106 protein-coding genes, 3 pseudogenes and 1 riboswitch (2 of these 110 cut by a window edge) are annotated in these 111699 nt (G+C 66.9%); of the genes and pseudogenes, 51 read left to right on the top strand and 58 right to left on the bottom strand.

Annotated elements, in window-relative coordinates:
* A protein-coding gene (locus ACQCSZ_RS07790; protein ID WP_427007455.1) for a replication-associated recombination protein A crosses the window boundary here: on the bottom strand, positions 1–310 show its 5' end (the start). 1157 nt of this gene lie to the left of the window's left edge; only the first 310 of its 1467 coding nucleotides appear in the window; it begins with the start codon at positions 308–310; its stop codon lies off the left edge, out of view.
* Between the two features lie 85 nt (positions 311–395).
* Here ACQCSZ_RS07790 and ACQCSZ_RS07785 point away from each other — a divergent pair, with 85 nt between their 5' ends.
* The 9 genes from ACQCSZ_RS07785 (at position 396) to ACQCSZ_RS07745 (ending at position 12150) form a co-directional block, all read left to right on the top strand.
* Positions 396–1043: an acVLRF1 family peptidyl-tRNA hydrolase gene (locus ACQCSZ_RS07785; RefSeq protein WP_427007454.1), complete on the top strand. Its 648-nt coding sequence runs from the start codon at positions 396–398 to the stop codon at positions 1041–1043.
* Positions 1044–2436: 1393 nt separating this feature from the next.
* Positions 2437–3252: a PIG-L deacetylase family protein gene (locus ACQCSZ_RS07780; RefSeq protein ID WP_427007453.1), complete on the top strand. Its 816-nt coding sequence runs from the start codon at positions 2437–2439 to the stop codon at positions 3250–3252.
* Positions 3253–3530: 278 nt separating this feature from the next.
* On the top strand, positions 3531–4316 hold the full coding sequence (locus ACQCSZ_RS07775) for a glycosyltransferase family 2 protein (RefSeq protein ID WP_427007452.1): 786 nt from the start codon (positions 3531–3533) through the stop codon (positions 4314–4316).
* Between the two features lies 1 nt (position 4317).
* Entirely contained in the window at positions 4318–5328 is a 1011-nt protein-coding gene (locus tag ACQCSZ_RS07770; protein ID WP_427007451.1) for a glycosyltransferase family 2 protein, read from the top strand.
* A 56-nt stretch (positions 5329–5384) separates the two neighbouring features.
* A complete protein-coding gene (locus ACQCSZ_RS07765; protein ID WP_427007450.1) occupies positions 5385–6629 on the top strand; it encodes a glycosyltransferase in 1245 nt (414 codons plus the stop codon).
* Between the two features lie 35 nt (positions 6630–6664).
* On the top strand, positions 6665–7549 hold the full coding sequence (locus ACQCSZ_RS07760; protein WP_427007449.1) for a beta-1,6-N-acetylglucosaminyltransferase: 885 nt from the start codon (positions 6665–6667) through the stop codon (positions 7547–7549).
* Entirely contained in the window at positions 7546–9069 is a 1524-nt protein-coding gene (locus tag ACQCSZ_RS07755; RefSeq protein WP_427007448.1) for a lipopolysaccharide biosynthesis protein, read from the top strand. Before ACQCSZ_RS07760 ends, ACQCSZ_RS07755 begins: the two co-directional genes overlap by 4 nt.
* Positions 9066–11270: a hypothetical protein gene (locus ACQCSZ_RS07750; RefSeq protein ID WP_427007447.1), complete on the top strand. Its 2205-nt coding sequence runs from the start codon at positions 9066–9068 to the stop codon at positions 11268–11270. The genes ACQCSZ_RS07755 and ACQCSZ_RS07750 overlap by 4 nt, the downstream gene beginning before the upstream one ends.
* Positions 11271–11340: 70 nt before the next feature.
* Positions 11341–12150: a glycoside hydrolase family 16 protein gene (locus ACQCSZ_RS07745; RefSeq protein ID WP_427007446.1), complete on the top strand. Its 810-nt coding sequence runs from the start codon at positions 11341–11343 to the stop codon at positions 12148–12150.
* 785 nt (positions 12151–12935) lie between these two features.
* On the opposite strand, the gene ACQCSZ_RS07740 is transcribed toward ACQCSZ_RS07745, so the two are convergent.
* From ACQCSZ_RS07740 to hisS, 3 genes are all read right to left on the bottom strand, one after another.
* The gene (locus ACQCSZ_RS07740; RefSeq protein WP_427007445.1) at positions 12936–13727 is read right to left on the bottom strand and encodes a GNAT family N-acetyltransferase; all 792 of its coding nucleotides are present in this window, start codon (positions 13725–13727) and stop codon (positions 12936–12938) included.
* Between the two features lie 93 nt (positions 13728–13820).
* The gene (gene aspS, locus ACQCSZ_RS07735; protein WP_427007444.1) at positions 13821–15605 is read right to left on the bottom strand and encodes an aspartate--tRNA ligase; all 1785 of its coding nucleotides are present in this window, start codon (positions 15603–15605) and stop codon (positions 13821–13823) included.
* A 183-nt stretch (positions 15606–15788) separates the two neighbouring features.
* Positions 15789–17147, bottom strand: coding sequence for a histidine--tRNA ligase (gene hisS, locus ACQCSZ_RS07730; protein ID WP_427007443.1), 1359 nt, complete (start codon positions 17145–17147; stop codon positions 15789–15791).
* A gap of 291 nt (positions 17148–17438) precedes the next feature.
* Between hisS and ACQCSZ_RS07725 the strand changes: the two genes are divergently transcribed.
* The 3 genes from ACQCSZ_RS07725 to ACQCSZ_RS07715 all read left to right on the top strand — a co-directional run bounded on the left by ACQCSZ_RS07725 (position 17439) and on the right by ACQCSZ_RS07715 (position 20831).
* On the top strand, positions 17439–18251 hold the full coding sequence (locus ACQCSZ_RS07725; protein WP_427007442.1) for a peptidylprolyl isomerase: 813 nt from the start codon (positions 17439–17441) through the stop codon (positions 18249–18251).
* Between the two features lie 182 nt (positions 18252–18433).
* Entirely contained in the window at positions 18434–20011 is a 1578-nt protein-coding gene (locus tag ACQCSZ_RS07720; RefSeq protein WP_427008279.1) for a DUF349 domain-containing protein, read from the top strand.
* Positions 20012–20126: 115 nt separating this feature from the next.
* Positions 20127–20831: a type IV toxin-antitoxin system AbiEi family antitoxin gene (locus ACQCSZ_RS07715; protein WP_427007441.1), complete on the top strand. Its 705-nt coding sequence runs from the start codon at positions 20127–20129 to the stop codon at positions 20829–20831.
* On the opposite strand, the gene ACQCSZ_RS07710 is transcribed toward ACQCSZ_RS07715, so the two are convergent.
* From ACQCSZ_RS07710 to pdxT, 9 genes are all read right to left on the bottom strand, one after another.
* A complete protein-coding gene (locus ACQCSZ_RS07710; protein ID WP_427007440.1) occupies positions 20832–23225 on the bottom strand; it encodes a RelA/SpoT family protein in 2394 nt (797 codons plus the stop codon). It abuts the gene before it with no gap.
* A gap of 149 nt (positions 23226–23374) precedes the next feature.
* Positions 23375–24394 (bottom strand): protein translocase subunit SecF, encoded by a 1020-nt coding sequence (secF, locus tag ACQCSZ_RS07705; RefSeq protein ID WP_427007439.1) that lies wholly within the window; start codon positions 24392–24394, stop codon positions 23375–23377.
* Positions 24395–26170 (bottom strand): protein translocase subunit SecD, encoded by a 1776-nt coding sequence (gene secD / locus ACQCSZ_RS07700; RefSeq protein WP_427007438.1) that lies wholly within the window; start codon positions 26168–26170, stop codon positions 24395–24397.
* Between the two features lie 105 nt (positions 26171–26275).
* Complete coding sequence (gene yajC / locus ACQCSZ_RS07695) at positions 26276–26701, bottom strand: preprotein translocase subunit YajC (RefSeq protein ID WP_427008278.1); 426 nt, start codon at positions 26699–26701, stop codon at positions 26276–26278.
* Positions 26702–26888: 187 nt separating this feature from the next.
* On the bottom strand, positions 26889–28013 hold the full coding sequence (gene ruvB / locus ACQCSZ_RS07690; RefSeq protein ID WP_427007437.1) for a Holliday junction branch migration DNA helicase RuvB: 1125 nt from the start codon (positions 28011–28013) through the stop codon (positions 26889–26891).
* A complete protein-coding gene (gene ruvA / locus ACQCSZ_RS07685; RefSeq protein WP_427007436.1) occupies positions 28006–28662 on the bottom strand; it encodes a Holliday junction branch migration protein RuvA in 657 nt (218 codons plus the stop codon). The genes ruvB and ruvA overlap by 8 nt, the downstream gene beginning before the upstream one ends.
* Positions 28663–28753: 91 nt before the next feature.
* Complete coding sequence (gene ruvC, locus ACQCSZ_RS07680; protein ID WP_427007435.1) at positions 28754–29341, bottom strand: crossover junction endodeoxyribonuclease RuvC; 588 nt, start codon at positions 29339–29341, stop codon at positions 28754–28756.
* On the bottom strand, positions 29338–30093 hold the full coding sequence (locus ACQCSZ_RS07675) for a YebC/PmpR family DNA-binding transcriptional regulator (RefSeq protein ID WP_427007434.1): 756 nt from the start codon (positions 30091–30093) through the stop codon (positions 29338–29340). The genes ruvC and ACQCSZ_RS07675 overlap by 4 nt, the downstream gene beginning before the upstream one ends.
* Before the next feature lie 3 nt (positions 30094–30096).
* Entirely contained in the window at positions 30097–30798 is a 702-nt protein-coding gene (gene pdxT / locus ACQCSZ_RS07670; RefSeq protein WP_427007433.1) for a pyridoxal 5'-phosphate synthase glutaminase subunit PdxT, read from the bottom strand.
* Between the two features lie 92 nt (positions 30799–30890).
* Between pdxT and ACQCSZ_RS07665 the strand changes: the two genes are divergently transcribed.
* On the top strand, positions 30891–32195 hold the full coding sequence (locus ACQCSZ_RS07665; protein ID WP_427007432.1) for a MurT ligase domain-containing protein: 1305 nt from the start codon (positions 30891–30893) through the stop codon (positions 32193–32195).
* Positions 32192–32959: a type 1 glutamine amidotransferase gene (locus ACQCSZ_RS07660; protein ID WP_427007431.1), complete on the top strand. Its 768-nt coding sequence runs from the start codon at positions 32192–32194 to the stop codon at positions 32957–32959. Before ACQCSZ_RS07665 ends, ACQCSZ_RS07660 begins: the two co-directional genes overlap by 4 nt.
* 18 nt (positions 32960–32977) lie before the next feature.
* On the opposite strand, the gene ACQCSZ_RS07655 is transcribed toward ACQCSZ_RS07660, so the two are convergent.
* The gene (locus ACQCSZ_RS07655) at positions 32978–34330 is read right to left on the bottom strand and encodes a CapA family protein (RefSeq protein ID WP_427007430.1); all 1353 of its coding nucleotides are present in this window, start codon (positions 34328–34330) and stop codon (positions 32978–32980) included.
* 81 nt (positions 34331–34411) lie between these two features.
* Between ACQCSZ_RS07655 and ACQCSZ_RS07650 the strand changes: the two genes are divergently transcribed.
* The gene (locus ACQCSZ_RS07650; RefSeq protein ID WP_427007429.1) at positions 34412–36424 is read left to right on the top strand and encodes a M3 family metallopeptidase; all 2013 of its coding nucleotides are present in this window, start codon (positions 34412–34414) and stop codon (positions 36422–36424) included.
* A gap of 148 nt (positions 36425–36572) precedes the next feature.
* Here ACQCSZ_RS07650 and pdxS read toward each other — a convergent pair whose 3' ends face one another.
* From pdxS to ACQCSZ_RS07620, 6 genes are all read right to left on the bottom strand, one after another.
* On the bottom strand, positions 36573–37499 hold the full coding sequence (gene pdxS / locus ACQCSZ_RS07645; RefSeq protein ID WP_427007428.1) for a pyridoxal 5'-phosphate synthase lyase subunit PdxS: 927 nt from the start codon (positions 37497–37499) through the stop codon (positions 36573–36575).
* A gap of 173 nt (positions 37500–37672) precedes the next feature.
* Entirely contained in the window at positions 37673–38311 is a 639-nt protein-coding gene (gene pgsA / locus ACQCSZ_RS07640; RefSeq protein WP_211880271.1) for a phosphatidylinositol phosphate synthase, read from the bottom strand.
* Entirely contained in the window at positions 38301–38924 is a 624-nt protein-coding gene (locus ACQCSZ_RS07635; RefSeq protein WP_427007427.1) for an HIT family protein, read from the bottom strand. Before ACQCSZ_RS07635 ends, pgsA begins: the two co-directional genes overlap by 11 nt.
* Positions 38925–38958: 34 nt before the next feature.
* The gene (thrS, locus tag ACQCSZ_RS07630; RefSeq protein WP_427007426.1) at positions 38959–40968 is read right to left on the bottom strand and encodes a threonine--tRNA ligase; all 2010 of its coding nucleotides are present in this window, start codon (positions 40966–40968) and stop codon (positions 38959–38961) included.
* 72 nt (positions 40969–41040) lie between these two features.
* On the bottom strand, positions 41041–44478 hold the full coding sequence (locus tag ACQCSZ_RS07625) for a DNA polymerase III subunit alpha (RefSeq protein ID WP_427007425.1): 3438 nt from the start codon (positions 44476–44478) through the stop codon (positions 41041–41043).
* Positions 44475–44822 (bottom strand): DUF6504 family protein, encoded by a 348-nt coding sequence (locus tag ACQCSZ_RS07620; protein ID WP_427008277.1) that lies wholly within the window; start codon positions 44820–44822, stop codon positions 44475–44477. Before ACQCSZ_RS07620 ends, ACQCSZ_RS07625 begins: the two co-directional genes overlap by 4 nt.
* Positions 44823–45019: 197 nt before the next feature.
* Between ACQCSZ_RS07620 and ACQCSZ_RS07615 the strand changes: the two genes are divergently transcribed.
* A complete protein-coding gene (locus tag ACQCSZ_RS07615) occupies positions 45020–45406 on the top strand; it encodes a hypothetical protein (protein ID WP_427007424.1) in 387 nt (128 codons plus the stop codon).
* A gap of 30 nt (positions 45407–45436) precedes the next feature.
* On the opposite strand, the gene ACQCSZ_RS07610 is transcribed toward ACQCSZ_RS07615, so the two are convergent.
* On the bottom strand, positions 45437–45757 hold the full coding sequence (locus ACQCSZ_RS07610; RefSeq protein ID WP_427007423.1) for a chorismate mutase: 321 nt from the start codon (positions 45755–45757) through the stop codon (positions 45437–45439).
* Between the two features lie 20 nt (positions 45758–45777).
* On the opposite strand from ACQCSZ_RS07610, the gene ACQCSZ_RS07605 reads away from it, so the two are divergent.
* Positions 45778–46200: a VOC family protein gene (locus ACQCSZ_RS07605; RefSeq protein ID WP_427008276.1), complete on the top strand. Its 423-nt coding sequence runs from the start codon at positions 45778–45780 to the stop codon at positions 46198–46200.
* Here ACQCSZ_RS07605 and ACQCSZ_RS07600 read toward each other — a convergent pair.
* Complete coding sequence (locus ACQCSZ_RS07600; RefSeq protein ID WP_427007422.1) at positions 46197–46946, bottom strand: SOS response-associated peptidase; 750 nt, start codon at positions 46944–46946, stop codon at positions 46197–46199. The genes ACQCSZ_RS07605 and ACQCSZ_RS07600 overlap by 4 nt on opposite strands.
* Before the next feature lie 119 nt (positions 46947–47065).
* Here ACQCSZ_RS07600 and ACQCSZ_RS07595 point away from each other — a divergent pair, with 119 nt between their 5' ends.
* The 3 genes and pseudogenes from ACQCSZ_RS07595 to ACQCSZ_RS07585 all read left to right on the top strand — a co-directional run bounded on the left by ACQCSZ_RS07595 (position 47066) and on the right by ACQCSZ_RS07585 (position 49177).
* Positions 47066–47323, top strand: a complete 258-nt coding sequence (locus ACQCSZ_RS07595) for a mycoredoxin (protein ID WP_211880287.1) — start codon at positions 47066–47068, stop codon at positions 47321–47323.
* A gap of 99 nt (positions 47324–47422) precedes the next feature.
* Positions 47423–48508: an S-(hydroxymethyl)mycothiol dehydrogenase gene (locus ACQCSZ_RS07590; RefSeq protein WP_427007421.1), complete on the top strand. Its 1086-nt coding sequence runs from the start codon at positions 47423–47425 to the stop codon at positions 48506–48508.
* Positions 48509–48534: 26 nt separating this feature from the next.
* Positions 48535–49177, top strand: a pseudogene (locus ACQCSZ_RS07585) (MBL fold metallo-hydrolase).
* A 22-nt stretch (positions 49178–49199) separates the two neighbouring features.
* Here the strand turns inward: ACQCSZ_RS07585 and ACQCSZ_RS07580 are convergent.
* Entirely contained in the window at positions 49200–49949 is a 750-nt protein-coding gene (locus ACQCSZ_RS07580; protein WP_427008275.1) for a lipoate--protein ligase family protein, read from the bottom strand.
* Between the two features lie 16 nt (positions 49950–49965).
* Here ACQCSZ_RS07580 and ACQCSZ_RS07575 point away from each other — a divergent pair, with 16 nt between their 5' ends.
* Positions 49966–50349, top strand: a complete 384-nt coding sequence (locus tag ACQCSZ_RS07575; protein WP_427007420.1) for a DUF2177 family protein — start codon at positions 49966–49968, stop codon at positions 50347–50349.
* A 77-nt stretch (positions 50350–50426) separates the two neighbouring features.
* Here ACQCSZ_RS07575 and ACQCSZ_RS07570 read toward each other — a convergent pair whose 3' ends face one another.
* Entirely contained in the window at positions 50427–51227 is an 801-nt protein-coding gene (locus ACQCSZ_RS07570) for a thioesterase family protein (RefSeq protein ID WP_427007419.1), read from the bottom strand.
* Between the two features lie 234 nt (positions 51228–51461).
* Here ACQCSZ_RS07570 and ACQCSZ_RS07565 point away from each other — a divergent pair, with 234 nt between their 5' ends.
* Both ACQCSZ_RS07565 and ACQCSZ_RS07560 read left to right on the top strand, forming a co-directional pair.
* Positions 51462–52172, top strand: a complete 711-nt coding sequence (locus ACQCSZ_RS07565; protein ID WP_427008274.1) for an endonuclease/exonuclease/phosphatase family protein — start codon at positions 51462–51464, stop codon at positions 52170–52172.
* 233 nt (positions 52173–52405) lie between these two features.
* Positions 52406–53701, top strand: coding sequence for an alpha/beta hydrolase (locus ACQCSZ_RS07560; RefSeq protein ID WP_427007418.1), 1296 nt, complete (start codon positions 52406–52408; stop codon positions 53699–53701).
* Between the two features lie 65 nt (positions 53702–53766).
* On the opposite strand, the gene ACQCSZ_RS07555 is transcribed toward ACQCSZ_RS07560, so the two are convergent.
* From ACQCSZ_RS07555 to ACQCSZ_RS07545, 3 genes are all read right to left on the bottom strand, one after another.
* Positions 53767–54306 carry a hypothetical protein gene (locus ACQCSZ_RS07555; RefSeq protein ID WP_427007417.1) on the bottom strand — a complete coding sequence of 180 codons (540 nt, stop codon included), beginning with the start codon at positions 54304–54306 and terminating at the stop codon, positions 53767–53769.
* A gap of 61 nt (positions 54307–54367) precedes the next feature.
* Positions 54368–54505, bottom strand: coding sequence for a hypothetical protein (locus ACQCSZ_RS07550; RefSeq protein WP_211882302.1), 138 nt, complete (start codon positions 54503–54505; stop codon positions 54368–54370).
* Positions 54506–54698: 193 nt separating this feature from the next.
* Positions 54699–55166, bottom strand: a complete 468-nt coding sequence (locus ACQCSZ_RS07545; protein ID WP_427007416.1) for an SRPBCC family protein — start codon at positions 55164–55166, stop codon at positions 54699–54701.
* 629 nt (positions 55167–55795) lie between these two features.
* On the opposite strand from ACQCSZ_RS07545, the gene ACQCSZ_RS07540 reads away from it, so the two are divergent.
* On the top strand, positions 55796–57490 hold the full coding sequence (locus tag ACQCSZ_RS07540; RefSeq protein ID WP_427007415.1) for a SulP family inorganic anion transporter: 1695 nt from the start codon (positions 55796–55798) through the stop codon (positions 57488–57490).
* Positions 57491–57501: 11 nt separating this feature from the next.
* Here the strand turns inward: ACQCSZ_RS07540 and ACQCSZ_RS07535 are convergent, their stop codons facing one another.
* The 3 genes from ACQCSZ_RS07535 to ACQCSZ_RS07525 form a co-directional block, all read right to left on the bottom strand.
* Positions 57502–57714: a YegP family protein gene (locus ACQCSZ_RS07535; protein WP_427007414.1), complete on the bottom strand. Its 213-nt coding sequence runs from the start codon at positions 57712–57714 to the stop codon at positions 57502–57504.
* 128 nt (positions 57715–57842) lie between these two features.
* A complete protein-coding gene (locus tag ACQCSZ_RS07530) occupies positions 57843–59591 on the bottom strand; it encodes a DUF5671 domain-containing protein (RefSeq protein ID WP_427007413.1) in 1749 nt (582 codons plus the stop codon).
* Complete coding sequence (locus ACQCSZ_RS07525; RefSeq protein WP_427007412.1) at positions 59588–60106, bottom strand: hypothetical protein; 519 nt, start codon at positions 60104–60106, stop codon at positions 59588–59590. The genes ACQCSZ_RS07530 and ACQCSZ_RS07525 overlap by 4 nt, the downstream gene beginning before the upstream one ends.
* Before the next feature lie 135 nt (positions 60107–60241).
* Here ACQCSZ_RS07525 and ACQCSZ_RS07520 point away from each other — a divergent pair, with 135 nt between their 5' ends.
* Entirely contained in the window at positions 60242–61693 is a 1452-nt protein-coding gene (locus ACQCSZ_RS07520; protein ID WP_427007411.1) for a DUF5129 domain-containing protein, read from the top strand.
* A 1-nt stretch (position 61694) separates the two neighbouring features.
* Here ACQCSZ_RS07520 and ACQCSZ_RS07515 read toward each other — a convergent pair whose 3' ends face one another.
* Positions 61695–61895, bottom strand: a complete 201-nt coding sequence (locus ACQCSZ_RS07515; RefSeq protein WP_427007410.1) for a DUF1918 domain-containing protein — start codon at positions 61893–61895, stop codon at positions 61695–61697.
* Between the two features lie 78 nt (positions 61896–61973).
* Positions 61974–63215, bottom strand: coding sequence for a serine hydrolase (locus ACQCSZ_RS07510; RefSeq protein ID WP_427007409.1), 1242 nt, complete (start codon positions 63213–63215; stop codon positions 61974–61976).
* Between the two features lie 292 nt (positions 63216–63507).
* On the opposite strand from ACQCSZ_RS07510, the gene ACQCSZ_RS07505 reads away from it, so the two are divergent.
* From ACQCSZ_RS07505 to ACQCSZ_RS07485, 5 genes are all read left to right on the top strand, one after another.
* A complete protein-coding gene (locus ACQCSZ_RS07505; protein WP_427007408.1) occupies positions 63508–64086 on the top strand; it encodes a dihydrofolate reductase family protein in 579 nt (192 codons plus the stop codon).
* 74 nt (positions 64087–64160) lie between these two features.
* On the top strand, positions 64161–64940 hold the full coding sequence (locus ACQCSZ_RS07500) for a phosphatase PAP2 family protein (RefSeq protein WP_427007407.1): 780 nt from the start codon (positions 64161–64163) through the stop codon (positions 64938–64940).
* Positions 64941–64950: 10 nt separating this feature from the next.
* Positions 64951–65712, top strand: coding sequence for a DedA family protein (locus ACQCSZ_RS07495; RefSeq protein ID WP_427007406.1), 762 nt, complete (start codon positions 64951–64953; stop codon positions 65710–65712).
* Between the two features lies 1 nt (position 65713).
* Positions 65714–66403, top strand: coding sequence for a response regulator transcription factor (locus ACQCSZ_RS07490; protein WP_427007405.1), 690 nt, complete (start codon positions 65714–65716; stop codon positions 66401–66403).
* Positions 66396–67439, top strand: a complete 1044-nt coding sequence (locus ACQCSZ_RS07485; protein ID WP_427007404.1) for a sensor histidine kinase — start codon at positions 66396–66398, stop codon at positions 67437–67439. Before ACQCSZ_RS07490 ends, ACQCSZ_RS07485 begins: the two co-directional genes overlap by 8 nt.
* A gap of 142 nt (positions 67440–67581) precedes the next feature.
* Here ACQCSZ_RS07485 and ACQCSZ_RS07480 read toward each other — a convergent pair whose 3' ends face one another.
* Positions 67582–68310 (bottom strand): hypothetical protein, encoded by a 729-nt coding sequence (locus ACQCSZ_RS07480; RefSeq protein WP_427007403.1) that lies wholly within the window; start codon positions 68308–68310, stop codon positions 67582–67584.
* A 4-nt stretch (positions 68311–68314) separates the two neighbouring features.
* A riboswitch (cyclic di-AMP (ydaO/yuaA leader) is annotated at positions 68315–68481 on the bottom strand.
* Positions 68482–68682: 201 nt separating this feature from the next.
* On the opposite strand from ACQCSZ_RS07480, the gene ACQCSZ_RS07475 reads away from it, so the two are divergent.
* From ACQCSZ_RS07475 to ACQCSZ_RS07465, 3 genes are read left to right on the top strand one after another with little or no spacing between them, the layout of a single operon-like run.
* Positions 68683–68937, top strand: coding sequence for a hypothetical protein (locus tag ACQCSZ_RS07475; protein WP_427007402.1), 255 nt, complete (start codon positions 68683–68685; stop codon positions 68935–68937).
* Between the two features lie 48 nt (positions 68938–68985).
* Positions 68986–69423, top strand: coding sequence for a hypothetical protein (locus tag ACQCSZ_RS07470; RefSeq protein ID WP_427007401.1), 438 nt, complete (start codon positions 68986–68988; stop codon positions 69421–69423).
* Positions 69420–70577: a cation:proton antiporter gene (locus ACQCSZ_RS07465; RefSeq protein ID WP_427007400.1), complete on the top strand. Its 1158-nt coding sequence runs from the start codon at positions 69420–69422 to the stop codon at positions 70575–70577. The genes ACQCSZ_RS07470 and ACQCSZ_RS07465 overlap by 4 nt, the downstream gene beginning before the upstream one ends.
* A gap of 23 nt (positions 70578–70600) precedes the next feature.
* Here ACQCSZ_RS07465 and ACQCSZ_RS07460 read toward each other — a convergent pair whose 3' ends face one another.
* Positions 70601–71272, bottom strand: coding sequence for a DNA alkylation repair protein (locus tag ACQCSZ_RS07460; RefSeq protein WP_427007399.1), 672 nt, complete (start codon positions 71270–71272; stop codon positions 70601–70603).
* A 329-nt stretch (positions 71273–71601) separates the two neighbouring features.
* On the opposite strand from ACQCSZ_RS07460, the gene ACQCSZ_RS07455 reads away from it, so the two are divergent.
* Together ACQCSZ_RS07455 and ACQCSZ_RS07450 are read left to right on the top strand one after the other, a co-directional pair.
* Positions 71602–72705 (top strand): family 16 glycosylhydrolase, encoded by a 1104-nt coding sequence (locus tag ACQCSZ_RS07455; protein WP_427007398.1) that lies wholly within the window; start codon positions 71602–71604, stop codon positions 72703–72705.
* Between the two features lie 256 nt (positions 72706–72961).
* Positions 72962–74416, top strand: coding sequence for a DUF222 domain-containing protein (locus ACQCSZ_RS07450; protein ID WP_427007397.1), 1455 nt, complete (start codon positions 72962–72964; stop codon positions 74414–74416).
* A gap of 299 nt (positions 74417–74715) precedes the next feature.
* Here the strand turns inward: ACQCSZ_RS07450 and ACQCSZ_RS07445 are convergent, their stop codons facing one another.
* Positions 74716–75135 carry a nuclear transport factor 2 family protein gene (locus tag ACQCSZ_RS07445; protein WP_427007396.1) on the bottom strand — a complete coding sequence of 140 codons (420 nt, stop codon included), beginning with the start codon at positions 75133–75135 and terminating at the stop codon, positions 74716–74718.
* A gap of 455 nt (positions 75136–75590) precedes the next feature.
* Here ACQCSZ_RS07445 and ACQCSZ_RS07440 point away from each other — a divergent pair, with 455 nt between their 5' ends.
* Together ACQCSZ_RS07440 and ACQCSZ_RS07435 are read left to right on the top strand one after the other, a co-directional pair.
* Entirely contained in the window at positions 75591–75767 is a 177-nt protein-coding gene (locus ACQCSZ_RS07440; RefSeq protein WP_427007395.1) for a CsbD family protein, read from the top strand.
* 104 nt (positions 75768–75871) lie between these two features.
* Positions 75872–76342, top strand: coding sequence for a sensor histidine kinase (locus ACQCSZ_RS07435; protein WP_427007394.1), 471 nt, complete (start codon positions 75872–75874; stop codon positions 76340–76342).
* Here the strand turns inward: ACQCSZ_RS07435 and ACQCSZ_RS07430 are convergent.
* Positions 76323–76862, bottom strand: a complete 540-nt coding sequence (locus ACQCSZ_RS07430; RefSeq protein WP_427007393.1) for a methyltransferase family protein — start codon at positions 76860–76862, stop codon at positions 76323–76325. The genes ACQCSZ_RS07435 and ACQCSZ_RS07430 overlap by 20 nt on opposite strands.
* A gap of 63 nt (positions 76863–76925) precedes the next feature.
* On the opposite strand from ACQCSZ_RS07430, the gene ACQCSZ_RS07425 reads away from it, so the two are divergent.
* The gene (locus tag ACQCSZ_RS07425; RefSeq protein ID WP_427007392.1) at positions 76926–79484 is read left to right on the top strand and encodes a PEP/pyruvate-binding domain-containing protein; all 2559 of its coding nucleotides are present in this window, start codon (positions 76926–76928) and stop codon (positions 79482–79484) included.
* Between the two features lie 250 nt (positions 79485–79734).
* Entirely contained in the window at positions 79735–80280 is a 546-nt protein-coding gene (locus tag ACQCSZ_RS07420; protein ID WP_427007391.1) for a sugar phosphate isomerase/epimerase family protein, read from the top strand.
* Here ACQCSZ_RS07420 and ACQCSZ_RS07415 read toward each other — a convergent pair.
* The 3 genes and pseudogenes from ACQCSZ_RS07415 to ACQCSZ_RS07405 all read right to left on the bottom strand — a co-directional run.
* Positions 80280–80646: pseudogene (locus ACQCSZ_RS07415) on the bottom strand (GNAT family N-acetyltransferase); the annotation flags it as partial. The gene ACQCSZ_RS07420 and the pseudogene ACQCSZ_RS07415 overlap by 1 nt on opposite strands.
* Before the next feature lie 31 nt (positions 80647–80677).
* Entirely contained in the window at positions 80678–81472 is a 795-nt protein-coding gene (locus ACQCSZ_RS07410) for a CPBP family glutamic-type intramembrane protease (RefSeq protein ID WP_427007390.1), read from the bottom strand.
* 64 nt (positions 81473–81536) lie between these two features.
* Positions 81537–81857, bottom strand: a complete 321-nt coding sequence (locus tag ACQCSZ_RS07405) for a GYD domain-containing protein (protein WP_427007389.1) — start codon at positions 81855–81857, stop codon at positions 81537–81539.
* 223 nt (positions 81858–82080) lie between these two features.
* Here ACQCSZ_RS07405 and ACQCSZ_RS07400 point away from each other — a divergent pair, with 223 nt between their 5' ends.
* From ACQCSZ_RS07400 to ACQCSZ_RS07390, 3 genes are all read left to right on the top strand, one after another.
* The gene (locus tag ACQCSZ_RS07400) at positions 82081–83046 is read left to right on the top strand and encodes a ribonuclease Z (RefSeq protein ID WP_427007388.1); all 966 of its coding nucleotides are present in this window, start codon (positions 82081–82083) and stop codon (positions 83044–83046) included.
* 101 nt (positions 83047–83147) lie between these two features.
* Complete coding sequence (locus ACQCSZ_RS07395; RefSeq protein WP_427007387.1) at positions 83148–83387, top strand: hypothetical protein; 240 nt, start codon at positions 83148–83150, stop codon at positions 83385–83387.
* Between the two features lie 80 nt (positions 83388–83467).
* Positions 83468–84397 carry a hypothetical protein gene (locus ACQCSZ_RS07390; RefSeq protein ID WP_427007386.1) on the top strand — a complete coding sequence of 310 codons (930 nt, stop codon included), beginning with the start codon at positions 83468–83470 and terminating at the stop codon, positions 84395–84397.
* A gap of 7 nt (positions 84398–84404) precedes the next feature.
* Here the strand turns inward: ACQCSZ_RS07390 and ACQCSZ_RS07385 are convergent, their stop codons facing one another.
* From ACQCSZ_RS07385 to ACQCSZ_RS07360, 6 genes are all read right to left on the bottom strand, one after another.
* Positions 84405–85388: a dienelactone hydrolase family protein gene (locus ACQCSZ_RS07385; RefSeq protein WP_427007385.1), complete on the bottom strand. Its 984-nt coding sequence runs from the start codon at positions 85386–85388 to the stop codon at positions 84405–84407.
* Between the two features lie 92 nt (positions 85389–85480).
* On the bottom strand, positions 85481–85789 hold the full coding sequence (locus tag ACQCSZ_RS07380) for a hypothetical protein (RefSeq protein ID WP_427007384.1): 309 nt from the start codon (positions 85787–85789) through the stop codon (positions 85481–85483).
* Between the two features lie 89 nt (positions 85790–85878).
* A complete protein-coding gene (locus ACQCSZ_RS07375; RefSeq protein WP_427008273.1) occupies positions 85879–86724 on the bottom strand; it encodes an aldo/keto reductase in 846 nt (281 codons plus the stop codon).
* A 96-nt stretch (positions 86725–86820) separates the two neighbouring features.
* Positions 86821–87603, bottom strand: coding sequence for an amino acid ABC transporter ATP-binding protein (locus ACQCSZ_RS07370; protein WP_427007383.1), 783 nt, complete (start codon positions 87601–87603; stop codon positions 86821–86823).
* On the bottom strand, positions 87590–88255 hold the full coding sequence (locus ACQCSZ_RS07365; RefSeq protein ID WP_427007382.1) for an amino acid ABC transporter permease: 666 nt from the start codon (positions 88253–88255) through the stop codon (positions 87590–87592). The genes ACQCSZ_RS07370 and ACQCSZ_RS07365 overlap by 14 nt, the downstream gene beginning before the upstream one ends.
* 36 nt (positions 88256–88291) lie before the next feature.
* Entirely contained in the window at positions 88292–89098 is an 807-nt protein-coding gene (locus ACQCSZ_RS07360; protein ID WP_427007381.1) for an amino acid ABC transporter substrate-binding protein, read from the bottom strand.
* Between the two features lie 938 nt (positions 89099–90036).
* Between ACQCSZ_RS07360 and ACQCSZ_RS07355 the strand changes: the two genes are divergently transcribed.
* Positions 90037–91521, top strand: coding sequence for an AAA family ATPase (locus ACQCSZ_RS07355; protein WP_427007380.1), 1485 nt, complete (start codon positions 90037–90039; stop codon positions 91519–91521).
* A 59-nt stretch (positions 91522–91580) separates the two neighbouring features.
* Here ACQCSZ_RS07355 and ACQCSZ_RS07350 read toward each other — a convergent pair whose 3' ends face one another.
* The 4 genes from ACQCSZ_RS07350 to ACQCSZ_RS07335 all read right to left on the bottom strand — a co-directional run bounded on the left by ACQCSZ_RS07350 (position 91581) and on the right by ACQCSZ_RS07335 (position 93561).
* On the bottom strand, positions 91581–91880 hold the full coding sequence (locus ACQCSZ_RS07350; RefSeq protein WP_427007379.1) for a hypothetical protein: 300 nt from the start codon (positions 91878–91880) through the stop codon (positions 91581–91583).
* 585 nt (positions 91881–92465) lie between these two features.
* A complete protein-coding gene (locus ACQCSZ_RS07345; protein WP_427007378.1) occupies positions 92466–92702 on the bottom strand; it encodes a hypothetical protein in 237 nt (78 codons plus the stop codon).
* An 89-nt stretch (positions 92703–92791) separates the two neighbouring features.
* Complete coding sequence (locus ACQCSZ_RS07340; RefSeq protein WP_427007377.1) at positions 92792–93436, bottom strand: hypothetical protein; 645 nt, start codon at positions 93434–93436, stop codon at positions 92792–92794.
* Positions 93436–93561, bottom strand: a complete 126-nt coding sequence (locus ACQCSZ_RS07335) for a hypothetical protein (protein ID WP_427007376.1) — start codon at positions 93559–93561, stop codon at positions 93436–93438. The genes ACQCSZ_RS07340 and ACQCSZ_RS07335 overlap by 1 nt, the downstream gene beginning before the upstream one ends.
* A 673-nt stretch (positions 93562–94234) precedes the next feature.
* Between ACQCSZ_RS07335 and ACQCSZ_RS07330 the strand changes: the two genes are divergently transcribed.
* From ACQCSZ_RS07330 to ACQCSZ_RS07305, 6 genes are all read left to right on the top strand, one after another.
* Positions 94235–94642, top strand: a complete 408-nt coding sequence (locus tag ACQCSZ_RS07330) for a hypothetical protein (RefSeq protein WP_427007375.1) — start codon at positions 94235–94237, stop codon at positions 94640–94642.
* A 126-nt stretch (positions 94643–94768) separates the two neighbouring features.
* Positions 94769–95518, top strand: a complete 750-nt coding sequence (locus ACQCSZ_RS07325; RefSeq protein WP_427007374.1) for a hypothetical protein — start codon at positions 94769–94771, stop codon at positions 95516–95518.
* 16 nt (positions 95519–95534) lie between these two features.
* A complete protein-coding gene (locus ACQCSZ_RS07320; protein ID WP_427007373.1) occupies positions 95535–96248 on the top strand; it encodes a class F sortase in 714 nt (237 codons plus the stop codon).
* Positions 96249–96300: 52 nt separating this feature from the next.
* Positions 96301–96771 carry a cupredoxin domain-containing protein gene (locus ACQCSZ_RS07315; RefSeq protein ID WP_427007372.1) on the top strand — a complete coding sequence of 157 codons (471 nt, stop codon included), beginning with the start codon at positions 96301–96303 and terminating at the stop codon, positions 96769–96771.
* A gap of 188 nt (positions 96772–96959) precedes the next feature.
* Entirely contained in the window at positions 96960–97442 is a 483-nt protein-coding gene (locus tag ACQCSZ_RS07310) for a DUF805 domain-containing protein (protein ID WP_427007371.1), read from the top strand.
* 351 nt (positions 97443–97793) lie between these two features.
* Positions 97794–98912: an EAL domain-containing protein gene (locus ACQCSZ_RS07305; protein ID WP_427007370.1), complete on the top strand. Its 1119-nt coding sequence runs from the start codon at positions 97794–97796 to the stop codon at positions 98910–98912.
* Between the two features lie 108 nt (positions 98913–99020).
* On the opposite strand, the gene ACQCSZ_RS07300 is transcribed toward ACQCSZ_RS07305, so the two are convergent.
* Together ACQCSZ_RS07300 and ACQCSZ_RS07295 are read right to left on the bottom strand one after the other, a co-directional pair.
* Entirely contained in the window at positions 99021–99692 is a 672-nt protein-coding gene (locus ACQCSZ_RS07300; protein WP_427007369.1) for a response regulator, read from the bottom strand.
* Entirely contained in the window at positions 99689–101323 is a 1635-nt protein-coding gene (locus tag ACQCSZ_RS07295) for an ATP-binding protein (protein ID WP_427007368.1), read from the bottom strand. The genes ACQCSZ_RS07300 and ACQCSZ_RS07295 overlap by 4 nt, the downstream gene beginning before the upstream one ends.
* A gap of 328 nt (positions 101324–101651) precedes the next feature.
* Between ACQCSZ_RS07295 and ACQCSZ_RS07290 the strand changes: the two genes are divergently transcribed.
* Positions 101652–102038: a hypothetical protein gene (locus tag ACQCSZ_RS07290; protein ID WP_427007367.1), complete on the top strand. Its 387-nt coding sequence runs from the start codon at positions 101652–101654 to the stop codon at positions 102036–102038.
* A gap of 271 nt (positions 102039–102309) precedes the next feature.
* Here ACQCSZ_RS07290 and ACQCSZ_RS07285 read toward each other — a convergent pair whose 3' ends face one another.
* From ACQCSZ_RS07285 to ACQCSZ_RS07255, 7 genes are all read right to left on the bottom strand, one after another.
* Positions 102310–103005 carry a response regulator gene (locus ACQCSZ_RS07285; RefSeq protein ID WP_427007366.1) on the bottom strand — a complete coding sequence of 232 codons (696 nt, stop codon included), beginning with the start codon at positions 103003–103005 and terminating at the stop codon, positions 102310–102312.
* The gene (locus ACQCSZ_RS07280; RefSeq protein ID WP_427007365.1) at positions 102999–104198 is read right to left on the bottom strand and encodes a sensor histidine kinase; all 1200 of its coding nucleotides are present in this window, start codon (positions 104196–104198) and stop codon (positions 102999–103001) included. Before ACQCSZ_RS07280 ends, ACQCSZ_RS07285 begins: the two co-directional genes overlap by 7 nt.
* 172 nt (positions 104199–104370) lie before the next feature.
* Positions 104371–104757: a hypothetical protein gene (locus ACQCSZ_RS07275; RefSeq protein ID WP_427007364.1), complete on the bottom strand. Its 387-nt coding sequence runs from the start codon at positions 104755–104757 to the stop codon at positions 104371–104373.
* A 75-nt stretch (positions 104758–104832) separates the two neighbouring features.
* The gene (locus ACQCSZ_RS07270) at positions 104833–106197 is read right to left on the bottom strand and encodes a DJ-1/PfpI family protein (protein WP_427007363.1); all 1365 of its coding nucleotides are present in this window, start codon (positions 106195–106197) and stop codon (positions 104833–104835) included.
* Between the two features lie 229 nt (positions 106198–106426).
* Positions 106427–106936, bottom strand: a complete 510-nt coding sequence (locus ACQCSZ_RS07265) for a mycothiol transferase (RefSeq protein WP_427007362.1) — start codon at positions 106934–106936, stop codon at positions 106427–106429.
* A 12-nt stretch (positions 106937–106948) separates the two neighbouring features.
* Complete coding sequence (locus tag ACQCSZ_RS07260) at positions 106949–107116, bottom strand: hypothetical protein (protein ID WP_427007361.1); 168 nt, start codon at positions 107114–107116, stop codon at positions 106949–106951.
* A 319-nt stretch (positions 107117–107435) separates the two neighbouring features.
* Positions 107436–111179: a putative Ig domain-containing protein gene (locus tag ACQCSZ_RS07255; RefSeq protein ID WP_427007360.1), complete on the bottom strand. Its 3744-nt coding sequence runs from the start codon at positions 111177–111179 to the stop codon at positions 107436–107438.
* Between the two features lie 481 nt (positions 111180–111660).
* On the opposite strand from ACQCSZ_RS07255, the pseudogene ACQCSZ_RS07250 reads away from it, so the two are divergent.
* A pseudogene (locus ACQCSZ_RS07250) lies at positions 111661–111699 on the top strand (PDDEXK nuclease domain-containing protein); it runs 512 nt beyond the window's last position.

The following is a 111699-nucleotide window of genomic DNA, read 5'->3' as shown; positions in this document are numbered from 1 at the left end:
GCCCCTTGGCGATCACATGCGCCAGCGTCGTTTTACCGGTGCCGGGAGGTCCCCAGAGGATCAGCGAACTCGGACCTGCGGGGCCGGTCGCGTCCGTGCCCGCGGCCAGCTGGCGCAGCGGGGAGCCTGCGCCCAGCAGATGCTGCTGCCCCACCACGTCATCCAGGGTGCGCGGCCGCATCCGGACCGCCAGCGGGCTGCGCGGCGAGGCGGGCCGGCCTGCGCGGCCGGCTTCGGAGGCCCTGCCGTCGCCGTCGTCGGCCTCGTCGGCATCGTCGGTGTCCGTCCCCGAGCCAAATAGATCATCCACATAGATAGGCTACTTGTAGTTGTCCGGTGCCGATCACCGGCGCCGGCCCCGGCAACCGGCCAGCCCAACATTGGAGACACGCGCGATGGCATCCCCTGACTTACGGCTGGCCTTCGTCTCCGGCGCGCGGCTCCCGGGGTGGGTGGAGCGGTTCGCCGCGAGCCACGGCGAGCTGGTCCAGGAGGAGCTCGACGGCGGCCTCCGGCTGCGTGCCGCGGACGGGGCCGCCGCGCTGCTCCAGCCGCCGTGGCCGGTGGACGGCCGTCCCGGCCGGGGCGGCGATGCCGTGTCCCGGCTGGCCGCGCTCGCCTCGCAGCCGCGATGCCTCGGCGCGGTGCTGGTCCGCCGCGGCGGCTATTCCGTGGCCGTGGTCAGCGGCGGAGCTGTGCTCGCGTCCAAGACCGGCACCCGCCATGTCCAGTCCCGCACGGCCGCCGGCGGCTGGTCCCAGCAGCGCTTCGCCCGGCGCCGCGCGAACCAGGCCGATGCCCTGGTGGAGGCCGTCGCGGAGCATGCCGCGAGGATTTTGGCGGACCACCGGATCGAGTATGTGGCGCCGGGCGGTGACAGGACCCTGGCCGAGCTGGTGCTGGCCGAGCCGGTGCTGAAGCAGTACGCCGCCCTGGCGCGGCTGGCGTTCCTGGACGTCCCGGATCCGCGCGCCGCGGCCCTGAAGAAGGCCGCCGGGGACCTGTGCTCGGTGCGGATCCTGGTGAGCGACCCGCCCACCTAGCTCACGGGGCGCGGTTTATTCCTCCGGCGCGAGCGTGACCGTGACGCCGTTGAGTTCCTCGCTGAAATCGAGCTGGCAGGAGAGCCTCTAGTAGGTCGTGGCCGCCCTGCCGACGAACGGAACGCACACCTGCGTGTCCACGATGCCGACCGGCCAGAGACCGGACCTGAGCTGTTCATCCGCATCAGGCCAGTCCAGGGCGGAGTCTTAGCCGCCCGGAAACGTCAAGGAGTAGGGCCTACGCTGCGACGGTATTTCGACTTTCTCCACTTCCACAGTATTGCTGCCCCCAGAGGCAATTACGCAAGAATCTCGTTGCACAATTGAGCCCGGCCAAGCAGCCCACGTTGAACTGGATCGGTCGAGAGGCGAACCGTGGAGTTTCATCAGCCTCGACTGGAGACGATTACGCAGTGATAAAACCGTAATTTGATTTGAGGGCCTTGACACGGCAGAGAAGCCGCCTGTACGTTGGACGCACTCTTGACGGAAGAACCGGAATTCCTACTAACTTCTGGAACTTCCTTCAACGCGCAATTTGTCCGGGCTCCTGAATTAACAGTGGATCACCCGTCTGCTATCTTGCCGATGCCTCGGCGAATGTGGAATTGATTGTGCTGGGCTTGCTGGAAGCCCTCTCCTCCTTGCGCCACGGTCTCAACATTACCCCTAATCGCGCCCAACAGCGCTTGATATAGGAGGTCTCCGTGCCGAGCCTAATTACCTGCCGTCAAGGCATTCGTTGCCAATATGACTAACAAGAACGCCGGGTTGTGCCTTCCGAAGCTCCGACGTCCAGGCGCCCGTCGTGGGAAACATGGGGCGACACCCCGAAGCACAAAGGTGCAATCCCGCTCCTCATTTAGACAGGTGGGGCTTAGCCCGAGGCGCACAGAATACGCGTGATTCGATTTGCGATGGTCGGCGGTCCGCGCACCATCCGAAATCTAGTCCCCCTGCCACGTCCGCCGCAAGTTACCTTTTGCCGCTTTGATGGCAACAAACGAAACGATTATTTCTACTTCTCAGGCAGGATTCCGCATGGCGGCGCAGGTGCCGCGCGTGATGAGTGACGCCAACTGAAGAATTGAAAGGCCTTGCTGTGATATCACTTTACGCTTTGCTGATCGTCTTATTAACCGGCCTATTGGTGACCACGTTGGTAGGGAAAGCCTTGGTTCACCGCAGGTTTCGGCACCCCACTGCGCTCCGCGGGCTCGCAGTCGCAGTGACCAGTGTGCTGCTTCTGGCGAACCTTACCGCGTTTGTCTTGGATCCTATGGGACTCTGGCTGGCGGCCGACCTAACGGCAACGACGGCAGGATTGACGATAGCAGCCGTTCCGATGGCTTCACTGCGAATCCGGAGGTCTCCCGCCCGTCACCCTCGGCGAGTGCTGGCCATTGCCGCCCACCCGGACGACCTCGAACTTGCCTGCGGCGGAACGCTGGCGAAGTTCGTGGATTCAGGCCATGAGGTACAAGAGTTGGTGATGAGCGACGGCGAGCGGGGCGGAAACGTGGAGGCACGTTGCGGTGAGGCACGTCGGGGCGCGTCCTTCCTTGGGCTGGCCGGGTTACAGCACTTCAGTTTCACGGACGCCGACTTGGCCGGCCACGCCCAAGAAATGATTCAGGAGATTGAAGCCGCGATCGCGCGCTTCAAGCCAGACATCATCCTCACCCACTCGCATCACGACTATCATCAGGACCACCAGGCAGTCCACGCCGCCACTTTGCGTGCCGCGCGTCGGCACTCGTCGATCCTCTGTTATGAGAGCCCTTCTGCCACGCGTGAATTCGATCCCTGCGTCTTCGTTGATATCGACGATTACGTGGAAGCGAAAGTGCAAGCGGTACTGATGCACGGCGACCAGCGCGACAAACCCTACATGGCCGCCGAGAGGCTCCGCGGAATCGCGATCTTCCGCGGCGCCCAGGCGAGGCGGAAAGTTGCGGAAGCCTTTGAGCCCGTCCGCATGCTGGCGACTGAGATGGGAAGCTTTGAAGCCGAAAGTATTGGCAGACGGGTGATCGCGGTCCATCCCGAGAGCAGCAGAGAATCTCGTCGATCAGCCCTGAACCAGACTTGTTGGGAGGCAGCACTGCCGAAGCAGCCAATGCCATACGGAGAGCAGTTGGCTCGGATGGACTGGGACCAGGACCGGGCAGGCGCGCGACCGGAAGATACCGACCATGCGAACCGGTAACCCATGAGTCTTTGGTCTCCGATGTCCTGCTAGCTGGCCGCTTCCACTGCCGTCACTTCGTATTACTACATGCTGCAGCGATCGTACCTACTGCACGATTGGGCACCAGGCAAGTCCACCTGAAATGTCTGCAGTGCTGCCGCGCCGACGTCCTCTAATTAGGGCGCGACGGCACCTCCAATGTCCCTAAATATCTTGAAATGGTGAGGCCCGTGACTATTCCCAATCAAGTTCCAATTGTGCGCTCTGAGTCGAGCATCTCGTCACGGACGGCGTCGGTGAGCGCGGTCATCCCCACCCTGAATGAGGCTATGAATCTGCCGTGGGTTCTTCGCCGCATGCCTTCGTATGTTGACGAGGTGGTGATCGTCGATGGGCGTTCGCACGATCACACAGTAGACGTTGCGCGGGCCCTTCGCGCTGACGTGGTTGTCGTGGCCGAGCCGCGGGCGGGGAAGGGCTTCGCAGTTCGGAGCGGGTTCGCCGCTGCCTCGGGGGACATCATCGTCATGCTGGACGCCGACGGAAGTATGGATCCCCAGGAGATAGGCTGGTTCGTCTCCCCCCTTCAGCATGACTACGACTTCGTCAAGGGATCACGCTATGTCACCGGGGGCGGTTCCGAGGATCTGACGTGGTTGCGGAACGCAGGCAACAGGGTGCTGACAGAGTTGGCCAACGCCATGCTGCACAGCAACTACTCCGACCTTTGCTACGGATACATAGCTTTGCGTCGGGAATGCCTGGAGGTTCTGCAGTTGGAGTCCGACGGTTTTGAGATCGAGACCGAACTGATCGTCCGGGCAGCCAAGGCCGGCCTCCGGATTGCGGAAGTACCAAGCACCGAGCTTGACCGCATATCGGGAACCTCGCATCTACAGACGTTTCGTGACGGGTGGAGGGTCCTGCGCACGCTGGCGCGCGAGTGCAGCATTTGGGAGGCTCCAACAGCCGGCGCCCGTCCCGAAGCGCTCCGGAGGGTGAAGTATACGTACCCCAACGTCCGGTATCCCCGCATACCGACTGATCCACGGGCCGTTCTGGCCTTGGCAGAAGGAGTTTAATGTGTCTACTTCTAGTGAATCCCCCAATGCATCCGTGGTCATTTGTTCCTACACGGAGGAGCGCTGGGACCTGTTGATGGATGTCATCGGCTCCGTCCATGCCCAGACGCTTGTCCCGCAACAGGTGATCGTCGTGGTTGATTACAACGTGAACCTCTACAAGCGCCTCATCGCCACGGTAGAGGGCGCCACAGTCGTGGAGAATACGGGACCCCAAGGACTCTCCGGGGCACGCAACACCGGGGTCGGCCTCGTGACCTCTGACGTCGTTGCTTTTCTGGACGACGACGCTGTTGCATCCCCGGATTGGCTCGAGAGACTGACGGCTTTTTATGACGACGTGGATGTACTGGCCGTCGGTGGGCGCGTCGAGCCAGTGTGGGAAACAGTCCGTCCCGCCCACTTTGGCGAGGAACTTGACTGGATTGTCGGGTGCAGCCACCGCGGAATGCCCAAGGTCGCCTCTGAGGTGCGAAATGTCATCGGCTCAAACATGTCCTTTCGGCTTGACGTAGTTCGACGAGTCGGCGGCTTCAATGTTGAGCTTGGGCGTCAAGGCACGAAACCATTCGGCTGTGAGGAGACCGAGATCTGCATCCGGTCCGTCATAGGCACACCGGGGTCACGGGTGGTCTATGAACCGGCGGCCTTGGTGCACCACCATGTTCCGGCACACAGGGGGACACTGCGATACATGTTGTCGCGCTCCTGGTCGGAGGGGATCTCCAAGGCCCAAATGAGTCGAGTCGTAGGCCAGAAACGGGCTCTGGGACCGGAGCGGCGATATGTCCATAGTGTCGTACCCCGCGCCGTATTCGCTGGGGTGCTCGACTGGGCCCGAGGTTCCGACCCTTGGGGTCTAGCCCGGGCCGGGACTCTGGTCGCGGTGTTGGCGTTCACAGCTGCCGGATACATGAGAGGGCGGCAGCTTGCCTCCGGATCCCAACCCTTGAGGGCAGTCAAGGCCGCCCCGCGTGGACTAACTGAAGCGACGACGGAGGAAAGCAAATGAGCGTGCCTGTGAGGATGCAAAATGTTGATGATACGGACCTTGAGGTAGTACCCGCTATGGAGAGCCTCACCCCGCCCGATTGGCAGGGTGCGCGTTGGATTGGCTCCGTCGACCTCTGCAGCGTGGTGCAGCACTCGCGACTGAAACTGCTCGATTCTGGCGGGTATGAGCGCGCTAGATTGCTCGTCCGCGAGGGCTCATCCGTGCGAGGCTTTGTCGACGTCGAAGCTCCCGGCGGGCTGGTCGACTGCGGCCTCCTTACGGCTGCGGTGGAAGCGCTTCCAGAAGCGAGAGCCACCTCAGCTTCTGATTCCACGCCCGCCATCACGGTAATTGTCTGCACGAGGGATCGAGCCTCTCATCTCCGGGGCTCTCTTGCTGCCATACTGCGGCTCGACTATCCAAACTTCGAGGTTCTCGTGGTCGACAATGCCGCACGGACAACAGAGACCAGAGACATCGTGCGTGACGAGTTCCGTGATCCCCGCGTGAGTCTCATCGCCGAGCGCGTTCCAGGACTTGCCCATGCCCGCAACACGGGCCTTCGCCACGCGCGCGGGGACATTGTCGCTTTCACTGACGACGACACGGTGGTTGACCAGGGATGGCTCAGGGAAATTGCCGTCGGCTTCCGGCGCGCGCCTAACGTTGCCTGCGTCAGCGGGCTGGTGCCCGCCGGAGAACTACGCACGCGCACGCAAGCGTACTTCGAGGACCGAGTCAGCTGGTCAAAAAACATAGAACCAAAGGTTTTTTCGCTCGCCGAGCCTCCTGCCGATTTGCCGATGTTTCCCTTTACAAGCGGCGCATTCAGCACAGGTGCGAATTTCGCACTCGATCGACGCACCGCATTGAGTATTGGTGCTTTCGACACCGCCTTCGGTGCCGGCACCCGCACAGGCGGCGCAGAAGACATAGACATGTTCACCCGGCTGATTCTCAACGGCCACACACTCGTCGTCGAGCCGGCCGCCATCGTCTGGCATCGCCACCGTGACGACGTTGACGCGCTTCGCCTTCAGGCGCGCGCCTACGGCAACGCTCTGGGTGCCTGGATTACTAAGTTGCTCATGGACCCCCGCACCGCTCGATTGGCTCTCGCCAGGAGCCCCCATGCAGTACGTCGTCTATTGTCGCTGGCGCAGGGGACGGCAGAGAAGCCTGCAGGGGCAGCAACGGAATCTCTCGACGAATGGGATCGGGAGATCGCGAGGATAGGACGTCTCGAGCTTATCTCGGTGGCGCGCGGCCCCCTCAACTACCTGCTCCAGCGCAGGTCCGGTGAGAGGGTAGCCAGGTGAACGGCGAATCCCCCCTGGCCCCGAGACTTGCGTGCGTGATCCTCGCGCATGCTGATCCCGTGCACTTGCACCGTCTGATCGAGGCCCTCGAACCGTTCCCGATCTTTCTTCACATCGATGCCCGGACGCCCGACGCCACGTTTTCCGCGATGACAGCAAACCTTCCTTCTCGCTGCGCCCTTCTCAAGCGAACCGCCACCAGTTGGGGGCAATGGGGTTTAGTCGCCGCCGAGCTGGAAGGATACCGGGCAGCGCTTGAAGTCACAGAGGCAACACACGTCGCGCTATTTAGCGGCTCTGATTATCCGCTCGCACCCGCAAATGCTATAGCTGCCCTTTTGAAAGGGCACATCGGCGATTCGTTTGCTGAAGTGAACGAATTGCCCTACGCCAAGTGGGGCAGGAGCGGCGGCCTTTCGCGTCTACGCTATAGACACTGGGGTTTCGCAAAGCGGATGCTTCGCCTTCCCATTCCCAGGCGCCTACCTGAAAACATGATGTTTACCGGTGGGTCCCAATCGAAGGTTCTTGCACGTGACCACGCAAGAGCGGTCGTCGAGATAGCCGATGAGCACCGAGACCTTGTGCGGTTTTGGCGCCGGACTTGGGTGCCCGATGAGACGTTTGTTTACTCGATACTTAACTCGCCGCGTTTTGTACCGCACTGGAAGACGCAACTTGTGCCAACCAACCTGTGGTGGATTGGGTGGGATGAAACTCCTCGCAAGAGCCCGGCGTGGCTCGGAATGGAGCACGGAGACGTGCTCCTGAGCCGACAGAAGCCGGCAGCCCAGCAGGTCCCGATTCTCTTCGCGAGGAAATTTTCGACCGAGTTCAGCACCCCCGTCCTTGATGCCATCGATGCCCGTTTCTCTCTGCGCTCAAGTTCAACTTGTGCGGAGGAAGTGGTCCAAACATGAGCCCGAATAATCGTGAGACCAATCCAGACGGGACGGGGCCGCCCGACTCGAACCTGTTCGGGCGAGGCTTGCTCTACGTGGTCATATGGTCCCTCCAATTGGTCGCAGGGATCATCGTGTCGCCGATCCTCGCATATACACTGCCGCCCGCCGAGTTCGGAGCGCTCGCATCGGCAATAGCTCTCCACCAGGTCATTAGTGTTCTCGCCTTGCTGGGAATCGACAAGGCACTCGTGCTCCAACGATCTGAGGACGGGAACGACCGCGCATCTCGCGGTCTCATCACGGTCGCCATGGTGATAGCCCTGCTTGGTACATTGATCGTCGGCGTGACCGCGCCATTTTGGCGGTCCGCCATCGGCTTCGGAGCCTATCCTGATCTCATACTGGCCGTGATTCTTTGGACTGGCCCGGGCGCAGCTGTTCAGGTGATGCTGTCCCTATTGTTGACGGAGGATCGATTTCGCTCATTCGCGCTCCTGAGTGCTATCTCGGCAATGGGAGGACAGACCGTCGGCCTCATCCTACTGTTCACGCTTCACAACGATGCAACGACGTACGCGTGGGGCGGAGTTGCAAGCCAATTCTTGGCAATGGTTGTGGGCGTCGTACTTACACGGCCATCGATCCGTGGACTCGTCAACTGGTCCGTAGCTGCTCGGGCCATCAGGCTCGGGTTCCCCCTCGCGATGGCGGGGCTTGCCATCTTCCTACTCAGCGCTGGCGATCGAATCATAATTCAGGTTCTACAGGGTACGGAAGAAACCGGCCGCTACCAGGTAGCTTACGTCGTGGGCTCAGTCGTCATCCTCCTGCTTACGTTCACCGGCACAGCGTGGACGCCGCGCTTCGCAGCACTTCGCGACGATGCCGCCCGTTGGGCGCTCGCAGCACACTCGCGTGACGAGCTTTACCGGGTCCTCATGCCGATGATCCTGGGAGTCACTGTCGCTGCGCCGGTCGCGCTCAGGGTCGTCGCACCTCCCAGTTTTCGACCCGAATCACTCGCAATCGTCGTCTTCCTTGTCGCGGTGTCCGCTTTCCCGGTGGCTGCAAGTGGTGCGACCGGTCAACTGCTGATCACTCAGCGACGGGGCACAGTCATAGGACTAGTCACGGCTGTTGCCGCAGTCACCAACATCGTCCTCAACTTCATGCTCGTGCCGGCTCTTGGAATCCTAGGTGCAGCAGTCGCCACCGTTCTCGCGTATTCCCTGCTGGCGAAACTGCAGCGGAGGGCGCTTCCGGCGGAATCGATCCGCAACTCTCCGGCGCGCCTGGTTATCAAAGTGGTGGTCGTCATGCTGGTCGCTGCAGCTTCCATCCTCCTTCCCCAATCCCCCGAGTGGAACCTGGTCCGCGTCGTAGTTGCGCTCGGTTGCCTGCCGTGGTTCATAGGCGCGCTAAAGCGGGCGCGTGGGGGATCCGGCAGAATTCGTCGAAACGGCGCTTCCCGGGTCCGGCACCGAGCCGACCCCGGCACGCGCCACCCCACGCGCAGGAAGGTTCCAGCACTATGAGTACCTTGCCCGATGAGAAGTTGATGGCACGGGAGCCGGTGACACGTAAATACGGCCAGCTTCACGTAGGGGAACGTGGTCTAACCCTCTGCGGATTGGCGGCTGCTGCCTTTATTTTGGTTGACGTCGGCGGCCCACTCGTCGCTTCGTTCAAACTGGCAACGTGGTTGATTGTCCCGGGCTGGGTATTCCTACGTAGGCTTCCCGTGGCCAACCCGGCTACACGTTTGGCCGGGACTGTGGTGACTAGCGGTGTACTGGCGGCCGTATTCAGCCTTTTAATGGCCTGGACAGGTCTGTGGCATCCCCGGCTGGTCGCGATTGCAACGCTCGCAGCCGCATCCGCACTCATTTTCCTCACCGCCCGTAGTGCAGGATTAGCCTCTGATCCTGCTCGCCTGTGGATAAATCGGTTGCGTCAGTGCAGCCTCGTCGATCTAGTTCCGTGGTTGATCCTGGGTGGCGCTCTTCTGATGTGGAGTGTCGCGCTGGCAGCGACCGACACCGGGCAACTAGGCGACATGGGCTTGCTGGTCGCATATCCCGCTACTTGGTTCATTGCCGTGGGTCTGGCAACTGCGTTGTGCGTCTGGGGGGTAGTGGCCAGGCGGGTGGGTTCAACGTGGATAATGAGCGCCTCGATCACAGGTCTTGTAGTAATGCTTTACGCGTCCGCGAGCTTGCTGACCAGCGTTCCCCGATTGCCGTGGACGTACAAACATATTGCCGTAACGGACTTTGTCAGCGCCGCCGGTCGTGTTGATCCCTCGATCGACATATACAACCGGTGGCCCGGCTTCTTCTCTGTGAGCGCGTTTCTCGGTGAGGTAATTGGATACCGTGATGCACTGGCGTACGCGTCATGGGCGGAGATCGGATTCGCCCTCGCCGACGTCCTCATCGTCGTGGCCATCGCCCGCGCGATCTCTACAAATCCTCGTGTGTACTGGACGGCCGCCCTCGTATTCACGCTGACCAATTGGGTCGGCCAGAACTACTACGCCCCACAAGCCTTCGCTTTCACGCTCTACCTAGCCATGTGTCTCACGGCCCTCACCTTTCTTCGCAGCACTCCTTTCAAACGGGTGCGTTGGTCGACTGGAGTGCGCCCGCGAAGCGTCGCCGCGAGTGACGATTTTCCTGGCCGCGCTGTCCGCATAGCGGCTGTCGTCGCGATTCTTGTCCTCCAAGGGGTCATCGCAGCAACCCACCAACTGACCCCCTATATGGCTGTCCTTGGGCTCTGCCCGTTGTTTTTATTTGGATTCTTCAAGCCTAGATGGGCGGGCCCGGTACTGTTGGCAATCGCAATCGGCTACCTGCTTCCTAATTGGGACTACGTCGACAAGAGTTATGGGTTGTTGAGCGGCGTCGATTTCCTTGGAAACGCAAGTTACAGACTGACAACCGCTGGGACGATTACGGAGGCGGCACAGTGGCAGGCGCTGGCAGTGAACGTTCTCTCTGCCTTGACCGCCGTGCTCGCCTTGGCCGGGTACGTGCGCCATTTCCTGCGTGGCGAAGCGCAGATAACGCTGCTCGTAGGTTGGCTGGCCGCAGCGCCGTTGTTCGTTCTTCTCGGGCAATCATACGGCGGTGAGGGCCGGCTGCGCGTCTACCTGTTCGCATTGCCATGGTTGTCCATCGGGGTGGCCTGGCTTTTCTGGTCGGGACCGCTCAGAACCCGTAGAGCCGTTTACGGGGCGGCCCTTTCACTCGCCGCAATGGCTTTGCTGTTCACCGCCGTCTATTTTCAGCCCGAAGCGAAATACCGAGTTGCCGAAGCCGACGTAATTGCTTCCAAATGGCTTGACGCACGCGTCCACAACGGAGACTTAGTTTTCCAGACGTACGCTGAATATTTTCCGCTGCTGATTGGCCGAAACTATCCCTTCTATCTTCATGCGGGTGAACCATACTCCCTGCAATATCTTCTGAACTATGGGCAGGATCGAGTCAGCCCTGGCGATGTCGAAAATTATATCGATAACGCGCGGAGCGCGGATCGAAAATTCATCGTTTTTTCCGATAGCCAACAGCGGTATGCTGTACAGGAAGGCTTACTTCACGTCAGCGTTTTCCCAAAGATCGAGAACGAACTAGCTACCAGCGGCAAAGCGGAGAAGATATTCGACAACGGATCAGCCCGGATTTACCAGTTGATTACGACTGGTAGAGCAGCGAACATAACAATTCCCTGACAGGCGTCTTTGATGTGACCTGCCGAAGAACAATCTTCTTAAGGTTCGACCTCCATGTGGGAGTAAAACCGTGAAGCGTTTCAGAGTTAAAATAATGCCAGCATTGGCCATTCTCGTGACTGGAATCATCATACTAATATCCTCAGCCGTGAACTCTATGAATATGCCAATCGGTGACCTGCCTGGTTGGAAGCAGATATTTGCACAGGACTTCGGTACTCCGGCTGCGCTAGGCCACATAAGCGAGGTTTATGGGGAAGACATGCGCGGCTATTCTCGGATCCGCGATACATCCCGTAATGGCATATACACACCCGACCGCGTGCTTTCCGTGTCCGGCGGCACACTCGATTATTACCTTCACACAGCTGGGGGCAATCCGAGAGTGGCAAGCGTGGTCCCCTTCGGTTATGAGGGGCAAATATACGGCCGCTACTCTATTAGATTTAGATCCGACTTCCTCCCCGGCTATAAAATTGCATTCTTGCTCTGGCCTGTGAGTGAAAACTGGAACGAGGGAGAGATCGATTGGCCGGAAGGCGACCTGAACGGAAAGATGTCCCCGGCCTCCGCAATTAAAGGATCCTTTGACAACGGTGCGATGGCGTTCGACCCGCCTACTCATTCGTACTCGCCGACTGATTCCTCGGATTGGCATGTGGCCACCACGGAATGGACCCCAGGAAAAGTCAAGTGGTTCTGGGACGGCGTACTCGTTAGCGAAACCACTCTGCCGTCCGGGGTCCCCACCACAAAATTCCGCTGGACGTGGCAAGCAGAGACCGAGCTCGGGTCCGACGCGCCTTTTCCGGACCCCAGGACCGCTGGACACGTGCAGGTAGATTGGGCTCTTCAGTACGCATACGCGCCGTCTCAATAGCCGTTCGTCGTGACGAAGGGTGTTCGCCCCATAACGCGGCCCCGGACAAGGTGTCCGGGACCCGTACCACTCAGCGGGGTGGGTTAGTTCCGTATCTTGCCTGGTTAAGGATGATCAGAGATCCAGCGTTGCGAATCCAGTAGCGGAGCTGGAATCAATGAAGGCCCAAGGAACAACATCAAACAACAGAACCACTTTCATGGACATGGAGGAGCTTCTGTTGTTACCAACGTGGCGTCACATGAGCTCCTATCACTCGCATCGACCGGACAATCGAGGATCTCCCGAAGAACCGCGACGTCGGCTCTCTTACTGCTAAAGCGAGGGCTTGTGCCAACTGGGACGCGCGGACATTGACAGCCTAGCTACCCGAATTACTCCATAGCCGCGTGGAACCGGTTAAAGTGTTCTCCTTCAATCAGGATGTCGAAAATGCTGCGGGCATGTCCGAAGGCACCGGCCTAAACGCCGACTACACCAGCTTGTAGCCTCCAACTTCCTGCCCAGGAGAACATCGTGTTCGGCGGAGCGGGGCACAAGGCGAATAGTTGGCGGACCCGGTTCATACTGTCCGTCACCTTTAACAATTTTGAGGCTCCGCTCCGACTGCCTGTCGTGCTGCTGCCGTCGACGTACTCATGATCAACCCCGTCCTGGCGCAGGAGATGTCGTTAGTGGTGCGCACCTGCTCTGGTACATTTACCACTAAAAAATCGTCGATTCCTCCAGGACGGCGAACACCCGGAGACGATCTAGAAAAGCTGTTGACCAGCGTCTACGCCCAGCTAGCAGCCGGTCAGGTGCCGCCTGGGCCGTTCCTGCCGGTACAGGTAGCGGCCGGTTTCGCGGAAGCCTGCCCCGACGTAGAGCTCGCGGGCGCCGGCGTTGGACGCCATCACGAGCAGCCAGAATCCGCCCAGCCCGCGCTGCGCGCCTTCACGCAGCAGCGCCTGCATGATCCGGGCGGCATGGCCGCGCCGGCGCGCGTCCGGACGGGTCGCCATGGCGTACAGACCGCCCCGGCCGGTTGCCCCGCCGGGAGGAACAGCGAGGCGTCCGACGGCGGCGGGGACGCCGTCGTCGTCCCGGACCAGGGCATAGAGCGAGGGGCAGCCGGCCAGGATCCCGCGGGCGACGGCGAGTTCCACGGCGCCGCCGCGGCCGTCAACGCTCCACCACAACCGCAGCCATTCCTCCGAAGGCCCGGCCGAAACCTCCACGCCAGCGTCAGGCTCCGCCGGCGGGGCGCCGGTCTCGGCGTCGCGGACCAGGATCAGTGTTTCGGACTGCCGGGTGAACCCTTCCTCATCCAGGAGGGCATTCAGCGCGTCGTAGCGCGGGTCATCGAAGACCTGGAAGATCAGCGGAAGACGCCGGGTCCGGTACCAGAGCCGGGCCGCGCGCAGGGCAGCGGGCCACCCTTGCGGGGTAGTTCCGGGCTCGCTGCGGGGCCACACCGAATTGGCCCGCTGCGTCACACCGGAGGCCGCGCGGAGCACCCAGCCGCCGCCGTCCTGCCGCTCGGCGGCAGGCCAGGCGGCGTCCATCAGCGCCTCGAGGTCGGGCACGGCTGCCATTTCTCCCCTGTCCTGCGGGCTGGTGTGGAACCTGGCGGAGACAGCAAGGGCTCCCCGGATTCCCGGGGAGCCCTTGCTGTCGACCAGATCGGACTATTTGGCCGTGTCGTCGGCCTTCTTGGCTTCCGGCTTGAAGTCGACGCCGGCTTCCTTGCGCTGCTGGGCCGTGATCGGCGCCGGTGCCTGGGTCAGCGGGTCGAAGCCGCCGCCGGACTTCGGGAAGGCGATGACGTCGCGGATGGACTCCACGCCGGCCAGCAGGGCAACCACGCGGTCCCAGCCGAAGGCGATGCCGCCGTGCGGAGGGGCGCCGAACTTGAAGCCCTCGAGGAGGAAGCCGAACTTGGTCTGGGCATCTGCCTTGTCCAGGCCCATCAGCTCGAAGACGCGCTCCTGGACCTCGCGCTCGTGGATACGGATGGAGCCGCCGCCGATTTCGTTGCCGTTGCAGACGATGTCGTAGGCGTAGGACAGCGCGGACTCGGGATCCTTGTCGAAGCTGTCCATGAACTCGGGCTTGGGCGAGGTGAACGCGTGGTGCACGGCGGTCCACTGGCCGGCGCCGACGGCGACGTCGCCGGACGCCACGGCTGCCGCTGCGGGTTCGAACATCGGGGCGTCAACGACCCAGACGAAGGCCCAGTCGTTCGGGTTGATGAGTCCGGTGCGGTGGCCGATCTCCACGCGGGCCGCACCCAGCAGGGCGCGGGAGGGGGACTTCTCGCCGGCGGCGAAGAAGATGCAGTCGCCGGGCTTGGCGCCGACGGCGTCGGCGAGGCCGGCGCGCTCGGTGTCGGTCAGGTTCTTGGCCACGGGACCGGTGAGCTCGCCGTCTTCCTTGTACAGGACGTAGGCCAGGCCCTTGGCGCCGCGCTGCTTGGCCCATTCCTGCCAGGCGTCGAGGGCGCGGCGTGCCTGCGAGGCGCCGCCCGGCATGACGACGGCGCCGACGTAGGGTGCCTTGAAGACGCCGAAGTTGGTGTCCTTGAAGAATTCGGTGAGCTCGGTCAGCTCCTGGCCGAAGCGCAGGTCCGGCTTGTCCGAGCCGTAGCGGGCCATGGCGTCGGCGTAGGTGATGCGCTGGATCGGTGTCGGGATCTCGACGTCGATCAGCTTCCACAGCGCCGTGACGATGCTTTCGCCGAGGCGGATGATGTCGTCCTGCTCCACGAAGCTGGCTTCGATGTCGAGCTGGGTGAATTCCGGCTGGCGGTCGGCGCGGAAGTCCTCATCGCGGTAGCAGCGGGCGATCTGGTAGTACTTCTCGAAGCCGCCCACCTGCAGGAGCTGCTTGAATAGCTGCGGGGACTGCGGCAGCGCGTACCAGGAGCCGGGTGCGAGGCGTGCGGGAACGACGAAGTCGCGGGCGCCTTCCGGCGTCGAACGCGTCAGCGTGGGGGTTTCGATCTCGACGAAACCGTCCTGGTGGAGCAGTTCGCGGGCCACCCGGTTGGCCTCGGAGCGCAGCCGCAGGTTGCGGGCGGGGCCGGGGCGGCGCAGGTCCAGGTAGCGGTGCTTGAGGCGGGCTTCCTCGCCGACCTCGACGTGCTCGTCGATCTGGAACGGCAGCGGGTCCGAGGTGTTGAGGATGGTGACCTTCTCGGCCATGACCTCGATCTCGCCGGTGGCCAGCGCGGGGTTCCCGTTGCCCTCGGGGCGCCGGGAGACCGTGCCGATGACCTGCAGCACAAACTCGTTGCGCAGGCCGTGGAAGACCTCTTCTTCACGGACGACAACCTGGGCGACGCCCGAAGCGTCGCGCAGGTCAACGAATGCGACACCACCGTGGTCACGACGCCGGCCGACCCAGCCGGCCAGGGTTACGGTTTGTCCAATGTGCTCGGAGCGAAGGGATCCGAGGTCATGTGTGCGCAGCACAGCACGCCTTTCTGAAGAAGACAGAGAAAAATCAGAACTCATGTTCAATAGGACCGTTACGGGAACGATCCCGTTCGAGTTTACCCGCTGAAAAGGCCCCTCCCGCCATGGCGGGCCCGCATCACGGCAAGGAGGCTCGGCCCCACATTGGAGGCCGGTGTGTTCGTGGTCTTCTCCCCCGCCTCAGGCCTTCAGGACGCGGACGTGCAGGTCTTCCTCCGCAGGAGTCCAGCTGGCCGGATCGGCGTCGGTCTGCTCGCCCGAGCGGATGTCCTTGACCTGGTGCTTGCCGTCGTCGTCCGTGAACCAGACGAAGGGGATGCCCCGGCGGTCGGCGAACTTGATCTGCTTGCCGAACTTCTCCGCCTTGGCCGCGACCTCGGTGGCGATGCCCCGGCCGCGCAGCGCCGCGGCGACGTCCTGCGCGGCGCCCCAGCTTTCATCGTTGGTGAGCGCCACGAGCACGGCGGTGGGAACGGAGCGTGAGGCCGTGGCGAGGTCCTGGCTGAGGATCCGGGAGACCAGGCGGGTCACGCCGATCGAGAGTCCGACGCCGGGGAACTTGCGGCTGCCCTTGCTGGCCAGGGCGTCGTAGCGCCCGCCGGAGCAGATCGAGCCGAGCTGTTCGTGGCCCACCAGCACGGTCTCCACAACTGTTCCGGTGTAGTAGTCCAGGCCGCGGGCGATGCTCAGGTCCGCGACCACCTTGCCGGGGGCCCGTTGGACGGCCGCGGCGATGACCTGCTCCAGTTCGTTCAGGCCTTCCTCCAGCTGCTCGTTGCTGACGCCCAGGGCGCGGACCTGCGCCACGAAGGAGGTGTCCCCGGTGCGGATCGAGGCGAGCTTCAGTGCGGCCTGCGCCTGCTCGTCCGTGGCGCCCAGCTCGGACTTGAGCAGCTCGGCGACCCTGGCCGGGCCGATCTTCTCGAGCTTGTCGATGCTGCGCAGCACCCCGGCGGTGTCCGTGAGCCCGATGCCGTTGTAGAAGCCCTCGGCCAGTTTGCGGTTGTTGATCCGGAGCAGGAAGTCGGGGATCGGCAGGGCGTTCAGGGCTTCGGCGATCACGAGCGCAATCTCGACGTCGTAGCGGAACGGCAGTTCGCCGTCGCCGACGACGTCGATGTCCGCCTGGGTGAACTCGCGGGCGCGGCCCTCCTGCGGGCGCTCGCCGCGCCAGACTTTCTGGATCTGGTAGCGGCGGAACGGGAAGGCGAGGTAGCCGGCGTTTTCCACGACGTAGCGGGCGAACGGCACGGTGAGGTCGAAGTGCAGGGCCAGGGCGTGCGGATCGGCTTTGCCCCCCGTGCGTACATCGCCGGCCGCTTCCCCTTCATCATCCTGGAGCCGGCTCAGGCCATAGACCTCTTTGTCGATTTCGCCCTTGCGCAGCAGCTGGCCCACCGTTTCCACGGCCCGGGTTTCGATCGACGAGAAGCCATGGAGTTCAAAGATCCGGCGCAGCGTGTCCAGCACATGCAGCTCCACCAGCCGTTCCTCGGGGAGCCACTCGGGGAATCCGGACAGGGAGGCTGTGCGTGCCATGGGGGATTTTCTCCTAAGGTAACAACGGCGGTTCCGGCTGCGTCCCGCACCGCATTCCTTCCGGCACGAAGTGTCGATAAAGAAGTGTCCGAAACGAAGCGTCCGAAACGGAGGCAGAACGGCGGCAGACCGGCCAGTCGTGCATAAACTGTGTGCGGCAGTCAGTTTATGCGTTCGGCGCCGGCATCTCTAATGCGGGCCCGCGCTGCACTGCTGCCGGCAGCTATGCTGCTGGACCGCGACGGCACCCCCGGGCCCGCCACGGGTTCAGCCTTACAACCAGGAGGACTTTTGGCGGCCAGTTCAAGGAGCGCCCGCGACGCCAAGCGGCGCGTCCAGCAGATGGAGGCAAAACGTGAGCTGCGCAAGGAGCAGGACAAGCGCCGGAAGCGCGACAACGTCCTCGCCGCCGGCGCCGGCACGGCGGCCATAGCCCTCGCCGTCGTGCTCCAGCTGACGGTCTTCTCCGCCAACCCCACCGAAGAGCAATTCGCGGCCGCCCAGGCGGACCTGGCGGCCCCTTCCGCGTCGGCGACGCCGTCGGCCACCCCCGCGGCGACCAACGGGGAGAACATCCCCAAGCCGGAAACCGCTGCGGGCAAGACGTTCACCGGCGAGCTCAAGCTGAACAGCGGGACGCTCGGCGTCGAACTGGACGGCACCCGGGCCCCGCAGGCAGCCGCCGTCTTCAAGTCCCTGGCGGACCAGAACTTCTACAACGGCGTCAGCTGCCACCGCCTGACCACGGCCGAGAACTTCGGCGTGCTGCAGTGCGGCTCCAAGGCCGGCGACGGCAGTTCCGATCCCTCCTACACCTGGGGTCCGCTGGAAAACACGCCGCCGGACAATAACTACCCGGCCGGAACCATCGCCGTCGCCAGGACCGGCGGAAACGCCCACGGCAACGGCACCCAGTTCTTCATCGTGTACAAGGACACCGTCATTCCGGCTGACGCGGCCGGCGGCTACACGGTGGTGGGCAAGGTCACGGCCGGGCTCGACGTCGTCACCGGGATCGCCGCGGCCGGCCTGAAGCCGGGCGGTGGCGCCACAGACGGCGCACCTGTGGAACCAGTCACGATAGACTCGTTCTCTCTGAAGTAACCAAACGGGGGCCCTCGTGGCCACGGTCCCGGTATTTCCCTCCAAGCGAAAGACTTCTAGCGGTGACAGACAGTCAGAAATCCGACGAAACATTGGCAGCAGCAGTTGCCAACGAGACCGAAGCCGACGTGGCGGCAGTCGAAGGCGAGGCCGCAGGCGGTGGCGCAGGCAGTGCCGCAGGCATGACGCCGGACGGGGCCGTGGACACGGCCGCAGGCAATGCAGCGCCTGAGGGCGCACCTGAGGCTGAGGCCCAGGCTGCAGCGGAGGCTGAGACAGCAGCGGCGGGCTCTCCTGAGCCTGCTGAACCGGCCGCAGAAGCCGCCACCGCAGCGGCGCCCGCCCCCACGCCGGCTCCCGCCCCCGTACCGGCGCCCGCTCCTGTACCTGCTCCCGTACCTGCTCCCGCGAGCCGCCCCGCGCCGTCACCGGCAGCCTTCGCGGCCCGGCCCAAGGCCGGCCCGTCAGCGGCCGCCCCGGCCCCGGCAACGGTGTCCTCCGCGGCCTCGCTGGCCGAAGCTGCCCGCTGGGGCCGCGTCGAAGGCGACGGCCACGTGTTCCTGACCGTTGACGGCACGGAGCACTCCGTCGGCCAGTACCCGGGCGTCAGCAATGACGAGGCCCTGGGCTACTTCGCCCGCAAGTACGACGACGTCGTCGCACAGATCGTCCTGCTCGAACAGCGCGTCAACTCCAAGGCGCCCACGACGGACATGCAGAAGACCGTCACGCACCTGCGCGAGCAGCTGGCCGAGCGGAACATGGTGGGCGATCTCCGCTCCGCCGAGGGCCGCCTCGATACGCTGGCCACGCAGGTCCGCGATCTTGAAAAAGCAGAAAAGGCCGAACACGACGCCGTCCGCGCCGCCGAACTCGCGGCCCGCGAGGCCATCGTGGCCGAGGCCGAGGAGATCGCCGGCCACGACCCGGCCCAGATCCAGTGGAAGACCTCCAGCGCCCGCATGAACGAGCTGTTCGAGAGCTGGAAGACCGCGCAGAAGAGCGGGGTCCGGCTGGGCCGCAGCAACGAGGACACCCTCTGGAAGCGCTTCCGCGCGGCCCGCACGGTCTTCGACCGGCACCGCCGCGCGTATTTCTCGCAGCTGGACAGCAACAACTCGGCAGCCAAGGCTGCCAAGGAGAAGCTGATCGCGGAGGCGGAGGCCCTGTCCACCTCGACCGACTGGGGCTTCGCCGCCGGCGAGTACCGCCGGCTGATGGATGACTGGAAGGCCTCCCCCCGCGCCAGCCGCAAGGACGACGACGCCCTGTGGGCGCGTTTCCGGGCGGCCCAGGATGTCTTCTTCACCCACCGCCAGGCCGCCAACGACGAGATCGACCAGGAGTACGGTGCCAACCTGACGGTGAAGGAGGCCCTGCTGGTGGAAGCGAACGAACTGCTGCCCATCAAGGACCTCGCCGCGGCCAAGAAGGCCCTCCAGTCCATCCGCGACCGCTGGGAAGAAGCCGGGAAGGTTCCGCGCGCCGACATGGGCCGGATCGAGGCCGGGCTGCGGAAGGTGGAGGACGCCGTCCGCCACGCCGAGGATGAAAACTGGAAGCGCTCGAACCCGGAGACGAAGGCCCGCACCAACAGCGCCCTGACGCAGCTGGAATCGGCCATCGCCGGGCTCCAGGAGGACCTGGCCAAGGCCGAGAAGGCCGGCGACCAGCGCAAGATCAAGGCAGCCCAGGAAGCCCTCGAGGCACGCCAGGCCTGGCTGGAGCAGCTGGAGAAGTCGGCAAGCGAGCTCTCATAGCCGGACACAATCCAACAGGATAGTCCGCAGGATCCAACAGCAGGCCCCGCCCCGGTTATCCACATGACCGAGGCGGGGCCTGTTCCCTGCTCCGGGGACGCGGCACGATGGCGGAATGGCCCTCCTGTCCGGCACACCTGCTCCCCGCACCCCTCCTCCGCGTGCATCTGACCCGCCTGCGTCTGCCCGGCTCACGCCGGTTACGCTCACGCCGGTTCCGTCGCCGCCTGACCCGTCCCCGCACGAGCTCTACTCCCCCGGTGCGCTCTTCTCCTGGCCGGAGCTGCAGGCCATGGCGTCCGACGGCGTGCTGACGCAGCTGTACCAGCGCGGGTACCTGCCGCCCGGGACGCGCTCGACGCCGCAGCTCCGGGCCCGCGCCGCGGCCTGCGCCATTCCCGTGACCATCCGGCAGCGCATCGTGGCCGGAAGGATGACGGCTGCCTGGATCTATGGCTGCGCCCATGAGCCGGACCGTCTGGCCCTGCTGGTGGATGCCAACCGGAGGATTTCCAGCCTGAGGTCAACCCGCGGGTGCACCTTCCACGAGGTGCGGCTGGGGCCCTTCGACGTCGTGAGCCTGGGCGGACTGATGGTATCCAGCCCGCTGCGGACGGCGCTGGACATCGCCCTGCACGTGGAGGCTGAGCAGGCGCTGCCGGCCCTCGCGGCCCTCCTCGCGAAGCCTGAGCTGGACGTGCGGCTGCGGCTCCTCAGGCTCGCCGTGGAAGCCAGCCCGAGGGTCCCGCACAGGAAAGCAGCGCTCGAGAAGCTGGCTGCGGTGCTCCCGGCGCCCCCTGAAGGGCAGGCGTCGGGCTAGCTAATTCCGCCGCCGGTTCCCGGTGGTGCGGTAGACATCGAAGACTCCGTCAATGCGGCGGACGGCGCTGAGCACGTGGCTCAGGTACCTCGGATCACCCATCTCGAAGGCGAACCTGGAAATCGCCACCCGGTCTGTGGAGGTATGCACGCTGGCGGCAAGGATATTCACGTGGTTCTCCGACAGCACCCTCGTGACATCGGACAGCAGGGACTTGCGGTCCAGCGCTTCGACCTGGATCTCCACCAGGAACACGCTCGACTGGGTGGGGGCCCAGTCAACTTCCACGATCCGGTCGGGCTGCTCCCGCAGGCCCGCAACATTCGTGCAGTCGGTCCGGTGCACGGAGACCCCGGAACCGCGGGTGACGAAGCCGAGGATGGGATCGGGCGGCACCGGGGTGCAGCACCGGGCCAGCTTCACCCAGACATCGTCAACCCCCCGGACCACCACACCCGAATCCGAGTACCGGGCCTTGCTGACCTGGGTGGGAATGGAGACCTCGGAGAGGTCATCCTCGGGCGCCTCATTCCCGCGGAGGCTCTCCACGAGGCGTTCCATGACGGACTGGGCGGAGGTGTGGCCGTCGCCCACCCCCGCGTAGAGCCCGGAGATGTCCACATACTTGAAGTCCTCTGCGATCGCGGCGAGGGCGTCGTGGGTCATGAGCCGCTGCAGGGGAAGGTTCTGCTTGCGCATTGCCTTGGTCAGCAGTTCCTTGCCCCGGTCAATCGACTCCTCGCGGCGCTCCTTGCTGAACCATTGCCTGATCTTGTTCCGGGCCCGGGCGCTCTTAACGAAGTGCTGCCAGTCCTGGCTGGGGCCGGCGCCTTCGGCCTTGGAGGTGAAGATCTCCACCCAGTCGCCATGATTCAGTTCACTGTTGAGCGGGACTAGCTTGCCGTTGACCCTCGCCCCGATGGTCCGGTGACCCACCTCGGTGTGGACGGCGTAGGCGAAGTCCACGGGTGTGGAACCGGCCGGGAGGGCCATGACCTCACCCTTGGGAGTGAAGACGAACACCTCCCGGGCGTTGATCTCGAAGCGCAGGGAGTCGAGGAATTCGCCCGGATCGGAGGTCTCCTGCTGCCAGTCGACGAGGGAGCGCAACCAGCCCATGTCTCCGTCGCGCGGGCTCCCCGGACCGGCCGCCGTGCGGTTCGGCTGATCCTTGTACTTCCAGTGCGCGGCAACGCCGTATTCGGCGCGCCGGTGCATCTCATGGGTGCGGATCTGGATCTCCACCGGCTTGCCGCCCGGACCGATCACCGTGGTGTGCAGCGACTGGTACATGTTGAACTTCGGCATCGCGATGTAGTCCTTGAACCGGCCGGGAAGCGGGTTCCAGCGCGAATGCATGGCACCCAGCGCCGCGTAACAGTCCCGGACCGAATCGACGAGCACGCGCACGCCCATCAGGTCGTTGATGTCGTCGAAGTCTTTGTCGCGGACGATCATCTTCTGGTAGATCGAGTAGTAATGTTTCGGCCGCCCGGTGATGGTGGCCTTGATCTTGGCGTCCCGCAGGTCCCCGGTGATCTGGTTGCGGATGACGGCGAGATTCTTCTCCCGCTCCGGGGTCCGGTCGCCCACCATGCGCACGATTTCCTCGTACACCTTGGGGTACAGCGCCGCGAAGGAGAGGTCTTCCAGTTCCCACTTGATGGTGTTCATGCCGAGCCGGTGGGCCAGCGGCGCGAAAATCTCCAGGGTTTCCCGTGCCTTGCGTGCCGAGGACTCGGCCGAGACGAAGCGCCACGTGCGGGCGTTGTGCAGCCGGTCCGCGAGCTTGATCATCAGCACGCGGATGTCCTTGGCCATCGCCACGACCATCTTGCGCACGGTTTCGGACTGCGCGGCCTCGCCGAAGCTGACCTTGTCCAGCTTCGTGACACCGTCGACCAGCATCGCCACTTCCGGACCGAACTCCGCCTTGAGATCGTCCAGGGTGTAGGAGGTGTCCTCGACGGTGTCGTGCAGGAGCGCCGCGGCCAGCGTGGTGCCGCTCAGGCCCAGTTCGGCGAGGATCGTTGCCACCGCCACCGGGTGCGTGATGTAGGGGTCGCCGCTCTTGCGCTTCTGCCCGCGGTGGCAACGCTCCGCCACCACAAAAGCACGCTGGATGAGGTCGAAGTCCTCCTTGGGATTGTTGGCACGGACGGTGCGCAGCAATGGCTCGAGGATCGGCGAGTACGCCGGGGCTCCCCGGCCCGTCAGCCGGGCCAGCCTGGACCGCGTGCGTTCGCGGCGGCCGGGGAAAGTGGCGCGGGCCCCGGCGTTGTCGACCGGCACGGGGACATCGGGACGTCCGGAAGCCACCACGCCGGTCTGCGAAGCCTGGCCGTGACTCTTATCCACCGGCGCCGCTGGCACCGGCGTCGAACGTTCATCCAAAAGGAGCACCCCTCACAACCCGATAATCATTCCAGTGTATTCCCGCAGGAGGATACTCCGATAACCCGCCGGGATACGGCGGCGGGCCGGAGACCGTCACGGATGACGTTCTCCGGCCCGTCGGATCAAGACACGCCGGGCCAGGCCTGCTAGGCGGTGGCGGGAGTTGCCTCCGAGGCGGCCATGGCGGCAGCCTCCGCACGGCGCTGTTCCACCCGCTTGGCCTGCTTGACCAGGTCCGGTTCGCTTTGGCGGAGCCAGGCGTACAGCGGGGCCGCGATGAAGATCGTTGCGGCCGTTCCGATCAGGATGCCCACGAACAGGGCCAGGGACAGGTCGCGCAGCGTTCCGGCGCCCAGCAGCCCGGCCCCGATGAAGAGGATGGCACCGACCGGGAGGATGGCCACCATCATGGTGTTGATGGAGCGGACCAGGGTCTGGTTGACGGCGAGGTTGACTTCCTCGGCAAAGGTCCTGCGGGTGGACGCCTGCAGCTCGGCCGTGTTTTCGCGGATCTTGTCGAAAACCACGACCGTGTCATACAGCGAATAGCTGAGCACCGTCAGGAAGCCGATGATCGCCGACGGCGTGACCTCGAAGTCGCTCAGCGAGTAGACCCCGGCGGTGATGAACATGGTCACGAGCATGCCCGCGAGGGCCGAGAGCGACATCTTCCAGGTCCGGAAATACAGCGCCATCAGGACGGCGGCCAGTGCCACAAAGACGAGCAGGCCCAGCAGCGCCTGCTTGGTCACGTCCGCACCCCAGGTGGGTCCGACGAACGTCGAGGTGACCTCGTTGTCCGTGACGCCGTACGCGGTGGTCAGGCCGTCCTTGATCTTGAGCGTATCCTCGTCGGTGAGCTTGTCCGTCTGGATGCGCATCGTGGTGCCGGCAACGTTGGCGACGCGCGGCACGCTGCCCGCGACGACATCCGTCACGGCCTTCTCGCCGATCGTCGCATCCGTGGTCTTGACGTTGGAGACGGTGAACTCGGACCCGCCGCGGAATTCGATCCCGAGGTTGAAACCGCCCTTGGCGATCGGCAGGAGGATCGAGAGGGCAACGGCGACGGCTGCAACCAGGAACCAGATCTTCTTGGACGCGACGAAGTCGTACGAGCGCTTGCCCGTGTAAAGCTCGTTACCGAATGTGGCGAAGCTGGCCATTTACTTGCCCTCCTTGGCTGCGCTCTTGGCGGAACCGGCAAGTTGTCCTTGATTGCCCTGTTCCTGTTTTTCCGCGAGGCGGCGTTCTGCAATGGTCATCCGGCGCGCGGCTTCAGCCGTGGCGCCGCTGTTCTTGGCGCGGACGGCGACGGCGGGCCTGTCTTCCGGCGTACGGATCCGCCCTGCGCCCCGGTACAGGGGCACGGCGCCGAGGCGCTTCGGGTCAAGCCCGGAGAACCGGTGGCCTTCACCGAAGAACTTGGTCCGGGACAGGACCTGGAGGGTGGGGTGGGTGAACATGAAGACGACGATGAGGTCGGCGATGGCTGTCAGGCCCAGGGTGAAGGCGAAGCCGCGGACGTTGCCCACCGCCACGAAGTACAGCACGAGGGCGGCGAGGAGGTTCACGGCCTTGGACGCCAGGACGGTGCGCTTGGCCCGCTTCCAGCCGTTCTGCACCGCCGAGACCAGGCCGCGGCCTTCACGGAGCTCATCACGGATGCGTTCGAAGTAGACGATGAACGAGTCCGCCGTCTGGCCGATGGCCACGATGAGGCCCGCAACACCGGCCAGGGAGAGACGGTAGTTCTCCGTCCAGCCCAGGATCGCGATGGCAAGGTAGGTCAGCGAACCGGCCACCACGAGGGAGGCGACGGTGACGAAGCCGAGTGCCCGGTACTGGAAGAGCGAGTAGACGACCACCAGCAGCAGCCCGATCAGGCCCGCCAGCATGCCCATCCGGAGCTGCTCGCCGCCGAGGGTGGCCGAGATCTGCTGTTCGCTCTGGATTTCGAAGCTGATCGGCAGCGCGCCGAAGCGCAGCTGGTCCGAGAGGGCCTTCGCGGACTGTTCGGTGAACCCGCCGGTGATCTGCGGGCGGCCGTCGGTGATGACGGCGAGGGAACGCGGCGCGGAGATGACCTGGTCGTCGAGGACGATGGCGAACTGGGCCTTCGGGTCGGAGCCGCTCTGGCCGCCGGCGGCCACGAAGAACTGGTAGAGGCGCTCGGTGACTTCCTTGAACTTGGCGGTGCCCTGCTCGTCGAACTGGATGTTCACGGCCCACTCGTTGGTGACGGCACCCTGGGCACCGGCCTGCAGCTGGAACGAGGAGGTCTTGATGTTCGTGCCCTTGACCTCAACCGGCCCCAGAATGTACTTGATGGCCGGCGACGTCGCGGAAGCCGGCTCGCAGGTGACCAGCGGCTTGGCCGGGTCGGAGCGTTCCTGCTTGTCCTGGGACGGGTTGTCGCAGTCGAGCGTCTCGAACTTCTTATAGACATCGGCCGTGATCCAGTTCACGTCGCTGCTGTTCGCGGGCGCAGCTGTGGGCTTGGGCAGCTGTTCCTCCGGAGTCAGGGACGCCGTGGGGACCGCCGCGCCGGGGCCGGCCTGGAGGACCGGCCGGAAGTTCATGTCCGCGGAGGCCTGGATCAGGGCCCGGGTCTCCTTGGACGGGGTGCCCGGAAGGCTCACGACAACGTTGCGGCCGGACTGCGTGCTGATTTCAGCCTCCGCGACGCCCGAGCCGTCCACGCGCTGGCGGATGATTGACACGGCCTGGTTGAGCTGGTCTTCGCTGATGTCCGAACCGCCCTCGACCTTCGGCGCCAGGATCATCTGCGTGCCGCCTTCAAGGTCCAGGGCAAGCTTGGGAGCCCAGCTCGCCTGCCCGGCCATGGTGCCGCCCGCCAGGACGGCAGTCAAGACGGCGAGAATAACGCCAAGCCAGACCAGCACCCGGAGGGCTGTGTTTTTGGGGCCAGTACGTGCCATTGTCGATCTTTCTATTAATGATGGAGGAGCCGCCGGCGCTGACCGCGGGGGCCGCACCGGCGCGGCCCCCAGCAGTTGCTTCGCGGGCCAGCTCCGATAGGCAGACTAGCTGTCTTTCTTGCCTTCGTCGTTGAGGCGGCGCAAAGTTTCATCCGGCGTTTCAGTGCGCGGCGATTCGGCGGCGGGGGCGGCACTCCCGGCCTTGTCGATGGTCAGCGGGGAGGCGTCGGTCAGCGAGGAGGCGTCGTCGGGAACGACCGTAGGCTCCTCTACTGCAGCAGCCGGCTCGACGATTTTGGTGACGGCCTGGCGGTGCACGGTAGCAAGGTTTCCCGGCGAGAGTTCAAGAAGGACCTTGTTCTCGTCCTCGTCGATCTCGATGATGCGGCCGAACAGTCCGAAGCTGGTCATGACCTCCACGCCGGGAGCGAACTGCGACTGCAGCTTGACCGCCTGTTCCTTGGTCTTCTTGTTGCGGCGGAACATCATGAAGACGAAGAGTCCGAGCATGACGAACAGCAGGATGTTCATTGGATCCACGGGGAAATTCCATTCTGTACTTGCGTAGCTGGTCATTGGCAACGTCCGCTTCGCTCCGGGCCGGCGGAAAACCTGGGACCAGGCCCAGCCAACGGCGGCCGGAGCCGGCGCGGACAGAAACAAAGACCCGAACGTGCCGAGCGTCATTCCAGTCTAAAGGGAAAAGGGCAGGCCGGGGCTATTGGGCGTTGCGGATCCGTTCCGGACCGGCTTCTTCACCGAGTTCATCGCCGAGTTCATCGCCGTTTTCAGCACCGGGGTCGGCTGCCTGGAACAGCTCCAGGGGATCCTGCGCGAAGACCCCGGCAGGTACCGCGAAGCCAAGGTGGGTCCACGCCGGTGCAAGGGCGATCCGGCCCCGGGGCGTACGGCCCAGCAGGCCTTCACGGACCAGATAGGGCTCGGCCACCGTTTCAACGGTTTCCGTCTCTTCGCCGACGGCGATGGCAAGGGTGGACAAGCCCACCGGGCCGCCGCCGAACTTGGTGATCAGCGCCTCGAGGACGGCGCGGTCCAGGCGGTCCAGGCCGCGCTTGTCGACTTCATACATGTCCAGCGCTGCCGAGGCTGCCCGGGCGTCAATCTGCTCGATGCCGTGGACCAGCGCCCAGTCGCGGACGCGGCGCAGGAGCCGGTTGGCGATGCGGGGCGTGCCCCGGGACCGTCCGGCGATCTCACTGAAGCCGGCGGAGTTGACCTTGAGGTCCAGCAGCCCGGCGGAGCGCCGGAGCACGAGTTCCAGCTCCTCGACCGAATAGAACTCCAGGTGGCCGGTGAAGCCGAACCTGTCCCGCAGCGGGCCCGGAAGGAGCCCGGCGCGGGTGGTGGCGCCGACCAGCGTGAAGGGCGGCAGTTCGAGCGGGATGGCGGTGGCACCGGCACCCTTGCCGACCACGATATCGACCCGGAAGTCTTCCATGGCCATGTACAGCATTTCCTCGGCCGGGCGGGACATGCGGTGGATCTCGTCGAGGAAGAGGACTTCGCCCTCGGAGAGCGAGGACAGGATGGCGGCCAGGTCCCCGGCGTGCTGGATCGCCGGGCCGCTGCTGATCCGCAGCGGGGCGTTCATTTCCGCGGCGATGATCATCGACAGGGTGGTCTTGCCCAGTCCCGGCGGACCGGACAGCAGGACGTGGTCCGCACTGCGGCCGCGCATCCGCGAGGCTTCCAGCACGAGGGACAACTGTTTGCGTACCCGGTGCTGGCCGACGAAGTCATGCAGGTTCTTGGGCCTGAGGGCTGCCTCGATGGCCCGTTCCTCCGGCTCCTCTCCCCCGGCCACGAACGACGGCTCAGCCACGGGCGCCTACCCGGTTCCCGGCGCGCGCGCCGTCCTGGCCCAGCCAGCGGAGGGTGGTGCGCAGGATCTCCGCCACGTTGCCCTTCTCTGCCACCTCGGGTGAATCGGCGAGGGACTTGTCGATGCTGGCGGTGGCGTCCTTTTCGGACCAGCCCAGGCTGGTCATGGCGGCGATGACCTGGGGCTTCCAGGCGGCTTCCGCGGAGGCCGCCGGGGCGGTGCCGGTGGCGGTGCCGGCACCGGTCCCGTGCGGGACCAGTTTCCCGGCCAGTTCCAGCACGATCCGGCCCGCCACCTTGGGCCCGATCCCGGGCACCTTGGTGAAGGCCTTGCCGTCGCCGGAGTGCGCGGCGACGCGGATGGCTTCGGGTTCGTGGACGGCCAGGACGGCCAGCGCCAGCCGGGGCCCGACGCCGCTGACGCTGAGCAGGACATCGAACACCTCGCGTTCGTCATCGCTGCCGAAGCCGTAGAGGGTCAGGGAGTCCTCCCGCACGATCAGCGAGGTGAAGAGCTTCCCCTCTTCACCCGCCCGGAGGCTGCTGAGGGTCTGCGGCGTGGCGTTCACGCTCATGCCGGCACCGTTGAGGTCGATCACGGCGGAGGCCAGTCCGACGTGCGCTACGGTTCCGCGAAGAAAACTGATCAAAGCCGGGCTCCTGAAGTACAGCCGGACTACCCGGCTATCCGAACATATCTACGAATAGCGTACCAAGCTCTGCGGCGGCACAGTCGGCGATTCACCGCGCACGGCGCGCTTTCGCCTCCGCGTCCGCCCAGGCACGCTGCGCCGGGGTCAGCGACTGGCTGCCCGGTCCGGTGGTGGCTGCGCCCGTGTTGGAAGCCCCGCTGCCGGCCCGCCAGGCGTGCGTGATGGCCAGGGCCAGGGCGTCGGCGGCGTCGGCGGGGCGGGGCGGGGCGTCAAGCCGGAGGATCTTGGTGACCAGTTTGGTGACGGCGTCCTTGTTCGAGGTTCCGCTGCCCGTGACCGCGGCCTTGACCTCCGACGGCGTGTGCAGGGCCACCGGGATGCCGCGGCGCGCCGCGGCGGCAATGACCACTCCCGAGGCCTGCGCCACCCCCATCACAGTGCTGACGTTGAGCTGCGAAAAGACGCGCTCGACGGCCATGACGTGCGGTTCGTACCGGTCCAGCCACTCATCAATGGCGTCGGCAATCACCAGCAGCCGCTGGTCAAGGCCCTGTTCCGGTGAGGTGCCGACGACGCCGAACGCCACCATCGTGGCCCGGCGGTTCTTTTCCACGTCCACGACGCCGATCCCGCAACGGGTGAGGCCCGGGTCGACGCCGAGGACGCGGAGGGTCACTCGGCTTCCAGTGCGGCCTGCACTTCGTCGCTGAGGTCGGCGTTGCTGTAGACGTTCTGGACGTCATCCAGGTCCTCAAGGGCATCGACGAGCTTCATGAACTTCTTGGCGGCTTCAAGGTCCAGCGGCACCTGCATCGAGGGCACGAATTCGGCCTCGTCGGTGTCGTATTCGATTCCGGCTTCCTTGAGCGCGTCGCGGATTCCCTGCAGGTCGGTCGGCTCGGAGTGGATCTCGAAGCTGTCGCCGTTGTCCTTGACTTCCTCGGCACCGGCGTCGAGGACCGCCATCAGGACGTCATCCTCGGTCAGTCCGTTCTTCTGCAGGGAAACAACGCCCTTGCGGCTGAACAGGTAGCTCACCGAACCGGGGTCGGCGATGGTGCCGCCGTTGCGGGAGATGGCGAGGCGGACTTCCGAAGCGGCACGGTTCTTGTTGTCCGTGAGGCACTCGATCAGCAAAGCCGAACCCTGCGGTCCGCGGGCCTCGTACATGATTTCGGAGTAGTCCACGACCTCGCCGGTGAGGCCGGCTCCGCGCTTGATGGCGCGGTCGATGTTGTCAGCGGGGACCGAGGTCTTCTTGGCCTTGGTGACAGCCAGTTCCAGGCCGGGGTTGCCTGCAAGATCCGGTCCGCCCATCCGCGCGGCGACTTCGATGTTCTTGATCAGCTTGGCGAACGACTTGGCCCGGCGGCTGTCGAGGATGGCCTTCTTGTGCTTGGTCGTCGCCCATTTGGAGTGGCCTGACATGCGTTAAACTTCCCCTCTGATCATCCGGATAAACAGTTCATGCACCCGCTTCTCCCCCGTCACTTCCGGGTGGAAGGAGGTGGCCAGCAGCTTGCCGGAACGTACTGCAACAATTCTAGCCGTCCCCTGCAGGGATTCGGGGTGGCCCGCCTCGGACGGTTCCACCTGGGCCAGGACCTCCACGCCCTCGCCCACCCGCTCCACCCACGGTCCACGGATGAAGACGGCGTGCACCGGGGCCACGCCGTTCTCGTCGGCGCTGAACTCGAGGCCCTTGAAGTCAAGATCGGTCTCGAAGGATTCGCGCTGCCGGCCAAAGGCGTTGCGGCGCACCGTGATGTCCAGGCCGCCGAAGGTCTGCTGCGGAGCCCCGGACAGGTCCGTCGCCGGGTCCGTGATCTCCTCCGCCAGCAGGATCATGCCGGCGCAGGAGCCGTAGACGGGCAGCCCGGCCCGGATGCGGTCCCGCAGGGGCTCCCGGAGGCCGAAGATCCTCGAGAGCTTGTCGATGGTGGTCGATTCGCCGCCCGGAATGATGAGCCCGTCCAGCCCGTCCAGTTCGGACGGGCGGCGGACGGCGGTGCCGGTGGCGCCGGCGGCCTCGACGGCGTGCAGGTGTTCACGGAAATCGCCCTGGAGTGCCAGGACGCCGATCCGCAGGCCTGCACCCGCGCGGGATTCCAGCGCAGAAGTGGGGGTGGTCATCGGACCAGCTTAGTGCTAAGCGCTTTCCGGAGCCGCACGCGCCGCCGCCCCGCGGCGGACCTCCCTGCCGCCGCTGGGATATATTACAAAGCATGTTTTACTTCAGTGTTCCGCTCGGCAAGCTCGTCCGCCGGGTTTCCCGGCTCAGGGGCGGCGGCTCTGCCCTTCCCGGCCTGGTGGTCGAGAAAATCGACCCCGGCTTCATGGCGCGGACGCTGTCCACCCTGCCGCTCGGCGTCGCGGTCGTCAGCGGCACGAACGGCAAGACGACCACCACGAAGATGGTCGTGGCGCTGCTGGAAAGCCAGGGCCTGAGGGTCTTCACCAACCGCACCGGCAGCAACTTCACCCGCGGCGTCGCCGCCGCCCTGCTGGGTGAGGTCGACTGGCGGGGACGGCTCACGGCCGACGTCGCGGTGCTGGAACTGGACGAAGCGCACGCCGTGCACTTCGTCAACCGGGTCCCGCCGCGCTACAGCCTGCTGCTCAACGTCCTCCGCGACCAGCTGGACCGGTTCGGCGAGATCGACAAGACCGCCGAGCTGCTGCAGCACGTTGCCTCCAAAACGACCGGAACCGTCGTCCTGAACCGGGAGGACCCGCGGGTCGCCCGGATCGCGGAAACCCTGGACGGGCCCGCGGTGCTCTACTTCGGCCTCGACGACTCGCTCCTGAGCACGTTCCCCAACGACGACGAGATGCGGGCGGCCCCCGGCCGCCCGGCGCCGGCTGCCCCCCAAAGGCCGCACGCCGACGTCGTGCTGCGCCGGGTGGGTGTGGACGATGCGGACTTCGAGTACGACGGCGTCACGGTCACCACGTCCATGAAGCTGCGCGGCGTCTACAACATCTTCAATGCGGCCGCCGCGCTGACCCTGGCCCGGGCCATCGCGGCGCGCGACGCCGGCCGGGGCAAGACTGCCGTGGCGGACAACGCCGGCCTGCTGGCTGCCCTGGCCCGGGTGGCCCCGGCATTCGGGCGCGGCGAAAGCCTCGTGGTGGACGGGCTGCCGCTGGAACTGGTCCTGGTCAAGAACCCCAGCGGCTTCCGGCTGGGCCTGAAGTCCTTCCCCGCCGCGGGCTACGCGACCATGATCGCGATCAACGACAACTACGCCGACGGCCGGGACATGTCCTGGCTGTGGGACGTCGAATTCGACACGCTCCGCGATGCCGGGGTGGACCAGCTGACCGGCTCCCGCGCCTATGACATGGCCCTCCGGCTGCAGTACGACGACGTCGCCATCGGCGCGGTGGACACCGAGATCGCGCCCGCGCTGGCCGCCTTCATCCGCGGCGGCGCGGGCCAGCCGAAGCGGATCTTCTGCACCTACACCGCCATGCTGGCCATCCGCCGCGAGCTGTCCAAAATCACCACAGTGGAGGTGGTCTCATGACCCCGCGTTCCGGACACGAACTGCCCGGGGAGTCCCCCGCGCCGGGCAAGGGAACCATCCGGGTCCTGCAGCTGTACCCGCGCGACATGAACATCTACGGCGACTGGGGCAATGCCCTGGTCCTGGCGCAGCGGCTGCGCTGGCACGGCTACACGCCGGAACTGCTCGAGTACAACCCCGGGGACGACTTCCCCGCGAACGTTGACCTGATCGTCGGCGGCGGCGGGCAGGACAGCGGCCAGCTGGTCATCAAGGACGATCTCCTCTCGCGGGAGTCGACGCTGAAGCAGCTCGCCGAGGACGGCACCCCGATGCTGGTGATCTGCGGGCTGTACCAGCTCTTCGGGAAGTTCTTCAAGACCCGGCTCGGCTCCGTCATTCCGGGCATCGGCATCCTGGACGTCGAGACGCACGGCACCGACCAGCGGCTGATCGGCAACGTCTCGGTGGCCTCGCCGGAGTTCGGCACCATCCTCGGCTACGAGAACCACAGCGGCCAGACCACCCTGGGCCCGGGCGTCGAACCGCTCGGCACGACGGCCAAGGGCACCGGCAACAACAGCACCGACGGCCAGGAAGGCGCCCGCTACCGGAACATCGTGGCGAGCTACCTGCACGGCTCGCTGTTGCCCAAGAACCCGGCCGTGGCCGACTTCCTGGTCCGGACCGCCGTCGAACGCAAATACGGCACCTTCACCCCCGGCACCCCGGACGACTCCTACGCCGTCCTCGCCCGGGAACACGCCGCCCGCCGGCCGCGCTGAGTTTGCGGCTCAGCCGCCCTACGGCTCCCGGGTGATGAGCAGTTCGTGGGCTCCCGCCGTCGCGGCGCCCATCGACTCGACCACGGCCCGGGTGCGCTGGCGGGTGGCGGCGTCGGCCGCGGCACCGGCGCAGGGACCCTGCGGGGCGTCGGACGCGACGGAGCACCAGCGGTAGGGTCCGTGGACAATGACCGACGGCGCCCAGGCCAGGTCCGAGGCGGCCCACTTCCCGTCGGAATCCTGGCTGAACTGGGCCCGGACCAGCAGTCCCTCGTTGTTCACCACATAGCTCGGCGACAGTTCGGTGATGCCGTTGCCCAGGCCGTACACGATCCAGGTCCCCTTGTACTGCTCGATCGGCAGCACCGAGTGCGTGTGGTGCCCGTAGATCATGGTGAACTGCCCGCTGTCCACAAGGGCGTGGGCGACATCCTGCTGTTCGGCGTTGGGGGCGCTGGAATATTCATCACCGGCGTGCATGACGCCCAGCACGATGTCCGCACCGAGCGCCCGCGCCTTCTTCGCCTTGGCGATCATGGCGTCGGGATCGAGCATGTCCACCTGCCACGCCTGCTCCGGGACCTGGCCGTTGAGCCCGTAGGCGGCCTCGATCACGGCGATTTTCGCGGCCGCGGTCTGCAGGATCAGGACGCCCTGTGAGTCGGCCTCGGTCCGGTAGGAGCCGGTGTGCTGCAGCCCGGCAGCGTCCAGGGCGTCCAGGGTGCGGACCAGCCCTTCCGTGCCTCGGTCAATGGTGTGGTTGCTGGCCGTGGTGCAGGCCTGGTAGCCCACTTGGCGGGCCGCGAAGATGATCTGCGGCGGAACGTTGAAGGAGGGGTAGGCCGAGAAGGGTCCGGTCGGTTCCGCCACCGGCGTTTCCTGGTGGCAGACCGCGAGGTCGCTCTTCTCGAGGTACTTCCGCTGGCCTTCCAGCAGCGGAAGGAAGTCCAGGCCCTTGGCACCCGCCGCGAGGGCGTCGGCGCGGGCCTGCTCCCAGAGCTGGGCGTGGACCAGCATGTCGCCGGTGACCAGCACCGACGCGCAGCGGACGGCGGGGCACGCGGGCCCCTTCCCCGGGGTCGGCGTCGGGACCGGGGTAGGCGTCGGGGCAGGCGTGCCCGACGGCGGCCCGCTCTGCGCCGCTGCGCGCCCGCCGGCAGTGGTCCCGCCGGCAGCCGGCGTCGGTGTCGGGTTATTGTCCTGCTGGCTGACGATGCCGCAGGAGGCCAGCGAAGCCACGAGCGATACTGCTGCGGCGGCGGCAAACAATCTGCCGCGCAGACCGCCGCGCAAACTGCCGTGCAGGGCCCCGTGCAAACTACTGCGCAGGCGGCGCGGCCGTGCGCGCGGCGTGCTGTTAATCTTCCCCATGCCGCCCATCCTACGGCGCGGGTCCTCCCAACACGCTCAGCAAGCCGTTGAGAACCCGCGCATCACATGAAAGAGTCATTCATGACCAATCCCTTCCTGAGCCCCAGCCCCCTGCCGTTCGGCCTGCCGCCGTTCGCGGACATCGAGGACGCGCACTACACGGAAGCCGTCGACGCCGGCCTGGCCGGGCATCTGGCCGAAATCCAGGAGATCGTGGACAACCCCGATCCTGCGTCGTTCGAGAACACAGCCGTCGCCATGGAACGGTCCGGACAGCTGCTGCAGCGCGCGGCCGCGGCGTTCTTCACCCTCGTTTCGGCCGACGCCACGGACACGATCCGGGAGCTGGAGACCGTGCTGTCCCCGCGCTTCTCGGCCCACCAGGACGCTGTCTACCTCAACCGGGGACTCTTCGAGCGCTTCGCCGCGATCACCACCGGGCAGCTGGACGCCGAATCCGCCCGGCTCGTGGAGGAGTACCTCAAGGAGTTCCGCCAGTCCGGCATCGCGCTCGACGACGCCGGCCAGGAGCGGCTCAAGGCCGTCAATGCCGAACTGTCCCGGCTGGGCACCGAATTCGGCCAGCGCGTCAAGGACGGGATGAAGTCCGCGGCCCTGCTGCTGGATGACGCCGCAGACCTCGCGGGCCTCCCGGCGGACGACATCGCCAGCGCCGCGGAAGCGGCCCGCACGGCGGGCCATGAGGGCAAGTTCCTGCTCACCCTCATCCAGCCGAGCAACCAGCCTGCCCTGGCCGCCCTGGCGGACCGCGGGGTCCGCCGGCGCCTGTACGAGGCCTCCATCGGCCGCGGCAGCGGCGGCGGCGGCCTCGACGTGCTGGACCTGGTGAAGGACATGGTCGGGCTGCGCGCCGAGAAGGCCGTCCTGCTCGGCTTCGCCAATTACGCCGAACTCACCGTGGACCGGCAGACGGCGCCGGACTTTGAGGCGGTGCGGACCATGCTGAACCGCCTGGCGCCGGCCGCCGTCCGGAATGCCGACGCCGAGGCGGATGCGCTGGCGGAAATCGCCGGCCACCCGCTCGAGGCCTGGGACTGGGCCTACTACTCCGCGAAGGTCAAGCGCGAACGGTACGCCGTGGACGAGCAGGCCCTCCGCCCCTACTTCGAGCTGGACCGGGTGCTCGACGACGGCGTGTTCTTTGCCGCCAACGCCTTGTACGGCATCACCTTCCATGAACGCAGCGACCTCGCCGGCTACCACCCCGACGTGCGCGTCTGGGAGGTCCGGAACCCCGACGGCACGGAACTGGGCCTGTTCCTGGGCGACTACTACACCCGTGAATCCAAGCGCGGCGGGGCCTGGATGAACTCGCTCGTGGACCAGTCCGGGCTGCTGGACACCCGGACCGTGGTGATCAACAACCTCAACATCTCCAGGCCGCCGGCCGGCGAGCCCACCCTGCTGACCCTGGACGAGCTCCGCACCACGTTCCACGAGTTCGGCCACGCCCTGCACGGACTCTTCTCCTCCGTCAGCTACCCGCGGTTCTCCGGCACGTCGGTGCCGCGGGACTTCGTGGAGTACCCCTCGCAGGTGAATGAAATGTGGATCCTGTGGCCGGAGGTCCTGGCGAACTACGCACGGCACCACGCCACCGGCGAGGCGCTGCCCCAGGAGATCGCGGACAAGCTCGACGCCGCCAGGCTCTGGGGGGAAGGCTTCGGCACCACCGAATACCTGGGTGCGGCGCTGCTGGATCTCGCGTGGCACGTGCTGGACGGCACGGACGTGCCCGCGGACGCCCTGGAGTTCGAGGCCAAGGCACTGGCCGCGGCCGGGGTGGCGCACGCCCTGATCCCGCCGCGCTACCGCACCGGCTACTTCCAGCACATCTTCGCGGGGGACGGCTACGCGGCAGGCTACTACTCCTACATCTGGAGCGAGGTGCTGGACGCCGACACGGTGGAATGGTTCAAGGAGAACGGCGGGCTCACCCGGGCCAACGGGGACTTTTTCCGCGCCGAGGTGCTGTCCCGCGGCAACAGCCGCGATCCCCTGGAATCGTTCCGCGCCTTCCGCGGCCGCGACGCCGTCCTGGAACCGCTTCTCAGGCGCCGCGGCCTCGACTAGCCTCTCGGGTCCAACCCAACTGGCTCGCACTTGTTGTCGTTTTGAGCCCTGAAAACGGCAACAACTGCGAGTTACTTGGGTGGAATGAACGACGGCGGCCGGCCACCAAAGAGGTGACCGGCCGCCGTCGGGCAGTGCTTTAGTTTTCTTACCAGCCGCGCTCGGCGAGGCGGTGCGGCTGCGGGATCTCGTCCACGTTGATGCCGACCATCGCTTCGCCCAGGCCGCGGGAGGCCTTGGCGATCTCGTCCGGGTCGTCGAAGAAGGTGGTGGCCTTCACGACGGCGGCGGCACGCTGGGCCGGGTTGCCGGACTTGAAGATGCCGGAGCCGACGAACACGCCGTCGGCGCCGAGCTGCATCATCATGGCGGCGTCGGCCGGGGTGGCGATGCCGCCGGCGGTGAACAGGACCACGGGGAGCCTGCCGGACGCGGCAACCTCCTTGACCAGGTCGTACGGGGCCTGCAGTTCCTTGGCGGCGACGTACAGCTCGTCCTCGGCCATGCCGGCCAGCTTGGCGATCTCGGCGCGGATCTGGCGCATGTGCGTGGTGGCGTTGGAGACGTCCCCGGTGCCGGCCTCGCCCTTGGAACGGATCATGGCCGCGCCCTCGTTGATGCGGCGCAGGGCCTCGCCGAGGTTGGTGGCGCCGCAGACGAAGGGAACGGTGAATTTCCACTTGTCGATGTGGTTGGTGTAGTCGGCCGGGGTCAGGACCTCGGACTCGTCGATGTAGTCCACGCCGAGCGACTGCAGGACCTGCGCCTCGACGAAGTGGCCGATCCGGGCCTTCGCCATGACCGGCACGGACACGGCATCGATGATCTTGTCGATCATGTCCGGATCGGACATGCGGGACACGCCGCCCTGCGCGCGGATATCGGCGGGAACGCGCTCGAGCGCCATGACGGCCACGGCGCCGGCATCCTCGGCAATGCGGGCCTGCTCGACGTTGACGACGTCCATGATGACGCCGCCCTTGAGCATCTCGGCCATGCCGCGCTTGACGCGGCTGCTGCCCGTCACGTTCTTGGCGGACGCGCCGGCTTCGCTGCTTACATCAGGTGTAGACACAAAAACCCCTATGGGTAGATAGATGACCTCGCCGGGGCACGGGCGGCACGCGAATGCCTCAACTGCGCGCTCCGGATTACCGGATCCATTGGCCGGTAAGGACAATACTAGTCCCCCGCCGCGACCCGGCGGAATCCGGCGGAATCTTAGGTTACGGCGGCCGGCTGCTGCGCTCAGGCGGCCTTCTCCGAGGCGGTTCCTTCGTTTTCCCCGAGCCACTGGCGGTGCACCGCGATGATCCGCTGCACCACCGTCACGAGGCTGGCCGCGGCCAGGAGGCACAGCGTGCCGAACAGCACCACGGTGGGCAGGCCCAGGCCGGTGAACCCGGTGACCACCAGCACGGACACCAGCCGCTCGGCCCGCTCCGCGATCCCGACGTTGGCCCGGAAGCCCAGGGCCTCGGCCTTCGCCCGCGCATAGGAGACCACCATGCCCAGCACCAGGCAGACGACGGCGGCAATCGCGATCGGCGTGTCGGCGCCTCCGGTGAAGAACCAGACAGCGACGCCGGCGAACAGGGCACCGTCCGCCACCCGGTCCAGGGTGGAGTCGAGGAAGTTGCCCCAGCGGCCGCCGCTTTCCTGCATCCGCGCCATGATGCCGTCGACGACGTCGGAGAAGATGAAGACGGTGATGAACAGCGTCCCCCACCACAGATGGCCCAGCGGGTACAGCACGAGCGCGCCGGCCACCACGCCCAGGGTGCCCACAATGGTGACGGCGTCCGGGGAGACGCCGATCCTCAGCAGCCACCGGGCAAGAGGGGTGAACAGCGCGGTGAAAAAGCCGCGGGCGTGCCTATTCAGCATCCGTCGCCCCGGCGGAAGTCCGCCCCGCACCGGATGCCTGGGGCCAGGCCTCCGCGACCTGCTGCCGGACTTCGCCGAGCGTCTGGGTGATGGCCTTGGTCTGGGCGATGACGGGGAAGAAGTTGCCGTCCCCGCCCCAGCGCGGCACCACGTGCTGGTGCAGGTGGGCGGCCACCCCTGCGCCGCCCGCCACGCCCTGGTTCATGCCGAGGTTGAAGCCGGCGGGGTTTGCCACCTTGCGCAGCACGCGCATGGCCGTCTGGGTCAGCTCGGCGAATTCCGCGGTCTCCTCCACGGTCAGGTCCGTGTAGTCGGGAATGTGCCGGTACGGGCAGACCAGCAGGTGGCCGGGGTTGTACGGGAACAGGTTCAGCACGACGTAGCTGGTCCGGCCCCGGTACACGATCAGCGAATCCTCGTCCTGGCGCTCGGGTGCGACGCAGAACGGGCAGTCGTCCTGGTTCTTGAACTGGTGCTGGCCGCCCTTGATGTACGCCATCCGGTGCGGGGTCCACAGCCGCTGGAACGCGTCCGGGACCCCGGCCAGGCCGAAGTCGTCCGTCACGGCGTCGTCGCCCGGATACTCCGGTCCGGCACCGGACCTCTCCTGCACTGTCCTCTCCTGCACGCCTTGCCCTTCCGAATCGCTAGCTGGTCCGGTTGCGGACGGCGTCGACGATCCGCTGGACAGCCTCGGCCACCGGCACGCCGTTGTCCTGGCTTCCGTCGCGGAAGCGGAAGGACACCGCGCCGGCGTCGGCGTCGTCCCCGCCGGCGATCAGCACGAACGGGACTTTGTCCTTGCTGGCCGTGCGGATCTTCTTCGGGAAGCGGTCCGAGGAGATGTCCACCTCGGCACGGATGCCCGCCGCCTTGAGCTGGCCGACGACGTCGAACAGGTAGTCGTTGAACGCCTCCGCCACCGGAATCGCCACCACCTGCACAGGAGCGAGCCAGGCCGGGAAGGCGCCGGCGTAGTGCTCCGTCAGGACGCCCATGAATCGCTCCACCGAGCCAAACAGGGCGCGGTGGATCATCACCGGGCGCTGGCGCGTGCCGTCGGCCGCCTGGAACTCGAGTTCGAAGCGCTCCGGCAGGTTGAAGTCCAGCTGGATGGTCGACATCTGCCAGGTCCGGCCCAGGGCATCTTTCGTCTGGACGGAGATCTTGGGGCCGTAGAACGCGGCCCCGCCCGGATCCGGGACCAGGTCGAGGCCCGAGGCTTCGGCCACTTCCGCCAGGGTGCGCGTGGCTTCGTCCCAGGCAGCGTCCTCGCCCACGAACTTGTCCTCGTTCCTGGTGGAAAGCTCCAGGTAGAAATCGTCCAGGCCGTAGTCCTTGAGCAGGCCGAGGACAAAGTTCAGCGTGGTGGTGAGCTCGTCCTTCATCTGCTCGCGGGTGCAGTAGATGTGGGCATCGTCCTGGGTCATGCCGCGCACGCGGGTGAGGCCGTGCACCACGCCGGACTTTTCGTACCGGTACACGGAGCCGAATTCGAACAGCCGCAGGGGCAGCTCACGGTAGGAGCGGCCGCGCGAGCGGAAGATCAGGTTGTGCATGGGGCAGTTCATCGGCTTCAGGTAGTAGTCCTGGCCGGGCTTGCGGACCGTTCCGTCCTCGTTGAGTTCCGCGTCGATGTGCATCGGCGGGAACATGCCCTCCTTGTACCAGTCCAGGTGGCCGGACACCTCGTAGAGGTGCCCCTTGGTGATGTGGGGCGTGTAGACGAAGTCGTAGCCGGCGTCCACGTGGCGCTGGCGGGAGTAGTCCTCCATGGCCTTGCGGATGATGCCGCCCTTGGGGTGGAACACCGGCAGGCCGGAGCCCAGCTCGTCCGGGAAGGAGAACAGGTCCAGCTCGGCGCCCAGCTTGCGGTGGTCGCGGCGCTCGGCCTCGGCGATCCGCTCCTGGTAGGCCTTGAGGGCGTCCTTGGTGGGCCAGGCGGTGCCGTAGATGCGCTGCAGCTGCTGGTTGTTCTGGTTTCCCAGCCAGTAGGCGGCAGACGACCGGGTCAGGGCGAAGGCGTTGGAGATCAGCTTGGTGTTCGGCAGGTGCGGGCCGCGGCACAGATCGCACCAGACGCTGTCCCCGCTCTTGCGGTCCACGTTGTCGTAGATGGTGATGTCCCCGGCGCCCACCTCGACGTTGACGCCTTCCCCGGCGTCGGCGGCGTCGTTTTTCCGGCCCAGGAGCTCGAGCTTGTAGGGCTCGTCCTTCATGGCCTCCCGGGCCTCGTCCTCGCTGACGACGCGGCGGACGAACTTCTGGTTCTGGTTGATGATCTTCTGCATCATCTTTTCCAGCTGACGCAGGTCTTCCGGGGTGAACGGCTCCTCGACGTCGAAGTCGAAGTAGAAGCCGTCGGTGATGTAGGGGCCGATCCCGAGCCTGGCGTCGGGGCGCAGCTGCTGGACTGCCTGGGCCATGACGTGGGCCGTGGAGTGGCGCAGCACGTTGAGCCCGTCGGGGGAACCGATGGTGACGCCCTCGACCGTGGCGTCCTCGGGCAGCGGCTGGTCCAGGTCCTTCAACTCGCCGTTGACCCGGGCCACCACGACGTCGCGGCGCTCAAAAAAGAGTTCCGCGCCGGTGGTCCCGGTAGCCACCTTGGTCTCTTCGCCGTCGACGAGAAGGGTGATCTGCTGGGCATCTGACACGGGTGTCTCCTATTCAAAGTTTTAGGCTTCATAGCTTGCGGCGTACGGGGACCACAGCCAGCCTCGTCCATGCTATCGGTTTCCGGATAGGCCAACCAACGCGGCGCCTGGGAATGGCAGGGTCCCGGTACGGCTGAGGTCCCAGGCCATGCTGGCGCTGATGCTGATCCCCCGGGGCCCGGTCCGGCGGGTGGTGCCCCGGATCAGCAGCAGCCGGGTGCCGAACAGCAGGGGCCCGGCCTGTTCCTGGGCCTCATGAAAGAAGACCGAGTCCACGCAGCCGGTCCCGTCGTCGACGCTGATGAACACCACCCGGCGGCCGCCGCGCATGGGCGGCGTCTGGGTGGCGACCCGGACCCCGGCCACCAGCACCTCGGTGCCGTTGCGCAGCCCCAGCAGCTTGTCCGCCGTGGTGACGCCCAGCCTGTCCAGCAGGGGACGGTGGCTGGCCATCAGGTGTTCGCTGACGTCCACGGCCATCAGGTCCAGTTCGGTCCGGACGGTCTCCACCATGCTGGGTGCGGGCAGCTCCGCTTTCAGGTTTTTCAGCTCGACGTCGCCCAGCGGCAGGGCCAGCTGGCCCTCGATGACCTCCACACCCTTCCGCTGCGGGCGGTGCTGGAGGTCCTGCAGGTGCCGGACCAGGTCCGCACGGTTCGCGGCTCCCCCGGACGCCCGGTGCAGGGAGTCGAAGGCCCCCAGCTGGGCGAGCCGCTGGATGCCCGGCCGGCTCAGCCGGGACCGGGCCCGCAGATCCGCCAGCGAGTCGTAGGGCTGGGCCGCGACGATCCTCTTCAGTTCGGCGCCGGACAGCCCGTAGATGCCGCTGAGGCTCAGCCGGATGCCCAGCCTGCCCCGGTCCGGGCCGGCGGCGACCCGCTCCACCCGGTACTCGGCCTGGCTCCTGTTGATGTCCAGCGGCAGGATGGGGATCCCCAGCCGCCGCGCCTCGGCCACCAGGAGCCGTTTGGGATACATGCCGGGATCGTGTTCCCAGAGCCCGGCGAGGAATGCTTCCGGGTGGTGCGTCTTGAGCCAGGCCGACTGGTAGGTGGGGACGGCAAAGGCAGCCCCGTGGGCCTTGCAGAAGCCAAAGCTGCCGAAGGCCTTCAGGGTGCCCCAGACCTTGTCCACCACCTCGGGGGCGTACCTCCTGGCCCGGGCCTCCTTCCGGAAGAACTCCTCCACCTGTCCCTCGAGCACCTCGTTGCCCAGCGCGCGGCGGAATTCGTCGGCCCGCGCCAGCCCGCACCCGGTCATCACGTCGAAGGTCTTCAGGATCTGCTCGTGAAAGACGGTCACCCCGTGGGTCTCCTGAAGCACCGGTTTGAGGTCCGGGTGCGGGTACACCTCGGGGGCGAAGCCGTGCCGGTGTTCCAGGAAGGGCCGGACCATGTCCGACTTCATCGGCCCCGGACGGAACAGCGAGATGTCGATGATGAGGTCGTTGAAGTCCCGCGGCGCCAGTTTGCCGATCAGTTCGCGCTGGCCCGGGGATTCAATCTGGAAGCAGCCCAGCGTGTGGGTGCTGCGGATCAGCTCGTAGGTGGGTTCGTCATCGAGCGGGACGGCGTTCAGGTCGATGTGCCCGTCCTCGGCGATGTAGTCCGGCCCGTTCCCGTCCGGGCCGGCCGGATGCGCCCCGGCCGCGACCACCTCGGCCTTGGAGGGATGGAGCCGGATCACTTCCCGGACGGCGAAGGCCATGGCGCTCTGCATCCGGACCCCCAGCACGTCGAGCTTGAGCATCCCCATGGGGTCCATGTCGTGCTTGTCGAACTGGCTCATGGGCAGGCCCAGGCCGCTGGGCTGGACGGGGGTGCGGTCCAGCAGGGTGGCATCCCCCAGGATGACCCCGCACGGGTGCATGGAGATGTGGCGCGGCAGCCGGTCCAGCCGTTCCGTGAGGTCCACCAGCAGGTCCAGCTGCTGGTTTTCGGTGAAATCGCGCTGCTCCACCCTGCCGGCGAATTCCCGCAGCTCCGGCTTCTCCGCGAGGGCCTCGCGGAAGTTCCGGGCCGAAAACCGCCACAGCTGCTTGGCGATTTCACCGACCTCGCCGTCGTCCATGCCCAGCGCCTGGCCGGCGTCGCGCACGGCACCGCGGGCGCGGTAGCCGTTCTGCATGCTCATCAGCGTGACGCGTTCGGCCCCGAAGCGGGCAAAGATCTTGCGGTAGACGTTGTGCCGTTCGGCGCTTTCGACGTCGATGTCGATGTCCGGCAGGGTGGCGCGGTCCCGGGAGAGGAAGCGTTCGAAGATGAGGTCGTGCTGGAGCGGGTTGACCTGGCTGACGTCGATCAGGTAGTTGACCAGGCTCGAGGCGCCCGAGCCGCGGGCGGCGGCCCGGACCCCCAGGTCCAGGATCATCCGGGAGACCTCGGCGACGGTCAGGAAGTAGGCGGCGAAGCCCAGGCTGCCGATGATCCCCAGTTCGTGCTCCAGCCGGGCGCGCAGCGCTTCGGCGGGTTTCCCGGCGATCCCCGGGAACCGGCGGCCGATTCCGGCCTCGCAGCGCTGGGCCAGCTCCACGAGGGGATCCCCGGCAATCCCGATCACGGAGGCTTCCGGGACCACCGGCTGTTTCCAGCCCATGTCGGTGGCCGGGTCCATCCGGCAGCGGTCCGCGAGCGCCTCGGTCTGGGCCATGAGCCGTTTGAGGTCCGTCCTCCCGTACCCGGCGGCATGCATGATCTCCTTGCCCAGCGCCAGCATCTGCGCCGGTGATTTGAGCCAGGCCTGCCCGTTGGGCTGGAGCTGCGGGGCGGCGGAGAGTTCGGGGAGGGATTTCAGGGTCCGGGCGGAGTCCAGCACGTCCGCGGTGGCCGCGCCGTCCTCGGCGGCGTACCGCACGGCGTTGCTCAGCACGGCGGGCACCCCGTGTTCGGCGGCGAGCTTGAGCATCCGCACCGCATGGGCGGTGCTCAGGGGCTCACCGGGCGGGCTCAGCTGCGAGACCACCTCGGCGGCGAGGGTTCCCGGCGGCATGGCGTCCAGCCAGCGTTTGAACAGGGTGCGGGGACGCAGGTAGCGCCGTCCGCGCATGGCGCGTCCGACGTCGGAGTCCGGCCCGAGCAGGACCGTCAGCACCGGGTCCAGGGTTTCCGGGTGCAGGGTGCGGGAGGCCAGTTCCGCCCGGGTCACGGCCACCGGCACCGCGCCCCCGGCCTTGCCCGTGGTGCGGGCATGGGCGTCGGAGATCAGCCGGCACAGCGCCCGGTACCCGGCGCCGTTGTTGTGCCCGTGGGCGAGGACGACGACGCGTCCCCCCACCTGGGTGCGGAGGTCGCCGTCGTCGTCCAGGACCGCCAGGTCCACCCCGACGACCGCGTCCAGTCCCGCCGCCATGCAGGCCAGCAGGTGCTTGACCGTTCCGTACAGGCCGTCGCGGTCGGTGCAGGCGAGCGCGGTGGCTCCGTCCGCGGCCGCCGCAGCGGCCAGTTCCTCCGGCCAGGAGACCCCGTAGTGGGCGCTGTAGGCGGTGGAGACATGGAGATGCGTGAAGCTCATGCCCTCCTCCGCTTCGGGAGGGTCCGGAGGGCGTCGTGGATCCGCAGCAGCCTCCAGCGGCCGCTGCCGACATGCCGGGACAGGTCAAGGGTGAGGATCTCCCCCCGGGCCCCGCCATCCGGGGACGGATCAGACAGGCGCACCTGGACCCGCCAGATCTCGTGGTCCACCAGGCCGGGCCCGCTGCCGAGCGGGGCCCGGCTTTCCTCTGCCCACCACTGGCGCCGCTCATACCAGCGGACCGGCTCCGCGCAGACGGTGTAGTGCCGCCCGGCCCACCCCAGCTTCAGGGGCCGGCCCGAGGGTGTGCAGACGACGTCGACCGACTCGCTGAACATGCCCATGTTTGCCTCCCGGAACAGCCCGGCCGCAGGGTTCCCGGCGTAGCTCAAGCCGGGGACTGCGGTCAGGCCCAAGTTTTCGAAGTAGTCTCAAAGTAATTATTCGAACATATCTTCGAATGATTTCAGTGTAGGCCGGGTGCGGGGCAAAACCTAGGTCAGGGGTGGACGGACGGGGGCGCTGGGGGCAGGATTGAGCCATGAGTTCCCATAACGCACTCCTCAAGCACGTAAGCATCGCCGCCAAGGAAACCGCCCTGGTGGCGAAGTTCGATATAGACGGAAATATTCCGGGATCGGGGGCCTACGTGGTGGGGCTCGTGGCGGCAACCCCGGACCATTCCCATCAACGCAGGATGGGCATCGAGTTCATGAACGGCGAGGCCGTGTCCTTCTTCTGCTTCTGCCACGACGGGACCGAGGAGAACTTTGACCTCAAGGGCGTCGAACACTCCGGCAACACCATCACGGGCCACTTTCCCCTGAGCACGGTGCTGGGCCTGCCCAAGGGCCATCTGATGAGCGCTTTCAGCGACGCGGAGGGCCGGGAGTACCAGGCCAATGTCCCGGTGGAGGAGGCCCTGTAGCGAGGAGGCCCTGTAGCGGGCCGGACAGCCTCAGCTGCTGGCTTTGTACACTTCCAGTTCGAGCGTGGTGAACGCCTCGGTCATGGCCCGGTACGTCTTTTCGACGATGTCGGCGTCGATGTCCTTCTTCTCCGCCACCCCGCGGACATGCTCGATCACGCGCTCCACCCGTCCGGGTGCACGCACCTGGGCGCTGTCCTCCTTCAGGGTACCGGCGATCCGGATCAGCCGCTCGCGGCGTCCGATCAGCAGGACGATCTGTTCATCCACCTCGTCAACGGCCACCCGTACCGCCGCGAGCTGTTCCTTGTCGGCCTGGGCATCTTTGTCGTCTCCGTGATTTGTGGGCATGGGGATGACAGTATCGAATGATGCAGCCACGAGTCGACTTAATTTCCCTGGGCGTCCGCAGTGTCGATGCCTCCCGCAGCTTCTACGTTGACGGCCTGGGCTGGCGTGTCCTCCGGGAATCCCCCGGCGAGGTCGTCTTCCTCCAGGCCAATCATGGACTCGTCCTCTCCCTCTGGGACGCCTCGCAGATGCACGCGGAGGCCGGGACGTCCAGCCCTGACGGGATTCCCTGCATCACCCTGAGCCACAATCTGGGCAGCGCGGCTCAAGTGGACGCGGTGATGGCGGAGGCCAAGGCTGCCGGGGCCAGCATCGTGGCCGCGCCGAAAACCCAGCCCTGGGGCGGCTACACGGGATACTTCGCCGATCCGGACGGTTTCCGCTGGGAGGTGGCCTTCAACCCCACCTGGGCGGTCGACGCCGCCGGCACGGTCATGCTCTAAAAAAGGCTCCCCAGCGGCTGGATGAGCCCGGCGGAGTCGTTCCTGACGTTTCCGACGGCGGTGCCGACGGCGTCGATCCTCCAGCCCTGCGCGGCCCCGTGCGCCCCGGCCCGGACCAGCCCCACGAGGGCGGCGGGGTCGGCGGCGTGCGGGTCCAGCCAGGCCTGGATGGCCGCGCTGTCCATCGCCACCGGCAGCCGGTCATGCAGGGCGGTGAGTTCGGCAAGCCCTCCGCCGGCGTAGCCTTCCGGCGGCGAATCCGTGGTCAGGATCGAGGCCGAGAGCAGCCAGCGCTCCGGATCCCCCGCCGCCCTGGACGGGTCCCGCCACCATTCGTACAGGCCGGCGAACATCATGGGGGAACCGTCCCTGGGGCGCACGTAGTACGGCTGCTTGCTGCGCCCTTCCCCTGCTTTCCATTCGTAGTAGCCGTCCGCGGGTACCGCGCAGCGCCGGGACCGGACGGCCTTCCGGAACGCCGGCTTCTCCAGCACGCTCTCGCTGCGGGCGTTGATCATCCTGGGGCCGACCCCCGGGTCCGTGGCCCAGGGCGGCACCAGCCCCCAGCGCGCCAGATGGAGCTGGCGGACCGCCCCGCCGTCCACCAGCCGTTCCAGCAGGATCGGCACGTCCGCCGTCGGGGCGACATTCCAGGACGGCGGAATCGCGATCTCTGCCTCGAGCCCGGCGTCGAACTCTGCCAGCAGGTCTCCGACGGCCCGGGCCATCACATAGCGTCCACACATGGCACCAGCATGCCACCTGGGGATCCGCCACCCGGGAATAGCCGGCTGCGGGTTACGGTTGAAGCGAACGACACCCTGGCGACGAAACACGCCTATGACGAGCACCGAGGAGAAACTTCGTGGACTTCACCCCCGAATCCGGCACCATCACCATGTTTTCGACCACCTGGTGCGGCTACTGCAACCGGCTGAAGAAGCAGCTGGACGCCCAGGGCATCGGTTACACCGAGATCAACATCGAAGAAGTCGAAGGCACCGCCGACCTCGTGGAGAAGCTCAACGGCGGCAACCGCACCGTCCCCACCGTGCTGTTCCCGGACGGCACCGCGGCCACCAACCCGTCCGCGGCAGAGGTCAGGACCCGGCTCGCCGCCTGAGGCCACACCCATACAATCCAGACTTCAACGACGACGGCGCGGCCCCCACGGGACCGCGCCTTACCGCGTGTTGCGACGCGCAGCGAGGGAGATTTTTTCATGGTCCACAAAGTCAAAGGCGCAGTAGCCCGCTCCAAGGGAGCACCCGTCACGGTCGAGACCATCCTGGTCCCCGATCCCGGACCCGGCGAGGCGCTGGTGGATATCCTCACCAGCGGGGTGTGCCACACCGATCTGCACTACAAGCTCGGCGCGATCAACGACGACTTCCCCTTCCTGCTGGGCCATGAGGCCACCGGCGTCGTCAGCGCCGTGGGCCCGGACGTCACCGAGGTGGCCCCCGGGGACCGCGTGGTGCTGAACTGGCGTGCCGTCTGCGGCGAGTGCCGGGCCTGCCGCCGCGGCCAGGCGCAGTACTGCTTCAACACCCACAACGCCACCCAGAAGATGACGCTCGAGGACGGCACCGAGCTCACCGCGGCCCTGGGCATCGGCGCCTTCGCCGAGAAGACCCTCGTCGCTGCCGGCCAGTGCACCAAGGTCGATCCCGACGCCGACGCCGCCGCCGTCGGCCTGCTGGGCTGCGGCGTGATGGCGGGCCTCGGCGCCGCCATCAACACCGGCGGCGTCAAGCGCGGGGACTCGGTCGCCGTGATCGGCTGCGGCGGAGTGGGCGTCGCCGCCGTCGCCGGGGCCGCGCTCGCCGGCGCCACCACCATCATCGCCGTCGACATCGACGCCAAGAAGCTCGAACGCGCCACGGAACTCGGCGCCACCCACACGGTGGATTCCTCCGCCGTCGATCCGGTCGAGGCGATCCGCGAACTCACCGGCGGCTTCGGCGCCGACGTGGTGATCGACGCCGTCGGGCGTCCCGAAACGTACAAGCAGGCGTTCTACGCCCGCGACCTCGCCGGCACCGTGGTCTTGGTGGGTGTCCCGAGCCCGGAGATGACGCTGGACCTGCCGCTGCTGGACGTCTTCGGCCGCGGCGGCTCGCTCAAGTCCTCCTGGTACGGGGACTGCCTGCCCTCCCGGGACTTCCCGATGCTGATCAGCCTGTACCGGCAGGGCAAGCTGGACCTGGACGCCTTCGTCACCGAACGCATCTCGATCAACGACATCGAAGCGGCCTTCGACAAGATGCACGCCGGATCGGTCCTGCGGTCTGTCGTGGAACTGTGAACGGTTCAACGGCCAGCGGCGGGGCCGTGAGCAAGCTCCGGATCGACCGGCTGGTCACCTCGGGCACGTTTTCGCTGGACGGCGGCACCTGGGACGTGGACAACAACGTCTGGATCGTCGGCAACGACGAGGAATGCCTCGTCATCGACCCGGCGCATGATCCCGCCGCGGTCGAGGCCGCCGTCGCGGGCCGGAAGGTCACGGCGATCCTGCTCACGCACGGGCACGATGACCACATCGGCGCCGTCGGGCAGGTCCGCGGGCGCCTCGGCGCCCCGGTCTACCTGAACCGGGACGACTGGATGCTGTGGGAGCGCGTTTTCCCGGGCACCGAACCGGACCCACGCCATCAGCGACGGGGACACGTTCGACGTCGCCGGCGCCCGGCTCACGGCCCTGCACACCCCGGGCCATTCGCCGGGTTCGATGTGCTTCTATGTCGAAAGTGAAGGCACCGTCTTCAGCGGCGACACGCTGTTCCAGGGCGGCCCGGGCGCGACCGGCCGGTCCTTCAGCGACTTCCCGACCATCATCGAGTCCATCCGGACGCGTCTGCTGGCGCTCCCGGCGGACACGGTGGTCCGGACCGGGCACGGGGATCCGACGACGGTCGGCGCCGAAGCGCCGCAGCTTCAGGAATGGATCACCCTATTGGGAGACACGCCCTAGCTCCGTTCGGCACCCTGCGCGGTCAGCCGCGCAGGGTGCCGAACTCCGCGTAGTCCAGCTGCGCGTATCGGCCGTACGTTTCAATCACAGCCGCCTCAATGGCGTCCACATCCAGGTGCGGGACGAGGTCGTTGACGGCTCCCGCCGTGGCCGGGTCCCAGTCCAGGCCAAGCGCCGAATAGCTGGCTTCCAGCACGGAGCGGATCGGGGCCGAGTTCTCCACAACGATCACCGAGCTGAACAGCCAGCCGCCGGCAACAACACGCTGGGCGGTGCCGATCAGCTTGACCTGGTGCTGGGGGAATTCCGGATCCTGGCCGTGCACGCTGAACTCCCCGGGGCAGTATTCACCCGGAATTTCGCCCACGGCGGCGTCCACTCCGGCGGTGCGCAGCGCCTGCGCCAGCAGTTCGCCGAAGAAGGCGAACCGTCCTTTGGCGCCGGCGATCGCGTCCCGGTGCGGTTCAAGGTGGTCTATCACGAGGGTTCCCCCGTGGTAGGCCGCCGCACGTCCTCCGGCCTTGCGGACCAGCGGCTCAAAGCCCAGTCCGCGGCACGCCCGGGCGGCGGCGTCGAAGCCAGGCAGGTGCGTGTCGCGTTGCCCGAACGCCACCGTGGGCACGGGCCGGTAGAGCCGCAGCGTGGGCCCGGCTGCACCGGCCTTGACCTTCTGCAGCAATTCGATGGCGAAGTCCAGGTCCCCCGCCGCACCGAGCGAGTCCTCCTGCCGGACGATCGTCAGCGTCCGTGGTCCGACCGCGGCCTCCGGCATGTTGCTATGCTCCCTTATGGTCATCTTGCAGTTCCTCGTTGTAGCCGCCGCGTTTGCCGTGATCGATTCCGTCTGGCTCAAGACGATGAGCAAGTTCTACCGGCGGAATCTGGGCCACCTCATGGCGGACAAGCCCCATCTAGGGTACGCCGTCGTCTTCTACGTCCTGTACATCATCGGGATCGTCTTTTTCGCACTCCGGCCGGCGCTCGACGGCGGCAGCTGGCTTACCGCGCTGGGCTACGGCGCCGCCCTGGGAGCCTTCGCCTACGCCACCTATGACCTCACCAACGCCGCGACCCTGAAGAACTGGCCGCTTGCCATCGTCGTGGTGGACATCGTGTGGGGCGCATTCCTGACCGGCCTGGCCACGGTGGCGGGCTGGCTCGTCTTCCACTAATCCCCGCACCCAACTGGCTGGCAGTAGTTGTCGTTCTGAGGGCTCAAAACGACAACAACTGCGACCCAGTTGGGATGTCAGGACTTCCGGAGCGTCAGGATCTGCTCGGCGCGGCCGAACGGGCCGGCGAGGTCGTGCAGCACCGTCGAGGTCAGCCCGATCCCGTCCGTGCCGAAGGACACCTCGTTGTCCAGCCCCAGCCAGTCCCCCTCGGGCTGCCGGTACATGTGGATCTGCAGGTCCAGATTGGGAAAGATGTAGCTGCCCGGGCCCGGCGGGACCCGCGCGGCAATGCCGTTGGCCGTATCCACGAGGCCGATCAGCCTGGCCAGGTCGCTGCTGTCTGCCCTGTCCGTGAGCGGGTGCTCCGTGTGCAGCCAGACCGTTCCCGAACCGGCGCGGTGCCCGTCGGCGATCCTCATCTGCAGCGACGCGATGTAGCCGCCCGGCCAGACGCCGGCGTCGTACGGCTCGCATGCCTCCGGGGCCGGAATCCGGGGGTCTTCGAACGCGGCGATGGCGGACGTGTCGGAGGTGATGATCCGCCAGGCCGTGGCGCGGATGGCGACCCGCCCCTCCGCCACCAGCTCGGCCTGCAGCAGTTCGATGGTCCGGCCCGGGCGCAGCGTCGTGGTGGTGACTTCGAACTCGCCGCCGGGGATCAGGCCGAGGATCTCGTAGCTCAGGCGCGCCATCCGCATGCCACCGCGCGGCTCGTGCCGGGCCAGGCAGTCCGCCATGATGCCGGACGCGGGCGCCATATGCTGCTCGTGCTCGTTCCAGGCGCCCTGGGCGTGGATGGTGGAGCGGAACCGCCCGCCGCCCAGCGCCTCGTAGTAGAAATCGCCCTCGGCAAGAACCGGTAGTCCAGCAGTCAATGTCGGCCCTTTCGCAGCTTCCGTCGGTGGATCCGGAACCACCCTACCGTCTGGTCCGCGTCCGCCTCACGCCTCCACGTCGCGCGGACGGCTTTCATTCCGTGCCCTCCTTCCGTCCCGGTCCCCGCAGGATTTTTCCTCGTTGCATGTGTCCCAAGGTCCCCCCTCGCTCTGCCGGACTGAGTAGACTCGGAGGCAGATCCGTCAACTATCCACCGAAGAGGTGCCCTCCTGATCCGAGTCATTAGCTACAACCTCCGCAAGCACAAGGCCAGTGGCGAGCTGGTCGATCTGGCGCGCGAGTTCGAGATTGATGCTTTGTGCCTCCAGGAATGCGATACCGCGGACCTGCCGGAAACCATCGGCGGCCTGCACCTTGCCGACGCCACGAAGGGGAACCGGCTGGGCCTGGCCATCTACTACCGCAAGGACCGCTTCACCGCCTACGACACCAGGACGTTCGCCCTGAAGAAATCCCTGCACGACCGTGTCCTGGCTCCCGCGCACGAGCGGCTCATCGGCACCCACGTGGTGGACAAGGAGACGGAGCACGACGTCGTCATCGCCTCCTTCCACGCCGCGCCGCTGACGGCGTCGAACTCGCTGCGGAGGAACCAGATCCACGCCGCCCACGCCGAACTGCTGAGCATGGGCAGCGGCCTGAGGACGCTGATGGTGGGCGACTTCAACTATCCGTTCTTCACCAAGTACCTCACCGAGCAGATGAAGGACGCCGGCTACGACCTCTCCCTCAGCGACCGGCGGACCTACACCCGGTACAAGGTCTTCAAGGGGCATTTCGACTTCGCGACGTCCCAGGGCCTGGAGATCGACAACGTCGAGACGCTCCCGCGCGGCGCCTCCGACCACCTCCCCATCCTCGTGTCCGCCGAGTACGGCGAGGACGCGGCCGGTGGCGACCCGCCGTCACCGGCCGCGGACTGAGCAGCCGCAGTCCCGGCTGAGCGAGCCAGCCAATATCCTCAAGGCACACAGGTACAGCGACGAACTCGCCATGTTCACCCAGTATGATCAGTTCGGTGACCGGATCAACAGTCCGGGCCTTGACTCAGCGGCCGCACGAGCCCCGCGGAAGGTCGGGTTGGGATCGAAGCCGTCTGGCGCCGTCGCCGTCCGGGCCGCGGAGACAATTTCCGCACGACGCTTCATTAGGTGCCATGAACTCATCCTTACTGGCCCTCAACATCGTTGAGGGGCCCTTGATCGTCACATGTTATGTGCTGAGTGCCGTCTGCGGCATTGTCCTCCTGCTGGGACGGTCGCGGCGGTTGGCGGTGCTTTCGGGTTTCGCGGGCGTTGCCGGCGCCCTCGCGGGGGCCTTGACCTTGCTGGTCTCCGAGGTTTTCATGCACGCTTTTGGCGGCCCCCTCGGGTGGCATGTCCGGTTCTGGGTGATCGCCTGCTTCGCCGGCCTGGGGGTGTGCGCGGCCAGCCTCCGCAGATCACGTCCCTGGCGGAAAGCACTGGCATGCGCGGCGGCCCTCAGTTTTGCAGCCACCGCGACACTTGGGATCAACGCCTATTACGGGCTGCACCCGACCGTGGCGTCGTTCCTGGGGATTTCCCTCGCGCCGAGGATGGACCTGGATCCCATCAAAGCCCATGCTCCGGCCCAACATCAGGTTCCGTTGTGGGAAAGCTGGAAGCCGGCGGCGCAACTGCCCGCCGAGGGCACAACCGCGCAGGTTGTCATACCGCCGCAGAGCTCCGGTTTTGCCTCCCGGCCGGCGGGGCTGTACCTCCCCCCTGCGGCGCAGATTGCGGACCCGCCCGCGCTTCCGCTGGTGGTTTTGATGATGGGACAACCGGGAAATCCGGATCCGCAGTATGTCGCAGCGGTCCTGAATGACTACGCCTCACACCACGACGGGCTGGCACCGATCGTGATCGTCGCAGACCAGCTCGGCGACCCCAACGTTGACAACCTTTGCCTGGATTCACCCCTCTATGGACGGCCCGAGACCTTCATCAACCGCGACGTGGTGGACTGGGCCCGGAGCCACCTGAACATCATCGACGACAGGAAATACTGGACCATCGCAGGATATTCCCACGGCGGCCAGTGCGCGCTTTCCTTCGCCGCAAAGTACCCCTCGATCTGGGGCAATGTCCTGGACATCTCGGGGGAAGAATACCCGGGAGCAGAGGAGCCCGAGACCAACCTTCAGGAAATATTCGGTGGCAGCCAGGCAGCCTATGACGCCCAAAAACCGGTCAACATCATGAAACAACGGACGTATCCGGACACTGATGCCATTTTTACCGCATCCACGGACGATCCTATGTATCTGGAGGCGGCCCGTCATGTCTCGGCCGCAGCGACGGCCGCGGGAATGACCGTCACTTACTACGAGGTCCCCAACGGCGGCCACGTCATCGGGGCGCTGAACGGCGGCCTCAACAAAGGCTTCGAAGTCCTCTATCCGCGGCTCGGACTCTCCGAGCCCGGGTAGCCGCCCACGCCGGAGGGCAGCAGCCGACCTACCGTAACTCGGCGGCTGGCCTGCCCGCTGCCGCTTCAGGCTTCGCCGGAGTGGACCGGACGCCGGAGCAACTCGGTTGCGGCATATCCTGCGGCAAGGACAACGATGCTGCCCAGCCATCCGGCCGCCAGGAAGATCATAACCAGCCGGTCCCGGTCCTCGTAGGGGGTCAGCGACTGTCCGGCGACGACGACGGCGTTGCCCGCCGCCGGCCGCGCAACCACCGCCATCCGCAGACCCGGTTCCGGCTGCCACGTCACGGCGTCGGAGCCGGAGTCCCGGGCAGTCTGGAGCACACCGGGGGGAAGCGTGGGAAGTGATCCGTGAAGGGTGGCCGTTCCCGACACCGGTTTGTCGTCGGCACCGTACATAATGACGAAGACGCCGCTGTCCGGGGTCAGTTCCAGACGCGGGGCCGTCATCTGTGAGCCGATGAGCTGAATCTGCGCGGCAGCGGCGGCTGCGGGCGCCGCGTTGGCTGAGCGGCGGCCGAGCTGTTGGAGCGCAGCATAGGCGCTTCCAAAGATGAGCGTGATGACTATGACTGCCGTCAGCCATCCGATGACCCTTTGCATGCTTCTATCATCGGGCATCCGCCCTCGGACGGCTTGAACCGGATGCCGTCCGTCGTCCAACTCAGCTCCCGGCGCCGGTCTGATAGTTAATGTGCGGTTCGCTGTCACCGTCGCCCTGTACCCACGCCGTGAATTCCGCGAGCGACATGATGCAGTAATAGTCGGTGTACCTGAGGCTCTGCCTCTCTGCCTTGCTCATGTCAGGGATTCGACGCCGGGGTCCTTACGGATGGTTGGCGGTCCGAGGGCGATCTCCACCGTTTGTTGGTGCCCGGCACGCTGGACGATGAGCCGGACCGTGGTCCCGGCTGCCATTGCCCCCGCCGCTGCATGTGGACACTCGGAACATCAACGGAACGTTCTGCCTCGACCGGGGGGAGGTGATGTCCTGCTCAGGCCTTCCGCTGCGCGACGGTGCCGGCGAGCGCGGCCAGGCCCTTTTCGAAGTCGGTACCGACCATCTTGTCCATGTTCATGAACAGGGCGAAGATCTTGCCGATCCCCTTGTTTTCTCCGGTCATGGTCCAGGTCACCTGGGTGCCGCCGCCGGCAGGAGCGAATGTGAAGGTCGTCGGGTTGACCGCCTTGAACGGCTTGGTGAATTCCAGGCGGATCTTGATGGTGTGCGGCTCGGCGGTGTCCACGATCTCCATGGTGCCGGAGCCTGCCTTGCGGTTGCCGTTCCAGGCGTACTTGGCGCCGACGCCGGAATCGCTCCCGGAATAGCTGCGCTCCATCGCAGGGTCCACGGACTCCCACGGCGACCACTTGGTCCACTCATGGAAGCTGTTGACCAGCGGGAAGATCTCTTCGGCCGGGGCCGGGATGAGTGCGGTTCGGGTGACTTCGTAGGTTGACATGGGCCCATCCTAGGGTGTGCCCGGTCCGGCTGGGGGCCGGACCGGCCGCCGCCGCACCGCTAGTTTTCTTCGATGACCGTTTTCAGCTCCTGGAGCTGGGCAACCTCGGCCTGCATCGTCCTGGTGATGAGCCCGTCCAGTACCCTCATGAGTCCTGAGGGCTTCAGGTCCAGGACGAAGCGGACCGTGGTGCGGCCTTCGGCTTACGACAGGACGTACCGGCCTTCCGGGCGCGCCGGACCGGCGATGACCTGGAAAGCCAGGGTACGGCCCGGATCCGCTTCCGTGATCCGGTAGTCACCCTGGATGGACCGTCCCCGAGGACCGGTCAGGGTCTGGCCGTATACGGCACCGGTCTCGCCCGGGACGCCGCTCCTGAGCGCGATGCTCTGGACCCCATGCCGCCAGGCGGGGTTGTTCAGCCCGTCTGCAGGAAGGCGTAGACCTCCGACATGGGGCGGTCGATCGTGATCTCGTTTTCGCGCGGGGGCTCCGTGCGGCGGGGCGGCATAGAATCGAGCATGACGCACGCCGCCCCGCCGCACGCAGACCCCCCACATGAAGAAAACCCACATGAAGAAAACCCGGATGCCCGGTCGGTGCCGCCGGTCGAGAACTGACGCGGGGCCGTGCGCCGCGCGTGGGCTCCAAGCCTCCCGCCGGGCCTCAAGACTGTCCTCGACTATCAGCGCTCCTGGCTGAAATCTGACCTTGCCGCCGGCGCAGCACTCAGCGCCGTCCTCATCCCCGCCGGGATGGCCTATGCCGGAGCCGCCGGGCTGCCAGCCGTCACTGGCCTGTACGCCTCCGTGATCCCCTTGCTCGCCTATGCCGTCTTCGGGCCCTCCCGGGTCCTGGTCGTGGGCCCGGATTCAACCCTGGCGCCGATGATCGCCGCCGCCGTGCTGCCGCTGGCGGCCAGGAATTCCGACCACGCCGTGGCGCTCGCCGGGGTCCTCGCCCTGATGATCGGCGCCATCCTCCTCGCGGGACGCGTCTTCAGGCTCGGGTTTGTCACCGGGCTGCTCTCCAAACCCATCCGCGTCGGCTACCTCAACGGCATCGCGCTCGCGGTAATCCTCAGCCAGCTGCCCAAGTTCCTCGGAATTCCGTCCCCGGGCGGCTCCCTCGTGGAAAATGCGGCCGGCACGGCACGGGCGGTGCTCGGGGGCGCCGTCAATCCCCTCGCGCTGCTTGTGGGGGCCGGAACGGTGGCGATCATCGTCGCCTGCCGGTTCCTGCCGTGGAAGGTGCCCGGAGTGCTGCTCGCGGTCGTTGCGGCCACTGCCCTTTCCGCCGCCCTGGGCCTGGCGGCGGCGGTTCCCATGGTGGGTGCGCTGCCCGGCGGGTTTCCCTCCCCGGGCTTCGGCGGAGTCACCAGCGCCGAGGTTGTCGCGCTCATCGGACCGGCAGCCGGCATTGCCCTGATGGCCTTCGCGGATACCTCCGTGCTGTCCAAGAGCCTGGCCGCCCGGCGCGGAACCCGGGTGAACGGGAACCAGGAAATGGGCGCCCTGGGTGTCGCGAATGCGGCCTGCGGCCTGTTCGGCGGGTTCCCGGTCTCCGGCAGCGCCTCGCGTACCCCGATCGCCCTCGAGGCCGGCGCAAGGAGCCCGTTCAGCGGAGTGGCCGCGGCGGCTCTCGTGGTGCTCTTCATGGTGGCCGTGCCTGGTGTGACGTCCTTCCTGCCCTCAAGCGCCCTGGCCGCCGTCGTGATCGTGGCAGCAGCCTCGATCGTGGATGTGCAGACGCTCATCCGGTTGTTTCGGATGAGCCGGATCGAGGCCGCACTGCTGCTGGCCACGTTCCTTGGCGTGGCGTTCGTGGGGGTTCTCGAAGGCATCGTGGTGGCGATCGGCCTGTCGCTCATCGCCTTTGTCCGCCGGGCCTGGGATCCCTACCGGACCGAGCTGGCGAGCGTCGGGGACGTCCCTGGCTACCACGATCTGAACAGGCACCCCGAAGGCCGCCGGATCCCGGGGCTCGTGATCGCACGCTTCGATGCCCCGCTCTTCTTCGCGAACGGAGCCGTTTTCACGGAGCACATCCGGACCCTCGTGGCGGACGCCCCCGGGCCGGTGCGGTGGGTGATCGTTGCCTCGGAGGCCATCACGGATCTGGACACCACCGCCCTGGATGATCTGGTGGAGCTGGATGATGAGCTGGCGAAGCTCGGCATCAGCCTGGTCTTCGCCGAGATGAAGGGCCCCATCAAGGACCGGCTGATCCGCTTCGGCGTCAGCAGCAGGTTCGGACCCGAACACTTCTTCCCCACCGTGACCAATGCGGTCCGGAGCTACAGGAAGGAGTTCGACCTCCCGTAGCCGCGCCAGACTCAGCCGGTGACACCGGCAACGCTGCCAGCCGGTTCTTCCGTCAGATCGACGACGTCGGACGCCGCGTTTTTCTTGACCGATTCGACCCCGCCCATGGCGCTGGCCTTGGACTTGTAGCTTTGGGAGGAAGCGATCACCTCGCCGTTGGCAGCCTTGAGCCGGAACCGGAACCCGCCGGACTTGTCCTTGTAGACCTCGAACTTGCCAGCCATGGTGCACCCCTGGTTTCTACCTCGTAATGGCCGGTCGGGTGGCCGGCATGCCATAGAGTAGCGCCGCCGCGGGCCGGCTGCCAGAGTCCTGCGGCCCCTTCCATCGGGAGCCCGGGGCCGCCGCCGCCTCAGCCCACCAGCGGGACGACGTCGATCCTGCCGTCGGGCCCGATGGTCACCAGCACGCGCTTGCCGGTCACACCGTCCAGCGCCTCCGACAACCGTCCTGCGAGCTCCCCCGCGCCGGGGACTGCTGCATCACCGCCGGCAGCGCCGGCGTCGGCCCTTCTCCAGACGGTGACGCTGGCGCCGGTGACCTCGTCGATGACCCGGTGCAGCGGTGCCGGGTCGGCGCCGGTGACCAGGATGACGTGGCCGATGGTCCGCCTCCGGGCCGCGCCTGCCGCGCCTGCCGCGGCGAGGGCCGCACGGTCATGCCGCCACACCGCGAAGTGGTAGCCGGCGGCCAGTCCGGTGGCGACGAGCAACCCCAGCGGGGCGCGGATCCGGTCCAGGAAGCTCCCGCCCGTGACCGTGTCGAGGAAGAACTCGAAGACCCGGAATCCGATCACCAGCAGCGTGATCACCGCGGCCACGGCGCTGAGGCCGAAGACCACGACCAGATAGATGCGCCGGGCGTCCGGCCCCGTCCCGGCCGCGCCGGTCCCGGTAGCCCCCGACCCCGTAGCCCCGGTCCCCACGGCGCCCGTCCGCACGGCGGGGTTCCACGCGAGCCACCAGACCGGCCCGCCGACAAGGAGCGAGCTGAGTCCGCCGAGGAGCAGCGTGCGCGTTCCGGAGCCGGCAAGGGTTGTCACCAGCATGGCAAGAACGGCGTTCACGATCACGCCGATCCCGGAGGCTGCGGCAACGAGGGCGACGCCGGACGTCACCAGCCTGCCGCCCTCGAGCGTGGCGTCCGAGCGCCTCCGAGCCATCGCGCGGTGGTAGGCCCAGACCAGGGAGCCGATGGCGGCCGCGGCAACGGCGGGGGCCAGGGGCTCCAGCAGGAGCCCGGGCGATTCCGTGCGGTCGAACAACAGCCGGAGAACGGCGAAGAGCGCCACGCCGGCTCCGCCGAGGGTGAGGATGCCCGCGCCGAGCACACCGACGGTGACAAGTGCCACGCTGGCGAGTCCGGTGCGCAGCCGCTGGCCGCCGTCGTGCTTCCAGTGCCACCACCAGACGAGACCGCCGCCGGCGGCCCAGACGAGGGACTGGAGCGCGGACACCCACCAGGGTTTTCCGACGGAGGCGGCAGCGGTGGCACCCCTCAGCGCCGCATCGAACAGGGTGGACAGGGCAGAGACGGCCCCGCCGACGCCGATCACCAGCCCCAGGACCGAGCCCAGCACCGTGGGGACGTCGGCCAGGCGCGTCGGGCTCCTCCCGGGGTTCCGCCACATCCACCGGTGCCACAGCCACACGGCAGCCCAGACGAGGCCGGTGGCCAGCGGGTAGCGCCAGGCCAGGGGCTCGCCGGCGACCAGGGAGGCAAGGGCCCCGAGCAGGTTGCTGGTGGCGACAATCAGCGAGAGGGTATATGTGCCGGCCAGATAGAGGCCCCAACCGGCGGAGGAGCGCTCCGCCCCGTCGTGGAGCCTGCGCCACACCGCCCACCAGAGAAGTGCGGCGAGGGGGCCGCCGATCAGGGTGAAGGCCAGCGAGCGCGCCAGCCCGGCCGCATCGCCCGTGGCCAGTTCGGTGCCTGCCACCAGGAGGCGTCCCAGCAGGCCGCTGAGGCCGACGGCGGCGATCACCACCAGCGCGTACAGCAGCACATAGATGATCAGCCGGCGGACGGTGCGCTGCGCCAACCCGGGCGCGGAGCCACCCTCCGGGCCGGCCGGGCCGGCGGGACCTGCCGGCGCGCTCACCGCTTCACCGCCGGGTTGGTACACACCGTCAGCTGCCAGGGCGCGTTGTCGATCAGCCACTTGTCCCCCGTCCTGGCGAGGTCGAACACATCCTGGACCTGATACTCGGAACTGCCGAACGGGCCGCCGCCCTCGAAGACGGTGATCAGCACTTTCACATCCGCGGAATCGGCGCGTTCCGTGGTGGCGACCAGGGTGACGCGGAGCCTGTCCGCACCGCTGCGCTCCCCGGCGCCGCACTTGTTCCGTGCCGCGGCGGTCAGGTAGGCGGACGCGGCCGTCTCATCGCCGTCGATGACGGCCGCGGCGTACCGCTGCACGACGCCGGCAGGGGTGGCGGCATCCAGCGGCGCCGGGTCCCCGCGCGTGAAGACGACGGCGAGCGCGACGATCACCAGCACGGCGATCGCGGCCAGGACGGCGGGAAGCGTCCGGTCCGGTCTCCGCGGCTCCGTGCCGGACGCCGGAGGCCCTGGACCTTCCGTGGCCGCAGGGCCCTTCGGCTCTTCAGTCATGCCGCCAGTATCGTCCTGGGCCGGCTCGCCGTCACGATGTCTTTAGGCCCGGTGTCTTTAGGCCCCTTTTCCGCCCTTGACCCGCGTTCCTCCGGGCCCGTCGACGCCGCCGGAAGCAGGCACTACGCTCGGGAAATGGGAATCGTGCGGAAAGTCCTCGGCGTGGTGATCCTCATAGGCATCGGGCTGGTGGGGGCAGGGCCGGCGCTCGCCGTCAGGCCGGTCGACGTCGTCGTGGCGGACCGGGCGGGAGTGCTGGACCGGAACATTCTCCTCCCGGCGGTGCAGGGCATCGACTTCCACGAGCCCACCAGGGTTGCCGTCTACACCTACAACGGCACGGCAGCGGACAACCTGAACGAGGAAGTCCTACGCTTCGCCCGCGCCGAGCACCCGGAGTGGATCAGCGCGGACGGGCAGAAGTGGGCGGACGGGCTCTTCATCTTCGCCCTGGACCCGGCGGGCCGCCATGTGGGGACCTATCTGGGGGAGGACCGGAAGGTCTCCCCTGAACAGCGCGACGACATCCAGAATGCCGCCAAGGAGCTGTTGCGCGATGCACAGTGGACGGACGGCACCATTGCCGGAATCAAACGCGGGGCCGAACTGATCAGCCAGCCGTGGTACCGGTCCACGGCCGTCCTCATCACGGCCTGGACCACCGCGGCAGCAGCCGCCGCCGGTGCCGCCGCCTGGCTGATCATGCGCTGGCGGACCAGGGCCGCCAGCCGGAAGGAACTGGCCCGCGGCGACGCCAGCTACTCCAACGTGAGCCTGGACCTCCAGGTCACCGAGCTCAACGCCAACACCATTCCCGGATCCTCGCGCTACGGCGGCTCGGTGCTGGAAAAGCACCGCACCTTCCTGGCCAGGTACAACACCGCCACAGAGCTGTCCCGCCAGGTGCACGCCTTCCCGTCCCGGGACCTGGGCCGCCGGCCGAACCTGAAACTGGTCCGGGCCTACGCCGACGCCGCTGCCGAACTGGATGCGCTGGACGACGTCATTTCGGACACCAATGCCCTGCTCAACCGGGGGTCGTCGTGGGCTGCCGCCTGGGACCGGCAACTGGCCCCCTTCCGTGCCGACCTGGCCGGACTGGAGCAACTGCTCGGCCAGCGCCATAGTGAGGGAGATTCGGCGACGGCGGCGGCGCTGCGGTCCTTCCGCGGGCAAAGCCAGCGCGAAATCGAACGCTGGACGTCCGAGCTTGCCGACGGGGCGATCAGCCCGGAAACCGCCCTGGACCGGCTGCGGGATGCCCGGACAGAACTCTCCGAGCTGTTGAAGAACCATGCGGACACCGTCATCGAGGGCTTCGCCAGGAACGAAAAGGAAGCCACGCTCATGCGCAAGGAGATGGAGAGCGCGCAGGCCGGACCGAAGGACAGATTCGGCCGCGCCTACGAGCCCAGCATCCTGGGAACGGTCTACCCGTCCTACTACTTCTTCTCCGTCCCCACCTTCAACGCCGGTTTCAACACCGGCGTCGGCAACGTCAGCAACGCCCGCGGCGGGGAGTCCACCACCGGCTATGGTGGCGGCGGCGGGAGCTTTTCAGGCTCCGGAAGCTCGTCGGGCTTCTAACTCAGCCGGCCTCGCCCGGTTCACCCCGTTCGACGACGAAATCGCCGCCGGGAAACAGGATGGTCTCGTGACCGTCGTCGAACCTCACCTGGTACGGCGGCGCACCGTCGGCGCCCCGGACCTCGAGGATCCGGCCGTGCCGGTCCGAGGACTCGACAGTGTGGCCCCGGATGATGATGCGGTCCCCTGGTGCTGCTTTCATGGCATTCACCTCCCTTCTACAGGGTACGTTTGTCCGTCGCCTGAGGGAACAGCCCCGGGCCGCCCCTCAGAACGCCCCTCAAAACAGGGCAGCCGTCACCGCTTCCGTAAACTGGCGGATGACACGGGCCCGGTCATCCATGTCCGAGGTGTCCCGGCCCAGCGTGTACACGACGAACACGTAGGCCCGGTCGCCTTGGGCAAGGATGCTGGCGTCATGCAGGTTTCCAAACAGCAGGCCATATTTATGGAAGACGCTGATCCCCGGCGGCACGGCGGCAGGGATCAGGGTCTCGAAGTTGGTGTTCTGCATGTACGAGAGCAGCTGCGCGGTATTCCCGGCGTTGAGGAGCTGCCCCGTGTAGAGCAGCGCCAGGGTCCTGGCCATCTCCGCCGGCGTGAGGATGTTCACTGTGCGGTCATAGTCGATCCCGATGGAGGCCGCATAGTCAGTGAGCCCCTGCTGGCCGACCGCGTCGAGGATCAGCGCCCAGGACACGTTGTTGCTTTGCTGCACCATCTCACGGATCTGGACGGCGGCCGTGGAGGCCCCCAGCGGATCCGCCAACGACGCCAGGCCACGCTCCGTGAGGTTGTAGTAGGCCGCCGCGGCGAGGATCTTGGCCGTGCTGGCGGCCACGAACTTGCCCTGCACGCCATAGCCATGGACTGCGCCGTCCGTGATATCGATGAGGGCCACGCCTAGCTGGTACCCGCCGTTGGCCTCGATGATGGCGTTGATCCGGGCGTCCAGCTCGGGACCGATTGGCGCGGCCCGGGCCGGAGCGACGACGGCGGGCGGCGGCACTGCCTGAGGCTGCTCTGCCGGCGGCTGCCCGGCCGGTGGCTGCTCGGCTGGCGGCGGAACTGCCAGAGGCGACTCGGCCGGGGCTGGCGGGGCCGGCGCGGCCTGGGCCGGGATAGCGGGAGACGGCGCGGCAGCCGGGGCCCCCGCAACATCACCCCCGTGCCCGGCCGGTGCGTCGACAAGGACACCCTCGGGAGGTGCCGCGGCCGCCGGGACCGCCGCCGGGGTCAGGACAGCAGGAATCCTTTGGTCGGCGCCGGCGCGGGGAGGGGACGCCGGTTCCTGGGCCACGGACCGGGACGGGGCCTCCGCATGGACGGTCCCGTACACATTGCCGGCCGAGACCAGGGCAAGGGCGACGGCGGCGGCTGTCAGGAGCTGCGGCGGGACCCTGCCGACCCGCCAGGCCAAGGGCCAGGGGCCCGGCAGACCGTCGGTGCCCGGCCGGTGGCGCCCGGAGCTGTAATGCCGGGCCGGGGGTTCGCCGTCAGCTAACAGTCCCGCCGGTTCCATCGCGTCTCATTCCCGGTGGCGGGAACGGTCTGAAGGATTTCCCGGAAAGTAGGCTGTCGCCACAGGTGCGCTGGAAGGCATGCTGTTCCTCCGAAGGTCACTAGCCGCGGTGGGGGCATCAAAGTTCCTGAAGTGTGGACCTGGGACCCGCCCGGTGCAAGCCTTGGACCTTGGAAAAACCTTGGGCCAGCCGGCCGTCGTGATCCGGCCGCGGCGTACGCTGGGTGGGTGGCCTTGCCCGGCTCGCGCCCGCCCGACGCCGGCTTCCCGTCATCCGCTGGAGGAGTCCGTCATGCGAAAGATCATCCTGATGATGCAGGTCTCCCTGGATGGATTCATCGAGGGACCGGGGCGGGACATCAGCTGGCACCGGGTGGATGACGAGCTGCACCGGCACTTCAACGAGGAGCTCCGCACCATGGGTGCGTTCCTGAGCGGCCGCGTCACCTACGAGCTGATGGCGGACTTCTGGCCCACCGCGGATCAGGACCCGGCCAGCACCGCCCCCATGGTCGAGTTCTCCGGCATCTGGCGGGACATGCCCAAGATCGTCTACTCCAGGACGCTGGAAAGCGCAGGCTGGAATACCGCCGTGGTGCGCGACGTCGTCGTCGAGGACGTCAACAGGCTCAAGGCGCAACCCGGGGGCGATCTGGCCCTTGGCGGCGCCGAACTCGCGACGGCGTTCAGGCGGCTGGAGCTGGTCGACGAGTACCGGATCTATGTGCACCCGGTCCTGATCGGGCGCGGCAAGGCCCTGTTCCAGCCGCTGGATGCCGCGGACGACCTCCGCTTGCTCGAGACGCGGACCTTCGGCAACGGCGTGGTGCTGCTGCGGTACGCGGGCCAGGCCGGGCCAGGCATTTCTTAAGCGATTCTTAAAGCCCGCGGCGGAGGGTGGTAGTAGGCGCTGGACCGCGCCCTTGCCCCGAGCCGGAGGTTTCCATGCCTGAACCCGCGCCTGCTGACCGATTGACAGCACCCCATGACCGCTCCGCCACGCATCCCGCCGGTCCGCGCCCGGCTGGCAGCACGCAGTTTTGGGCCCTCCCGCAGGCGCGCCACTGGCTCCTGCTGGGCATTCTGCTGTCCGCCGCGGTCCTAGCACTGGGTCTGACCGCGCAGGTGGTGCCCGGCGGCAGTACGGCCGAGCTGGCCGTGGACCAGGACCTTAGCCAGCACCACGCCGCCGCGCTGACCGTGGTGGCGATGGCGCTGAACCTGGTGTTCGGCCCGGCGGCCGGCGTCGTCCTGATCGCCGTCGTCGCGCTTTATCTCTGGCTGGTCCGCCGTGACCTGGTCAAGGCTGTTGCGTTCGGCCTCGTGGCGTGCTCCGGCTGGGCGGCCAGCGAGTTCTTCAAGCTCGTCGTTGCCCGCCAGCGGCCCGATCCCGCACTGCTCTTCGATCCGCTCGCGCCGGAAACGGGCTCCAACAGTTACCCCAGCGGCCACGTTTCGTTCGCTGTCGCGCTGGGCTTTGCGCTGTATTTCCTGGCCCGCGGAACACGCTGGGCCAGGGTCACCGCCGTCGCCGCTGCGTTGATGGCCCTCGTGGTGGCCTGGTCGCGGCTGTACATCGGCGTCCACTACCCCACCGATGTGGCCGCCTCGTTCCTCGCGGCGAGCGCGGCGGTGTTGCTGCTGGCCGGGCTGTGGAACCGATTCACTCCCCGCATTCTGGACCGCCTGCCGTCCGCAGCATCCATTCGATCCACCCGACCCTAAGGAAGTGGCCATGCACAGCATTTACGCTTCAGGACTGGCTCCGGTCCTCTCCGCCGCGGCCGGAACCCCCTCGCTCCTTGACCCGGCGAGCCTGCTCGAGGGCCTCGGCCCGGCGGCGCTCGGCGTCATCGGACTGATGGTGTTCATCGAATCCGGTGTGCTGTTCCCCTTCCTGCCCGGGGATTCGCTGCTCTTCACCGCCGGCCTCCTGCATCAGCAGCTGCAGCTGACGCTGCCGGTGCTGATCGGCGTCGTCACCCTGGCCGCCATAGCGGGCGACCAGGTCGGCTACCTGCTGGGACGGAAGTTCGGCCGCAGATGGTTCAAGGACGATGCCCGGATCCTGAAGACAGCCCACCTGGCCACCACCGAGGACTTCTTCCGCCGTCACGGCGGGGCCGCCGTCGTGCTGGCCCGTTTCGTGCCCATGGTCCGGACGTTTGCGCCGTTGAGCGCCGGCATCGCCCGCTACGGGTACAGGTCCTTCGCGCTCTGGAACATTGTCGGGGCCCTGGCGTGGAGTGTGTCCGTGACCCTGCTGGGCACGTGGCTGGGGCATTTTGAGATCGTCGCCAAGAACATCGACGTCATCGCCGTGGTCATGGTCCTCATCTCGGTCCTGCCGTGGGGTGTCCAGCTCCTCAAACGCCGGCGCCGGAACCGGGTCTCCGGCGTTGATGACCCCAACGAACCCGCCCGAAACACCGCTGGCCTCCCCTACGACACGGCGGACGGCATGCCGGCGGAGGGCCTGGCACGGAAGAATAGCTGACATGACTACCGCTGACGGCCGGCCGGCCCTGCTCCTGGTGGAGGACGACGCCGTCCTGGGGCCGCTCATCGCCGAGCTGCTGGAGCCGGACTACCGGATCCGGCTTGCCGCCAACGGCCAGGACGGACTGCACCTGGCGCTGACCCAGGCCTGGGACGTCATGGTGATCGACCGCGGCTTGCCCGTGATGGACGGTGTCACCCTGATCAAGGCGTTGCGGGCTAAGGGGATTTCCACGCCCATCCTGGTTCTGACGGCGCACGGGGATACCTCTGAGAAGGTCACGGGCCTGGACGCGGGCGCCAATGACTACGTGACCAAGCCGTTCGACGCCGGCGAGCTGGCGGCGCGCCTGCGCGCCCTGACGCGCACCTTCGCCCCGGCTTCGACCCCGGCCTCGACGCCGGTGAGCATCGGCGACTGGGAACTCGATCCGGCGTCGCGCTCGGTGCGCTCCGTTTACGGGCGGCTGGTGTCCCTCACCGCGAAGGAGGGCGAACTGCTCGGGGCCCTGGCCGCGGAACCCGGCCGGGTTTTTACCCGGGAGGAACTGCTCGGCCGGCATTTCCACCCCACCGACCAGCCTGGCGTGATCGACACCTACGTCCACCACCTCCGCCGGAAGATCTCCAGGACCGTGGTGCGCACGGTCCACGGCGTCGGCTACCAGATCGGCGACGCCCTTGAATAGGCGGACGCGGCCGGCTGGCGAAGCGGACCAGGAAACCCTGCGCAGGGCCTCGCTCAAGGTCGCCTTGCGGATCAGCGCGGCCTGCGCCGTGTTGGTCCTCTGCCTCCTCGCCGCCGCGACCATCTATCTGGTGAACAAGCTGGCGCACCCGGATCTGCCTGGCGCAGCGGCGGGGCCGGCCTATACCTATCTCGACTCCAAAGACCTGGTCGAGGCCATGGTCATCGCCGGAGTGGCAGGCGTCGCGCTCGCCGGCATCGTGGGGTGGTTCAGTGCGCGCAGCGCCATCCGGCCGCTGGGCGAAGCGCTGGCCCTGCAGCGGCGGTTCGTCCAGGATGCCAGCCATGAGCTGCGCACGCCCCTGGCCATCCTGGACGCGCGCATCCAGCTCGCCCAGCGCGACGCGGCGCCGGACTCCAAACCAGGCCAGGCCCTGGGCAGGATCCGGGAGGATGCGGCAACACTCACGGGGATCGTCAACGAACTGCTCCTGGCGGCGACCGGCTCGACACCGGATCCCCCAAAGGAACCGGTGGACCTGGCCGACGTCGCCGCGTCCGTCACCGAAAGCCTCCAGGAGCTCGCGGCGCGGCAGGACATCCGGCTTGCCGTTACCGCGGGGTCTTCCGGGGGCCTGGCCGCGGGGTCCTCCGCAGGGCCGCCCGACGGCGGCCGGGCGCTGGCCCGGATCGAACGGAGCTCCGTGCGGCGGGCGGTGCTCGCCTTGGCGGACAACGCCCTGGCCCACACCCCGCCCGGCGGGCGGGTCACCATCAGCACGGCGGTGGAAAAGAATCACGCCGTGATCACCGTGGCGGACACGGGATCCGGGATCACGGGTGTGGACCAGGCCCGGGTCTTTGACCGGTTCGTCAGGACCCCCGGCGCGGATGGATCCGGGGGCCAAAGAAGCTTCGGCATCGGCCTGGCCCTGGTCCGCGAGATCGCCACCGCCGCCGGCGGCACCGTCGAGGTAACCCGGACCGGCCCGGAGGGAACCACGATGAAGCTTGCGCTTCCGCTGGCTGCGGGCTGAGTCATGGGCCGTGGTGGGCTAATGCCCGGCCCACGCGACGGGCCGCGCCCCAGCCCGCAATCAGCCGCCCCCAAGGCAGCTGATCACCGGGCTTCATCCACAGGGCTCAGGCGCGTTGGCTCAGGAGCTTTGCCTCGGTCGCTTAGGCGCGGACGAAGGTCACACCGCCGGTGGCGGTCAGCCAGGACAGCGGGTGGACCACGGTGGCGTTGACGTAGTTCATGCCGCCGCTGATGACCTGGCCGTTGCCGGCGTAGATGCCCACGTGGCCGCTCTGGACCACCATGTCACCGGGGGCGGGCGTTGCCACAACGGTGCCCTGGCTCAGGAACTGCTGGGGGCCGAGGTCACCGACCGGCTTGCCGGCGGCGCCGAGCGCCTTCTCCACCATGGCGGTGCAGTCCTGCGTGATGCCCAGCTGGCCGTAGGCCGCGGCGAGCATGGCCGCGCCTCGTCCGGCGGCGGCAGGAGCAGCTGCCGGAGCAGCGGCGGGGGCCGGTGCTGCCTGGACGTTCACCGCGGCCTTGGGAGCTGCGGGGGCCTGGGCCACGACGGCGGCAGGAGCAGCGGCTGCCACGGGCTTGGGCTGTTCGATGACCGGAGCCGGCGTGGAGGCCACAGCCGGACGCTCGAAGCTGATCTGCACGCCGGCATCGGCGGTAAGGGGCGCGCCGAGCTGGCCCTTGACGTCAACGGACGACGCCGGCACCGGGTTGCGTTCCGCGGGCACCTCTGCGGCGTTGGCGGCCATGGCGCCGCTGAGGACGAGACCGGAGGCGGCGGCGATGACGGCGGCCTGGCGGCCGATGATGCCGGCGTTGCGCTTGGTGCGGGTGGTGAAGCGGTTGGAATTGGTCGTGCTTGAAGACATGAATGTAGCCTCTCCCAATGCCTGCGAGGTGAGCTGTCGGATTCGGATGGGAGGCACCCGGCCGCACTCGGGCCCGCAGTTGCGGGCCGTGCGGCTTCACCCCAAGACCTGCGTAACAGCAGATCAAAAGTGGTTTCCCCGTCTCTGCCGGACGTTTGGTACGAGATGCCCCGGGCCGCGGCAGAGTTAGGCAATCGGCTGGGGAGTGCCCGTATCGGAGACAACAGGCACTTATCCACCGTACGGGGAAGACGGCCCATTGTCACATTCAGGTAACGGCCGGGCGGTTCTGGCCGGCCGTTCCCTCTCGGGATGGTAGGGCCCCAGGCATATGATGATGCCATCAGCCTGTCCCCGAAGCGGAGGCCCGACATGACCAGCCCCTGTGTCGCCATCTGTCAGCTGAGCAGTCAGCCGCAGGAGGACTTTGACGTCAATACCGAGCTGTTGATCCTGGAGGGAAAGGAAGTCCGCGTAGGGACGTGGGACGCCGAACCCCGGGACGGCGGCTTTGACGTCCACGTCCTCAACGACCGGGTGGACGCCCTGGGGTTCATGGTGGTCACGGACTGGGAGTTCCTCGACGGCAGGGCCTACGCAGTGGTGGAACGCCGGCCCGGCGGGTAAAGCCTGCGGTCGAGCGCTTGTTGGACGGGACGGGATTAGGCTCATTCCATGGCCAAAGACTCCAGGAAAAGTGATGACGCGGCATCAGTTATCTGGCTCCCGGAGCCCGAGGAGCATGACTACCCGGCCGCGGAGAGATACCTTGCGCTGCTGACCGACGCCATCAATGCAGCCCTAATCGTGCAGTCCATGCGCAACGCCCCGGTGACGCACCAGCTCGCGAAAGACATTCTGCGCGCCTCCGGGCTGCCGCTCCTTACGCCGCAAAACGCCCACGTCGCCGCGGATCTGGCCAAGATCGCCACCGGAAAAAAGCTGTCCCCGGTGCTGCTGGTCCGGGGAAACATGAACGCCGGCGTCGCAGCGCAGATCGCGGACGGGTACCACCGGGTCTGCGCGTCCTATCTGACGGACGAGAACACGCCCATCCCCGTCAAACTGGCCGATCCGGGGACCCAGGTTCCGGCCAGGCCGGGCGCGCGGTGACGTTCCTGTCCCTGGCGCTGATCGCCGCCGTCGCCCTCGCCGGCCCCCTGCTCGCCCTGCCGGTGCGCTGGCGGCTGCCGGTGGTCCTGGGCGAGCTGCTGGCAGGCATCGTGATCGGGCGGACGGGGCTTTCCCTGGTCGATTCGGAAGATCCCACGTTCAGCCTTCTGGCGAACATGGGTTTTGCCCTGATGATGTTCGTGGCAGGATCCCATGTGCCGCTCAGGGATCCGCAGATCCGCTCCGCTCTCGGTAAGGGCTTCGGCCAGGCCATCGCTGCGGCGATCGCGGCTGCCGTCATCGGAACCGGGATGGGCTTGGCTTTCGGCACAGGGCACGCTCCCCTGTACGTGGTATTGCTGGCGTCCTCGTCCGCTGCCTTGGTCCTCCCGATTGTTGATTCCCTGCGTCTGGGCGGGCCGTCCGTGGTGGCCATGACAGCACAGGTGGCCATCGCCGACATCGCCTGCATCGTGGCGCTGCCGCTGGCCGTGGATCCGCCGAACGCCGGCCGCGCCGCGCTGGGAGCACTCGCGGTGGCGGCGTGCGCCGCTGTGCTCTTTTTCGTCCTGCGCTCGGCGGAGCGCAGCGGCACCCGCCAGCGCGTGCACCAGCTCTCGGAAGACCGCAAGTTTGCCCTGGAGCTCAGGGTCCAGCTGTCCCTGCTCTTCGCGCTGGCGGGGGTGGCCACCTTCGGACACGTGTCAGTGATGCTGGCAGGCTTTTCCTTTGGCCTGGTGGTGGCCGCGGTCGGCGAACCCAGACGGCTGGCCCGCCAGCTTTTCGCCGTCAGCGACGGTTTCCTGGGGCCGGTCTTCTTGGTCTGGCTCGGCGCCTCCCTGAACCTCCGCGACCTCGCCGGCCACCCGGACATGATCGCGTTGGGCCTGTCCCTGGGGATTGGCACGGTCCTGCTCCACGCCGGCTTGAGGGCGCTGGGGCTCCCCCTGCCGCTGGGAGTTCTCTCGGCTGCGCAACTGGGCGTACCGGTCGCGGCGGCAAGCATCGGCACCCAACTGCACGTACTGCTGCCCGGAGAGGACGCCGCCCTGCTCCTGGGAGCCCTCGTCACGATAGCCGCGACCGCCATGGCAGGATCCCGTGCGGCGAAGTCATTCGCCCAGCCGGTGCCCGCCGGTCACGGTAAACACTGAACTCTTGCGTCACTCTCCCCGCGTCACACGTCCGCGGACGGGAACTGGAGCTCCGGTCTTTTCGTCGCCAGATCCTGGAGCACCCGGGAGATCGCCTCCCGGACCACCGCGCCGTCGCGCCCTTGCTCCGGCGGCTCCGCGAGGACAGCCCGGGCACGGCGGACGAAGCCGTCCCAGTCCCCCGCCCCCGCCCCGAACGCCAGGAGCGGGGACAGCAGGGCGGCACGGCGCAGCCAGGCGTCGGGCTCCCGCACCCACCGGTCCAGCACGCCGTCCGCCCGCACCCTGCCCAGCGTGTCGAGGCCTTCGATCAAGGGCCCCACCACCTCGACGGCGAGCGGGTCGACGAGCGCCCGCAGCCGGGCCTGCCGGACGAACCCCTCGATCCGGGTCAGATCGGAGTTGGTGAGCAGCCCGAGGCTGGACTGCAGCAGGACGACTGCCGCCAGGCGACGCTCGAATACCGGCACCGACCACAGCTCCGAGCTGAGCGCCGTAACGTCGTCGTGCGACAGACCCCGGTAGCGGCGCAGGACATCGCGGACCGTTCCCCGCACGGCTCCGACCGAGGCGCCGTAGAACCGCAGCCCGCTTCCCTGCAGCTCGCTTCCCAGGCGGGCCTGCGCCGCTTCGGCCCGGTACCAGTCGCCCTCGCGCTGGAGGGAGGAATCGATGAAATCGCCGGCGTCGCTCACCCGACCATTCTTTCCCCTCCGGGCAGCCTGCCGAAGTCGGCACGGCGGTTTCGGGACCCACGAAGGTCCGGCCCGCCACGACGTCGTGTGCTTGCGGGCAAAGGTCACGATCAGGTAACGTGGGCGGCTGGCCGCAAGGCTGGGCCCGAATGCAGGGCCCCGGAGGCCAGAGTATCGGGCCCCGCTGCGCCAACCGGCGCCTGCTCGCTCCGTCCCCAGTGACGGGGGCGAAAGAAGCTTCACGCACTCGTCGGCACCTCAGTTGTGCCTGTCGGCCGCGTGTGTCCTACGCCCGAAGAGGTCTTTTGTTTAAGAAAATAGCCATCGTAATGACCATGGGCGCTCTGTCACTGACTGGATGCAGCGCCGCCTCCACGACCCCCGGGGCCGCAGCTCCCCCGGCGTCCGGCCGCACCTCAGCGCCTTCCGATTCGGCATCTTCAGCCGAAACTGTCCCGGCGCCGGACGCCCCCACCCCGGGCTCCGATAAGGCCGCCGCTTCAACCGGCGCCGCACCCAGGGAGGCAACGCAGACACCGGCAACGGACGCCCCAGTTGAGGGCGCGACGCCGGGCGACGCCGTGTCAGGCGCGACGCCGGGCAACCCAGCCGCCGCCACGGCGGTTGCCCCCGCCGCCCCCGCCGCCGCAGCACCGGTGCCGGCAGCCCCTGCCGCACCGGTCGCCGCCGCAGCGGCAGCCCCTGCCGCACCGGTCGCCGCCGCACCGGCAGCCCCTGCTGCACCGGTCGCCGCCGCAGCGGCAGCCGCGACTGCGGGTGACGGCACGCAGGCAGCCACCACCTTCGGCTGGGGTCCGGTCCTGGCCGGCGACGAGTTCTCGAACACCGGCGCACCCGACGCCACGAAATGGAGCGTCTTCAAGGGCGCCGGGCATGCAGGCAAGGGTGTCCGCAGCCCCGCCGCCTGGTCCGTTGCCAACGGCTCAGCCACGGTCAAGGGCGACACCGCTGGTACCACCGGCGGCATGTCGGCAAAGTTCGCGCAGCAGAAGTACGGCCGCTGGGAAACGCGCATGAAAACCAGCGCACGGGACCCGAAATACCACCCCGTCGTGATCCTCTGGCCCAATAACAATGCGTCTGCGAACTGTGCCGAGATCGACTACGCCGAGGGCAGCCAAGACACCACCATGATGAAGTTCTTCCTGCACTACTCCTGCGGTGGCGGATCGAACTTCCAGACCACGGCGGCAAATCCCGTGGACAGCACTCAGTGGCACAACTACGCCGTGGAGTGGACCCCGGCCGGCATCACCGGCTTCGTGGACGGCAAGAAGACCTTCACCGACACGAACCCGGCGCATCAGCCTTCTGTCGGCATGCACCAGACACTGCAGCTGGACTGGTTCCCTGATGGCTCGGCCACCAAGGCCTCGCAGATGCAGGTCGACTGGGTCCGCGTCTACAAGTAGCAAAAAAGCTCCGGCTAAGCCGCCGGGGCCGCCCCGACCGAGGGGGTCCCGACGCCGTGCGAGGAGCCGCGGCCGGACAGCCCGCCGGACCCCTGACAAATCGCGTCGGGCAGGTCCGGCGGGCTGTCGGTCGTTGCCCGTGGCCCCTTTTTCTCCGCCACCGTGACATGGGTCTCTTACTGTCGGAGGTGCCTGCTTGACTTGGTTCATGAACGGCAATAGGGAGCCGGATGCGGCTCCGGCAGTAACGGAAGGTATGGCGGTCAGAAGCCTGGCCGGCTCCCTGGCTGCTGTCCGGCCGTGCGGGGACGGGGCCGGGATGATTGCCCAGTTGCGGGAGCTGGAGGATGTGAAGTCCGCCGCGGCCGCGGCGCAGGCCCGGATCGCCGTGGCCTTCGATGCCCTGGAACGCCGGGCCCAGCGTGATCAGGGGGTGCCCGTCGCGGAGCTGGGGAAAGGCGTCGGGGCGCAGATCGCCCTGTCCCGGCGGGAATCCCCGTCCCGCGGCGGCCGGCTGCTGGGCCTGGCGAAGGCCCTGGTGGCGGAGATGCCGCGGACGCTGGCCGCGCTGGCCGCCGGGGACCTGAACGAATGGCGCGCGACCTTGCTGGTCCGGGAAACGGCGTGCCTGTCCGCCGCGGACCGGGCCGCGGTCGACGGGGAGCTCGCCGCGGACACCGGCACGTTCGCCGGCGCCGGGGACCGGGCCGTCACGGCCGCGGCCCGCGCCGCGGCGTACCGGAGGGATCCGCGCCCGGTCGCGGACCGGGCCGCCCATGCCGCCACGGACCGGCACGTCAGCCTCCGCCCGGCACCGGACACCATGACGTACCTGACCGCGCTGCTCCCGGCCCGGGAGGGCGTCGCGGTCTACACGGCCCTGACCGGGCACGCCGGGGCCCTGCGCTCCGGCGGGGACCCCCGCTCCCGCGGGCAGCTCATGGCCGATGCCCTGGTGGAGCGGGTCACCGGGACCCCCGGCGGGATCACCGGGGTCCAGATCCAGCTCGTCATGACCGACCGGACCCTGTTCCAGGGCGACAGCGAACCGGCCCGGCTCCCCGGCTACGGCATCGTCCCCGCCGCCTGGGCCCGGACCCTCCTCACCCCCGCCCCGGCCCGCGACGGCGCGGCCGGTGGCGGGGCAACGGGCTCCGGCACATCTGTCAAGGCCGACGGCGGCGGCACGGCCAGTGGCGGTTCCCCGCCGGCGTTCGCCCTCTGGCTGCGGCGGCTCTACACCGCCCCGGGGACCGGGGACCTGCTGGCCCTGGACTCCCGGGCCAGGCTCTTCCCGGCCGGGCTGCGCCGCTTCCTGACCGCCCGGGACGACACCTGCCGCACCCCGTACTGCGACGCCCCGATCCGGCACCTGGACCACATCATCCCCTGGCACCGCGGCGGCGCCACCGGCCACGCCAACGGCTCCTCGCTCTGCGAAGCCTGCAACCACACCAAGGAAATCCCCGGCTGGGCCGCGCAGCCCAGGCCCGGGCCGAGACACACCCTCGAACTCACCACCCCCACCGGCCATACCTACTCCTCCACCGCGCCCCCGCTCCCCGGCACCCCCATGACCGGCACCACGATGGCCGGCATCCCGCTCCCCGGAACCCTCCACGACCAGACCCGCCGCCGGCGCGAACTCCGGCACCACGCAAAGGTCAAAATCCTAAAACGCACTCCGCTGAGCACGCCGCTGGTGGCCTGACTACGGAAGTGACCCCAGCCGGCCCAGTGCCGGCCAGCCATCCGTTCGGCGTTCATCGTCGGTGCGTGAGCGCGCTCAGGTGGGCGGCAATAACCGGGCCCGATGTGGATCAGGACCGTCAGGACAGTGGCGGCGAGCGCAAGCGCCCACCCGGCCCGCCGGCGTCGGGCCGGGTTCCAGCGATGCGCAGCGCGTCGAATCTCCGCTGGAGCCCGTGGACGCCTGCGGAGGCCAGGAGCTTCCGGTGCCGGGTACACGTCAGTTCGGCCGCCGGCGCGCTGCCTGTTCGCGCAGGAACTTCAGTCCCCGGCATGGTCCGGCCGGCGCCCGGACAGGGCCTCCACCGCCTCCTCGATTCCCGCGGCCTCGTGTTCGACGTCCTCCATATACAGCCTGCCGGCCGTGATCAGGTTGCCCTTCAGTTCGAAAAGGGCCATCCCGCGGACCTGGAACGGCTTCCCGTCGGTGCGATGACCGGACCAGGACCACTCGGTCCAGGTGGTGTTCCCGTCGTCGACGGAGCGGATCAATTCCGCCTGGAAATCAGGAATCCCGGCGAACATGGCCGCCCAGTTCGCGTGCATCTGGGCCCGGCCGACAAAGGCCCGGCCGGGATGGGCAGGCTGCTCGCTGCGGTACTCCTCGTGGAACAGCGCTGCTGCCGCTTCGAGATCATGCGCGTTCATCGCCGCCGCCAGACGATCCACTACTTCACTCATCAGATCTCCCCCTTCGGGCTGACTGACCGGCCCCTTCAGTCCCGGTCCCGGCCGGGTGAAGAGGTGAAATTTACCGGACGGTACTGCTGCCGTCGCCGATGTAGGTGTCACCCATCTGCCGGGAGTGCTCTGCTCCCAGTTGCACTCTGGTCGGAGCCACACCCGTCGCCCAGGCGTCCCCGGCCGGTCCGGTTCCGGAGCGCTGCCGTGTCCCGGCCGCCGTCGGAACCATCCCTGATGCAGGGAGGGCTTCGCGCCGCCCGAGCTCAAAAAACTATCGTGTATGTGCGTGCACCACAAGGGGCCGTTGGGTACTGGAAATTTTCTTCTAAGCCGTGGCCTGTACATCCCCTGAGGAACGGACAGGTGCCTTTATGGCTGGTCCGTCCCTACAATTAGATGTCGGTTTCTACGGCATCCACGCCGCACGGGGCCGCGGACAAAGGAGGACCATCATGGGTTGGGGTGACAGGATCCATAACGCTGCCGGGAAACTCCACGGCAGGGGCAAGGAAGCATCCGGCGGGGCCATCGGCAACAGCCGCCTCAGGGGCGAGGACAAGGGCCGCCACTTCCGGGCCGATCTGAAGCAGGCCGGCGAAAAGATCAAGGGCGCGTTCAGGAAGCACTGATCCTCGAGCCGGAAGGCGGGAGTGCGGCCCGGAAGGACCGCACTCCCGCGGCCGGCCGATCGGCTCTAAAGAAAAAGCCAAGGACGCAAGCGCACAGTAGGAGCATGAAATCACTACTAAGCGACGAAGTAGTCGCCGTACGTGGCGTTCTTACCGATACACACCCTGTCGATTTTCATGCCCTTGGTGTCGCCGGAGCAATCTACCGCATCACCTTGCCGCTGCGTGAGAGCGGAACAACGGTGCGCCTGGAGACTCCGCACCACGGGATGGAAGTAGACGAGAAGTCGGCAATACTGCTGTACCGTGCGGCGCAGGAGCTCCTCAGCAACATCTACAAATTCGCTGCAGCATCAGCGGTGACAGTCCGCCTGGGCTGCGTCAGCCACGCCGTTCAACTCAAAGTCACCGACGACGGCGGCGGCTTCGATGTGCGCACCGCCAGCACTGGCAGGCATAGCGGCATGGGGTTGCGCCTCCTGCGCCTCGCCGTAGGCACTGAGGGCGGTGAGATGACGATCGATTCGTCCGCCGCGACAGGAACGTGTGTGACGATCACGCTGCCGCTGGATTAGCCCTGCCGCCATGGGGTCGCCGCGGCACCCACCGCGGGACGTTTTTACAGTAGACGTCATAGTCGACGCCGAATTTGCGCGCCAGCGTGGGCTCCTCATAAAACCTGACGAAGGCCACCACCGGGACGGCTCCCAGCGCAGCGAGGCCGAACACCTTCGGCTGGCCAAGCACGAGGCCCTGTCCGGTGACCGCGGCGCCAATGGCCACGTACATGGGGTTCCGCACGAACCTGTAAAACCCGCCAACCACTAAGTGTTTCGGCGGGGCAAAAGGGGCCGGGGTTCCGACTCCCTCAAGGGCGAACCGCACAACGGAATTAGTGATCACCGCTGCGCCGGCGCCGATCAGCAGGACGCCCGCGCATTGCGCCGGCAGTCCGCCCGGCACCGGCTGTTGCACCCTCCAGCGCGTCACCAGCCAGGGAATCAGACCTGCAACTGTCGCGGGGGCGACGGCGAACACCGCGGTCCCGAGGGCCGCCAACCTCTTGTCACGCGCCGTTGCTCCGGACGCTGTCATGCTGATCATTCTGGCCCGTCCGACACCCGGCGGCAAGGCCCGGTGATCTGCGATACTCCCGGTATGGGCACATGGGTTCGACGGCGCCGGAAGCAACGGGCCACTGGTAAAACGCGATCCTCGAGCGGGACCAGGTACGGCTCCCCTGCGCCGCTGGTACGGCCTCTGGCGGACTTCGGGGCCGCGGACGTGGCCCTGGCCGGCGGGAAGGGTGCCAACCTTGGTGAACTTGTCCGGGGCCGGTTCCCGGTGCCGGCCGGTTTCATCGTCACCACGTCCGCCTACACCGCCATGCTGGAGGAGACGGGCCTGGGGACAACGCTTGCCGGGCTGCTTCAGGCCGGGGCCGAGGGGTCCAGGATCCGGGAGGCGTTCGCCGCCGCACGAATGCCGGCTGCCTTGCGCGCCACGATCCTGGCCGCGTACCGCCGGCATGGCGGAGGGGCGGTCGCGGTCCGGTCCAGTGCCACCGCCGAGGACCTGCCAGGGGCCGCGTTCGCGGGCCAACAGGACACTTTCCTGAACATCGTGGCGGAGGACGCCCTGATCAGGGCGGTGGAATGCTGCTGGGCGTCCCTTTGGACGGACCGGGCCATCTCCTACCGCACCCGCCGCAGCATCCTGCCGGAAGACGTGTCCATAGCCGTAGTTGTCCAGGCCATGGTCGACGCCGAGGTTGCCGGTGTGATGTTCAGCGCCGACCCGGTCACCGGGCGCCGGGATTGCATTGTCCTGGACGCCAGCCCGGGCCTGGGCGAAGCCGTGGTCTCCGGGCTGGTGACCCCTGAACGCTACATTCTCACCCGCCGCGGCCACCTCCGGCAATGGACGCCGGGCGGTCACGAGACCCTCGTCCGCCCAGCCCCTGGCGGAGGCACCGTGGAGACTCCCGGCGAGCCACGAATCGGTCCGTCCCTGACGAAACGGCAGCTGGCCACCCTCGCCGGGATATCGCGGCGGGCCGGGGCACGCTTCGGAACGCCGCAGGACATGGAATGGGCTGTGGCCGGCAGCCGGGTGTTCCTGCTGCAGGCCCGGCCGATGACGGCGCTGCCCGCCGAACCGGCCCGGCTCAATGCCTTCCAAAAGAAACTGGGCCCGTTTTACGCCGAAATGTTCAACCAACGCCCCTACCCGCTGGACGTGTCCGGCTGGCTGGAGCACGCAGTGCTGGTCATGCTCCGCGGGATGACCGCGAGCGTCGGCGTCGTCTTCCCCTCCCGCGCCCAGGTGCTCCCCGAACAAGACGGGGTCGTCATCGCACTCGTCCCGCCGGTGCCGCTCCCGACGCTGAAGCTGCTCGCGGCCCCGGTATTGGTCATCGCCCGGGCCAGGCGCTACAAACTTTCCCGCTGGAAGGACGACGCGCGTTTCACCGCGTTCCTGGACGAGGCCGGCCGGCTCAACCGCGTCGATCCGCGGCAGCTTTCCTGGCAGCAGGTCATTGCCCACGTCCAGCGGATCTTCGACGCATTCGGGCCGATCACGGCACTGCGGGTGTCCTACCTGCCAGGACTGCTGCTCGCGCAGCTCAGGCTCTGGCCGCTGCTGCTGCTCCTGGGAAAGCAGCGGCTCGGCCCGGCGCTGATCGCCGGCGCCCCCACCCGCACCGGCGACGCGAACCGGGAACTCGAACACCTCGCCGGCAGGGTCCGCTCCGACGAAGACCTGCGGCGCCTGTTCGGCCAGGTGCCGCCGGCTGAGCTGCTGCCGCGCCTGGGCGGCGACCCCCGGCACGCGGACTTCACCAGGGCCCTCGGCGATTTCCTCACGGAGTACGGACACCGCGAATCCACCAGCGTGGTTCTGAGCAGCTCACCGACCTGGTCCGAGACCCCGGAGGTGGTCCTGGGGCTGGTGAAGGTTCTGCTTGGGAACAAGGGCCCAAGCACCGACCAGACCGGCCAGGCCCTTCGGGAACTCAGCAGCCACCCGGCCCTTCGCATTCCGTGGCTGCGCCGGCAGGTCTTCGCCGCGGTCGACGGGTCCAAGGCCGGCATGGCGTTCCGTGAAGACACCCACTTTTACGCCACCATGCTGCTGCCGCCGCTGCGCCGGGCATTGCTGGAACTCGGCGCACGGCTGCGGGCCGCGGGAGTCCTCGACGAGGCCACGGACGTCTTCCACCTGCGCTTTGAAGAACTCCGCGCCGTCAACGATGCCGGCACCCTCCCGGCCGAAGACCGCAACCGCCTCCGCGCAGCCGTCCTCGCCCGGGCCGCAAAGCGCCAGGAACTGGCCGGGATTCCGGTGGTGGATCTGGACGCCCTGTTCGCGGACCGGACACCCGGCCCCGGCGCGCTCGTTGGCGGGACCGGAGCCAGCCGCGGCACCGCCACGGGGGCCGTCCGCATCATCCATGGACCGGCAGACTTCGGCGAACTGCGGAGCGGGGAAATCCTCGTCTGCCCCTACACGAACCCGTCCTGGACACCACTCTTCCAGCGTGCCGCCGCCGTCGTCGTCGACGCCGGCGGGACCGCCTCACATGCCGCCATCGTGGCCCGCGAATACGGCATCCCGGCGGTCATGGGAACCCGTAACGCCACCACTGTGCTGACTGCCGGGCAACGCGTTACGGTCAACGGCAGCACCGGCCTCGTCACCGCCGCTAACGAATGACCGTGGCGGCCACTGCGGCTACGCCGCCGTAACCGCTCGGGCCCGACGTCGGGCTCATCACCGGGCGCCCCCGGCCCGGGCCACAGCGCCCGGAGCTGGGCTCCGGCTGTGACCGGGGCCGTGTTGAGTCCCTGCCGTGACGATGGAGCCGGGGTGGACAAGGGGTTCCGCCATGGCCGTGGCACTGGTAATGATGGTCCCGCCGGTGCTGGATTCGCCGGCCTAAACAGGTACTTCCAAAGGGGAACCAATGTCGTACTCGATCCAGCTGTACACCCTCCGCACGCCGCTCGAACAGGATTTGGCCGAAACTATTAAGAGGTTGGCCGAGATCGGTTTCAGCCAGGTGGAGCCCTACAATGCCGCCGCCAAAAAGGCCGCCGGGTACGGCATCCGCGTCGGCTACCACAATCACCAGTGGGAGCTGGAGTCCACCATCGAGGGCCGGACCGCCCTGGAGTACTTCGCGGACCTGCTGGACCCGGAACTCGTGCTGGAAGTGGACACGTTCTGGGTCGCCGCCGGCGGCCAGGACCCGGTGGACGTTCTCAACCGGCTGGGTGACCGGGTGAGGTTCATCCACATCAAGGACGGCCCGCTCACCACCGACACCATGGCCCAACTGCCCGCCGGCCGGGGCAAAGTCGCCGTCCGGGACGTGATCAAAGCCGCGAAATCCCTCGAAGTCGGGGTCGTCGAGTTTGACGACTACGCCGGGGACATCTTCGAGGGCATCGCCGAAAGCCTCGCCTTCCTGACCCGGACCGGGGCTGACGCCGGGGATGCTTCCGCATGAGCGGAAGCGGACCGGTCGGCGTCGCCCACGAGGTAGAGGTGCCCATACCGGCACCGTCGGGCTTCGTCCACGATATGGGTGAGCAGAAGTGCGGCGACGCCGCGGCCACGGGCCGCGGGCCGCGGGCGTTGTGCGCATGGATTTGATTTCGCCCTGATCGGGCGCCAGCTGTTTCAGCGCGCCACAGCCCAGCAGCTTGCCGTCCTCGCGTGCAGTCCAAAACGTTATCCCCGGCGCGGACAGCGCCGAATGGTCCAGCGCGTGCACACTTTCGGCGGCCGAGGCCGCGAACATGTCTGCCAAGTGCTCGTCCAGCAGTTGCCGGACATCCTCCCGTGTCGGGTCATCGCGCTCAATGTGCATCACGGCGAACAATCTACCGGCCCAGCCTCGACCCTTAGTAGATGAAGATGTCGATCCAGGCGGGGTTGTGGGCGTGGATCAGGACCAGGAAAAGCACGAAGTCGAAGAGCAGGTGGACGCACACGATGTAGGACAGGGACTTCGTCCGCGTGAAAATGAGCGCCTGGACGAGGGCGAAGGGACAGATGAAGACCGGCGCCCAGGCGTGGAAACCCAGGTCCCACAGAAAGGAGGTGAAAAGGACGGCCTGCAGCACGTTGGCCTGCGCCATGGGCAGATGCCGGCGCAGGAGCACGAAGACGGTACAGATGAAAAACAGCTCGTCCCAGATCCCCAGCACGTTGGTACCCAGAAAGAGGCGGATGATTCCTTCCGGATCCGAAACCGCGGGCCAGTTGCGGTAGACCCCAGTATTGATCATGTACGCCGGAAGCAGCGCGTAGCCGATGACGACGGCGGCCGGCAGGTACCATTTCTCCGCCCGCGTCCACGCCTGCCCGGTACGCACGGGGAACCTGACCGCATGGTCCTTGAACACAAAGCGCGACAACGAGTACGGAATTCCTACGGCCAGGATCATGGCCGAACCCATGACGAACATGTGCTCCGTGCTGATGTCGGTGGTGATCGGAACAAGGCTGATCGCCACCAGACCGGCCGCAATCAGGGCCAGATCCCGCAGGAGCGCCCCGTCGATAAAACCTGCCAGCAAGAGCGACAGCGCCAGAAGCCCATAGCCGGCGATGCTTTGTGCCAGGACGAGCAGGACGAACCCCGCGATCGACACCAGCGCCGAGGGAATGAGCTCCAGCGAAAACCCGTGCCGCATTTCGGGCCGTTCTGCCTGTCCGCCGCCCTCTGCACTCCCCGCGGGCTCGCAGCAGCGTTAGGCGCTATTGACCCGGGGCCCGGTAGGACGGTGTCTTGCGGGACGCTTCGTCAATATCCTCGGGCGTCATGAGCGGTGTCATGTGCAGGTTCACGGCCCCCGTGGAGTTGATCATCAGCGATAGCGCCGCTGCGCCGGCCTGGTCCGGAATATCAAAGACGCCTAAGACGTCCGTCTCGCCAAAGGCGTAGTAGAAGCTTTCCAGGGATCCGTCGACGGACTTGAGGGCCTCGACGACGGCGTCCCGGCGCTTCGAGCCGCCCTCGCGCATCAGACCCTTGATTCCTTCGCCAACATAATTTGCTTGAAACAGGTACTTGGTCATGACGATTCCAGTTCTGTATAGGGCCGGAACGCGCACCTCATGCGACCACCTGGATCCCATGGGAGGGTCCCTCGGCAATCCCCGAGCGGGGCTGTCAGCAAATCGTAGGCCTCCCCGGACTTCCCGACAATAGCCCGGGCCTGGCCGTCGGGGGCGGACCTTTCGTTCATCGCTCTTGCCCGCGCCATGGTCCCGGTCGCCAACGAGTGGGAGACTCGGTTCCATGCGCGAACTCGTCGTCCTCGGCACCGCCTCCCAGGTCCCGACACGGACCCGCAACCACAACGGGTACCTCCTGCGCTGGGACGGCGAAGGACTGCTCTTCGACCCGGGCGAAGGCACCCAGCGGCAAATGATCCACGCCGGTGTCTCGGCTGCCCAGATCACCCGCATCTGCCTCACCCACCTCCATGGCGACCACTGCTTCGGGCTGCCCGGCGTACTTTCGCGCCTGGCCCTCGACGGCGTGACGCACCCTGTGCATTTGCACTATCCCGCCACGGGCCAGGAGGCGGTCCGCGCGCTCGTGTCCCTCGCCTCCCCCGGTATTGATCTGCGGCTGCACCCCCACTCGGGTGCCGGGCCGGTCGCGCCGGGCCTGGAGGTGCGGCCCCTGCACCACCGCATCGAGACGTACGGCTATCGGCTCGTCGAGCCCGACGGCCGTTCCCTCCTGCCGGACCGGCTGGCGGCCGCCGGGATCGCGGGGGACGACGTCGGACGCCTGCAGCGCGGCGGACGCCTGCGCGGGGTACGCCTGGCGGACGTGAGCGTGCCGCGCCCCGGCCAGCGCTTCGCCTTCGTTATGGACACGGCGCCATGCGCCGGCGCCGAAGAGCTCGCAGACGGCGCCGACCTGCTCGTGGCCGAGTCCACCTTCAGCGACGACGACGCCGGCCTCGCGGCACAGTACCGTCACCTCACCGCCGGACAGGCGGGCGCTCTGGCGGCCGACGGCGGCGTGGACACGCTCATCCTCACCCACTTCTCGTCGCGCTACGCCGACGTCGGCCCGCTTGCCGAGCAGGCCCGGGCCCGCGCCGGCGGGGCCGCCGTCGTGGCTGCCAACGACCTTGACCGGATCGCTTTCCCCAAACGGCGCAGCCAGCATCCCCGCGAAACATCCGCAGGTGAAATCACGACCCGGTCAATCCGCGGACGCGAGACAGACCGGTCTGGCCTGCGATAGTCTTTCCTGACGAAGGGTGCGGCGCGTTCCGGGCGGAAACGGCCTCACCTTTCAGTCAGAAGAGTTCTGCAATGAAGCAGGCACGAGACGGAGGACGATCGGTGAGCGATAGCGAAATCCTGGCAGTGGAAGAGGCTGCCGCGCGGCTCGATCGCTCAACCCCACACTGCGCGGACGCGGCAGCCAGCCTGCAGTCCGCCATAGCCGCCGCCGTCACCCACGGTAAATCCATCAGGGACGTGGCCGCAGCAGCACACCTGACAGCGCTTGAGGTCCTGGACGCCGCCGACGCAGTCACGTACGCCGGCCCCGCTTCGCGGCCGCAGCGCATGGCGGGCTGACCGGTTTCCTACGGACGATCCGGCCCCCTCCGCCACGGAACCCGGGCAGTCCGGACAGGGAGCGAGACTAAACTGATGTCATGTCCTTCCGTAGGACGCTGCTGCTCACAGCACTCATTGCCGGACTTACGGCACTGCCTTCCACCGCGCACGGCGCGGCCCAGGAAACAGCACCGTGCGCAAAGCTGACCGCCCGCGAGGTCAGGTTCTCCGCCGGTGGCGCCGGCAGGGTTGTCTTCGCAACGGCCACGGACTTCGATCAGAACACTGTCCTGATCACCGGATGTGTCCGGGACGCGGACGGGTACGTTCCGGAGTGGCAGGTGGCGGGCTTTATCGGAGAGAACGGATTCGCCCCGGAGGGCATGCTGAGGGACGGCCAATACCGATCACCGACCGGCTCGTTCTCTGCGACGGAGGCTCTCGGGCTTGCCGATCCGGGGACCAGGCTGTCATATCACAAGGTCAATCCGAGGTCACGGTGGGGTGGTCCGGGGAGCCCATCCTACAATGACTATCTGGAGGGCGGATCAGCCGCGGACGAGAACCTCTGGTACTGGGCGAACCAGGGCACGTACGCACAGGCAGCGGTCATTAACTACAACCGCCTGCCGGACTCCGTCCCCGTACCGGGTGCCGACTACGCGATCTTCCTCGGAGCGGGGAACAGAGTCTCTGCAGGTTGCGTGTCCACGACCCTGGAAGCGTCAACGCAGGTCGTGAAGACGCTCGTTCCGGGGGACAGGTTCATCATGGGGGTGGTCAGTGACGTGTTCCTGCCGGCCCCGCCCAGCGTGGCTGCCCCTCCCAGCATGGCTGCCCCTCCCCCTGCTTCATCAGCCACACAGACTGCCCCCTCGGCTACACCATCTGAGGCCCGGAGCGCCCCGACTTCGGGCACAATCGGTCCGGACCTCCTCCCCCTTGGGATACTGCTCATTGCCGGCGGAGGCACAGCCGTTTTGGTCTTCTTCGTGCTGAGAAAGCAGGAGAAAGGAAGACGGTCTTAGAGCGCCGTCAGACGTATTGACCGAACCAGGCCAGCGTGTCGTTCCACGCTGCCGTGGCCTGCGCCTCGACGTAGCGATCTCCCGTGTCGTTGTGGAACGCGTGGTCGACGCCGGGATAGACGGTGAGTCTGTGGCGTACGTCAGCGGCGGCCAGGGCCGCCTCGAGCGCCGGCATCGCCCCGGTGATCCGCTGGTCGAGTTCGGCGTAGACGCCGAAGACCGCCGCCTTGATGGCGGGGACCTTATCCAGGTCGGGAGAGGGTCCGTAAAACGCCGATGTGGCCTTCAGCCCGGGCAGTTCCGTGGCCGCCTGCCAGGTGATGCCGCCGCCAAAACAGTAGCCGTTCATGGCGATCCGCCCGGAGTCAACGAAGTCCTGGGACTTCAGGTAATCGAAAGCTGCGGCGAAATCGGAAACGTGGCGTTCCGCTCCGGCCTTGGTCAGCGCCCCGGGGACGGAATCCCGGTCCAGAGCCGCGGTGCCGCCCTCCCTGCTCAGCAGGTCCAGCGCGAGGGCCGAATATCCGGCTTGGGCGAAGCGGCGTGCCACGTCCTTGATGTGCGGGGTCAGCCCGCGGTTCTCGTGGCAGACCAGCACGGCAGGGCCTTTGGCGCCCCCCTCCGACCGCGCCAGGTAACCGCTGATGTCGGCGCCGCCGGCGGGGAACCGCACCGTCGTCGTCACCGGCCCTGATGCGCCCTCGGGAATGGAAAGCGGGCTCTTGGCACCCGGTACGGCGCCGCCGGTGGCCGCTGCGGTTGCTGCGGTTGCGGTGGGCGGGGACGGATTGGGGGTCGGCATGGGGTCGGTGCTGCGCGGAACTTCATCCGGCGTGCAGCCGACCAGCAGCATCGCGCCCGCGGCTGCCGCCATGCTGCCGGTGATGAACGCCACCCGGCGGGTGAACGTGCGCTGGGTCATGGCGCCGGCGCGGTAATCGTCGAAGAATTCCTCGATCAGGTACTTCTCAAACTTGCCAAGCTGGATCATAAAGGGCCTCCTGGAGTTTGCCGCATATCCTCCTCCGAAGTCCGTCTACCGGCAAGTGGCGCCGTGCGGCAGGAAACCCACGTAACTTCAGGCTAAACCAGGGTGTGGGCAGCCGCGCCCAGTGCTTCCTGGTAATTCTCCTCGTACTTTTCTTCGCGCAGTTCGTCGTGCGGCGGCCCGCCCGGGAGTGAGCCCTTGTCCAGGCCGAGGAGGATGAGGTGGCGCAACGGCGGCTGCCCGTCTGCAGCGGCAGCCGCCGGTGCCGGATGCGTGATCCGGGCACTGGCCATCTCGTCAATCCCGGACGCGCCGGCCGCCCCAAGGAGGGCAATGGCAAGGGCCGCGAGTCCCGGCACAAGGAACTTGTTCCACATGTCCATCGATCTTCTGACAACGTTCATCGACTTATCGTGGTCCACCCGCTTTGGTACGGGGTCGGAGACACCTAAGGATTCGCTGTGAAAGAAGGACGATGTCGGGGCGGTGCTGCCTACATCTGGCTGAACGCAGCGACGGCGGGATCGGCGCCGACGCGGGCGCCGGACTCCAGCGCCGCGATTTCGGCGACGTCGGCCGGCGTGAGCGGGAAGGCCACGGCGCCCAGGTTTTCCCGCATTCGTGCGGAATCGGCCGACTTCGGGATGACGATGGTGCCCTGGGCGAGGTGCCACGCGAGCACAATCTGGGCCGGTGTCGCACCGTACCTGGCGGCGAGGGATGCCACGGGGGCCGCACCCAGGTCGGCGCCCTGGCCCAGCGGGCTGTACGCCTCCACGGCAATGCCCAGGGACCGGCTCTTCGCGGCGAGCTCCTGCTGCGCGAACGTGGGGTGGCTTTCGAACTGGTTGACGGCCGGGACAACGTCCGCCGTCGGGAGGAGCATGTCCAGATGGTCCGCCAGGAAGTTCGAAACTCCGATGGCACGGGTCTGGCCGTCTGCGTAGAGCTTTTCCATGGCTGTCCAGGCCTGGATGAAGAGCCCCTGGGACGGCACCGGCCAGTGGATCAGGTAAAGGTCCACGTAATCCAGGCCCAGGGCATTCAGGCTGTTCCGGGAGGCTTCGCGGGCCATTCCCTGCTCGCCGTTGCGCAACTTGGTGGTGACGAAGACGTCCTCCCGGGGGATCCCTGAAGCGGCAAGTGCGGCCCCGACGCCGGCCTCGTTCCGGTACGCCGCGGCGGTGTCAATGTGGCGGTAGCCGGCCTCCAGGGCATCCTCGACAATGCGCTGCGTTTCTTCCGGCGGAACCTGGAAAACGCCGAAGCCCAGTTGCGGGATCCGGACGCCGTTGTTGAGGGTCACGGCGGGGATGGCGGTCTTGTGTGTCTGGGACATCATCAATTCTTCCGTTGCTTGGGTTGGTCTGCTTGGAATATACCCGCACGGCTCAAGGCCGGCAGGAACTGCTGCCGTGCGGGCCATGCAACGACCTTAGAACGGGTTCAGCAGCCGGTCCACGAACTGCCGGGTGCGTTCCTCCCGCGGGTCGCGCAGCACGGTGTCCGGGTGGCCGCGTTCGACGACGACGCCGCCGTCCATGAAGATGACTTCGTCGGCGACCTGGCGGGCGAACGCAAGCTCATGGGTGACCACGACCATGGTCCATCCTTCGTCGGCCAGCTCCTTGATGACCGTCAGGACGTCGCCCACCAGCTCCGGGTCCAACGCCGACGTCGGCTCGTCAAAAAGCAGAAGCTGCGGGCGCAGGGCCAGCGCACGCACGATGCCTACGCGCTGCTGCTGCCCGCCGGAGAGCTCGAAGGGGTAGCTGTCCTCCTTGTCGGCCAGCCCGACGCGGGCAAGCAACTCCCTGGCCTCCTTGACCGCCTCGGTCTTGGGCCGCTTCTGGACCTGGACCGGGCCCTCGATGACGTTCTCCAGGGCGGTTTTGTGCGGGAAGAGATTGTAATGCTGGAACACCATGGCGCTGCGGTCCCTCAGCGCGTTCAGCTGCGTCTTCGACACCGGCGTGGAAAAGTCGACGACGAGCTGGCCGACAAACTCCACGACGCCGTCGTCGGGTGCTTCGAGGCCATTGAGGCACCGCAGGACCGTCGTCTTGCCTGAACCGGACGGCCCGATCAAGGTGACGACCTCGCCCCGGCGGACGTCCAGGTCGATGGACTTCAGCACTTCCTGCCGCCCAAACGCCTTGCGCAGGCCCCGTACGGCCAGGAGCGCGGCGTCCGGGACCGTGGGTTCAGTGGGCGACATAGCGGTCCAATCTCTTCTCCAGGACGGACTGTCCGCCGGCGAGGACCAGGCAGATGATCCAGTAAATGACGGCGGCCTCCAGATACAGCAGCATGAATTCCTGGCTGAAGGCCGCCACCTGCTGTGCCTGGCGGAACAGCTCGGTGACGAGGATCAGGGACGCCAGCGATGTGTCCTTGACCAGGCTGATGAAGGTGTTGGACAGGGGTGGAACCGAGACCCGTGCAGCCTGCGGCAGGATGATCCGCACCAGCGACTGACGGCGGGACATGCCGATGGTATGTCCGGCCTCCCACTGCCCCTTCGGAACGGACAAAATCGCCGCCCGGATGACCTCTGCCGCGTAGCCGCCCACATTCAGGGAGAAGGCGATGATCGCGCTGGGCCACGGGCTGATAGTTATTCCGATGGAAGGCAGCCCATAGAAAATGACAAACAGTTGGACCAGGAGCGGGGTGCCGCGGATGACGGATATATAGATCCGCGCCGCCGTTGAGAAGACGGGATTGCGGCTCAGCCGCATCAGGGCTACCAGCAGGGCCAGCAGCAGCCCAAGGACGAACGATGCCAGCGCCAAGGGAATGGTGCCGGTGATCCCGCCCATCACAATGGGCCCCAGCGAGCCCCACACGAGGTCCCAGTTGATGGTCATGCTTCAACGCAGCGTTCTTCGGCCGCTTCCATCCCGCTACTTCGAGACGTCGGCGTCGAAGTACTTCTGGGAAATTGTAGCCAGGGTGCCGTCGGCCTGCAGTTCGCCCAGGGCCTTGTTGACAGCGTCGGCCAGGCTGGTTGAACCCTTGCGGAACGCGAAGGCACTCAGCGACTTGTCCGTGGTCTCGGCGGCAATCTTGATGCTGTTGTCGTGCTCGGTCTTCTGGTAGTCCAGGTACGTCAGTTTGTCGTTGATGGTGGCGTCGACCCGCCCCTGCTTGAGCAGCGTTATCGCCTGCGCCCATCCCTCCACGGCCTCCACATTGGCCCCGCTCTGCTGCGCCGTCTTGTACCAGTTGCTCGTCAGCGATTGCGCCGTGGTCTTGCCCTTGAGGCTGTCGAAGGAGTTGATGCCGTTGTTGTCGGCCTTCGTGACAACGACGCCGGTGCTCACGGTGTACGGGGCGGAGAAATCGTACTTCGCCTTGCGTTCGTCCGTGATCGACACCTGGTTGGCGACGACGTCGAACCTCTTGGCTTCCAGGCCGGCGAATATGGCGTCGAACTGCGTTTCCTGGAAGGACGGCTTGACGCCCAGCTTGCCGACGACGGCGTTGATGATTTCCACGTCATAGCCCGTCAGTTCACCGCTGCCGTTGGCATGGAACGAGAACGGCTTGTAGGTGCCTTCCGTGCCGATCTTGAGCACGCCCGCGCTCTTGACGTCGCTCAAAGAGGTGTCTGCGCCTGCCGCCGGCGCCGTCGACCCCGACCCGCAGCCGGCCACGGCAAGCGCTGCGGCTGCAATGAGACCGATAACGGAAAGTCGCGTTCGCTTCATGATCGTCCTTCGTCCGTGGAGCCGGAAGGGCTGCGCCGCACCGCGGCAGTCCATTAGCGACGATAGCAAGATCTCCCCCTGACGAATACCCATGTCAGGGCCGGGCAGGATCCGGGCGGGATCCGGGCGGGATCCCGGCGGCGGCCCCCTCCGCGGACAGCGCCGCATCCTGGCTCTGCCCCGAGCGGACTCTGGTAGCGGTGCTCCCGTTCCTTCCGCGATTGACCACGAATGGCCGCTTAGCCACCTCGCTGGCGGCCATTTTCGTCAAACGGGAGGGCGGGGAGGTCTCGCCGCCCTCGGCATCGTGGGCCTTATAAACCTGTCGGCTTCAGGAATCAGGGATCCCTGCAGGATTCCAGCCGCGTTCCGCCATTTCCGCCCGGACGCTGGTGAGGTCGCTCGCGTTCCCTCCGCGATTTTCCGGAGATGGCCGCTAAGCCATTTCTTTGGCGGCCATTTCCGTCAAACGGGCGGCGCGGGAGGACGGGGCGCTCTGGCCGCCCTCGGCATCGTGGGCCTTATGAACCTGTCTGCTTCAGGAACCACGAACCCCGGCAGGATTCCAGCCGCGTTTCGCATTTCCGCCCGGGCCTTGGTCAGGGCGCTCCCGTTCCTTCCACGATTTGCCACGAATGGCCGCTAAGCCACCCCGATTGGCGGCCATTTCCGTCAAACGGGCGGCGCGGGAGGACGGGGAGCTGCCTGAACAAGCGGGACCACCTCATGAACCGCGGGCGCCGTACCGGCCCTGCGCCCTTTCGGAACCGTGGCCGAGGCAGGATTCCAAGTCACTTGCAAGGAGCTCCGTTTTCGAGTCTGGAAACGGGCGGTGCAAGACCTGCAAGAAGCAGGCGCCTCACCGTGGGGGTGCACGCCCTTCACCAGGTGCGTGCAAATCTGCAGGCTTCACCTGCGGGCGCTGGTAGGGTCTGCCCATGGACGAAAATTTGGGGAAGTTCATCGACAATTTTGCCCAGCTGGTTCAGCTTGCCCAGTCCGGGCAGCACCGGGTGCAGGCGGGAACCCAGCTACTGGCAACGCTCACCGGCCACCTGGCGGTACCGGCAGAATCGCTGTCCGTGGTGGTGGAAGAGATTCCGCCGCACAGATTCGTCGACGCAGACATCCTGATGGCGGAACTCGCGGGCGAGGACGCGGATTTCCGGTTGGTGGGCATCGGCGGCGGGGACCAGCGCCACCATCAGTCGTTGAGCGACATGCTGCAGCAATCCCAGTTTTTCCCGCAGTTCCCGCTGTCCCAGCCCGACTACACCAACCTCGCGGTGGGGCCAGCCGAACAGCGGCAGGCCGTGGCCCTGGGGCTGTGGCTGTTCAACCATGGAAGCCGCCCGGTCGCCGTCCTGCAGCGGGACGCCAACCCCCGGTACGGGCGGCAGTCAGCTTCCCTCGAGGTCCTGGCCGGCGATACCGGGAACGCCGCGGACTTCCTGTCCGAGTTCCGCCGGCGGTTGCAGCACCGCAGTGTCCTGAAAGGCCAGGTTATTTCCCTGGTCATGGGCGAGTATGGGCCAAGCGCGGCCGGAGTGACCTTCCATGCCCGGCCTGCCCTCGCCGCGTCCGAGGTCATCCTGCCCGAGGGTGTGCTGCAGAAGGTGTCGGACCACGCCCTGGGTATCGCCCGGCACCGGGTCTCGCTCAACCAGTATGGGCAACACCTCAAGCGAGGCATCCTGCTGTACGGCAAGCCCGGGACCGGCAAGACCCACACGGTGAGGTATTTGTTGAGCCAGAGCGAAGGAGTGACCGCGATCCTGCTGTCTGGAGGTTCACTGGCCAGGATCTCGGAGGCTGCCACCATGGCCAGGGCGTTGCAGCCCTCCATCGTGGTTCTGGAGGACTGCGACTTCATCGCCGAGGACCGGAGCTTCGGGCACGGTCCGCAGCCGCTGCTGTTCGAGGTGCTCGATGCCATGGACGGCCTGGACAGCGACGCCGACGTAGCGTTCGTACTCACCACCAACCGCGTGGACATGCTCGAGCGTGCTTTGGCGCAGCGCCCCGGACGCGTGGATCTGGCCGTGGATATTCCCCTCCCGGCCCTGGCGGAGCGCATCGGGCTCGTGAGGCTGTATGCCCGTGGAATTCCGTTCAGCGCTGGTGCGGTACGGGACGCGGCAGCACGCACCGAAGGCACCACCGCCTCGTTCGCACGTGAGCTCGTCCGCCGCGCCGTCGTTGCCGCCGCGCTGGACGGCGTGCCGGTCGCGGACACTCACCTGGGCAAGGCCGTGGAAGACCTGATGGCCGACGGCGAGGCCCTCACCCGGAGCCTCCTCGGCAGCGGCACCGGCGACGGCAGTGGCCTGGGCGGGGGGTTCCCGGGAGGACCGGACTTTGGCGGGCCGTTTCCCGGCGGACCGAACTTGGGCGGCCCGGCGACCTTCCATCCCGGGGGCTAGCGGTCCGCCCGTGAGCAGGAAAGACTGCTCCGGCCGGGGCTGTCCTGACCCGGCGCACGTCACGGGGGGCCGGTCCTCCAGGTGCACATCAGTGCTGCGGTTCCGCGGGTGCTGTCGCCGACGGAATCCGTGGCGCAGGTGATTCCGAACCTGGCGTCCAAGAAGTGCAGGACCATGCCGGCGGAGTGTCCGGAGGCTGCTTCCCTGGCCGGGGCGGGAGAAGGGGTGACATCCACTGTGCGGTTCAGTACGGAGACCGGCTGGCATCCGGTGAGGAGCAGCGCGCCACCGGCCAGGAGGAGCCTGGCTGCGGTCCGCGGAAGGGAGTCCGTCATCATGGTGGTCAGGTGTGCGGACATCGCCCGTCGCATCAACGGGGCGACAAGCACCAGGGTCCTGAACGCTTGTACGGGCCGTCTAATCGAAGAGACGTTCGTATGTGGAACGCCTGTATAGAATGCATATTTGAATTATACGGTTATGGGATTGATTCCTGCGTGCCGATGCCATTTCCGCAATGCCCCTCGACAGGCCGGCCATTCAAATTCCGCCATTTTCATTCGCCCTGCACCAAGCTGATTGTCACGGCGCAACCAGGTTGTCACTATTGCCAACTATCCTGTCACATCATAAAAAGGCCATTCTTCATCGGATCCTCCTTGTTTGTTTCGTGGTCCTTTCGTCGCGAGCTCCGCCCACCGCCGGGCTGCAGGCCCAGCCACTGCCGCCGTCGTCGTCGTCCGCCGGAACCATTTCCAGCGTCACGGAATGCTCCCCAGTCGTCGCCGAAAGCGTAGGTACGGGCCATCATGCCGCCAACGGCGGTAAGCAACTCGCCGACGGGCTGCGGCCCCGATCCCAGTTCCGCATTTGACGCTAACGAAGCCGTCGTCTTTGAGCCACAGAGGGTCCCGGCTGCAGCCGGGACCCTCTTGGACTTCTTCCTACATGCCCGGAATGTCCAGTGCCGGGAATACCTGGATCGATGCGCCGGGCATCATCAAGTGCGGGTGGCCATCCATCAGCGCCACCGCCTCCTCCACGCTGTCCGCTTCCAGCAGCGAGTAGCCGCCCACGGTGGCGTTGGCCGGGGACACCCCGGCCGGGGTGATCTCCTGCCCGTTGCCCAACGGGGCCCCCATGTCCGTCAAGTGCTCACCGGCCCGGCCTGCCCAGTCCATCCACAGTTTCATTCCCTCGGCCGCAGCCGCCGCCGCTGGACCATCGCTCCGGCCGGAGGAAGATAGGGGTCAGCCGGCGTATTGAGGAGTCAGTGGTGGTGCCCGGCGGGGCTCTGGATCTGTGGGCTGCCGTGTTCGCCAGGCGGGACGGTGTGCTGCCCGGCGGCTGTCGCGGCGAGACCCGGGGTGGTGACAGCGGCGACCGCCAGGGCGGCCGCAAAGATGGCCGGCAGCAGGCGGCCCGCAGACGGGGAAATCGCCGCTGGGGCGCCGCGGCGGGCACCGTGCCGGGCCAGCCAGCCCACCGAGCCGACGAGCGCCAATTCCAGCGCCAGGGCCGAAAGGCCCGCCACGTCCAGGGACCGCGCGGACGCGGGAACCCACCAGATGCCGTGGATGACGGACGCGATATGCATGAGCACCGAGACAGCCACCAGTCGGATCATGACGCCCGACCATACCGGGTTCCCGAAGTGCAGGCTTTGTATCGCCCAGGCCGTCAACACGATGCCCCAGACGGCGGCAGCGAGAGCGCCTGCCCAGCTCCAGGGGCTCCCGGCCGAGGTGAGCAGTGTGGAACTGATCCCGAAGCTGAGCGTTCCGGCACCCAGGCCGGCGAAGGCCGAAAGCATTCTGATGGCCTCGGGCAGGAGTCTGCCCGGCGGCGGGGACGGGCGGTCCGGATCCCGGGCTGGGACCGTCCTTCCCTCCCCGGCAGGGGCGGCGGCGCTCATCAGCTGGTCCGTGCGTAGGTCCGGGGGGCCCTTGCCCTGTCCTGGGATAGCCCGATGCCCAGCAGGAGTACGGCGCTGGCCAGGTGCAGCACGTTGTCGACGCCGTTGAGCGCGATGATGTTCAACGCCTTCGGCGGCGAAGAACCCGACCCCGGAGGTTGCCGCGAACCCGAGAACGCCGATGAGAAGGTACACGGCACCGAAAACAGCGGCGACGAGTCTGTTGGTGGATGTGCGCATAGTGACAACCTTTCTGGCTCGGACCCTCACCTGGGAGTGCGAGATTGCGGGCCCGTTACGGCGAGACCACACGGCGGCCACGACTACTGTTCGGTGCCGTATGCCCCTCGGATTGCCGCCCGTACCCTCGCCCGGGCCGGCGCCCTCGCTTCGCATCCCGGGAGGGCATCGTTCAACCCGCCTGGTGTCTGGGCGCTGACCGTTTTGCCGGTCGATTCTGTCGGCGAGCGCGGTCAGGGTTTCCGGGGACCGGTCCGTGGACCTCGCGGCAGCGAATAGCTTGGGGAAGGGTCAGCGATCTTCTGTCACCCTGTAATTGTCTGGGAATGGTGTCTTATGAAAAGCAGGATCTGCGCGGGCCGGCCCGGTATGAACGCTCTGGCTGGTGCGGCGGTCTCGGTACTCTTGCTGGCCGGGTGCGCCGGTGGCCCCGGTGGCCCGGGTGGCCCCGGTGGCCCCGGTGGCCCGGTGGAGGGCGGCGGCGCCCAGGGCTCGTCGTCCTCCCCGGCTCTCCCGGCTCCGGGGGCAACGGATGGCTCCCCATCGGCAGCGGCAAAGATGGTATGCGCAGATGAGACCCGGGACAACATCGTCCGCATCCTCTCCCTGCCGAACCTCCCCCGGACCACCGATTCCTGGGCCGACAGTCTCTACACCTGCACCTACGCGCTGCCTGCCGGTTCCCTTGTGCTCTCGGTCAAGGAATTGCCGGACCCGGCCGCTGCCCGCGGCCACTTTGACGGGCTGGCCCAGTCCACCGTTTCGGCCCGGCCCATCGAGGGGATGGCGAACCTGGGACTTGCGGCCTTTGAGAGCACGGCCGGGTCCGTGGTCTTCGTCAAAGACAGCTTCGTCCTGACGGTGGACGCCTCGGCCCTGCCGGATTCCCTCGGCCCGCACAGCGTTTCCCGCGGCGCGTTCGCGTATGAGGTCTCCACGGCCGTCCTGGCCTGCTGGTCCGAATAATCCGGGTGTCCGAAAAAAATTCCCGACCCACACCCGTCCGTGACGCGGACCACAACGAACCATTGATGTCCCAACCGTGCGCGTGCCCATCAGGGGAACGTTCATTGTCATCGGAGGAAACCAGTCATGAAGAAATCCGCATTCCTGATCGCCCCGGCCCTGGCCCTGGGCGCCCTCGCCCTCTCCACCAGCCCGGCCCTCGCGGCCGACACCACCACCTACCAGGCGAACCTTGCCGCGATCAACGGCAGCAACGCCTCAGGCACGGTGATGATCACCCTCAACGGCGACCAGGCAACCGTCACGGAAAAAGTCTCCGGACTCGCCGCCACGTTCAGCGGCAAACCGTACCCGCACGTCCAGCACATCCACATCGGCGCCAAGGGCACCTGCCCCGACATGTCCGCCGACGCGGACAAGGATGGCGTGATCAGCACCACCGAAGGCGCCCCGTCGTACGGCGCGATCGGTGCGACCCTGTCCACCAGCGGCGATACCAGCCCGGCTGCCGGCACCGACCTGACCCTGGCAGGGATGGGTGCTAGCTACACCTATCAGCGCACCTTCGCCCTGGACGCGAAAACCTCCGCCTCGCTCAAGGCCGGCACCGCCGTCGTCGTGGTCCACGGCCTTGACCCCGCCACCTTGTCAGAAGCGGCGCAGAAAGCGCCCAGTGACCTTGTGCCGTCCCTGCCGCTGGCCGCAACCTCCCCGGCACTGTGCGGGACCCTGACGGCGATGCCCGCCGGAGCCCCCGGCACCGGCATCACCACCCCGGCCGGGACCGACCTGGGACTCCTCGCCGTCGGCGGCGGTCTCGTCCTGGCAGCCGGCGGAGCCTACGCCGTCCGCCGACGGATGACCGTCAAGGCCTGAAACCGGGCAGGGTCTGATGTCATCTGATCTGAAAGGCCGCCGCGGACGCACCCTTGCGTCCGCGGCGGCCGCCCTGCTCCTGGCCGGCGGCATCACCGCCCTCGGATTCGGGCTCCATGCCGAGCCCCCGGCACCCGGCGGAGACACCCCCGCCTCCGCCAGCGCCGCCGCCCCGTCCCCCGGTACCGCGTCGGCAACAACGGCGGCCGCGGACCCGGCCGCCCCCGCCGCCCTCCCGCCGGCACAACCATCGGGACCGGTCCTTGCCGCATCCCTGCCCGTCAGCCTCGACGTCCCCTCCATCGGGGTCAGCTCGCCCCTGCTGCAGCTGGGCAAGCAGGCCAACGGTGAAGTCCAGACCCCGCCCGGGGAACCCGGTTCCCCTGCCGGCTGGTACAAGGACTCCCCCGCACCCGGCCAGACCGGCTCCGCCGTCATCCTCGGCCACGTCAACTCCACAAAAAACCCCATCGGCGTCTTTTACCGCCTCCACGAACTCACCCCCGGCCAGAAATTCACCGTCACCCGCACGGACCATACCGCCGCCGTGTTCACTGTCGACAAAGTCGATGTCTACCACAAGGCAGGCTTCCCCACCGTGGAGGTCTACCAGAACGCGGACCGGCCCGAGATTCGGCTGATCACGTGCGGCGGCTACGACCCTGCTACCGGGGAATACCTGGACAACACCGTTGTCTACGCCCATCTGACGGCCACGCACCCCGCGTGAGCGGCGGCCCCGCGGTCCCCGGCGCGTTCACCAACTCCCAGGACGGAATACCATGACCACCACCACGAAGAGGCACAGCCTCAGACTCATCCTGCTCGCCGGCGCTGCGGCCCTGGCGCTGAGCGCCTGCGGGTCCACCGGCGCCGGGGCAGGATCATCTCCTGCCACAGCCTCCGTAACGGCATCCCGGCCTGCCGCCGCCGGGCCCGGTTCAACTCACTCCATGGATCCCGGGATGGGCGCCTCGTCCATGGGGGCCGGATCCACCGGGACCGCAGCAATGGCCACGATCCACATCAAGTCCTTCGCCTACACCGGCCCGGACAGCGTCCCTGCCGGTGCGACGGTGACCGTGATGAACATGGACTCCGAGGCCCACACCGTGACAGCCGACGACGGTTCCTTCGACGCCGTCGTCAAAGCCGGGACAAGCGTCACGTTCACTGCCCCGAAAAAACCCGGTGCCTACGACTATCACTGCACCTACCACTCCAACATGCACGGAACCCTGACCGTCAAATGACCGCGGCCAGAACCACCGCGCCGCACAGGCCCGGGCCAGACATGGAACACGCGGACCGGGCTGGTGTTTCCGCAGGTCAACTCGGGCAGCATCCCGGGGGACGCACTCCAACTCTGCGCCTGAAATTCACGCCGCGGACACCTGATCGGCCATGCCGGAACTTTACGATGGGGCGTCATCACCCATCCATGAAGGAGTTCCGTTTGTCTTTCCAGCAGCAGACCACCCCCGCCGCCCCCTTGTGGGCCCCGTACTACGGTGCACCCATCGGTGAGGCCGCGAAGCGGTTCTTCAAGAAGTACGCCACGTTCACCGGCCGCGCCAGCCGCAGCGAATACTGGTGGTGGATGCTCATCTCCGTCGTTGTATCCATAGTGCTGAACATCATCATGTCAGTGACCGGCGGCGCGGGCGCGACGGCAGGCACCGGCGGAAGCACCGCTCCGGGCCCGGGCGCCGTTGTCGGCATCATCCTCATCGTCATCTGGGGACTGGCGGTCATCGTCCCCTCCCTGGCGCTGACCGTCCGCCGCCTGCACGATGCAAACTTCAGCGGCTGGATGATCCTCATCGGCCTCGTGCCCTTCGTCGGCAGCCTGGCCGTCCTCATCTTCGCTCTGCTTCCGTCCAAGCCGGAAGGCCAGCGGTTCGACGTTCCCAAAGCCGCATAGGCTGACGCGTGCCTCCAAACGCTGACAAGAAGGCCGCCGGCATTACGCCGGCGGCCTTCTGCCTTCAAAAATACAACGCCGAGGAAGGCCTGGAACGACTGGCTGCAACCCCCAGCGGATCAGCCTGCCCGCGGCGAACCGGACTGGCGCTGGCGTTGGGCCCGTGGTCTGGCGGGACGGCCGGTGTGCGGCATGTCACATTGGAAAGTTCTGCTTCCGGGAGGAACAGACACGTCAGTACCGTTGTACAGTTTCCTCACTGTCTTCCGCTTTCCGGACCTGGGCTCCACGGTTCCGGAAAGGGTAAGCCGGCTCCGGACTCAGCCGGAACCGAAAACAAAGGAATAGCCCATGCCGACGGACCCGTCGTCCATTTCAGCACGCTCCGGGAGCCAGCCTCCCGCCGACCCGGCACCGGCCAGGCGCTACGGCAATGACGCTTCGGGGATACGCCGCCAGGCCTCGGAGATTATCAAGGCGGTGCTCTCCGATCCCGCACCGGAGCAGGCCCGGGCCAGGGATATGCTTCGCGGATACGTGGCCGCCCACCCAGGGAACCCGGAAAAGGCGCTGGCGGAACACCTGACCTCCCTCCGGTCCCTGACCGGATCCCCCGCCGGAGCCCCGCCACCGCTGCCACCGGGCGCCCCTTCCGACGGGCGGCACCCGGTCGACACGCCGGACCCGGCAGCGGCGGAATCCGTCTCGCGGATCGAAGCGGTCCTGAACGGCAGGATGCTGCTGACAGCATTTCAGCCGATCTTCGATCTCTCCACGGGCGCCGTCGTCGGGGTCGAAGCGTTCACCCGGTTCGTCAGCGACGGGAACGACGCCGCCGCCTGGTTCGCCGAGGCCGCCGATGCACGGCTGGGAAGCGAACTTGAATTCGCGGCGCTGGAGTGCGCCCTCGCCGCCTCGCAGCACGTGCCGCCGCACCTGTACGTGGCACTGAAACTGTCCCCGGCCACCTGCCTGGACCCGCTCCTGCCGGAACTGCTGCAGGCATCGACGCTGTCCCCGGACCGCATGGTGCTCCAGCTCACCGAGGCCCTGACCGCCGGGCAGCCCTCCGCACTGGTCGCGGCGCTGTTGCCCCTTCGCCGGAGCGGAGTCCGCCTCGCGGTTGACCACGTGGGCTCGTACTTCGATTCGATCCGCCATGTCCGGCAGCTCAGGCCCGACATCATCAAACTTGACCGGGACCTGGTCGCCGGAATCGATTCGGACACGCTTCGACACGCCTTCGGTGCGTCCATGACGGGGTTCGCAGAGCAGCTGGGAGCCGCACTCATCGCCGAAGGGATCGAAACAGGCGCTGAACTGGCAGCTCTCACCGGTCTTGGCGTGAGAACCGGACAGGGCTATTTCCTAGGCCGGCCCTCCACCCGCCCCCAGGACTGGGCCGGCTGGAACCTCGCGGCACATGGACTCCCCACCCCGACGAATCCCGATGGGGCGGCGCGGTCCTGACACCACGCCTTCGGGGTCAGCCCCGTTTTGGGCTTAGTCGTTCTTACGGGTCCGCCTCATAGACCGCACCCGACGACGGTGTCCCCGGGGAGCTCCACCTGAGCGGCATTACGACTTGAGGGGCAGGTAGGTGTTTACCGGCCTTCCGGTCGCGCCGTAGGCCAGATGAAGTTGCAGGCGTCCTTTGCGTTCCAGTTCGCTGAGGTACCTCTGGGCCGTGGGGCGGCTGATTCCGATGAGCTCGGCGATGTCGGAGGCACTGATGGGTTGTCCGGCGTGGACTACTGTATCGAGGACTTTTTGCATGGTCGGCGGGAGGCGGCGGCTCCCGCCGGCCAGGGACGGTGGCCGCCTGAGGTTGAACAGTTGGTCGACGGCGGCTTGGTCGGCGACGGTTCGTGTGTCCGCTTCGCGGCGCCAGCGACGGTACGAGTCGAGCTGGGTTTGCAGCTGTTCGAAGCCGAAGGGCTTGACCAGGTAGTAGACGGCTCCCCCGCGCATGGCAGCATGCACGGTGGCCAGGTCCCTTGCCGCCGTGATCATGATCGCATCGATATTTTCCCCGCGGGCCTGGAGAGAACGGAGGAGGCTGATCCCGTCCTCGTCCGGCAGATAGACATCAAGAAGCAGGAGATCCGGTTTGAGTTCTGCGATGGCTGCGCGCGCGGCCGCCGCGGTGTGGGCCTCGCCTACGCATTCGTATCCCTCGATCCTGTCCACGCGGGCGGCGTGGATCCGGGCGACACGGAAGTCGTCGTCAACCACCAGTGTGCGGATCATGGTGGGGCCTCGCCCATGGACGCGGGCTCGTGGAGTGGCTTTTCAGTTTCAGGCTCAGGCAGCCAGATTTCGAAATGTCCTCCCGGGCCGGGGAAGACGTCCAGCGTTCCCCCGGCCCGGTGCACGATCCGGGCAACGAGCGCCAGTCCGATACCCCGGCGGATGCCGGGACGCTGGTCCTTTGTCGTGAACCCGTCAGTGACCACCTCGCCGAGCACGTCCGCCGGGACACCGGGACCGTTGTCTGTCACGGAGATGAAGATGCCGGAGGAATCATCGAGCTGGAGCGTGACGAGCCTGGGTGTGGCCTGCCCGGAAACGGCGTCGACGGCGTTGTCCAGGAGGTTGCCGGTGATGGTCAGGAGCGACTGGGTATCCAGGAACGGCTGCCGCAGCTGCGAATCATCGGTGACCGTGACGTGCACGTCCTGCTCGGCTGCGATCGTGATCTTGGCCAACAGCAGGGCAGCCAGTTCCGGAGGTTCCACCCGGGAGCGCAGGCCCTCGCCAAGGGAACGCGAAGTGTCTGAAATCCCCGAGACGAATCGGCGCGCCTGATCCACGTCGCCCATCTCCAGCAGTCCGTCCACTACATGAAGGCGGTTCGCGTACTCGTGCTCCTGCGCCCTCAACGCTTTCATCAGGCCCCGGACGGCGCGCAGGTCGCGGATCAGGCCCTCGACCTCAGTGCGGTCCCGCAGTGTCACGACGGCGCCGATGCTCCTTCCGCCCAAAGTGACTGTCATCCGGTTGGCCACCAACAGTGCGTCCTCGGTGATCACGACCTGATCGGTGCCGGCAACCTCTCCGGTGAGGAGGGAGAGGAGCCTCCCGGCGGGAAGGAGATCCTCCAGCCGTTCGCCGAGGACCCTCCCTTCCAGGTGCAGCAGGCGGCGCGCCTCGGTGTTGATCACGGTGACGCGGCCGTCGTCGTCGACGCCGATCATCGCTTCACGGATGCCGTGCAGCAGTGCTTCGCGATCCTGGAGCAGGGAGGCGATCTCGGCCGGCTCAAGGTCGAAGGTCACCCTTTTGATCCGGCGCGCCAGCAGCAGGGAACCGAAGGCACTGACCAGCAATACCACTGCCGAATAACCGGCGATGAGCCAGATCTGGTGCCCCCGTTCCATGTCCTCGGTTGTTTCCAGGATGCCCACCGACACCTGGCCGATCACGCTGCCGTCGGCCGCGCGGATGGGCGCCTTTGCGTTGGCGGATGGTCCCAGGCTCCCCGGGTCGGTGCCGACGTGATTCTGGCCGTCCAGCACGGCCACGGGCTCCTGCAGGACCTTGCCGATGAGGTCCGGGTTCGGGTGGGAGTATCGGACGCCGTTCCGGTCGCTGACGACGACGTAGTCCGGGTGCGCCTTGGACTGCACGGTGGTTGCCATCGCCTGGATCGACCGGGACGGGTCGCCGGCTTGCAGGGCTGCGGCGACGTCGGGCATCTGGGCGACTGTGGTGGCTATTCCCAGGGCCCGCAGGCGGTACTGGTGTTCAAGGGTCTGGTTGCTGATTCGGTCGTAGAGGACCGCCCCGCCGGCGACAGTCAGCAGCAGGATGCACAGCACCCACACCAGGATCTGTGATGCGAGCGGCCTCGCCTTTAAACGCCGACCCGGGATCCTCACCTTCCCCGCACCTTCAATCTCTTCCTATACCCTCACCTAGTTTATGTGGTCCAGCCCACCCCGGCGTCGAAAGGGGCGCGGCGAGCAAAAGGCTCAAAACATGAATGATGCCGCTTAACCCTCGCAAGGCACGGAAGTCTTGGGCCGGCGTCGGCCTTCTTCCTATCGTTGATGGATCAGAGGTGACGTGGTTCACAGATAGGCTGCAGAGCGGGCCGGGATAACCCCCACGTTTACCACCAACGCCTACCTGCCTCGCCCAGGACCGTCGGCTGATCGTGCCGCCAGGCAGGGTGAGCAGCTAGGAAATCTCCAAAGGACTGCCCCAATGAACAAAATCATGCGTGTTCTCGGCACTACCACGGCGACGCTGGCCTTGGGCCTGGGCGCCAGCGCCCTCCCGGCCAGCGCCGCGAGCGCAGCCGCCCCGGCCTCCGGAAACTGGAATCACAGCTCTTCGGACAACAACCGCCACCACCAAAAGGACAGCAACCGGCACGACAGCCAACATGGCTGGTGGGACGGGGAGAACCGCTGGCACGACTGGTCCGACGGATCGGGCTGGCGTGACGACGACGGTAACTGGCGTTCCGACGACGACCACAACGGGTCGTGGATGGGACGTGACGGTTTCCGGCACGACAGGGACGGCTGGTTTGACCACCAGGGACACCGGCATCAGGACGACCACAACAAGCACGCGCGCACCTGGTAGCCCAAGGCCTGTGGGCCGCTAGCTGAGGCCACTGCGCATCCATCCAGCCGGAGGACGGGAGCTATGCCCGCCCTCCGGTGTGGCGTATGTGCTGAAGACTAAGCGGAGCGCACCTGGCACGCCGATTATCCCCGTGGCGATGGTCCACCAGGAGGGCCCGTCACCGGCGGGTGCTTGAGCTGCAACGGCCAGGCCTGGCGCCGGACTGGGTCAAGGCCTTGGCCGCGGAAAAGGCCCACCGTACCGCCTCCTGATTTGTCATGACAGGCAGTCAGCCCGGCCGGCGCTGGCTAGCCAAGCCATGTTCGTAAGCGAAGATGACGGCGTGCACACGGTCCCGCAGCCCGAGTTTCATCAAGATCCGGCCCACATGGGTTTTCACCGTCGATTCCGCCACGAACATTCGCTCACCGATCTCTGTATTTGAAAGTCCGCCGGCAATCGCCGAGAGAACTTCCAGTTCCCGCCGCGTCAGGGCCGCGACGGCTTCGTCACCCCCGGAGGCGGGACCGGCGGGAAGCCTTTGGCTGAAGAGATCCAGCATCCGGCGGCTGACCCTGGAGGAAATGGCCGCGTCTCCTCCGGCGACGGCTCGAATGGACGCGAGCAACTCAGCTGGTCCGACGTCCTTGAGCAGAAAGCCGCTGGCACCGGCCCGGAGCGCCGCAAACGCGTACTCGTCCAGATCGAACGTGGTGAGGACAATGACCCGTGACTGCGGACACTCGTCGACAATGCGCCGGGTCGCCGCGATGCCGTCCGTGTCCGGCATCCGCACATCCATCAGCACCACGTCCGGTGCCAAGGTACGACACATGTCGATGCCAATCCTGCCATCGGCGGCTTCGCCAACGACTTCGACCCCGTCCTGGGCATCCAGCACCATGCGGAATCCCATTCGGACGAGTGTCTGGTCATCAACCAGCAGCACCCGGATGGGGCGCGCCGGGGTAATTGCCGTCACCATGGTCCTCCCTTCAGTGGTGGGAACCGGGCGGTCACGGACCATCCACCGTTGCTCAGAGGACCCGCGCGCAGCGTGCCGCCATACAGTGCGACGCGCTCCCGCATTCCGACGACGCCACGCCCGGCATGGTCGGCAGGGACGACCTCCGGTTGGCCGTCGTCGGTCACCGAGACCATGATCGCCTGCGCGCTGAACTGCGCGCGAACCGTGACCGCTGTTGCTGCCCTCGCGTACTTAAGCGCATTGGTGAGCCCCTCCTGGATGACCCGGTAGATAGCGAGTTGGATCCCGGGGTCGCCCGGAGGAAAACCGGTCGAATGCAGGACCACCGGAAGGCCCGCAGAACGGAAAAGCTCCACCAAATCGGGAACCTCCGCCACCCCCGGCGAGGGTGCTACCGCACCGGGCAACTGTCCGGTGCGGCCGTCGTCCAGAACTCCAAGCATCCGGCGCATGTCCGCCACCGCAACGCGCCCCGTCTCGGCAACCTGACGCATGGCCTGGACGGCGCGGGCAGGATCAGTGGAGGCAATCTCCGCAGAACCATGCGCCAGGGAAATCATCACGGCCAATCCGTGCGAGACGATGTCGTGCATCTCCCGCGCGATCGCGTTGCGCTCCGCGGCGGCTGCAATGCTGGCCAGATGCTCCCGTTCACGCATCAGCCGGTCTGCACGGTCCACGAGGGCGTTCACGTAGCCGCGGCGCGTGCGTACGTTCAGACCGGCCAGTGTCGCGATCACCAGCACGACGATCGCCTGGACGGCTTGGCCAGGGTCCACCATCGACCAGGGCTGCAGGACCGCGGCGAGAAGAAGGATTGCGCTGGTACCCAGCAGGCCGAAGACGGCGTGCCGCGCTGACCGGTAGACGGCGACGGCGTACAGCGCCATCGCCGCCGCCACCGCCGCGAAGCTCGCCGGAACCGAGAACGTGATGAGCATGACGCCGGCCGTGGCAGCCAACGACGACATCGGAGCTTGCCGCCGGAAAAAAAGTGCAGTGCCGGAAACCACCACCGCGAGCAATGGGAGAACGAACCCCGGGCCTTCGGCCTCGTGAACGATAGCGGCTGCTGCCAGGGCCGGCCCTGTATATGCGGCGGCGGCCAGGAGGTCGGTAATGCGCGGGCGGGAGCGCCATCCGTCTCGCCGAAGCGGTTCGCCCGACGAAACCGGCGCCGTCAAGGCCACTTCCGGCAATGCTGCCAGGCGTGCAGTGTCCCTGTCTCGGTCATGCTCCGGACTCTACCCGTCGTGGAGTGCATAAGGGTCCCTAGGTCTTCTGTTTGGAGGTGGTGGCCTTGTTGGCGGGCGCCGACAGGACCGAAGCTCAAGTTGCCGGTCCTGCAAGCCCTGCTGGAGATCACTGGAGTGCAAGGACCAGGTAGAGGGCTGCGAGGGCCAGCGCGGTGGGGGTCATGACGAGGCGTTCAGGTTTGCTGCGGGAGATCCCGTTCATGAGGACGCCGAGCACGAAGTACGCCGTCATCACCCACACGGTGACGGCAGTAAAGGATTCGCTGACCAACGGCGGGACAAGACCTGCCTTGGCCAGCGCTGCATAGGCGAAGAGGGCATACACGGCTATGGAGAGCGCGCTCCCGATCCTGAGCCTGGCAGGGAGGACACGGTGTTGTCCGCCCCACGCCATACTCCCGAGCGGCGCCCCGGCGATGAGCACGCCCTGGAAGACCGTCAGACCGGCCAGAAGTGCGCAGGCGAGTATTGCGGAAAGCTGCTCTATCGGCATCAGGAAACCATTCTCTTGTGTGACGTCTATGGCGCAAGTGGAAGGGCCGAACCCGAACATTCCCGCGTGGACCGGTCATTTCATCCGCCACAATACCCGGCGCCGGATGGCGGTTCGTATGATGGCCGGCAGGGAACCGACAAGAATGGCGAGCAGCAGGCCGAGCGCGAACAGGACAGGAACCCGGACAGGGGTTTCTCCAGCCGGAAGGATCAGATGCGCCGTGGGATAGTCGATCATCTTGGCTGCGGACAGGGCCGTGGCACGGTCGGTATGCCGCGCCAGATACTCCAGGGCGCCGTCGAATCCGAGCATCCCGCCGGCGCCAATCAAGGCATCGACGGGCACGTTGCGGGACGCGGCCCAGTCCCTCAATTGCGGATCAATGTCCCGGTCCCCAGCCACCCCAGGGGCGACGACCCTGTCCACCGGAGGCGCGAGGCGTTCCGGGACGGTCAGTAGAATCAGCCCGTGTTTGGTGGTGACTGTGTCCGTGGGGGCGACCGCCACTGCCCGGGCTGCGAAGGACATGTTGTAGACCTCGAACGCGCTGGCGACATCGATTTCACTCACCCCGTTGAAGAGCCCGACTCCGATGACCGGCCGGAACCACGGGACGAGAGCGTTGAGTCCGACGGGAATGTCCGAGGCGTCGAAGGACTGGACAGGTATTCCGGCTGGTGCAGCGACTGACCAGCCCGGGTAATTCACGAGCCGGCCGACTCGTTCGGATTCTTCAACGCCCGCCAGATCCTCCATGACTTTCAAAGCGCCCGGGATGCCGGACGTTACGCCCGCGGTGGTGGTGATCCTGCCGTCCTGAACGAACCGCTGGCCTCCCGTCCATTGGACCTCGGGATGGCTCTGCTTCAGGGCACCCAGACGCGACCAGTGGCTTGTCGCCTGGTGCCCGTTCAAGAGACCGGTTTCCGCCAGGACGCTCGACCCGTTGCAGACGCCCATAATGCGGGCGCCTCGACCGGACTGTTCCACGATCCATGCCCGCATTGCCGCTTCGTCCGGCCCCTCCGGCGTGCCGACGGCCGGGACAACGACCGCGTCGGGCTGCCGGGCCGTACCCGATCGAACATCGTCGAACGTGTACGTGGGGACTATCGCCGGACCTCCGTCAATTGGCGCAGGGGCGGCCTGCGCTGCGATTGTGTACACGGAAAACTTCGGGGAGCTGGCAAACACTTCGTAGGGGGCCAGGACGTCACTTCCCACGGTGCCCGACGAGCCCAGGACAACGGCTACAACGATCGCGCCGGAGGAGGAGGGCCGATTCGTGGGGGAATCTTTCAGCTCCCGCGCGGACGGCCGGACGTGGCTTTCTGCATCCGCCACCTCGGTGCCGGCGAAAGCCAGCGCGACCACCGTGAGGAGGGACAACCCGACCGAGAGTACGGCGTGAACATAGCGTTTTGAGAGCGAAGCCATGGGTGAGTCTCGATTCCGTTTGGAGGCGGGGCCATCACCTTGTGTGTGCCCTGCGTTGCTCTTTCACGCTACGGATTGCCCACTACACGTACATCGGTCGACGGGACATTCCCGAGCAGGTCCAACCGGTACCTGGGTACTACGCGATCGCTCACCCGGAGGCAGCCTAAACGTCGTAGGTTGTCCGTCCACAGGAGCCTCGCCGGGTGATACCGAGGCCGCATACTCCCTAACCGTTCGCGGGGTTCAGGCCCTTGGCGTATGCGGCCTGCCCGACGTGCTGGAGGCAGTCGGCAATAATGCTGACCAGCCGCACCCCGAGCGTGACCGGCGGGTCCCAGCGGGTGTCGACGATGCGGTCGAAGTCCTCGTCGCCGAGCGTTTTCAGAAACTCCACGGTCTGCCGGTGGACGGCGTCGTAGTATTCGACCAACAGCTCCGGCGGGGCCTGCACCGCGTCGACCTGGCCCGTCGAATGGCCGTAGCCGGTGTCGCGTACGGGCAGCGGCAGATCGAAGCGGCCAGCAAACCCCTGCGAGGTCCAGACCTGTTCCAGGCCGGCGGCGGAGGCGAGCTGCGCGTCCTCTCCCCGGCTGAGGTGCCAGATCAGCCACGCAATCGAGTTTCCGTTGCCTGTGGGCCGACGGACCAGAGACTCGTCGTCGGCCCCTTCAAGCGTGGCAGCCACGGTGTCACGGATCCGGCCGAAGGCGTCCAGCAGCAGTTCGTTGGATTTCATCGAGTCCCCTCACTATGCATCTTTCTGGAGCGCCGGGTGTTGGTTGTAGACGCGGATCCAGTCGACCTGCATCTGGCTTGGTAGAGTGGCGGTCCCGTCCGGGAACCAGTCCAGCTGGATCGTTTGGTGCATCCCGACCGTGGGCTGGTGCGCCGGGTCTGTGTCGGTGAACCATTGCACACCGTCGATGTATCCGGTGATCCCGGCCGGGGTCCACGGGACAGCGTGAGTCTGGAAGTTCGAGCCGCCGCACGCGGCGCGCCCGTGGAGGAAAACCCGTCCCCGGTAACCACCGGACCCCAGCCGAAACGACGGCGGCCTGCGTACCGTCGGGCGACTGGGCGGGGTTCACGGTGATCGTGATGGACGAGGTGACCGCGTCGGGGCTGACCCCGTTGGTGGCGGTGACCGTGAAGGTTGCCGGGCCGGCCGTGGCCGGGGTGCCGGAAAGGACCCCGGTCTGGATATGCCACTCGGCGAGCCCGGTACATGTGGGAGCCTATGGGGCGGCGAGGATTTCGATGAGCGCCAGGTTCCACCGATCGGTGGTGGGGGCGGTGTCGTTGATGGTGACGACGGTTCCGCTGGTGGCTGTTAGCCCGGTTTGGCGCTGCACCCAATACGTATCGCCTGCCTGGGCGAAGTACTGATCAACCAGAGTCTGGGCCGGCCCGACGGTTCGGGCCAGCGAAGCGTCCCAGTCGGTTCCAACGCCCCAGACCCATGATCCGGCGCGGGTGGTGGTGAGGCTGGCGCTCGGTGGTCCGGAGGCGGCGCTGGCCCCGGCTGTGGCGCCATTGGTGGTAGCGGCATTATTGAACGCCACGACGGTCATGGCTGACTGCCACGAGCCCGAGTTCTGGGTGGCGGTAATGGTGGCATTGGTGAGCGGGAGGGGGGAAACCGCCTGCCATATTTCGGCTGTGCCGGCCTGGGCGTTGGTGCGCCGACGGAGCGTCCAGGTGAGGCCGCCGCCGCTGACCGATCTCATGGATTCGCTGCCGCCGCGGCTGGGGCCGTCGGAGCTGATGAAGGCAAGTATCAGCTGGTTGCTCCCAGTGGTTGTGAGGCCGGCGACGCTGACTGTCGCGGCCCTGGTGCCCTGATGGGCGGTCACGAGTTTATCGACGCTGATGGTCCGCACGCCGGAGGCTGTAGCCGTGGCGATGTTCGAGGGAGCACTGACGTTCCCGGCCGCATCCTGTGCCGTGACGGTGTAGCTGTAGGTGCTGCCTGCGATTACCGATCCATCGACGAAAGAGGTGCCGGCGGCGGTGCCGACGGGTAACCCGTTGCGGGAAATGTTGTAGCGGGTGACGCCGACGTTGTCGGTGCTGGCACTCCAGGCCAAGGAGATCTGGCCGGCGCCGGCCACGGCGGAGAGGTTTGTGGGGGCGGTAGGGGCAGTCGTGTCCGGGTTCACGGTGATCGTGATGGATGAAGTGACCGCGTCGGGGCTGACCCCGTTGGTGGCGGTGACCGTGAACGTTGCAGTGCCCGTCGTGGTGGGTGTGCCGGAGAGGACCCCGGTGGTGGTGTTCAGGCCCAGCCCGGCGGGCAGGGCGCCGGAGGAGACCCTGAAGGTCGGGGCCGGGTTACCGGACGCGGCGAACGTGTACGTGTAGGCGGTGCCGACCGCGGCGGTGGCCGGGGGCGCGGCCGCGGTGAACACCGGGGCTGCCTGGGCGGGGTTCACCGTGATCGTGACCGGTGGGGTGACCGCGTCGGGGCTGACCCCGTTCGTGGCGGTGACCGTAAACGTTGCGCTGAATGGGGCAGCGATTGCCGCTACGCCTACCGTGTTTGCGTTGCGCGGGAGCCCGTAAGCATCCTGGATCATGCCAAGCATGCTGTAGTGATTGATTGTCTGCGGGTAGTTGCCGGGGATGACGTTGGCGCCGTTGAAGAACGCTGCGATTTTGTTCGGGCTTACCGATGAATCATTTTCATCCCATGTGGTGATCAGCAGTGAGTTGTGGGTTTTGGCCCATTGCAGGTACGCGTCCACGTGGTTCTTTGCCCACGTGTCACCGGTGCCTACGGAACAGTCGTGCATGTCGTTGCAACTGTCGGGGACGACAAAGGACACGGTCGGCAGCGTCGTAAAGTCAGTCGGCCACGCGCTGTAATCGAGGCGTTCCGATGACGGGATGGACGCCCAGTTGTTCCATGGGGAGTGGTAAGCGAGATAGTTCGTTCCCGAGGTCTGGCCTTCGGCATATCCCGTAAACGTTTTGCCTGCTGCTTTTAGCTGGCCTTCAAGCATCGTGGTGGTGAAGCTATGCGGGAAGCTGTCATCCGTGATCCCCTGCGTAGAGCCTGAGAAGAACGCGAGATAGTTCGGCTGCGAAGGGTGGCCTTCCGCGAACGTCTGCGTCATGTTTGCGCCCGATGTGGCGAGGGAGTTCAGGTAGGGTGCGCTGGGGTTGCCGAGAATGGAAGTGTCCTTTTGGTTCTCGTCAATCAGGATGACGATGTGGTCCCATGTTGCGACCCTGGTGGGGGTGCCGGAGAGGACCCCGGTGGTGGGGTTAAGGCTCAGCCCGGCGGGCAGGGCACCGGAGGACACCCTGAAGGTCGGGGCCGGGTTACCGGACGCGGCGAAGGTGTAGGTGTAGGCGGCACCGACGGTGGCTGTGGCCGGGGGCGTCGCCGCGGTGAACACCGGGGCTGCCTGGGCGGCATTCACGGTGATCGTGATGGATGAAGTGACCGCGTCGGGGCTGACCCCGTTGGTGGCGGTGACCGTGAACGTTGCAGTGCCCGTCGTGGTGGGTGTGCCGGAGAGGACCCCGGTGGTGGTGTTCAGGCCCAGCCCGGCGGGCAGGGCGCCGGAGGAGACCCTGAAGGTCGGGGCCGGGTTACCGGACGCGGCGAACGTGTACGTGTAGGCGGTGCCGACCGCGGCGGTGGCCGGGGGCGCGGCCGCGGTGAACACCGGGGCGGTAGGGGTGGTCGTGTCCGGGTTCACGGTGATCGTGATGGATGAAGTCACCGCGTCGGGGCTGACCCCGTTGGTGGCGGTGACCGTGAACGTTGCCGTGCCCGCCGTCGTCGGGGTGCCGGAGAGGACTCCGGTGGTGGTGTTCAGGCCCAGCCCGGCGGGCAGGGTCCCGGAGGACACACTGAAGGTCGGGGCCGGGTTGCCGTTCGCGGCGAAGGTGTACGTGTAGGCGCTGCCGACCGCGGCGGTGGCCGGGGGCGCGGCCGCGGTGAACACCGGGGCTGCCTGGGCGGGGTTCACCGTGATCGTGACCGGTGGGGTGACCGCGTCGGGGCTGACCCCGTTCGTGGCGGTGACCGTGAACGTTGCCGTGCCCGCCGTCGTCGGGGTGCCGGAAAGGACCCCCGTGGTGGTGTTCAGGCCCAGCCCGGCGGGCAGGGCACCGGAGGACACACTGAAGGTCGGGGCCGGGTTACCGGACGCGGCGAAGGTGTACGTGTAGGCGGTGCCGACGGTGGCGGTGGCCGGGGGCGCGGCCGCGGTGAACACGGGGGGTGCCGGTGAGCCGCTTTTGATAATGATGTCGTCGACATAGCTGTCGCCCATCTGGCTGGAGTGTTCGGATCCGAGCTGCACGGTCGACAAGGTGGTGAACCCGGTGCTGACCTGGTTGCTGGAATAGACGAGAGCGCTGTCAAACCAGACCTGAATCGTTGTCGCGCTTGCGTTGGGAATGATCTGCATGACGACGTGGTGCCAGGAGCTGAGGGGGATGCTGGAGGACAGCAGGCGTGTGTAGACGAATGCGCCGGTTGGTGACGTTACACGCAGCCAGAGCTGGCCGTTGCTGTTGTAGCGGTATACGTCTGCGATCCGCGTGGTTCCGGAGAAGAACCGGAAATAGGGTACGTCGCTGCCGGTCAGGCCGGCCGTGGTGATGTTGAACCAGCCGTCTGCGTACGCGGACGGGGTGCCTGCGGGCAGGGGTGCCGAGAGGTAGGCGAGGGAGGTGGGGTCCGAGGTTACGTGGAGGTAGGCGGCGCAGCCGCCTGTGTGTGCCAGAGCTGAAGAGACTGTGGCGGTTCCGGTTCCGACGGTGTTAACGCTGAACGGGGCCAGGGTTCCTGATTCGAAGTTGTCGGCCACGACGGTGGCGCCAGGGTACGGGTCGGTCGGTGCGGGCGTGGTGGGCTGGCAGTTTGTGGTGGCTGCAGAGGCGACCTCTGCGGTGGGTATGCCCGTTCCCAGCAGTGGCGCCAGAAGCAGTCCGATAAGACCCAGCCTTGCTAAGAACCGCATAACTCCCCCTGCATTGATAAAGCCTGTTATCGCCGGCACCTGGCCGTATGACCGAAGTCTGCCCCCGTATCGCGTTCGTATGGCTTTGGGGCAGACGACCTGCGAGACAATCCGCTGCCGGCGGGCAACCCCTTGCATCGGTTGGCCGAAATGACGGCTGAGTCCGGAGCCTATAGGCCCGGCAAGCTACGGGTCACCAGTGGACACTACTTGTTTTCTTGGACGGAACCACCCGGGTTCCTTGGGTCTCAGAGTGTTCGTGTCAACGTCGGGTGATCCTTGAGCGCCTTTCGTCGATCGAAAAAATACTTGGGCCTTGAGCGTTTGCCCCGCCGATCGATGTGGGCGGTCTCAGCCGGTGCTGCCGCCACTGTAATGAGCACGAAGGCAACATTTGAAGCCAGCGACATCCGTTTCGGGAAACTTCGTCCCTATTTCCACAAGGTCGTCGTTGCACCGTTCGGAGGCGTTTGCTCGACCGATGTTTTGGTTCTTGCCGTGGAGCAACCATGTGCTGCTG

It is taken from the genome of Pseudarthrobacter sp. H2 (assembly GCF_050157045.1).
GTDB lineage: Bacteria > Actinomycetota > Actinomycetes > Actinomycetales > Micrococcaceae > Arthrobacter.
This window is presented reverse-complemented; position numbering and strand designations above follow the sequence as displayed.

Excerpts from the sequence above, each read along its gene's own strand:
- ACQCSZ_RS07590 (WP_427007421.1), top strand. The coding sequence starts at position 47,423 with ATGGTCCACAAAGTCAAAGGCGCAGTAGCCCGCTCCAAGGGAGCACCC.
- ACQCSZ_RS07455 (WP_427007398.1), top strand. The coding sequence starts at position 71,602 with ATGACCATGGGCGCTCTGTCACTGACTGGATGCAGCGCCGCCTCCACG.
- ACQCSZ_RS07785 (WP_427007454.1), top strand. The coding sequence starts at position 396 with ATGGCATCCCCTGACTTACGGCTGGCCTTCGTCTCCGGCGCGCGGCTC.
- ACQCSZ_RS07380 (WP_427007384.1), bottom strand. The coding sequence starts at position 85,789 with ATGAACGTTGTCAGAAGATCGATGGACATGTGGAACAAGTTCCTTGTG.
- ACQCSZ_RS07270 (WP_427007363.1), bottom strand. The coding sequence starts at position 106,197 with ATGGCTTCGCTCTCAAAACGCTATGTTCACGCCGTACTCTCGGTCGGG.
- ACQCSZ_RS07430 (WP_427007393.1), bottom strand. The coding sequence starts at position 76,862 with ATGACAGCGTCCGGAGCAACGGCGCGTGACAAGAGGTTGGCGGCCCTC.
- ACQCSZ_RS07535 (WP_427007414.1), bottom strand. The coding sequence starts at position 57,714 with ATGGCTGGCAAGTTCGAGGTCTACAAGGACAAGTCCGGCGGGTTCCGG.
- ACQCSZ_RS07435 (WP_427007394.1), top strand. The coding sequence starts at position 75,872 with ATGAAATCACTACTAAGCGACGAAGTAGTCGCCGTACGTGGCGTTCTT.
- ACQCSZ_RS07610 (WP_427007423.1), bottom strand. The coding sequence starts at position 45,757 with ATGCCCACAAATCACGGAGACGACAAAGATGCCCAGGCCGACAAGGAA.
- ACQCSZ_RS07720 (WP_427008279.1), top strand. The coding sequence starts at position 18,434 with ATGACGCCGGACGGGGCCGTGGACACGGCCGCAGGCAATGCAGCGCCT.
- ACQCSZ_RS07300 (WP_427007369.1), bottom strand. The coding sequence starts at position 99,692 with ATGATCCGCACACTGGTGGTTGACGACGACTTCCGTGTCGCCCGGATC.
- ACQCSZ_RS07375 (WP_427008273.1), bottom strand. The coding sequence starts at position 86,724 with ATGTCCCAGACACACAAGACCGCCATCCCCGCCGTGACCCTCAACAAC.
- ACQCSZ_RS07330 (WP_427007375.1), top strand. The coding sequence starts at position 94,235 with ATGGTATGCGCAGATGAGACCCGGGACAACATCGTCCGCATCCTCTCC.
- ACQCSZ_RS07545 (WP_427007416.1), bottom strand. The coding sequence starts at position 55,166 with ATGTCAACCTACGAAGTCACCCGAACCGCACTCATCCCGGCCCCGGCC.
- ACQCSZ_RS07675 (WP_427007434.1), bottom strand. The coding sequence starts at position 30,093 with ATGTCAGGCCACTCCAAATGGGCGACGACCAAGCACAAGAAGGCCATC.
- ACQCSZ_RS07490 (WP_427007405.1), top strand. The coding sequence starts at position 65,714 with ATGACTACCGCTGACGGCCGGCCGGCCCTGCTCCTGGTGGAGGACGAC.
- ACQCSZ_RS07405 (WP_427007389.1), bottom strand. The coding sequence starts at position 81,857 with ATGACCAAGTACCTGTTTCAAGCAAATTATGTTGGCGAAGGAATCAAG.
- ACQCSZ_RS07385 (WP_427007385.1), bottom strand. The coding sequence starts at position 85,388 with ATGATCCAGCTTGGCAAGTTTGAGAAGTACCTGATCGAGGAATTCTTC.
- ACQCSZ_RS07665 (WP_427007432.1), top strand. The coding sequence starts at position 30,891 with ATGTTTTACTTCAGTGTTCCGCTCGGCAAGCTCGTCCGCCGGGTTTCC.
- ACQCSZ_RS07520 (WP_427007411.1), top strand. The coding sequence starts at position 60,242 with ATGGGAATCGTGCGGAAAGTCCTCGGCGTGGTGATCCTCATAGGCATC.
- ACQCSZ_RS07305 (WP_427007370.1), top strand. The coding sequence starts at position 97,794 with ATGCCGACGGACCCGTCGTCCATTTCAGCACGCTCCGGGAGCCAGCCT.
- ACQCSZ_RS07500 (WP_427007407.1), top strand. The coding sequence starts at position 64,161 with ATGCCTGAACCCGCGCCTGCTGACCGATTGACAGCACCCCATGACCGC.
- ACQCSZ_RS07345 (WP_427007378.1), bottom strand. The coding sequence starts at position 92,702 with ATGGACTGGGCAGGCCGGGCCGGTGAGCACTTGACGGACATGGGGGCC.
- ACQCSZ_RS07515 (WP_427007410.1), bottom strand. The coding sequence starts at position 61,895 with ATGAAAGCAGCACCAGGGGACCGCATCATCATCCGGGGCCACACTGTC.
- ACQCSZ_RS07600 (WP_427007422.1), bottom strand. The coding sequence starts at position 46,946 with ATGTGTGGACGCTATGTGATGGCCCGGGCCGTCGGAGACCTGCTGGCA.
- ACQCSZ_RS07755 (WP_427007448.1), top strand. The coding sequence starts at position 7,546 with ATGAGCCCGAATAATCGTGAGACCAATCCAGACGGGACGGGGCCGCCC.
- ACQCSZ_RS07310 (WP_427007371.1), top strand. The coding sequence starts at position 96,960 with ATGAAGGAGTTCCGTTTGTCTTTCCAGCAGCAGACCACCCCCGCCGCC.
- ACQCSZ_RS07650 (WP_427007429.1), top strand. The coding sequence starts at position 34,412 with ATGACCAATCCCTTCCTGAGCCCCAGCCCCCTGCCGTTCGGCCTGCCG.
- ACQCSZ_RS07555 (WP_427007417.1), bottom strand. The coding sequence starts at position 54,306 with ATGCAAAGGGTCATCGGATGGCTGACGGCAGTCATAGTCATCACGCTC.
- pgsA (WP_211880271.1), bottom strand. The coding sequence starts at position 38,311 with ATGCTGAATAGGCACGCCCGCGGCTTTTTCACCGCGCTGTTCACCCCT.
- ACQCSZ_RS07625 (WP_427007425.1), bottom strand. The coding sequence starts at position 44,478 with ATGAGCTTCACGCATCTCCATGTCTCCACCGCCTACAGCGCCCACTAC.
- secF (WP_427007439.1), bottom strand. The coding sequence starts at position 24,394 with ATGGCCAGCTTCGCCACATTCGGTAACGAGCTTTACACGGGCAAGCGC.
- ACQCSZ_RS07655 (WP_427007430.1), bottom strand. The coding sequence starts at position 34,330 with ATGGGGAAGATTAACAGCACGCCGCGCGCACGGCCGCGCCGCCTGCGC.
- ACQCSZ_RS07505 (WP_427007408.1), top strand. The coding sequence starts at position 63,508 with ATGCGAAAGATCATCCTGATGATGCAGGTCTCCCTGGATGGATTCATC.
- ACQCSZ_RS07370 (WP_427007383.1), bottom strand. The coding sequence starts at position 87,603 with ATGTCGCCCACTGAACCCACGGTCCCGGACGCCGCGCTCCTGGCCGTA.
- ACQCSZ_RS07620 (WP_427008277.1), bottom strand. The coding sequence starts at position 44,822 with ATGGGCATGTTCAGCGAGTCGGTCGACGTCGTCTGCACACCCTCGGGC.
- pdxT (WP_427007433.1), bottom strand. The coding sequence starts at position 30,798 with ATGACCACCCCCACTTCTGCGCTGGAATCCCGCGCGGGTGCAGGCCTG.
- ACQCSZ_RS07425 (WP_427007392.1), top strand. The coding sequence starts at position 76,926 with ATGGGCACATGGGTTCGACGGCGCCGGAAGCAACGGGCCACTGGTAAA.
- ACQCSZ_RS07275 (WP_427007364.1), bottom strand. The coding sequence starts at position 104,757 with ATGCCGATAGAGCAGCTTTCCGCAATACTCGCCTGCGCACTTCTGGCC.
- ACQCSZ_RS07355 (WP_427007380.1), top strand. The coding sequence starts at position 90,037 with ATGGACGAAAATTTGGGGAAGTTCATCGACAATTTTGCCCAGCTGGTT.
- ACQCSZ_RS07285 (WP_427007366.1), bottom strand. The coding sequence starts at position 103,005 with ATGGTGACGGCAATTACCCCGGCGCGCCCCATCCGGGTGCTGCTGGTT.
- ACQCSZ_RS07265 (WP_427007362.1), bottom strand. The coding sequence starts at position 106,936 with ATGAAATCCAACGAACTGCTGCTGGACGCCTTCGGCCGGATCCGTGAC.
- ACQCSZ_RS07390 (WP_427007386.1), top strand. The coding sequence starts at position 83,468 with ATGTCCTTCCGTAGGACGCTGCTGCTCACAGCACTCATTGCCGGACTT.
- ACQCSZ_RS07350 (WP_427007379.1), bottom strand. The coding sequence starts at position 91,880 with ATGTCCGCACACCTGACCACCATGATGACGGACTCCCTTCCGCGGACC.
- ACQCSZ_RS07340 (WP_427007377.1), bottom strand. The coding sequence starts at position 93,436 with ATGAGCGCCGCCGCCCCTGCCGGGGAGGGAAGGACGGTCCCAGCCCGG.
- ACQCSZ_RS07605 (WP_427008276.1), top strand. The coding sequence starts at position 45,778 with ATGCAGCCACGAGTCGACTTAATTTCCCTGGGCGTCCGCAGTGTCGAT.
- ACQCSZ_RS07365 (WP_427007382.1), bottom strand. The coding sequence starts at position 88,255 with ATGACCATCAACTGGGACCTCGTGTGGGGCTCGCTGGGGCCCATTGTG.
- yajC (WP_427008278.1), bottom strand. The coding sequence starts at position 26,701 with ATGAACATCCTGCTGTTCGTCATGCTCGGACTCTTCGTCTTCATGATG.
- ACQCSZ_RS07360 (WP_427007381.1), bottom strand. The coding sequence starts at position 89,098 with ATGAAGCGAACGCGACTTTCCGTTATCGGTCTCATTGCAGCCGCAGCG.
- ACQCSZ_RS07410 (WP_427007390.1), bottom strand. The coding sequence starts at position 81,472 with ATGCGGCACGGGTTTTCGCTGGAGCTCATTCCCTCGGCGCTGGTGTCG.
- ACQCSZ_RS07440 (WP_427007395.1), top strand. The coding sequence starts at position 75,591 with ATGGGTTGGGGTGACAGGATCCATAACGCTGCCGGGAAACTCCACGGC.
- ACQCSZ_RS07580 (WP_427008275.1), bottom strand. The coding sequence starts at position 49,949 with ATGCCGGAGGCCGCGGTCGGACCACGGACGCTGACGATCGTCCGGCAG.
- ACQCSZ_RS07715 (WP_427007441.1), top strand. The coding sequence starts at position 20,127 with ATGGCCCTCCTGTCCGGCACACCTGCTCCCCGCACCCCTCCTCCGCGT.
- hisS (WP_427007443.1), bottom strand. The coding sequence starts at position 17,147 with ATGGCACGCACAGCCTCCCTGTCCGGATTCCCCGAGTGGCTCCCCGAG.
- ACQCSZ_RS07560 (WP_427007418.1), top strand. The coding sequence starts at position 52,406 with ATGAACTCATCCTTACTGGCCCTCAACATCGTTGAGGGGCCCTTGATC.
- ACQCSZ_RS07615 (WP_427007424.1), top strand. The coding sequence starts at position 45,020 with ATGAGTTCCCATAACGCACTCCTCAAGCACGTAAGCATCGCCGCCAAG.
- ACQCSZ_RS07765 (WP_427007450.1), top strand. The coding sequence starts at position 5,385 with ATGGAGAGCCTCACCCCGCCCGATTGGCAGGGTGCGCGTTGGATTGGC.
- ACQCSZ_RS07255 (WP_427007360.1), bottom strand. The coding sequence starts at position 111,179 with ATGCGGTTCTTAGCAAGGCTGGGTCTTATCGGACTGCTTCTGGCGCCA.
- ACQCSZ_RS07510 (WP_427007409.1), bottom strand. The coding sequence starts at position 63,215 with ATGGAACCGGCGGGACTGTTAGCTGACGGCGAACCCCCGGCCCGGCAT.
- ACQCSZ_RS07660 (WP_427007431.1), top strand. The coding sequence starts at position 32,192 with ATGACCCCGCGTTCCGGACACGAACTGCCCGGGGAGTCCCCCGCGCCG.
- ACQCSZ_RS07320 (WP_427007373.1), top strand. The coding sequence starts at position 95,535 with ATGTCATCTGATCTGAAAGGCCGCCGCGGACGCACCCTTGCGTCCGCG.
- ACQCSZ_RS07400 (WP_427007388.1), top strand. The coding sequence starts at position 82,081 with ATGCGCGAACTCGTCGTCCTCGGCACCGCCTCCCAGGTCCCGACACGG.
- ACQCSZ_RS07575 (WP_427007420.1), top strand. The coding sequence starts at position 49,966 with ATGGTCATCTTGCAGTTCCTCGTTGTAGCCGCCGCGTTTGCCGTGATC.
- ACQCSZ_RS07495 (WP_427007406.1), top strand. The coding sequence starts at position 64,951 with ATGCACAGCATTTACGCTTCAGGACTGGCTCCGGTCCTCTCCGCCGCG.
- ACQCSZ_RS07750 (WP_427007447.1), top strand. The coding sequence starts at position 9,066 with ATGAGTACCTTGCCCGATGAGAAGTTGATGGCACGGGAGCCGGTGACA.
- ACQCSZ_RS07445 (WP_427007396.1), bottom strand. The coding sequence starts at position 75,135 with ATGAGTGAAGTAGTGGATCGTCTGGCGGCGGCGATGAACGCGCATGAT.
- ACQCSZ_RS07470 (WP_427007401.1), top strand. The coding sequence starts at position 68,986 with ATGGCCAAAGACTCCAGGAAAAGTGATGACGCGGCATCAGTTATCTGG.
- ACQCSZ_RS07475 (WP_427007402.1), top strand. The coding sequence starts at position 68,683 with ATGACCAGCCCCTGTGTCGCCATCTGTCAGCTGAGCAGTCAGCCGCAG.
- ACQCSZ_RS07740 (WP_427007445.1), bottom strand. The coding sequence starts at position 13,727 with ATGGCAGCCGTGCCCGACCTCGAGGCGCTGATGGACGCCGCCTGGCCT.
- ACQCSZ_RS07480 (WP_427007403.1), bottom strand. The coding sequence starts at position 68,310 with ATGTCTTCAAGCACGACCAATTCCAACCGCTTCACCACCCGCACCAAG.
- ACQCSZ_RS07315 (WP_427007372.1), top strand. The coding sequence starts at position 96,301 with ATGACCACCACCACGAAGAGGCACAGCCTCAGACTCATCCTGCTCGCC.
- ACQCSZ_RS07290 (WP_427007367.1), top strand. The coding sequence starts at position 101,652 with ATGAACAAAATCATGCGTGTTCTCGGCACTACCACGGCGACGCTGGCC.
- ACQCSZ_RS07420 (WP_427007391.1), top strand. The coding sequence starts at position 79,735 with ATGTCGTACTCGATCCAGCTGTACACCCTCCGCACGCCGCTCGAACAG.
- ACQCSZ_RS07550 (WP_211882302.1), bottom strand. The coding sequence starts at position 54,505 with ATGAGCAAGGCAGAGAGGCAGAGCCTCAGGTACACCGACTATTACTGC.
- ACQCSZ_RS07525 (WP_427007412.1), bottom strand. The coding sequence starts at position 60,106 with ATGACTGAAGAGCCGAAGGGCCCTGCGGCCACGGAAGGTCCAGGGCCT.
- ACQCSZ_RS07325 (WP_427007374.1), top strand. The coding sequence starts at position 94,769 with ATGAAGAAATCCGCATTCCTGATCGCCCCGGCCCTGGCCCTGGGCGCC.
- ACQCSZ_RS07450 (WP_427007397.1), top strand. The coding sequence starts at position 72,962 with ATGGCGGTCAGAAGCCTGGCCGGCTCCCTGGCTGCTGTCCGGCCGTGC.
- secD (WP_427007438.1), bottom strand. The coding sequence starts at position 26,170 with ATGGCACGTACTGGCCCCAAAAACACAGCCCTCCGGGTGCTGGTCTGG.